This is a genomic window from Achromobacter colocynthidis (genome assembly GCF_057334535.1).
Window position 1 is genome coordinate 65,536 of record NZ_JBHFIZ010000023.1, and the last position, 102,820, is coordinate 168,355.

A 102,820-nucleotide genomic window follows, 5' to 3' on the forward strand; every position below is an offset into this window, starting at 1 on the left:
GGGCGAGAAACGCCCGGGCCCGAGTGCGTTCAGGCGTCGCGATAGCCGGCGGCAACCAGCTCGAAGCCGAAGAGGCGGCAGTCCAGGGCACCGTTGTACAACGGTACGCGGCGCTTGGGCTTCAAGCGCATCTGGTTGGGCAATGTCATGTCGCTGGTGATGACGTGCAACTGCCAGCCCGCGAAATTGCGTTTCAGGCAGGCGGCCCAGTCGCGCCACAAGTCGGCGTCCTGTTCGGTCAGCATGCGCTCGCCATAGGGCGGGTTGGTGACGATCCAGCCGTGGTCGGCGGGCGCCGTTATCTGGCGGGCGTCGCCGACTTCAAAGCGGATCGAATCGGCCGTCAGCCAGGCGCGCTCGGCGTTGTTCTGAGCGAATTCAATGGCTTGCGGATCCAGGTCGTAGCCCACGAGCGGCGCGTCCAACTGCGGCAGGATGCGCGAACGGGCGTCGTCCTTCAGGTCGCGCCAGCGGTAGGCGTCGTGGTCGCGCAGCCGTTCGAAGCCGAACGGGCGCGAAATGCCGGGAGGCACGCCCAGCGCAATCCAGGCCGCTTCGATCAGGATGGTGCCCGACCCGCAGAACGGGTCCAGCAGCGGCGCGGCGGGGTCCCAGCCGGCCAGGGCCAGCATGCCGGCCGCCAGGTTTTCGCGCAGCGGCGCTTCGCCCTTGTCCAGGCGCCAGCCGCGCTTGAACAGCGATTCGCCCGACGTGTCCAGGTACAGCGTGGCCGTATGGCCCGTCAGGAACAGGTGGACGCGCGCGTCCGGGCGCACCGTGTCGATGCTGGGGCGTTCGCCTTCCAGCTCGCGCAGGCGGTCGCAGATGCCATCCTTGGCGCGCAGGTTGCAGTACTGCAAGCTCTGCACCGGGCTCTTGATGGCCGAAGTGTCCACGCGCAGCGTCTGTTCTGCGCCGAACCAGCGTTCCCAGGGGGTGTCGCGGGCCAGGTCCAGAATATCGTCTTCATGCGAGATTTCGGCGTGCGCCACCTGCACCAGAATGCGGGTGGCCAAGCGCGAGTACAAGTTGGCGCGCTGCACGCCTGCCCAGTCGGCCGTGAACGAGCAACCGGCCCGACCGGCCTGGGCGTCGTCGTAGCCCAGCGCCTGCATTTCGGCCGTCAGGGCTTCTTCCAGGCCTTGCGGGCAGGGGGCGAACACCGTGAACACTTCCGCCTGGCGGGTTTCGCGCGGGCGGCGGCTGCGGGTTTCGACACGCGGGGCGCGGTCTTGATAGTCATCGCGCGGTGCGTCGGCGTAATCGTCGCGCGCTTCGGTGAATTCCGGTTCCGGGGTGTGCTCGGGCGGTTCGGCCTGGACGTCGGGAGCGGGGCCGTCATCTTCGAACGGGGCGTAGAAGCGGCCCGCCGGCGTGGCCGGCGCAATGTACTGGTCATCGAGGCGCGGCGCGCGTTGTGGCGGACGGCCTGAACGGGCGCTGGGGGCGGCGTCGCGGCGCGAGTCGTCGGAACGCCCACGGGCAGGCTGCCCGCGATCGAACCGGCCACGTTCGGCATTGCCACGATCAGAGCTGCTACGTTCGGAGCCCCCCCGTGCAGATCCCCCGCGTTCGGACGAGCCCCGTTCCGCCGAGCCTCGGCCGGCAGCGCCACGACCTTCGCCACGGCTCGGTTGCCCGCGCTCGTACTGGCCGCGCGCGCCAGCGCCCGGTTTGCGGCGCGCCTCTTCTTCCTGGCGGCGTTGGTAGCCTTCAGGATCCTTTTGGCGTTCTACGTTTTCTTTGGTGCGCGAGATCTGCGCGACCAGCCTGGCGCGGGCGCCGGTGCGGGTGCGTTTGGGCGCTTCTTCAGCATGGGCGTCGCGCGCCGTTTTTTTGATCGTCAGCGTCTTGCGCGGGCGGTCCTTGTCATCAGAGGACATACGAATCCTGGCGAATGTGCAAAGGTAGGGGGAATCAGAAGGGTTTGACGACGACCAGCGCCACCACCACCAAGAGCAGCAAGACGGGAACTTCGTTGAACCAGCGATAGAACTTGTGCGAACGGGTGTTTTTGCCCTGTTCGAACTTACGCAGCATCAAGCCACAGGCGTGATGGTAGCCGATGACGAGCAAGACGAAAAAGAGTTTGGCATGCATCCAGCCGTTGCCCGGACCCACGCCGATGCGGTAGCCCAGGTACAGCCACATGCCGAACACAACGGCGACCACGGCCAGAATGGTGGTGAAGCGGTACAGCCGGCGCGCCATGCCCAGCAGGGTTGCCTGGACGGAAGCGTCCGATTGCTGCGCCAGGTTCACGAAAATGCGCGGCAGATAGAACAATCCGGCAAACCAGGAAGCGATAAAAACAATGTGAAAGGTCTTGACCCAAAGCATGCCCATGGCAAGCCTCCGTCGAGGAAAGCCGCATTGTAAGGCCGCCGATGTGGGTGGGATGTAGGATGGGTGAAGCGCGACACGCCCGCCCCAAGGTCGCTGACATCAAACGCGCGTAACCCATCAAACAACGCTGAACGACAAGCCGACCACCGCAATCCCCCCCGACGCGCTCCGCCCGGGCAGCGTACGTTCCGTTCCCGTTCCGCATGGGTTGCGCGCGTTCGGCACTTGCGCCATTGCAAGCGGTCACGCGCGCTTCACCCATCCTACGTGTACAAGTCGACGTATTCGTGGACCGGCATGGCTTCCAGCGCTTTTTGATCCAGCGACACCTCAAGGATGCGGCGTTGCTGCTTGGCTGCGAACATGCGGGCCAGATTGGTGCGGAACTTGGCTTCCAGCAAGGGGATGCCGTCGGCGCGGCGGCGCTTGTGGCCGATGGGGTATTCGCAGACGATTTCATCCAGCCTAGATCCGTCGTTGAATTTCACCGTCAGCGCGTTGGCGATCGAGCGCTTGTCCGGGTCGTGGTAGTCGCGGGTGTAGGCCGGGTCTTCCACGCAGACGATCTTGTCGCGCAGGATGTCGATGCGCGGATCGCGCGCGACTTCGTCTTCGTAGTCGCCGGCGGTCAAGCGGCCGAACAGCACCGGCACTGCCACCATGTACTGGATGCAGTGGTCGCGGTCGGCGGGGTTGTTCAGCGGGCCCTTCTTGTCGATGATGCGGATGCACGCTTCATGCGTGCGGATCGTGATGGCCTTGATGTCGTCCGCGCTTTTGCCCAGCGCCTTGAGCTTTGCGTGGATGTCCATGGCGCATTCCACGGCGGTCTGCGAATGGAATTCCGCCGGGAACGAAATCTTGAACAGCACGTTCTCCATCACGTAGCTGCCATACGGCCGCTGGAACTTGAACGGCTGCCCCTTGAACAGCACGTCGTAAAAGCCCCAGGTCTTGGCGCTAAGCACCGACGGGTAGCCCATCTCGCCGGTTTTCGCGGTCAATGCCAGGCGCACGGCGCGGCTGGTGGCGTCGCCCGCGGCCCAGCTTTTGCGGCTGCCGGTGTTCGGCGCGTGGCGATACGTGCGCAGGCTTTGGCCGTCGACCCAGGCCAGTGACACGGCGTTGATGACTTCGTCGCGGTCCAGGCCCAGCATCTGCGCCACCACGGCGGTGGACGCCACCTTGACCAGCACCACGTGGTCCAGGCCGACCTTGTTGAAGGAATTTTCCAGCGCGATGCAACCCTGGATTTCATGCGCCTTGATCATGCCGGTCAGCACGTCACGCATGGTCAGCGGGGGCTTGCCGGCAGCGACAGCCGTGCGCGACAGCCAATCGGCCGTGGCCAGGATGCCGCCCAGATTGTCGGACGGATGGCCCCATTCGGCGGCCAGCCAGGTGTCGTTGAAATCCAGCCAGCGGATCATCGTGCCGATGTTGAACGCGGCCTGCACGGGGTCAAGCTGGAACGGCGTGCCGGGCACCTTGGCGCCGTTGGGCACTACGGTGCCAGGCACGATCGGCCCCAGCAGCTTCTTGCACGCCGGGTATTCCAGCGCTTCCAGGCCGCAGCCCAGCGTGTCGATCAGGCAGTTTCGTGCAGTCTCGTACGCCAGGCTGCTCTTGATCTCGTAGTTGAGAACGTAGTCCGCGATATCGACCAGGACCTGATCGGGATCGGGACGTACGTTTGAGATTGGGGCGGACATTGCGAACCCTCCTTAGCGAAGAAGTGAATACAGGTGGCCATGCCGCGCCTTGTTCTCGCTCTGGTTGCGGGCCGCCTTACTTGCGCTTGTCCAGCGGCACGAACTTCTGATCTTCCGGGCCGACGTAGTTGGCGGTGGGGCGGATGATCTTGTTGTCGATGCGCTGCTCAATGATGTGGGCCGACCAGCCCGCCGTGCGCGCGATGACGAACAGCGGGGTGAACATGGCGGTGGGCACTCCCATCATGTGGTAGCTGACGGCCGAGAACCAGTCCAGGTTGGGGAACATCTTCTTGATGTCCCACATGACCGTTTCCAGGCGTTCGGCGATGTCGAACATCTTGGTGCTGCCGGCCTTCTTGGACAGCTTCTTGGCCACGTCCTTGATGACCTTGTTGCGTGGGTCGGACACGGTGTAGACGGGGTGGCCAAAGCCGATGATGACTTCCTTGGCCTCGACGCGGCGGCGGATGTCGGCCTCGGCTTCGTCCGGCGTGTCATAGCGCTTTTGCACGTCGAACGCTACTTCGTTGGCGCCGCCGTGCTTGGGGCCGCGCAGCGCGCCGATGGCGCCGGCAATCGACGAGAACATGTCCGAACCCGTGCCGGCGATGACGCGCGCGGTGAAGGTCGATGCATTGAATTCGTGTTCGGCGTACAGGTTCAAGGAGATGTGCATCGCCTTGACCCATTCGTCGCTGGGCTTTTCGCCGTGTAGCAAGTGCAGGAAGTGGCCGCCGATGCTGTCGTCGTCGGTTTGCACGTCGATCATGTGGCCGTTGTGGCTGTAGTGATACCAGTACAGCAGGGCCGAACCCAGGTTGGCCATCAGGCGGTCGGCGATGTCGCGCGCGCCCGGAGTGTTGTGGTCGTCTTTTTCAGGCAGCACGCAGCCCAGCACCGACACGGCGGTGCGCATCACGTCCATGGGGTGGCTGGATGCCGGCAGCGCTTCCAGCGCCACCTGCAACTGGGCGGGCAGGCCGCGCAGGCTCTTCAGCTTTTGCTTGTACGCGGCCAGTTCGGCCTTGTTGGGCAGCTTGCCGTGGACCAGCAGGTGGGCAATTTCCTCGAACTCGCTGGTGTGGGCGATGTCCAGGATGTCGTAGCCACGGTAGTGCAGGTCGTTGCCGCTGCGGCCGACGGTGCACAGCGCGGTGTTGCCCGCAACCACGCCCGACAGGGCAACGGACTTCTTGGGTTTAAAACCGGCTTTCTCTTCCGGCTTGGCATCCGGCTTGGCTTCTTGCTTTTTGGGAGCCGTGCTCATGTCTCTACTCCTTCACTTTCGCTGTGGTCGATGCAATGGGGAACTAGCATGGCGCCGCGAGGGTATCGCGGCGCCGGATACCGAAGGCGCGGCGGTTTACGCTTTGCCCTTCTGGAAGAGCGCATCCAGTTTGGATTCGAATTCGTGATAGCCGATGCGGTCGTACAGCTCGTCGCGCGTCTGCATCAGGTCCACCACGTTTTTCTGGTGGCCGTCGCGGCGGATGGCGGTGTAGACGGCTTCGGCGGCCTTGTTCATGGCGCGGAAGGCCGACAGCGGGTACAGCACCATGCCCACGCCCACGCTCTTGAGCTCTTCAACGCTGAACAGCGGCGTCTTGCCGAACTCGGTGATGTTGGCCAGCACCGGCACCTTCACGGCTTTGACAAAACGGTCATAGGTGGGCAAGTCGTAGGCGGCTTCGGCGAAGATGGCGTCGGCGCCGGCTTCCACGCAGGCCAGCGCGCGTTCGATCGCGGCGTCCACGCCGTGCGACGCAATGGCGTCGGTGCGGGCGATCAGGTAGAAGTCGCTGGCGGTGCGCGCATCGGCCGCGGCCTTGACGCGGTCGGCCATTTCTTCGGTAGTGACGATTTCCTTGCCCGGACGATGGCCGCAGCGCTTGGCGCCGACCTGGTCTTCGATGTGGCAGGCGGCCGCGCCGAACTTGATCAGGCTCTTGACGGTGCGGGCGATGTTGAACGCCGACGGGCCGAAGCCGGTATCGATGTCCACCACCAGCGGCACGTCGCACACGTCGGTGATGCGGCGCACGTCAGTCAGCACGTCGTCCATGGTGTTGATGCCCAGATCGGGCAGGCCCAGCGAACCGGCCGCGACACCGCCGCCCGACAGGTAGATGGCGCGGTAGCCGGCGCGCTTGGCCAGCAGCGCGTGGTTGGCGTTGATGGCGCCGATGATCTGCAGCGGGCTTTCTTCGGCAAGGGCGCGGCGGAAGAGGGCGCCGGGCGATTCGGGTCTGGACATGGAGGTCTCCGTTCTTATGGCTAGCCCACGACCTTATCGCGGGTCCGGAATATAAATCTGTCCCCTACGCGACAATCCCGGCGCGGCCGGGCCAAGAGACAGGTGTATGTTTCGGCATGATCGCTACACAGAAGAATTGGGCCCGCATCAACGGGCCCAATCCTGATTCAAGCGCTGCTTACTTCAGCAGGTCCTTGACGCCGTCGCGCTCTTCCAGCAGCTCTTTCAGCGTGAAGTCCAGGCGCTCGCGCGAGAAGGCATCGATTTCCAGGCCTTCGACACGCTTGTATTCGCCGTTTTCGGTCGTGACCGGCACGCCGTAGATGATGCCTTCCGGAATGCCATACGAGCCATCCGACGGAACGCCCATCGTGACCCACTTGCCGTTGCTGCCCAGGACCCAGTCACGGACGTGGTCGATGGCGGCGTTGGCGGCCGAAGCGGCCGAGGACAGGCCACGGGCTTCGATGATGGCGGCGCCGCGCTTGCCGACGGTGGGGATGAACGTGTCGCGGTTCCAGGCGTCATCGTTGATGAGCTTGGTGAGCGACTCGCCGCCGACGGTGGCAAAGCGGAAATCCGGGTACATCGTGGGCGAGTGGTTGCCCCAGACGATCAGGTTTTCGATGTCGGCAACCGGCTTGCCCGACTTGGCCGACAACTGCGACAGGGCGCGGTTGTGGTCCAGGCGCAGCATGGCGGTGAAGTTCTTTGCCGGCAGGTCCGGCGCCGACTTCATGGCGATGTAGGCGTTGGTGTTGGCGGGGTTGCCCACGACCAGGACCTTGACGTTGCGGCTGGCCACGTCGTTCAGGGCCTTGCCTTGCGCCGTGAAGATCTGGGCGTTGACCGACAGCAGGTCCTTGCGTTCCATGCCGGGGCCGCGCGGACGGGCGCCAACCAGCAGGGCCACGTCGGCGTCCTTGAAGGCGGTGCGGGGGTCGCTGTGAGCGGTCACTTCCTGCAGCAGCGGGAAGGCGCAGTCATCCAATTCCATGATGACGCCCTTCAGGGCCTTTTGCGCTTTCTCGTCGGGGATTTCCAGCAATTGCAGGATGACGGGTTGATCTTTACCCAGCATTTCGCCGGAGGCGATGCGGAATAGCAGTGCGTAACCGATTTGGCCGGCGGCGCCGGTGACGGCGACACGCAAGGCAGGCTTGGACATGGACGTTCTCCGTAATGGTTTGGCGAGAAAAAATCTCACCAATCAGTGTAATCGTTGGGGCATCAAAAACAGCGCGCACAAGCAAGCCGGCGCGGGGCCCTGACAGCCGTGAATCCTAGAACGATTTCCAGGGGGCGTCAAACGCTCTTCTATCTTATATAAGACATAAGACGTTGGACAGCGTCTGGCCCGATATGCCACAATAGAGCGTTTATTCGAATGCGTTGCAGCCCGGTCTCTTGTGCCCCCTGACAGCGCATTTTGGATGTGGGTTTGCATCCCGTTTGCATCTTGTTTGCGCCGCCCTCCCATCATCCGGATGAACATGACACTTTCAAGAAGATCCATGGCAGAGCCTCGGCCCGAAACCTCCTTACGCACACGCGCCGCCCGTTCAACGGGCGAGGGGGCCGCTTTCAGTCCGCTCTATCGCCAGATCAAGGATCTGCTCGTTCAAAGCCTTGAGCGCGGCGAATGGAAGCCCGGTGAACTCATCCCCAGCGAAATCGATCTGGCTGCCCGTTTTCAGGTCAGCCAGGGTACGGTGCGCAAGGCGGTTGATGAGTTGGCCGCCGAGCACATGCTGCTGCGTCGCCAAGGCAAGGGCACCTTTGTCGCCACCCACCACGAAGCCCGCGTGCGCTACCGTTTTCTGCGCCTGGCCGCCGATGAAGAAGGCGAGGCCGGCCGCGCCGAAAGCCGCATCCTGGAATGCCGGCGCCTGCGCGCGCCCGCCGAGATCGCGCGCGCCCTGGATCTTCGGGCCGGCGAAACCGTCGTGATGATCCGCCGCCTGCTGTCCATGGGGCAGACACCCACCGTGGTGGACGACATCTGGCTGCCCGGTTCCATTTTCCGTGGTCTCACCCTCGAGCTGCTGACCGCCAACAAGGCGCCGCTCTATGGTCTGTTTGAATCCGAATTCGGCGTGAGCATGGTGCGCGCGGACGAGAAGCTGCGCGCGGTGATCGCGCCGGCCGAAGTCTGTCCGCTGCTTAATGTTTCCGCCGGCACGCCGTTGTTGCAGGTAGATCGGGTGTCTTACACCTATGGTGACCGCCCCATGGAAATCCGCCGGGGTTTGTACTTGACCGATCGATACCACTACCGCAATAGTCTGAATTGATGAGCTTTTACACTACGATTTGATACCAACCCAATCTCTGGGCGAAAATAGCGTGTTTGCCCGAAAGGGCCACGGCACTTTCGCCGTCACGATTCCCTAGTTCAGAAACACCGAGGCCGTCATGTCCGACACCGCTGCCAAGCCACGTCCGCAGTTTCGCAATATTGGGCTTGCCCAAGTTGCGTTCTCCTATCGCCTGCCCCTGGCCGGCAAGCTGTCCATCCTGCACCGCATCAGCGGCATTTTGCTGTTCCTCTGTTTGCCCTTGGTCATCGTGCCGCTGTTCGCAGCAAGCGTGGCCGCTCCGCAAACGTTCGCCTGGATCGCCTCCATCGCGGCCAACCCGATCGTAAAGCTTGTCTTCCTGGTCCTCGTCTGGGGCTACCTGCATCACTTCTGTGCCGGCATCCGCTACCTGCTGCTTGACCTGCACATCGGTATCGACAAGCTGTCGGCCAAGAAAAGCGCCGGCGTGGTCTTCGGTGTCAGCCTGGCGCTGACGCTGGTGTTCGCCCTCAAACTGTTCGGAGTGCTGTAAATGGCCGCCGCTAAAAACTACGGACCCAAGCGCCTGGTCGTCGGCGCGCACTATGGCGTCATGGATTTCATCATTCAGCGCATCACCGCCGTCATCATGGCCGTGTATACGCTGGTGCTGCTCGTTGGCATCTTGATGATGCCTGCCTTCACGTATGAACACTGGGTCAAGCTGTTCAATTTCTACGTGGGCTTCATTCCGGTTGGCCAGATTCTGGCCTCCCTTGCATTCATTGCGTTGGCCTGGCATGCCTGGATTGGCGTGCGCGACATCTGGATGGACTACGTCAAGCCGGTAGGCCTGCGCCTGCTGTTGCAAGTGCTGACGATCCTCTGGCTGATCGGTACGGTCGTTTACTTCGCGCAAATCCTCTGGAGCATTTAAGCCGTGGTCTCTGTCATGAAATCCTTGCCGCGCCGCCAGTTTGATGTGGTGGTCGTTGGCGCCGGTGGAGCCGGCATGCGTTGTTCGCTGCAACTGTCCCAAGCGGGGCTGTCCGTTGCCGTGCTGTCCAAAGTGTTCCCCACGCGTTCGCACACCGTTGCCGCACAGGGCGGCGTGAGCGCCTCGCTGGGCAACATGAGCGAAGACAACTGGTACTGGCACATGTACGACACCGTCAAGGGGTCGGATTGGCTGGGCGACCAGGACGCCATCGAATTCATGTGCCGTGAAGCGCCGAACGCCGTGTACGAGCTCGAGCACTTCGGCATGCCGTTTGACCGCAACCCCGACGGCACGATCTACCAGCGTCCGTTCGGCGGCCACACCGCCAACTTCGGTGAAAAGCCGGTGCAGCGCGCCTGTGCCGCCGCCGACCGCACCGGCCACGCGCTGTTGCACACGCTCTACCAGCGCAACGTTGCCGCGCGCACCCAGTTCTTCGTCGAATGGATGGCGCTGGACCTGCTGCGCAACGAAGCCGGTGACGTCGTGGGCGTGACCGCCCTGGAAATGGAAACGGGCGAAATCTACATCCTGGAAGCCAAGACCACGGTGCTGGCCACCGGCGGCGCCGGCCGTATCTGGGCCGCTTCCACCAACGCCTTCATCAACACCGGTGACGGCCTGGGCATGGCGGCGCGCGCGGGCATCCCGCTGCAAGACATGGAATTCTGGCAATTCCACCCGACCGGCGTGGCCGGCGCGGGCGTGCTGATCACCGAAGGCGTGCGTGGCGAAGGCGGCATCCTGTTGAACAAGGATGGCGAACGCTTCATGGAGCGCTATGCGCCCACGCTGAAGGATCTGGCTCCGCGTGACTTCGTGTCGCGTTCGATGGACCAGGAAATCAAGGAAGGCCGCGGTTGCGGTCCTGACGGCAGCTACGTCGTCCTGAAGCTGGACCACCTGGGCGCCGACGTCATCAACAAGCGTCTGCCCTCGATCCGCGAAATCGCCATCAAGTTCGGCAACGTCGACCCGATCAAGGAACCGATCCCCGTCGTCCCGACCATTCACTACCAGATGGGCGGCATTCCGGCCAACTACCACGGCCAGGTGCTCTCGCGCGAAAATGGCGAGAACAAGGTCGTCAACGGCCTGTACGCCATCGGCGAATGCGCCGCGGTGTCGGTGCACGGCGCCAACCGCCTGGGCACGAACTCGCTGCTGGACCTGATCGTGTTCGGTCGCGCCACCGGCAACCACATCGTGAATTCGCACCCGGAGCGCCAGCGCGCGCACCAGGAACTGCCGAAGCAAGCCGTGGAATTCTCGCTGGACCGCGTGAACAAGCTGGAATCGCGTACTTCGGGCGAAAAGACGCAAGACATCGGCAACGCCATCCGCTTCTCGATGCAGCGCCACTGCGGCGTGTTCCGCACGCTGGAACTGCTGAACGAAGGCGTGGCCCAGATCGAAGATCTGGCCAAAACCGCCGACAACATCTACTTCAAGGACAAGTCCAAGGTGTTCAACACCGCGCGCGTCGAAGCGCTGGAACTGGCCAACATGACCGAAGTGGCCCGCGCCACGATCAAGTCGGCCGCTGCCCGTACGGAAAGCCGTGGCGCTCACGCGCTGGACGACCACCCGACGCGCGACGACGAGAACTGGCTGAAGCACACGCTGTGGTATTCCGAAGGCAGCCGCCTGGATTACAAGCCTGTGCAGATGAAGCCGCTCACCGTTGAGTCCTTCCCGCCCAAGGCGCGTACCTTCTAAGTCCGGATAGAGCCCATTATGAGCACCAAGAGAATCGTCAAGTTCGAAATCTACCGCTACGATCCGGACAAGGACGAGCGCCCGTACATGCAGAAGCTGGACGTTGAACTCCAGCCCACCGACAAGATGCTGCTTGATGCGCTGGTGCGCATCAAGAACGACGTCGATGACAGCCTGGCCCTGCGCCGTTCGTGCCGTGAAGGCGTGTGCGGTTCCGACGCCATGAACATCAACGGCAAGAACGGCCTGGCCTGCACGACGAACCTGCGCGAATTGAAGGAACCCATCGTTCTGCGTCCGCTGCCGGGCCTGCCCGTCATCCGCGACCTGATCGTGGACATGACGCACTTCTTCAACCAGTACCACTCGATTCGTCCGTACCTCATCAACGACGCGCCGCCGCCCGAAAAAGAGCGCCTGCAGTCGCCCGAGGCACGCGAAGAATTGGACGGCCTGTACGAGTGCATCCTGTGCGCGTGCTGTTCCACTTCCTGCCCGTCTTTCTGGTGGAACCCGGACAAGTTCGTCGGCCCGGCCGGCCTGCTGCAAGCCTACCGTTTCATCGCGGACAGCCGCGACGAAGCCACCGGCGAGCGTCTGGACAACCTGGAAGATCCGTACCGCTTGTTCCGTTGCCACACCATCATGAACTGCGTCGACGTCTGTCCCAAGGGGCTGAACCCGACCAAGGCAATCGGCAAGATCAAGGAACTGATGGTTCGCCGCACGGTCTAGTTTCTAGTGTGAAGACTTTTGTTTTTATGGTGTAACGATGAGCAGGCTAACTGAACTGGAGCGGGCGCGTCTGCGTTGGCGGGCGCGCCGCGGCCTGCTCGAAAACGACTTGATCATCACTCGGTATCTTGACGCTTACGAGGCCGAACTTACCGATGATGATGTGGCCGCATTGACCCAGCTTTTCGAGATGGGAGACAACGATCTTCTCGACCTGCTGCTGGCCCGCAAGGAACTCGAAGGCGACCTGGACACCCCCAGGCTTCGGGGCATTATTGGCCAGATGCGCGCACTCTGATTAATGTGAGAGGAATAAACATGAACCTGTCTGACAAAAAAGCCACTCTATCCTTCTCGGATGGCAGCGCACCCATTGAGTTCCCTGTCTACAAGGGCACGGTCGGTCCGGATGTGATCGACATCCGCAAGCTGTATGGCCAGACGGGCATGTTTACGTTTGACCCCGGCTTCATGTCCACCGCGGCTTGCGAGTCGGGCATCACGTACATCGACGGCGACAAGGGCGAACTGCTGTACCGCGGCTTCCCCATCGAGCAATTGGCCGTCAACTGCGACTTCATGGACATCTGCTACCTGATCCTGAACGGCGATCTGCCGAACCAGGAACAGAAGGCCGACTTCGACTCGCAAGTGACCCATCACACGATGGTCAACGAGCAGCTGCACTTCTTCCTGCGTGGCTTCCGCCGCGACGCGCACCCGATGGCCGTGCTGACGGGTCTGGTTGGCGCGCTGTCCGCGTTCTACCACGACTCCACCGACATCACGAACCCGCAGCATCGCCACATCTCGGCCATCCGCCTGATCGCCAAGATGCCGACGCTGGTTGCGATGGCGTACAAGTACTCGCAAGGCCAACCGTTCATCTACCCGCAGAACGACCTGTCCTACACGGGCAACTTCCTGCGCATGATGTTCGCCACGCCGTGCGAAGACTACAAGGTCAACGAAGTCGTTGAACGCGCGCTGGACCGCATCTTCATCCTGCACGCCGACCACGAGCAAAACGCTTCGACCTCGACCGTGCGCCTGTGCGGTTCGTCGGGCACCAACCCGTTCGCCGCCATCTCGGCCGGCGTGGCTTGCCTGTGGGGCCCGGCTCACGGCGGCGCCAACGAAGCTTGCCTGCAAATGCTGGAAGAGCTGCAAGCGAACGGCGGCATCGACAAGGTCGGTGAGTTCATGGAGAAGGTCAAGGACAAGAACTCGGGCGTGCGCCTGATGGGCTTTGGCCACCGCGTCTACAAGAACTACGACCCGCGCGCCAAGCTGATGCAGGAAACCTGCAAGGAAGTGCTCTCGGCCCTGGGCCTGGAAAACGACCCGCTGTTCAAGCTGGCCATGGAACTGGAACGCATCGCCCTGTCGGATCCGTACTTCGTCCAGCGCAAGCTGTACCCGAACGTGGACTTCTACTCGGGTATCGTCCAGCGCGCCATCGGCATCCCGACCTCGCTGTTCACGGCCATCTTCGCGCTGGCCCGCACGGTAGGCTGGATTGCCCAGTGGAACGAAATGCTGTCGGATCCCGACTACAAGATCGGCCGTCCGCGCCAGCTCTTCACGGGTTCGGTCACCCGCGACGTGCCCCCGATGGACAAGCGTTAATCCGCTTTTCCTTTCGGCAAGTGAATGACAAGAAACCGCCTTCGGGCGGTTTTTTGTTGCCTGCGCAAGGGCAGCCATGAGTCGGCGGCAATGCGGATATCATGCTGGCCATGATTCCCGTCTCACTGCCATCAGCCAATTTCTACCTGTTGCTTTCGCTGGGCTTGCTTGCCGGCGTCGTGCTGGCCGCCTGGGGCCTGGTGCTGGCCGTCAGCGCCGGCCATCGCCGCACGGTCCGCAAGTATTGGAAGACGTCGGCCGCGCTGTTCGTGGTGTTGGCGGCGCCCTTTGCCTTCTTCGTGTGGGTGCACACCATCGTCTGGCAGGTTGAGCGCGAGAGCGAGCGGGCCGAGGCGGCGCGCAACGTGACGCTGGAACAAGCAAGCACCGTGGGTGGCGTGGCCATGCCCGCCGGCACGCGGTTGAAGTTGCAAGACGAAGGGCAGTTGGAAACGTATGTTGAGGCCGAATTTCCGGCGCCCGTTCCCGTTTTCGGCGTGCAGACCATGCGGGTACGCCGCTATCTGGACACTGAATACGAAAAGGACACGTACGCGCTCATTGGCCGGTATCCGCGTAGCGTCATCCTGACAGGCCAGGGCGACCAGGTGGTGCAGGGGTGGCGCTGTGACAGCACGCATGACATCGAATTCGATACCGAACCCGACGGGGCGATGAAAGCCTTGAGCCAGTGTCGGCTGGGTAGCGGCAACCAGGTCGACGGCGTTGCGATCCATGCGGGCTCGGTGCTGTACGGCTCGAACGGCACGGTCTATGTGGACGGCTCGACCGACCCGGACCGCTGGCGCATCGACGTCAAGGATCCCGTGGCGGTGCAGGTGTTTGGGCTGATGTTGAGCGAGCCCCGGCTATACCTGGATGCCGAACGGCGCTTGCTGCGAGTCAGCGACGCCGAGCTTGCCTGCCGCGCGCGGCGGGACGGCTTTGACTATGCGGAGGGCACGCAGGTCAAGACCATCAGGCGCGTGATCGATGGGCAACGCGAACCCTTTCCCGGCGTGCTGGTGTTCAGCCCGGCGGCGGGGCAAGTGGCCAGGCATGAAGGCCATGCCGACGTGCCAGAGGGTATGTCGGTCATGCAGGCATTCGATGGCACGCTGGCCGGCATAGTGACGAACGAGGAAGTCGGCGTCTTTAAATTTGCGACCTTCTCCGTCGGCGACGAGGAGCCCAAGCCGCCCACGCGGGCGCGCTGTCCGTAGCGGCATGATGCCCTTGCGTGTGCATGTGCGCTTGCGGCGCGCGTTAAGAAATTCTTAAAAGTCTGTTCCGACAATGCGGGGTGCCGGAGGCGGTGTTGCGCCGGTCAAGCCGTTAACGGAGTGACGCCGGATGAGAGTGTCGTGAGAAGCCTGCACAGCATGGAGCTGTTTGCAGAAGTAGCCAAGGCCCGCAGCTTCAGTCGCGCGGCGGCCGTGCTGGGGCTGCCGAAATCAACGCTGTCGCGCCGCGTAGCGCAATTGGAGCGTTCGGTAGGCCTGAGCCTGCTGAACCGCAGCACCCGCAAGGTTGAACTGACTGGCGCGGGCGAACTGTATCTGGAGCGCTGCCTGCGCATCGTGCAAGAGGCCGAGGTGGCGCATGAAGAACTGCAAGCCTTGACCGCGACGCCGTCCGGGCTGCTGCGCGTGAACATGCCGGCCGCCTTTGCCACCGATGTCATGGCGGATATTTTCCTGAGGTTCTCGCGTCGATATCCGGATGTGGCTTTCCACGTGAACCTGGCGAGCCTCGAACATGTGGATCGCGTGGCGGACCCGTGCGACCTGACGATCAAGATTGGTGAACTGCCGGATTCGTCGCGCATCGCGCGTTGCCTGGGCGCCCTGAACGTTCATCTATACGCGTCCGAGGCCTATCTGGTGGCGCATGGCACGCCCGAGCATCCCGTGGAATTGTCGGCGCACGAGTGCATCGGGTTTCGCGCCCAGGCAACTGGCGCGCCCACCCGTTGGCCGCTGGCTCGCGGGAGCGAGCAGATCAGCGTCGTGCCCGCTAGCCGGTTTTCCGTCAACGAAGCCGGCATGGCGCCTCGCTTGGCGATGTTGGGCGCGGGCATTGCCGCGCTGGGCGGAGACCAGGCCGAGCTGCTGCAATCAGGCGCTTTGCGCCGCGTGTTGCCCGATTGGACGGTAGGACCGTTTCCCGTGCATGTCGTGACCGAAACGCGCTTGCTGCCGGCCAGGGCCAGGGCATTCGTCGACTATCTGATTGAATGCCTGGCGCAAGGCTGGCAGGCGCCCACGCTGAACGGTGGCTAGCACCGTTGAACGGTGCGCCGGCGCTACACGCTGATGTGGCGCGCCATCAGCACGGCGAAGAGCGGCAGGAAAATGAACAGGTGCGCTTCGATCATCACCCAGCGGCGCACGCGCTTGATCTCGGGCAACGTGGGCACGAAGCCGGCTTGCTGACGCGCCTGCTTTGCCCAGCGGAAGACGGCCAGCGTGGGCGGGATCGAACAGAGCGCGATGATGACGAACAGCGTGATCTTGGCGTGAAACCACGGGCTGCTCATGTAAAAGGCCGCGCCCTTCGCGCCCTGCGTCAGCCGCAGTAATCCGGTGATCAGCACCAGCACGGCGCTGACGCCATACAGGCGGTCGTAGATCACCAGGCGCTTCACGCCACTGGCGCTCAGGTCGGGGCGCAGCAGCACGGCTTCGGCGGTCAGCACCACCACCATTACAAAGATCGCCAGGTAGTGAAACCAGGCATATAGCGCATCGGCCAACATGTCGTCTCCAGGGAAAAGGTCAAGCATGGTTTTACCACCGGCCCGAGGCGCGGCGTCGATCAGGCGGCATGAAAATGCGGCTTCGGCGATAAAAAATGCGCCATGAAAAAAGGCGCCCCGAAGGGCGCCTTTGGCGTCAAGACTAGCGCGTGATCAACGGCGCTTCTTGGCGGCGTCGGCGGCTTCCTGCTGCGCGTCCACCACGGCCAGGGCCGTCATGTTGATGATGCGGCGCACGGTGGCGCTGGTCGTCAGGATGTGCACGGGGCGCGCGGCGCCCAGCAGGATGGGACCCATCGCGACGCCATTGCTGCCCGTCATCTTCAGCATGTTGTACGTGATGTTGCCGGTGTCCAGGTTCGGCATGACCAGCAGGTTGGCGCGACCCTTGAGCGTGCTGTCCGGGTAGGCCAGCACACGGATCTTTTCCGACAAGGCGGCGTCGGCGTGCATTTCGCCGTCCACTTCCAGGTCGGGCGCGCGTTCCTGCACCAGCTTGCTGGCGGCGGCCATTTTCTTGGACGATTCCGTGACGCGGCTGCCGAAGTTCGAATGCGACAGCAGGGCAATCTTCGGCACCACGCCAAAGCGCAGCATTTCGTCGGCGGCCTGGATGGTGATGTTGGCCACTTCTTCCGACGTCGGATTTTCATTGACGTGGGTGTCGGTGACGAACAGCGTCTGGTCAGGCAGCATCAGCACGTTCAGGGCGGCGTAGGTCTGGCCTTCCTTCTTGCCGATGATTTCGTCGACATACTTGAGCTGGTTGTCGTACTTGCTGGCCACGCCGCACAGCAGCGCGTCGGCGTCGCCGCGACGCAGCAGCATCGCGCCGATCAGCGTGTTGTGCTTGCGGATCATCGCCTTGGCGATGGCCGGCGTCACGCCTTCGCGGCCCTTCAACTGGTAGTACGCGGTCCAGGTTTCGTTGAAGCGTTCGTCGTCTTCCGGATCCACGATTTCGAAATGCTCGCCGGCCACCAGGCGCAGGCCGGCCTTGGTGATGCGCATTTCGATAACCGACGGACGGCCGATCAGGATCGGGCGGGCCAGCTTTTCGTCAACCACGGTCTGCACGGCGCGCAGCACGCGCTCGTCTTCGCCGTCGGCATAGATGACGCGCTTGGGCGCCTTCTTGGCCTGGGCGAACAGCGGACGCATCAGTTGGCCCGAGTGGTACACAAAGCCCATCAGCTTCTGGCGATAGGCTTCGATGTCTTCGATGGGGCGGGCAGCCACGCCGGAATCAGCAGCGGCTTGGGCCACGGCCGGCGCAATCTGGAAGATCAGGCGCGGGTCGAAGGGCTTGGGGATGATGTAGTCGGGGCCGAACGACAGTTCCTGGCCGGCGTAGGCGCGGGCCACTTCATCGTTCTGCTCGGCTTGCGCCAGTTCGGCGATGGCCTTCACGCAAGCCAGCTTCATTTCTTCCGTGATGCGCGAAGCGCCGGCATCCATGGCGCCGCGGAAGATAAAGGGGAAGCACAGCACGTTGTTGACCTGGTGCGGGTAGTCCGAACGGCCGGTGGCGATGATGCAATCCGGGCGGGCGGCCTTGGCCACTTCGGGGCGGATTTCCGGTTCCGGGTTGGCCAGCGCCAGGATCAGCGGGCGGTCGGCCATGGTCTTGACCATGTCGCCTGTCAGCACGCCAGAGGTCGAGCAGCCCAGGAACACGTCGGCGCCGTTGACCACGTCGGCCAGCGTGCGCGCATCGGTCTTTTGCGCGTAGCGCTTCTTGTTGGCTTCCATGTTTTCATCGCGGCCGTCCCAGATGACGCCACGCGAATCCACCACGAAGATGTTCTCGCGCTTGACGCCCAGGTGAACCAGCAGGTCCAGGCAGGCGATGGCGGCAGCGCCGGCGCCCGAGCAAGCCAGCTTGACCGAGCCGATGTCCTTGTTCACGACCTTCAGGCCATTCAGGATGGCGGCCGACGAAATGATGGCGGTGCCGTGCTGGTCGTCATGGAAGACGGGGATCTTCATGCGCTCGCGCAGCTTCTTTTCAATGTAGAAGCACTCGGGCGCCTTGATGTCTTCCAGGTTGACGCCGCCCAGCGTGGGCTCCAGCGCCGCGATGATGTCGACCAGCTTGTCGGGGTCGTTCTCGGCCAGTTCGATGTCGAACACGTCGATGCCGGCAAACTTCTTGAACAGGCAGCCCTTGCCTTCCATGACCGGCTTGGCGGCCAGCGGCCCGATGTTGCCCAGGCCCAGGACGGCGGTGCCGTTGGTGATCACGCCCACCAGGTTGCCGCGCGAGGTGTACTTGGACGCGGCGTCATCGCCCTGGTCGAAGATGGCCATGCAAGCGGCCGCCACGCCGGGGGAGTAGGCCAAGGACAGGTCGTCCTGGTTGGCCAAGGTCTTGGTCGGGACGACCGAGATTTTGCCGGGGGTGGGATAGGCGTGGTAATCCAACGCCATTTTGGTAAGAGTTTCGTCCATGGGATCGGGGCCTCTGAGGCACTAACTGAGAAAGAAAACGGGATGAAAAACGAATGACAAGCGGCGGGCTCGCGGCCCGCCGGTTTCTTTGCGAAATGCTTAGGGAACACCCGTATTTCACCAGAAAGCGCGGGCGCTTGGTTGTTGCAGTGCAGCGATCAGGCGCGTTTGATCAAGAACGGGTCGGATTATGTTTAGGTGGCGACGGGTTCCCCGTCGGTCGGGTGATCGGCTCCCGGGGATGGGCGATCGGTTCCCATCGGTCGGGTGATCGGCGCCCATCGAATCGTAGGATGGGTGTAGCGCGCGATGGCCGGCACAAGAACACGGTGCGGACCGCGCGAAACCCATCAAGCAGCGGCTGAACGACAGACGCAATAGGCAAGAAAGCTGTGGCTGCGGGTTTGTGGCTGCTCTATTTAAGAACTCCGCCGTTGCTTGATGGGTTTCGCGCGATCGTTGGCGGGGTTCTTGTCACCGGTCTTTCGCGCTCCACCCATCCTACGAATTCCATGGTGGGGTTTTGCGGGTGCGGGTGTTCAGCTTGTTGCGCAGCTTGTCGGCGTCTGTTTGTCGGCCCAGGCTGTCCAGCGCGTAGAGCGTGATCCAGTCGGCGCTGACTTCGAAGAAGTCGCGCAGTTGCGCGCGGGTGTCGCTGCGGCCAAAGCCATCGGTGCCCAAGGTGCGATACGGGGCCGGGACCCAGGCGCGGATCTGTTCGGGCACGGCGCGCACGTAGTCGGTGGCGGCGATGACCGGAGCGTCGCTGCCGCCCAGGCAGGTGCGAACCCAGTCCGCGTCGCTGGCGGTGTCCAGGCCCAGCACGCGGGCGCGTTCGGATTCGCGGCCGTCGCGGGCAAGTTCGGAAAAGCTGGTGACGCTCCAGACCTCGGCGTCCACGCCGTATTGCTCGCGCAGCCGCTCGGCGGCCATTTCGGCCTCGCGCAGCATGGGGCCCGCGCCCAGCAAGCGGACGTCTGCCTGCTTGCGCGCAGGCCGCAGGCGGTACATGCCGCGCAGGATGCCTGCGCTGACGCCGTCGTCGGCGGGCATGTCGGGCTGCGCCAGATTTTCGTTGGTGACGGTCAGGTAGAAGAATTCATCGTGCTGCTCGTCCAGCATGCGGCGCATGCCGTGTTCGACGATGACGGCAACCTCGTAGGCGTAGGCGGGATCGTAAGCGCGGCAGTTCGGCACGGCGGCGGCCATGATGTGGCTGGAGCCGTCCTGGTGTTGCAGCCCTTCGCCGCCCAACGTCGTGCGCCCGGAGGTGGCGCCGATCAAGAAGCCACGGGTGCGCTGGTCGGCGGCGGCCCAGATCAGGTCGCCGATGCGTTGGAAGCCGAACATCGAGTAATAGATATAGAACGGCAGCATCGGCAGGCCATTGACCGAATAACTGGTGCCGGTCGCCGTCCACGACGAAATCGCCCCGGCTTCGGTAATGCCTTCTTCCAGGATCTGCCCGTCGCGCGCTTCCCGGTAGTACAGCACCGAGCCGATGTCCTCGGGCTCATACAACTGGCCTTGCGCCGAATAGATGCCGATCTGGCGGAACAGGTTGGCCATGCCGAAGGTGCGGGCCTCGTCGGCCACGATGGGCACAATGCGCGGACCCACGGTGCCGTCCTTGAGCAGCGCGGTAAGCATGCGCACGATGGCCATGGTCGACGACATTTCCTTGCCGCTGGCCGTCAGCGCGAAGCGCGCCCATTGTTCGGCGGGGGGCGGCGTCAGGCGCGGGGCTTCAGTGCGGCGGCGGGGAATGTGGCCGCCCAGCGCGGCGCGGCGCGCTTGCAGGTGGCGCAGCTCGGCGCTGTCTTCGGCGGGTCGGTAGAACTTCAGCGCCAGGCAGTCGGCGTCAGAGATCGGCAGGGCGAAGCGGTCGCGAAAGGCCAGCAAGGCTTCGTCGTCCAGCTTCTTTTGCTGGTGCGTCGTCATCTTGCCCTGGCCCGCCGCGCCCATGCCGAAGCCCTTTTTCGTTTGCGCCAGGATCACGGTGGGCTGGCCGCTGTGCTTGGCCGCACGGTGATAGGCGGCATGGATCTTCACCATGTCGTGGCCGCCGCGGTGCAGGCGGTCGATGGCCTCGTCGGTCCAGTCCGCCACCAGCGCGGCCAGCTCGGGGTGCTGATTGAAAAAATGCGCGCGATTGAACGCGCCGTCGTTGGCGGCGAAAGTCTGGAACTGGCCGTCGACGGTGTTTGAGAAGGCGCGGGCCAGCGCACCGTTGGCGTCGCGGGCAAGCAGGGCGTCCCAGTCGCTACCCCATACCAGCTTGATCACGTTCCAGCCGGCGCCCGCGTACAGCGTTTCCAGCTCGTCGATGATGCGGCCGTTGCCGCGCACCGGGCCGTCCAGCCGTTGCAGGTTGCAGTTGACGACGAACACCAGGTTGTCGAGCTTCTCGCGCGCGGCAAGCGTCAGGGCGGCGATGGATTCCGGCTCGTCCATTTCGCCGTCGCCAAAAATGCCCCAGACCTTGCGGTCGCTGGCGGGCGCAAGCGAGCGGTGCTCCAGGTAGCGCATGAAGCGCGCCTGATAAATCGCGTTGATGGGGCCGATGCCCATGGACCCCGTCGGGAACTGCCAGAAATCGGGCATCAACCACGGATGGGGGTAGGACGACAGCCCGCGCAGGCCGCGCCCGGTAGCCGTGATTTCCTGGCGGAAATGCGCCAGGTCGTCTTCGCCCAGGAAGCCTTCGAGAAAGGCGCGGGCGTACACGCCGGGTGCGGAGTGCGGCTGCATGTAGACCAGGTCGCCCGGGCCATCGGCCGATTGCGCGCGGAAGAAGTGGTTGAAGCCCACTTCAAACAGGTCGGCCGCCGAGGCATAGCTGGCGATGTGGCCGCCCAGCTCGCCGTGCGCCGGGTTGGCGCGCACCACCATGGCCAAGGCGTTCCAGCGGTTGATGCGGGCGATGCGTTCTTCCACGGCCAGGTTGCCCGGAAACGGCGGCTCCTGGCTGGCGGGAATCGTGTTCAGGTAGGCGGTGCGCGTCTGGCTGTTGGCGCGCAGCCCCAGGGACGCGGCGTGCCCCAGCACGCTATCCAGCACATAGCCCGCGCGCTCGGCGCCGTCGGCCTCAAGCAGCGACTGCAAGGCGTCGCGCCATTCGGCGGTTTCCGTGGGATCGGCGTCAGACCCGGTGTGATGGCCGGGGGCGGGGTGGCTCGCGTCGCGCATGGGTGTTGTCTCCTGTTATCGCTCAATCCTAGACCTGTGTGGGTGGCATGAGTCATCAAATTCACAGGGAGATGCCGGAGATTTCAGCATAATCTTTTGCCGATGTTCCCCTTGCCGGCAGCTTCTGCGGCCTGGCGGCGCTTACTCGTGGTGACCACTGGGTGGACGCCGAAGCGCTAGAATGCGCGGTTTATTCGCATTCACAACGGGAGACTTCAATGACTCAACCCGTCAGCGTCCCTGCAAACGTCACGCTACCGGAACTGACGTTCCGGGGCATTTTGCTGGGCGCCCTGATTACCGTGATCTTCACGGCCTCGAACGTCTTCCTGGGGCTGAAGGTGGGCCTGACGTTTTCGTCCGCCATTCCGGCTGCGGTCATCTCGATGTCGGTGTTGCGCCTGTTCAAGGACGCCAACATCCTCGAAAACAATATGGTGCAGACGCAGGCCTCGGCGGCCGGCACGCTGTCGGCCATCATCTTCATCCTGCCGGCGCTGGTCATGATGGGCCACTGGCAGGGCTTCCCGTTCTGGCAGACGCTGGGCATTTGCGCGGCCGGCGGCATGTTGGGCGTGATGTTCACCATTCCGCTGCGCCACGTGATGGTGGTGCAGAGCAACCTGCCGTACCCGGAAGGCGGGGCCGCGGCCGAGATCCTGCGCGTGGGCAGCGCCGAACGGGCGCAGGATGCGGCCGAGGGCGATGCAGCGGGCAAGGCAGTGGGCAAACCCGTCGCGACCGGCATGGGCGATATCGTCGCGGGCGGCGTGGTGGCCGCGGTGGTCAGCTTTGCGGCCAACGGCTTGCGGGTGCTGGGCGATAGCGTCAGCGGTTGGTTCGCGCTGGGCGGCGCGGTGTTCCGGCTGCCCATGGGCTTTTCGCTGGCGTTGCTGGGCGCGGGCTACCTGATCGGCATCGTGGCGGGGCTGGCCATGCTGACCGGCCTGATCATTTCCTGGGGCATTGCGGTACCGGTGCTGACCGCCATGGGCGACATGCCGGCCGGGCAATCCCTGGCGCAGTACGCCACCGGCCTGTGGTCGTCGCAAGTGCGCTTCATTGGCGCGGGCGTGATCGGCGTGGGCGCAATCTGGACGCTGGCGACTCTGTTCGTGCCGATGGCGCGCGGCGTCAAGGCCTCGTTCTCGGCATTGACCAAAGCGGGCGCGGCGCGTGCGGGCCAGGCGCCGCGTACGGAACGCGACTTGTCGGCGGGCTGGATTTCGATCGTGACGCTGGTGCTGGTGGCGGTCTTGGTCATCACCTTCCAGGTGTTCCTGGCGGGCGCGCCCGTGTCGGCCGGCGCCATCTGGAAACTGGTGGCCTACGCCGTGCTGTTTGCCTTTGTGTTCGGCTTCCTGGTGGCCGCGGCCTGCGGCTACATGGCGGGCTTGGTGGGGTCGTCGACCAGCCCGATTTCGGGCGTAGGCATCGTGGCCATCGTGCTGGTGTCGCTGTTGATGCTGGCCCTGGGCGGCGAATTGCTTCAGGCGCAAAACGGCGTGCAGATGGCGATTGCGCTGTCCATCTTCAGTACCTCGGCGGTGGTGGCGGTGGCGTCCATTTCCAACGACAACCTGCAGGACTTGAAGACCGGCTGGTTGGTCGGGGCAACGCCGTGGCGCCAGCAGGTGGCGCTGCTGATTGGCTGCGTGGTGGGCGCGGCGGTGATTTCACCCGTGCTGGATCTGCTCTACAACGCCTACGGTTTCGCGGATGCGATGCCGCGCGAAGGCATGGACCCCACGCAAGCGCTGTCGGCGCCGCAGGCCACGCTGATGCTGGCAATTACGCGCGGCATTTTCACGCATCAACTGAATTGGACGATGATCCTGATCGGGATGGCCGTGGGGGTTGCGCTGATCGTGGTGGACGAAATCCTCAAGCGTACCTGCCGCGTGGCGCGCATTCCGGTGTTGGCCGTGGGCATCGGCATCTACCTGCCGCCGACCGGGGCGGCGCCGATTGTGGCGGGCGCGGTCCTGGCGTGGTTGCTGGAGCGCGCGTTGCGCCGCCGTGCCGCCGCCGCCGGAACCCCGTATGAGCAATTCGCCGATGCGCCGAACCGGCGTGGCGTGCTGATCGCCTCGGGCCTAATCGTGGGCGAGAGCCTGGTTGGCGTGCTGATGGCGGGGATTATCGGCGCGGCCGGTACTGATGCGCCATTGGCGATCGCGGGCGAGGATTTCTCGGTCGCGGCGTCTTACCTGGGGCTGGCCGTCTTTATCTTGGTGGCGGTCATGTTCTGGCGTCGGGTGATGCGCCTGGCATAAAGGGCCGGTGACGGAGGGGGCTGTGAACTAGGCGGACTGGTGAACAGATGAGGGCTGTGAACGGACGGACCTCGTGAACACATCGCGGCCTGCCCCGACGGGGCCCGGCCGCGATGCTCCACAACCCGATCAGTGTTCCTCGGCCTGCAGTGCCGCGGTGATGATGGCGCGTTCGTCATGCGTGGCGCCGTTAAGGAACAGGTTCAGCAGCACGGCCGACAGCGACGCCAGCAGAATGCCGGACTCGATCAGCGTGTGCAGTGAGTGCGGCATCCATTGTTTGAAATTGGGCGCGATCAGCGGCACCATGCCGATGCCGATCGACACCGCCACGATCATGGAATTGTGGCGGTTGCCCTTGAAGTCCACCCCCGACAGGATGCGGATGCCGGTGGCGGTCACCATGCCGAACATGACGATGCCGGCGCCGCCCAGCACCACGGTGGGCAGCGATTCCACCAGCGCGGCCATCTTGGGCAGCAGGCCCAGCACCAGCAGGATGATGCCGCCCGCCACGCAGACAAAGCGGCTTTTCACGCCGGTCACCGCGACCAGGCCCACGTTCTGCGAAAAGCTGGTGTACGGGAATGTGTTGAAGATGCCGCCGATGAGCGTGCCCAGGCCGTCCGTGCGCAGCCCGCGCGCCATGTTCTCCTGGCTGATCTCGCGCTCGGTCATTTCGCCCAGCGCCAGGAACATGCCGGCGGATTCGATCATCACCACCACCATGATCAGCGCCATGCTCAGAATCAACATGGGGTCGAACCTTGGCATGCCGAAATGGAAGGGCAGGACGATGTCGAACCAGTCTGCCTGGCCGATTTTCTCGAACGTCATGATGCCGGTGGCCGAGGCCACGATGGCGCCGATCACGATGCCCAGCAACACCGAGATGTTGGCAATGAAGCCGCGCGTGAATTTGACGATCAGCAGGATGGACGTCAGCACCAGCACGGCGATGCCGAAGCCGGTCAGGTCCGCATAGCGCGGGTTGGGCATCGACGGCATGATGGCGAAACCTTGCGGCACGGGCGGGATGGCGCTGCCCGGCGAGGTGACGTCGGCCAACCACTTTGCGTAGATGGGGTCCACGATAACGGGCGCGGTGGGGCCGGACGGGTTGCCGAACACCCAGTTGATGCCGACCCGCATCAAGGTGATGCCGATGACCGTGATGATGGTGCCCGTTACCACGGGCGGAAAGTAGCGCAGCATGCGGCTGATCATCGGGGCGACCAGGATGGAGATGATGCCCGCCCCGATGATGGTCCCGAATAGCAGTTGCGCCCCGCCCGGGCCGGGGTTGGCGTTTGCCATCGCCACCATGGGGGCCACCGCCGCGAACGTGACACCCATCATCACGGGCAGTTTGATGCCGAACCACTGCGTGGCGCCCAAGGTCTGGATCAAGGTCACCAGGCCGCAACAGAACAGGTCCGCCGAGATCAGCATGGCGACTTCGTCGGGCGTCAGGTTCAGGGCGCGGCCGACGATCAACGGTACGGCCACCGCGCCGGCATACATCACCAACACGTGTTGCAGGCCCAGCGCCGCCAGCTTGCCCGAGGGCAGACGCTGGTCAACGGGGTGGATGTCTTGAGACGCGCTGGAAGGCGCGGGCGATGCAGCCTGCATGGGAAAGTCTCCTGGCGGAGTGAAATGTCGGTCGGGAAAATCCTGAAAAGCAGTTCTTGTGTACGAGGAATGTATACAGCCAGGAGGGGTTCTCGAAATAGAGGAAAACCCGAATCAAATAGACATTATTAGTTACGTTATGTAGGAAAGTTCGGGGTGTACGGCAGTGGGTGGGACATGACGCCGCGCATGGGCGGCGTCATGGGTTGCCGTAACTCAGGTTGCCGAAACTCAGACCGGTTGAAGCAGGTCCGACAAGGTGCGCGCGATGACCTTGGTGGCCCGCCGCAAGTCTTCCAGCACGACGCGTTCGTCGTTGCGTTTGGCGTGGGATTCCAGCACGGTGCGCGGGCCGGCGCCGTAGATCACGCCGGGAATGCCGGCCTCGCCGTACAGGCGCACATCGGTATAGAGCGGCGTGCCCATGGCGGGTATGGGTTCGCCAAACAGCGCTTCACCGTGCTTCTGGATGGCGTCCACCAGCGGCTGGTTGCCCGGCAGGGGGCGCATCGAATTGGCCAGCAGCAGGCGCTTGATGTCGATCGTGATCCCGGGCGTGGCGGCCGCCGCTTCCTGGATGATCCGGCGGATGTCCGCTTCCACTTCAACGGCGTTTTCTTCGGGGATCATGCGACGGTCCAGCTTGAAGCTGACCTTGCCGGGCACCACGTTCGTGTTGGTACCGCCTTCAATGCGTCCGACATTCAGGTAGGGATGGCTGATGCCGGGCACGTCCGACGTAATGTCCTGGTAGTGCGCGTTTTGTGCGTACAGCGCATTCAGGATCTTGACCGCGCCTTGCAGCGCGTCCACGCCGGTGGAAGGAATGGCGGCATGCGCCATCTTGCCGTGCACCGTCACTTCCATTTGCAGGCAGCCGTTGTGCGCGGTGACCACTTCATAGCTGAACCCGGCGGCGATCATCAGGGCGGGCTTGGTCAGGCCTTGCGACAGCAGCCAGCCGGGGCCGAGCAAGCCGCCAAATTCTTCGTCATACGTAAAGTGCAGTTCAACGGCGCCATGGCTGGGCTTGGCCACGGCTTCCAATGCGCGCACGGCATAGGTGAAGCTGGCGAAGTCGCTTTTGCTGACGGCGGCGGCGCGGCCATACAGGCTGCCGTTTTCAATTTCAGCGCCATAGGGGTCGTGCTGCCAGCCGTCGCCGGGGGGCACCACGTCGCCGTGGGCGTTCAGCGCCACGCGCCTGCCCGGGCCGTATTCGCGCCGCACGATCAGGTTGGTAATGGATTCCATGCCGTAGTCCCGCACCTGTTGCGTGGGGACGGCGTGCGCTTCGGCTTCAAGGCCCATCTCCTTGAGCAGTTCGGCGGTGCGGACCGCGTGCGGGGCGTTGTTGCCGGGTGGTGTGTCGGTGGGTACGCGCACCAGCGATTGCAGGAAGCGCACCTGCTCGTCGAAGTGGGCGTCGATCCAGGCGTCTAGTCGTGCGTAGTCAGTCATGGCGTTTAGCGTTTGATGTCGTTGGCAAGATCATCCAGCAGGCCTTGCATGGCTTGCGCGGCCAGTTGGATGTCGTCTCGGGTGGTGGATTCGCGGGGGTTGTGGCTGATGCCGTGGTTCTGGCCGCGCACGAAAAGCATGGCTTGGGGCATGACTTCGTGCAGCTTCATGGCGTCGTGCCCGGCGCCGCTGGGCATGCGATGCACCGGCATGCCCAGCGCGTCGACGGCGCGTTCCCAGCGCTGTTGCCACGCGGGCGTACTGGGCGCGGCCGCGGCGCGCATGGTTTCTTCAAGCGCATAGCGCAGGCCGCGGCGTTGGCAGATGGCGTCAAGTTCGGCCAGCACGTCGTTCACCAGCGCGTCGCGTTGCGGATCGCTGGGGGCGCGCAGGTCCAGGCTGAAGCGGCATTCGCCCGGCACCACGTTGATGGACCCGTTGGGCACTTCCAGCATGCCGATGGTACCGACCGAATCGCCGTCACGCGCCGCGCGCTGTTCCACATACAAGGCCAGCTCGGCCGTGGCGGTGGCTGCATCGCGGCGCCGGTTCATGGGCGTGGTGCCCGCATGGCAGGCCATGCCGAAGATCTGCGCCTGGTAGCGCACGCTACCGTTGATGGACGTGACGATGCCCAGGGGCAGGCCCATTTCGTACAGCACCGGCCCTTGTTCGATGTGGACTTCGACAAAGCCCAGATAGCGCGACGGGTCGCGTCGCAGCTTGGGGATGTCATCAATGCACAGGCCGGCATGCAGCATGGCGTCGCGCATGGTGACGCCCTGGGCGTCTTGCTGGTCCAGCCATTCGGGTTTGAAGTGGCCGATCAGTGCGCCGGATCCCAGGAAGGTGGCGCGGTAGCGCTGGCCTTCTTCTTCGGCAAAGCCGATTACTTCAAGGTGGTAGGGCAGGCGGCGGCCCTGGCGGTGGAGTTCGCGCACGCAGGCCATGGGCACGAAGATGCCCAGGCGGCCATCGTATTTGCCGCCGTTGCGTACGGTGTCGTAATGGCTGCCGGTCATGAGCGTGGGGGCGTCGGCGTGGTCGGCGCGGTAGCGGCCCACCACGTTGCCTACGGCGTCGATTTCAACCTCGTCGAAGCCGCAGTCGCGCATCCAGTGCGATATGCGTTGCGCGCAGGCGCGGTGCGCCTCGGTCAGATAGGTGACGGTAAGCTGGCCCTTCTCGGCGTAGCCGGGGTCGCTATGGATGCTGAGGCGTTCCTGCCAGTCCCATATGTCGTTACCCAGGCTCAGGTCCAGGCCGAACTTATCCGCCAGGCGGATCTCGACGATGCGGTGGATGTTGCGCAGCGCTTCCTGGCGTTCAACGTCGGGCGGGTTGTCGAGCCGGCGTGCGAATTCATCGATGATCTGCTGGCGGTTCAGACCCGTGCCGCGCGCGCCGCGCACGGCCAGGATGAAGGGAAAGCCGAAGCGCGCGTTGTAGTCGGTGTTCAGTTGCTGCAAGCGCGCCAGTTCGTCGGGCGAGCAATGTGTGAGCCCCGCTTGGTCTTGTTCGTTGGTGGATTCCGCGGTCAGGCTGTTTTGCAGCATGGCGCGGCCGGCCAGTTCCGGGTGCGCGCGGATCAATGCCAACTGCGCTTCGATATCGGCCTGGTCCAGCACCTGCCGCATCTGGTCTTGCAGATGCGCCAAGGACCGGAAAGGGCGCGCCGCCAACGCTTGCCGCGCGATCCACGGCGAATGTTCGTACAGGCCGTCAAGGATGGCTAGCGCCGCCTCGGGCGTGGCGGCATTGAGTTGTTCCAGCGTGTGGGGCATGGTTGTCGCGCTCAACGGTTGGGTAGGTAGGGATGGGTGGCTTTCCAGTGCCGGGCGATATCCAGGCGGCGGCACACCCAGACGCGGTCGTGGCTGGCGATGTGGTCCAGAAACCGTTGCAACGCCGTGATGCGGCCCGGGCGCCCCAGCAGCCGGCAATGCATGCCGATGCTGAGCATCTTGGGCGCTTCGTCGCCTTCGGCGTAGAGCACGTCGAAACTGTCTTTCAGGTACTGGAAGAACGGGTCGGCGTGCGAGTAACCCTGGGGCAGGGCAAAGCGCATGTCGTTGCAGTCCAGCGTGTAGGGCACGATCAATTGCGGCACGACGGCGCCGTCGCTTTTTTGTACCTGCATCCAGAAGGGCAGGTCGTCGCCGTAGTAGTCGCTGTCGTATTCAAAGCCGCCGTAGTCCGCCACCAGGCGGCGCGTGCGGGGGCTGTCGCGCCCGGTGTACCAGCCCAGCGGCCGCGTGCCCGTCAACTGCGTGATGGCGTCCATCCCTAGGCGCATGTGTTCGCGCTCGGTGGCTTCGTCCACGTTCTGGTAGTGCACCCATCGCCAGCCATGGCAGGCGATTTCGTGGCCCAGTTCGGTGAATGCCGCCGTCAGTTCGGGATGGCGCTGCAAGGCCATGCCCACGCCGAATACCGTCAGCGGCAGTTGCCGTTTTTCGAATTCGCGCAGGATGCGCCACACGCCGGTACGCGACCCATATTCATAGATGCCTTCCATGCTGAGATGGCGGTCGGGGTAGCTGGCGGGGTTGAACATTTCCGACAGGAATTGTTCGGAGCCAGGGTCGCCATGCAGCACGCTGTTTTCGCCGCCTTCTTCGTAATTCAAAACGAATTGCACAGCGATGCGAGCCCGGCCCGGCCATTGCGCGGGGGGCGGATTGCGGCCATAGCCGACGAGGTCGCGGGGATACGGAAGCGTGGAATCGTAGGTGTTCATGAAGGAATGGGCACAGAGCGGTGGGGCACAGAGCCGTGGGGCACAAAGCCGATAAGCGCGGCAAGGCCCGGGTGGGCGGACGGTTTCATGATGGGCTAAACAATAGCTGGAAAGCAATTAGCTGTATACAATTTATGTACATCATTAAGGATAACCATAAGATCACCGGGCACACCGCCCGACGCACAGGAGACATCATGGGATTGACCACGCACGTACTCGACACCATGCACGGGTGCCCGGCCGAGGGCATGGCGGTTGCGCTGTATGCCACCCAGGCTTCCCCCGACGGCGCTTCGGCCACGCTGCTCAGCCGGTTCACCTTGAACCACGAAGGCCGCAGCGCCAAACCACTGTTCAACGACGCAGAACTGAAGGTAGGCACCTATCGGCTGGTATTCGATGTGGCCGGTTATTTCAAGGCGCGCGGCGTGGCCTTGCCCGAGCCCAATTTCCTGAACCAGGTCAGCCTGGATTTTGGCGTGGCACATGCCGATCAGCACTATCACGTGCCATTGCTGGTCAGCCCCTGGAGCTATTCCACCTATCGTGGGTCATGATGGCCAGATGGTGGCATCAGGGTATTCCTGATGCCAGGACGGCCCGCCTTCCGTAGCTTTGTAAACAAAACCTGCATACAATTTCGCGGATCTTGATCGCAGCGGTGCGGGGCTTATCAACCAGGCCTTGTGCGCGATCTATCTCTGCTTACAGCGCCCGCGGTGGTAGGCAGTGCGGCGGAGCCTATCAAGGCCCGCCCACTGCGGGGGCGTGAATGGAAAGCTACTACCTGGATTGGGTCAACCTGTTGCTGCGTTGGGCCCACATCATTACCGGCATCGCGTGGATCGGCACCTCGTTCTACTTTGTGATGCTGGACAACAGCCTGGAAAAGCCGCAAGACGCCGAGTCGCTCGACAAGGGCGTGGGCGGCGAGCAATGGGCGGTACACGGCGGCGGGTTCTACAACATGCAGAAGTACGCGGTGCAGCCCAAGAAGCTGCCCGAACATCTGCATTGGTCATTCTGGGAAAGCTACAGCACCTGGCTGACCGGCTTCGCGCTGTTCACCGTGTCGTACCTGTGGAACGCCAGTACCTATCTGATTGACCGGTCGAAAATGGATTGGCAGCCCGGCACCGCCGTGGCGGTGGCGCTGGCGTTCTTCGTCGTGTTCTGGATTGTCTACGACGGCATCTGTCGTTTGTTCGGCCGGGGCAAGCATGGCGACACCATCGTGGGCGTGCTGGTCGCGGTGTTCATCGCCCTGGCGTCCTGGCTGGCCTGCCATTGGTTCGCGGGCCGCGCCGCGTTCCTGCTGGTTGGCGCGATGATGGCCACCACCATGAGCGGCAACGTGTTCTTCTGGATCATCCCCGGCCAGCGCAAGAACGTGGCGGCGATGCGCGCGGGCAAGCCGGTCGACCCGGTCCATGGCCAGCGCGGCAAACAGCGCAGCGTGCACAACACCTACTTCACGCTGCCGGTGGTGTTCACCATGATGAGCAACCACTACAGCTTTACCTACACCCATCACTACAACTGGATCGTGCTGCTGCTGATCATGTTGGGCGGCGCGGCGATTCGGCAGTTCTTCGTGGTGCGCCATCGCTTCAAGCTGGGCAACGCGCGCAACCCGCTGCCGTATGTGCTGTTGGGCGTGGCGGTGCTGGGCTTGACCATTGTGTGGATGCGGCCCGCGCCCGTGGGGGCGTCAGCGGCGGTGGCCGCGCCCGCCGAGGTGGCGTTTGCCAAGGTGCGCCATGTATTCGACCAGCGCTGCCTGCTTTGCCACGGCGAGCAGGTGCAGATGAAGAACGTGCGCCTGGATTCCGTTGAGCAGATTTCCGTCCATGCCCAGGCCGTGTACCAGCAAGTGGTGGTGTCGAAAATCATGCCGATGGCCAATTCCACCGGCATGACCGACGGCGAACGCGCGTTGATCGGCGCGTGGTTTCAAGCCGGCGCAAAGACCCGGTAGCCGGGGCGGGGCCGGTCAGCGCAAGTCGCCGGCCGGCCAGCCCATGGCCCCGAAGCCGGTGGGTGGGCCGTCGGCCTCAGCCGTTGCGGTACAGAAAGCTGTAGGCGTTGATCGCCGGCACCCCTCCCAGGTGCGCATACAGAACCTTCGACCCAGCCGGAATCTCGCCTCGGCGAACCAGATCCATCATGCCCTGCATCGACTTCCCCTCGTACACGGGGTCGGTCATCATGCCCTCCAGCCGCGCGCAGGTGCGAATGGCGTCGTTGGTTTCGGCCGACGGCAAGCCGTACGCGGGATAGGCGTAGCGCGTATCCAGCACCACGTCGCTGTCGGCAATGCCTGCTTCCAGCCCCACCATATCCGCCGTGCGGCGAGCGATGCGCAGGATCTGCGCGCGGGTTTGTTCCGGTGTGGCCGATGCGTCGATGCCGATGACGCGGTTGGCCCGGCCGTCCGCCGCAAAGCCCACCACCATGCCGGCCTGCGTGCTGCCAGTGACGGCGCAGACCACGATGTAGTCAAACTTGAAGCCTAGCTCGGCTTCCTGGCGCCGCACCTCTTCGGCAAAGCCCACATAGCCCAGCCCGCCCAGTTCGTGATCGGACGCGCCGGCGGGAATGGCGTAAGGCTTGCCGCCCCGTTTGCGCACGTCTTCCAGCGCCTCTTCCCAACTGCGGCGAAAGCCGATGTCAAAGCCTTGATCCACCAGGCGCACGTCGGCGCCCATCAGGCGGCTCATCATGATGTTGCCGACCCGGTCGTAGACGGCGTCGGAATAGTCCACCCAGTTTTCCTGCACCAGCACGCAGGCCAGGCCCAGCTTGGCGGCCACCGCGGCCACCATGCGGGTGTGGTTGGATTGAATGCCGCCGATGGTGACCAGCGTGTCGCAACCTTGTTCCAGCGCCTGCGGGATCAGGTATTCCAGCTTGCGCAGCTTGTTGCCGCCAAAGGCCAGGCCGCTATTGCAGTCTTCGCGCTTGGCGTAGATGTCGACCTTGCCGCCCAGGTGCGCGGACAGGCGTTCAAGTTTTTCGATGGGGGTGTCGCCAAAGGTCAGGCGATGTCGGGGAAAACGTTGCAGATCCATGCGGGCTCCTGATGAGGGCATTCCGGCCGGCGAGTGAGGCTCGGATGGGAAAAATCATAGGAATCGCGGGTGGAAGTGGTCAATTGCGTATTGAAAGCAGTATGAAATATAAAAATTGATGATCGGAAGTATTTTCGATTTAATATTTTTTCAAATCAGACATCAACCAGATAATATTTTTAGGGACGTATTAAATGGCCGCGCTTTCTGGACTGGACCGTATCGACCGGCACATTCTTCGCGTCTTGCAGGACGACGCGCAGATCACCAACCTGGATCTCAGCGCGCGCGTCCACCTGAGCCCCGCGGCCTGTTTGCGGCGCGTGGAAAAGCTGAAGGCCGAAGGCATCATCAAAAAGACGGTGGCGTTGCTTGAACCCGCCGAGGTCGACATGGCCACGCTGGTCATCGTCGGGGTGGTGCTGGACCGTTCCACGCCGGATTCCTTCACCGACTTCGAGGAAGCGGCGCGCGGCATCAGTGGCTGCCTGGAATGCCACCTGGTGGCGGGCGAGTTCGACTACTTCCTGATGCTGCGCATACGCGACCTGGAACGCTTCAACAAGCTGCATGCGGGCGAGATCATCAAGCTGCCCGGCGTACGCCAGATTCGCACCTTTTTTGTGTTGAAAGAGATCTTGTCGACGACGGCCTTGCCGGTGTGACGCGGCTAATGCACAACACTCACGCATCGAAGTGCTCAGCAATGACGCACTGCGGCATTTTGGAATGGCAGAAATTGATGGCGCGTAGACGTCGCAATGTCAGGGGTTGGCCGGACATTCCACGGCCGCATGCAGGCATTCCGAAAGGGCTTTTTGCGCCACAAAAATGTCTCAAGACGCCCGTAAACTCAAAGGGTTATACTGCTCGGCATACGGCTTTCAAGGCTTGTACGCGCCTTCTGCCCCCTGCGATCCGCTAAACGGGAAGCCCGTGTCGCGGAAGGTTTTTCCTGCATCGTGTCGAGTGAAGCACTCGTAAAGGTGAAGCGATATGTCTTCGGAAATAGAATCTCTATCCACGTCTTATCTCTTTGGCGGTAACGCGCCATATGTTGAGGAGCTTTACGAAGCCTACCTCGACAATCCCGGTTCGGTTCCTGATAACTGGCGCGAATATTTCGACCAGTTGCAGCACGCTCCCGCTACCGACGGCCAAGAGTCCACTCGTGACCAGGCCCACGCTCCCATCGTCGAATCGTTCGCCCAGCGCGCCAAGGCCAATGCCTTTGTGCAACGCTCTGCTGAACCCGATCTGAGCGTCGCCAGCAAGCAGGTGTCGGTGCAATCGCTGATTGCCGCCTACCGCTCGCTGGGCTCGCGCTGGGCTGACCTGGATCCGCTCAAGCGCCAAGAGCGCCCGCCGATCCCCGAACTGGATCCGGCCTTCTACGGCCTGACCGAAGCCGACCTGGATCAAACCTACTCGGCCACCAACACCTACTTCACGACCGCCAGCACCATGACGCTGCGCGACATCCTGAAGGCGCTGCGCGACACGTATTGCCGCAGCATCGGTGCTGAATTCACGCACATCTCCGACCCCGCCGCCAAGCGCTGGATCCAGGAACGCCTGGAAACCACGCTGGGCGCGCCGGCCTACTCGGCCGAAGAAAAGCGCCACATCCTGCAGCAGCTGACCGAGTCCGAAGGGCTCGAGCGCTTCCTGCACACCAAGTACGTCGGCCAGAAGCGCTTCTCGCTGGAAGGCGGCGAAAGCTTCATCGCCTCGATGGACGAAGTGGTGAACCACGCCGGTGAAAACGGCGTCCAGGAAATCGTGGTCGGCATGGCCCACCGTGGCCGCCTGAACCTGCTTGTGAACATCATGGGCAAGATGCCCGGCGACCTGTTCGCCGAGTTCGAAGGCAAGCACGCTGAAGGCCTGACCGACGGCGACGTGAAGTACCACAACGGCTTCTCGTCCGACCTGTCCACCCGTGGCGGCCCGGTCCACCTGTCGTTGGCGTTCAACCCGTCCCACCTTGAAATCGTCAACCCCGTGGTCGAAGGCAGCGCGCGCGCTCGCCAGGAACGCCGCGGCGACGCCGAAGGCAAGACCGTGCTGCCGGTGCTGGTGCACGGCGACGCGGCTTTCGCCGGCCAAGGCGTGGTGATGGAAACGCTGAACCTGGCCCAAACCCGCGGCTACGGCACGGGCGGCACGCTGCACATCGTCATCAACAACCAGATCGGCTTCACCACGTCCGACCCGCGTGACTCGCGTTCGACGCTGTATTGCACCGACGTGGTCAAGATGATCGAAGCCCCGGTGTTCCACGTCAACGGCGACGACCCCGAAGCCGTGGTGTTCGTCACCAAGCTGGCCCTGGACTACCGCCTGCAATTCCGTCACGACATCGTCGTGGACATCGTTTGCTTCCGCAAGCTGGGCCACAACGAGCAAGACACCCCGTCGCTGACGCAGCCCCTGATGTACAAGCGCATCGGCCATCACCCCGGCACGCGCAAGCTGTACGCCGACAAGCTGACCACGCAAGGCGTGCTGGCTGAAGGCGAAGCCGATCAACTGGTCAAGGACTACCGTCAACTGATGGAAGACGGCCAGCGCACGATCGAACCCGTGCTGACCGACTACAAGAGCAAGTACGCCATCGACTGGTCGCCGTTCCTGGGCGCCAAGTGGACCGACCAGGCCGACACCGCCGTGCCGCTGGCCGAACTCAAGCGCATCGGCGAACGCATCACGACGGTTCCGGAAGGCTTCACGGTGCACCCGCTGGTCGCCAAGCTGCTGAACGACCGCCGCACGATGGCCAAGGGCGAACTGAACCTGGACTGGGGCATGGGCGAACACCTCGCCTTCGCCACCCTGGTGTCCTCGGGCTACGCCATCCGCATCACCGGCCAGGATTCGGGCCGTGGCACGTTCACGCACCGCCACGCCGTGCTGCACGACCAGAACCGCGAACGCTGGAACGACGGCACCTACATTCCGCTGCAGAACGTGTCGGACGGCCAGGCGCCGTTCACCGTCATCGACTCCGTGCTGTCCGAAGAGGCGGTGCTGGGCTTTGAATACGGCTACTCCAGCGCTGAACCGAACACGCTGACCATCTGGGAAGGCCAGTTTGGCGACTTCGTCAACGGCGCCCAGGTCGTGATCGACCAGTTCATCAGCTCCGGCGAAGCCAAGTGGGGCCGCCAGTCGGGCCTGACCCTGATGCTGCCGCACGGCTACGAAGGCCAAGGCCCCGAGCACTCGTCGGGCCGCATCGAGCGCTTCCTGCAACTGTGCGCCGACAACAACATGCAAGTGGTCCAGCCGACCTCTGCCTCGCAGATCTTCCACGTTCTGCGCCGCCAGATGATCCGCCCGTTCCGCAAGCCGCTGGTGCTGTTCACGCCGAAGTCGCTGCTGCGCAACAAGGACGCGGGTTCGCCCCTGACCGACCTGGCCGGCGGCAGCTTCCAGCCGGTGATCGGTGAAGTCGACGAGGCCATCGACGCCAGCAAGGTCAAGCGCGTTCTGGCTTGCTCGGGCAAGGTGTACTACGACCTGGTCAACGCCCGCCGCGAGCGTGGCGCCGACCACGTCGCCATCGTCCGCGTCGAGCAGTTGTACCCGTTTGCGCACAAGGCGTTCGAGACCGAACTGCGCAAGTACCCGAAGGCCACCGAAGTGATCTGGGTTCAGGACGAACCGCAGAACCAAGGCGCCTGGTTCTACGTTCAGCATCACGTGTACGAGAACATGGTGGAAGGCCAGAAGCTGGGCTACGCCGGCCGCGCCGCGTCGGCATCGCCGGCCGTGGGCTACCTGGCCAAGCACCAGGAGCAGCAGAAGGCCCTGATCGAAACGGCTTTCGCGCCCAAGTTCAAGGTCATGTTGACGAAGTAACCCTGACTTGATGCACGCGCCGCGCGCGGCAAGCGTTTTGGAACCCGGTTTCGAACCTTGCCGCGCAGCGTGACCAGAACACAAACTTTACGGAACAAACAAAATGGCTATTACCGACGTCGTTGTCCCCCAACTTTCCGAATCCGTCTCCGAAGCGACCCTGCTGACCTGGAAGAAGCAGCCGGGCGCTGCCGTTGAAGCGGACGAAATCCTGATCGAAGTCGAAACCGACAAGGTTGTGCTGGAAGTGCCGGCTCCCGCTTCGGGCGTGCTGGCTGAAATCGTCAAGGGCGATGGCAGCACCGTGACCTCGGGCGAAGTGCTGGCCCGTATCGACACCGCCGCCAAGGCCGCCGCCGCCGCGACCGCTCCGGCCGAAGCCCCCAAGGCCGCTGAACAAGCCCCCGCTGCTCCCGCCGCTGCCCCGGCCTCGTCGGCCGCTGCCGGCGTGGCATCGCCCGCCGCCGCCAAGATCCTGGCCGAGAAGGGCGTTGACGCCGCTTCCGTGTCGGGCACCGGCCGCGACGGCCGCGTGACCAAGGGCGACGCCCTGGCCGCTGGCGCCGCCCCCGCCGCCAAGGCTGCTCCGGCCAAGGCCCCGGCTGCTCCGGCCCCGACCACGCTGTCGCTGGACGGCCGTCCGGAACAGCGCGTGCCGATGAGCCGCCTGCGCGCCCGCATCGCCGAGCGCCTGCTGCAGTCGCAACAAGAAAACGCAATCCTGACCACGTTCAACGAAGTGAACATGCAAGCGGTCATCGATCTGCGCAGCAAGTACAAGGACAAGTTCGAAAAGGAACACGGCATCAAGCTGGGCTTCATGTCGTTCTTCGTCAAGGCCGCTGTGGCCGCGCTGAAGAAGTACCCGCTGATCAACGCGTCGATCGACGGCAAGGACATCATCTATCACGGCTACTTCGACATCGGTATCGCTGTCGGCAGCCCGCGTGGCCTGGTGGTGCCGATCCTGCGCAACGCCGACCAACTGTCCATCGCTGAAATCGAAAAGACCATCGCCGACTTCGGTCGCCGCGCCGCTGACGGCAAGCTGGGCATTGAAGAAATGACCGGTGGCACGTTCTCGATCTCCAACGGTGGCGTGTTCGGTTCGATGCTGTCGACCCCGATCATCAACCCGCCGCAATCGGCCATCCTGGGCGTGCACGCCACGAAGGATCGCGCTGTTGTCGAAAATGGCCAGATCGTCATCCGTCCGATGAACTACTTGGCCCTGTCCTATGACCACCGCATCATTGACGGCCGCGAAGCCGTGCTGGGCCTGGTCGCCATGAAGGACGCCCTGGAAGATCCGCAGCGCCTGTTGCTGGACCTGTAATCTCGACGCCCCGCGCGGCGCCGCACCGGGCCTTCCGGATCGCGGCGCCCCGGCCGGCGCACGGCTGGCCTCCGGCTCGCAAACACCGGGCGGGGCGTGTTCCACCCCACACTCAATCGCGAGAACACTATGTCCAAACAATTTGACGTCGTCGTGATCGGCGCAGGCCCTGGCGGCTACATCGCCGCCATTCGCGCAGCCCAACTGGGCATGTCGGTCGCTTGCATCGACGCCTGGCAAAACGGCCAAGGCGGCCCGGCTCCTGGCGGCACCTGCACCAACGTCGGCTGCATTCCGTCCAAGGCGCTGCTGCAATCGTCCGAGCACTTTGAACAAGCCAACCACCACTTCGCCGAGCACGGCATCGAAGTCAAGGGCGTCAGCCTGAAGCTCGACACGCTGATCGGCCGCAAGAACACGGTGGTCAAGCAGAACAACGACGGCATCCTGTACCTGTTCAAGAAGAACAAGGTCACGTTCTTTCACGGCAAGGGCCAGTTCAGCGGCCAAGTGGAAGGCGGCTGGGCCATCAAGGTCACCGGCACCGCCGAAGAAGACCTGATCGCCAAGCACGTGGTGGTGGCCACGGGTTCGTCGGCGCGTGAACTGCCCGGCCTGCCGTTCGACGAAAAGGTCGTGCTGTCCAACGACGGCGCACTGAACATCGGCGCCGTGCCGAAGACGCTGGGCGTGATCGGCGCCGGCGTGATCGGCCTGGAAATGGGCAGCGTGTGGCGCCGCCTGGGTTCGGAAGTGACCATCCTGGAAGCGATGCCGGAATTCCTGGCCGCCGCTGACGGCCAAGTGGCCAAGGAAGCGCTGAAGGCGTTCACCAAGCAAGGCCTGAACATCCAAATGGGTGTGAAGATCGGCGAGATCAAGGCCACCGCCAAGTCGGTGACCGTGCCCTACGTCGACGCCAAGGGCGCCGAGCAGAAGCTGGTGGTCGACAAGCTGATCGTCTCGATCGGCCGCGTGCCCTACACCGGCGGCCTGAACGCCGACGCCGTGGGCCTGAAGCTGGACGAACGCGGCTTCGTGGCCGTGGACGGCGACTGCAAGACCAATCTGCAAAACGTCTGGGCAGTGGGTGACGTGGTGCGCGGCCCGATGCTGGCGCACAAGGCCGAGGAAGAAGGCGTGGCGGTTGCCGAGCGCATCGCCGGCCAGCATGGCCACGTCAACTTCGACACCGTGCCGTGGGTCATCTACACGTCGCCGGAAATTGCCTGGGTCGGCAAGACCGAACAGCAACTCAAGGCCGAAGGCCGCGAGTACAAGGCCGGCAGCTTCCCGTTCCTGGCCAACGGCCGCGCCCGCGCGCTGGGCGACACCACCGGCTTTGCCAAGGTGATTGCCGATGCCAAGACCGACGAAGTCCTGGGCGTGCACATCGTGGGCCCGATGGCCTCGGAACTGATCTCGGAAGCCGTGACCATCATGGAATTCCGTGGCGCCGCCGAAGACATCGCCCGCATCTGCCACGCGCACCCGACGCTGTCGGAAGCCGTGAAGGAAGCCGCTCTGGCCGTGGACAAGCGCGCGCTGAACTTCTAAGCGTGCTTGACCGGAGCTAGACAGGGGGCGGGTTCAAGGACCCGCCCTTTTTTCATTTTGCTTGGTTGAACTAAGTCCCCATGAACGTCCGCGAATACTACGAACACGCCTTGGCCGAACGTGGCTACAAGCCCGATGCCGCGCAAAAGCAGGCCATCGACCGCTTGCAGCGCTATTACGACGAATGGGTCAAGTTCAAGTCGATGCGCTCGAACGCGCTGAAGAAGCTGCTGAATCGGCCCGACGTGCCGCGCGGCGTGTATCTGTGGGGCGGAGTGGGGCGCGGCAAGAGCTTCCTGATGGATGCCTTCTATGCCACCGTGCCGGTCGTGCGCAAGGCGCGGCTGCACTTCCATGAATTCATGCGGGGCGTGCATCGCGAGCTGGAAGAAGTGAAGGGCATGCAGGACCCGCTGGATGAAGTGGCCAAGCGGGTCGCCAAGCGCTATCGCCTGATCTGCTTTGACGAGTTCCATGTGTCGGACGTGGCGGACGCCATGATCCTGCACCGGCTGCTGTTGAAGCTGTTCGAGTACGGTACGTCGTTCGTCATGACGTCCAACTACGAGCCGTCCACGCTGTACACCGACGGCCTGCACCGCGACCGCGTGCTGCCGGCGATCAAGTTGATCCAGTCGCGCATGGACGTGCTGAACGTGGACGCCGGCGTGGACTACCGCCGCCGTTCGCTCGAGCAGGTGCAGTGCTATCACACGCCGCTGGACGAGCGCGCGCAAGCCGCGCTGCAAAAGGCCTTCGACAGCCTGGCCGATACGCCGCCGCAAGAACCCCTGCTGCACATCGAGCACCGCGAAATTCGCGCGGTGGCGCTGGCGGGCGCGGTGGTGTGGTTCGACTTCGCCACGCTGTGCGGCGGCCCGCGTTCGCAGAATGATTATCTGGAACTGGCCAGCCGCTTCCATGCCGTGATCTTGTCCGGCGTGCCGAAGATGGGGCCGCGCCAGGCGTCCGAAGCGCGTCGCTTCACATGGTTGATCGACGTGTTCTACGACCACCGCGTCAAGCTCATCATGTCGGCCGAGTGCGAACCTGAAGAGATCTACACGGAAGGCGCGCTGGCCAATGAATTCCATCGCACCGTGTCGCGCATTCTGGAAATGCAGTCGCGCGAATACCTGGAATCCGAACGCCGGTTGGCCGCGACGTTGTAGTAATGCCGCAAGCGGCCCGCATGGCGCGGGCCGCCTGAAGATAGCATTGGTAATGCAAGTCATTATCACTTAACATTTTGAGACTTCAGGTCCCGCACCGCAGTCTCAATCGTGCCTTCCCCCTTTCTTTCCTCATCGGCCCCGTGTGCCGACGCCGCCATCGCGGCCATTGATGGCCTCGTCGATGGTCGCGTCGATAGCCGCGTCGATAGCCGCGTTGATAGTCTCTATCGCGAGCATCGCCCCTGGCTGTTCGGCTGGCTGCGCCGCAAGCTGGGTTGCGACCACCGCGCGGAAGACCTGGCGCAAGATGTCTTCGTCAGGGTGATCCAGGGGCGCAAGGCCGTCCGCGCCCATGACGCGCGCGCCTTGTTGACCACGATTGCAAAGGGGCTGGTGGTGGACCACCAGCGCCACGCCGCGCTGGAATACGCCTACCTTGGCTATCTTTCCACGCTGCCGCAGGCCTATGCGCCGTCGCCCGAGACGCAGGCCGAACAACTGCAGGCGCTAATGCGGCTGGATCACTTGCTGGACGGCCTGCCTCCCAAGGCCCGCGCCGCGTTCTTGATGTCGCAGCTGGATGGGCTGACCTATCCCGACATCGCACAACGCCTGGGCGTTTCCCTGAGTTCCGTACAACAGTACATGGTGCGCGCGATGACCGCGTGCTATGCGGCGTTCTATGAATAACGCCGCGCACGGCATGCCGCCGGACCCGGTCGTGCGCCAGGCCATTGCCTGGTGGGCCAAGCTGCAAAGCGGCGTGGCCGACGCGCACGACCGGGAATCATGTCGCGCCTGGTTGGAAGCGGATGCCACGCATCGGCAGGCTTGGGAACGCCTGGAAGCGATCGGCCGCGACGCGCGGCGGGTGCCTTCGCCGTTGGCGCATGCAGCGCTGAATGCCCCGGCGTCTTCGGGGCGCCGCGCGGTATTGCGGTCGCTGCTCGGGGTTAGCGCAATTTCCGCGATGGGGTGGGCGGGCTATCGGCACACGCCCTGGCAGCGCCTGGCGGCCGACTTGAGCACGCGCGTGGGCGAACGCCGCAGCGTGGCGTTGGCCGACGGCTTGCGCATCACCTTGAACAGCGACAGCGCGGTGCGCGTGCGCGTGTCGGGCAGCGAGCGTGGCATAGCCCTGTTGCGCGGCGAGATGCTGGTCGATACCGAGCCGCGTTCTGGCGTCGATGCCTTGCGCGTGGACTCGGGCCACGGCGAACTGCGAGCCGAGCGCGCCCGCTTTGACCTGCGCCGCACAGATACGGATTCGCGCTTGGGCGTGTATGAGGGCAGCGTCGCGTTGCTGCGCGACGGGGCCTGGACCCAAGCCAGCGCGGGCGAACGGCTGGCTTTCTCAGACGCGCCTGAAGTCGTGCGCAAGGCCTCGGACCCGGACCGCCTGGCCTGGGTGGACGGCTTGGTGGTCGCCAAGGAATGGCGTCTGGATGACTTCGCGCGCCATCTGGCGCGCCAGCGCGTGGGCGTGATTCGGGTGGACCCGGCCGTCGCAGGGCTGAGGCTATCAGGCGTCTTTCCCCTGGACGATGCCGAACGCGCGCTCAAGGCGCTTGAACCCGCGCTACCCATTAGCGTCAGTCGGCACACTCAGTACTGGTTGCAGGTCGGACCGCGCCAGATCTGACCGTTACAAACTTTTTTGCCCGACGCATTGCAGGTTTTCGTTTCCCGTACGGAAAGGCAGAGATAGATCACCGTACAGGGAGAGTTTCGTGTCTGCTTCATCTCAACCGCGCATGCGCACCACATTGACGGCTGGCCGCAAGGCCGTGCTAACCGCCACCTGCGCGGGCGCCTTTGCCGTCGGCATGCCGGCCGTGTGGGCGCAATCCGCGCCCGCCGCCGCCCCAGTCTCCGTCAACGCGCAGCGCGGCTACCAGATTCCCGCCGGGGCCTTGGCCGATGCGCTGACGCAGTTTGCGCGCACGGCGGGCGTGGTGCTGTCGTTCGACCCGGCATTGGTGCGCGGCCGTCATTCCGATGGGCTGAACGGCACCTATTCGGTCGGTGCGGGCTTTGCGCGGATTCTGTCGGGCAGCGGCCTGCAGGCGCGTGCGCAGTCGGGCAATACCTGGACGCTGGCGCCCGCGCCGGTCTCGGGCGACGCGCATGTGCTGGCGCCGGTGACGGTGTCGGGCATGTCGGAAAGCGCGTTGGCGCCCACCGTGGGCTATGTGGCCAGCGCCAGCGTCAGCGCCACCAAGACCGACACGCCGCTGATCGAAACGCCGCAATCGGTGTCGGTGATCACGCGCGAACAGATCAAGGAGCAAGGCGCGCAAACGCTGAACCAGGTCTTGCGTTATACGGCGGGTGTGGCCACTGAATCGCGCGGCGCCACCGCCACGCGCCTGGACCAGTTCAGCGTGCGTGGCTTTTCGGCGTCGTCCTATCTGGACGGCTTGCGCGTGTTCGGCGGCCGTGACGCCTTGCCGCAAGTGGACGCCTACCGCCTGGAGCGCGTGGACGTGTTGAAGGGACCCGCCTCGGTCATGTATGGCCAGGGCGGCCCGGGCGGCGTGGTGAACCAGGTCAGCAAGCGTCCGTTGGAAGAGACGCTGCGCGAAGTCGAGGTGCAGGTCGGCAACTACGATTACCGCCGCGCCAACTTTGACTTTGGCGGCCCCATGGACGAGGAAGGCAAGTACCTGTATCGCCTGGTCGGCGCGGGCTATATGTCGGACGGCCAGGTCAAGGACACCAAGGAACGGCGCTATTTCGTGTCGCCGGCCTTTACGTGGAAGCCCAATGGCGACACCTCGCTGACGGTGCTGACCAACTTCCAACGCGACCCGGACATGGGCTCTTACGGCACCGTGCCGGCCATGCGCACGCTGCTGTCGGCGCCGGACGGCATCCGCCTGCCGGCCAACTACTACGACGGCGACGCCAATTTCGAAAAGAGCGATCGCAAGAGCTATTCGCTGGGTTATGTGCTGGACCATCGCTTCAACGACACGTTCAAGGCCACGCAAAGCCTGCGCTGGACGCGGTCCGAGGCTCAGTACCGCAGCGTCTATGGCGCCATGACGAACAACTACGGCTACACGGACAAGCGCTACCTGTACCAGCAGCGCGCATCCATCGCCACGGACGTGGACGTGGGCGCGCTGACCATCGACAACAATCTGCAGGCGCGTTTCAATACCGGCCGCTTCGGCCACACGGCGTTGCTGGGCTTTGACTATCAGCACGTGAAGACCGACACGCTGGCCGGCTATGGCAGCGCGCCGCCGCTGTATGTACTGAACCCGGACAATCACCAGCGCATCGCCACCCCCGCGTTCTCGACGGACGCCACCTCCACGCAGTACCAGGCGGGCCTGTACTTCCAGGACCAGATCAAGATTGATCGCTTGTCGGTGCTGCTGGGCGGACGCTACGACTGGTCTCGCAACGTGGGTGAGACCACGACGATTGCCACCGGCCGCGTCGCGCCGTCTTCCTTGAACGCCGAGAAGTTCACGGGCCGCCTGGGCGTGATTTACAACTTCGACAATGGCGTCGCGCCGTACTTCAGCTACTCGGAATCGTTCGAGCCGCAGTCGGGCACGGGCTGGCAGAACACGCCGTTCAAGCCCATCGAGGGCAATCAGTACGAGGTCGGCATCAAGTACCAGCCGCCTGGCAGCGCAACCCTGCTGTCGTTCGCGGCGTTCGACATCCGGCGCGAGAACATGACGACGACCGATCCCGATCCCACGCACATCTGCGGCACGGCGGGCGGGCGTTGCTCGATCCAGGCGGGCGAACTGCGCACGCAGGGCATCGAACTGGAAGCCAAGAGCGAACCGATGCGTGGCCTGACGGTGGTGGCCGCGTATTCCTTGATGAACAACGAGTACTCCAAGGCCAACCCCAACCTGGCGGGCTTGAACCTGAAGGGCAAATCGCCGGCCGGCGTGCCGTCGCAGCAGGCGTCCGCCTGGGCGCGCTACCAATTGCAGGACGGACCGTTGGCGGGCATGGGCGTGGGCGGCGGCGTGCGCTACATCGGCTCGTCGTTTGTCAATGAGGCCAACACCATGAAGGTACCGTCCGTGACGCTGGTGGACCTGATGCTGGACTATGACCTGGGCCGGGTGTCGCCGTCGTTGAAGGGCATGCAGGTGGCCTTGAACGTCCAGAACCTGTTCGACAAGGAATACATCGCGTCTTGCTCGGGGGATTCCTGGTGCTGGTATGGCTATCAGCGTTCGGTCAAGGCCAGCCTGCGTTATCGCTGGTAAGAAGTCAGGTGCTGCGCGCCTGGGCGAGGTAGGCGCGCCACCGTGCAAGAAAGGCTTCGCGGCCAGCTGCCGCTTCGGCTTCGTCCACCGACACGATCTTGATGTCGGCAAGCGGCCGCATGTCCAGGTGCTTGCTGACGTCGATGTCGTTGCGGCTGGGGCGGCGGTAGGCGTTTTGCAACAGCGCCAATTGCATCTCGCGCGACAGCAGCAAGTCGTACATGCGCTTGGCGGCTTCCGGGTTGGGCGCGTTCTTTACCATGGCCATGTTGTCGGCCACGGTAAAGGTGCCGTCCGTGGGGTACATGATGCCGATCTCTTTCTGGCCGCCCGCCACATAGGGGTAGGCCGTGGACTCGAAAGTGATGCCCACCGCGTATTCGCCCTGGCCCACGCTGCGCACCACATGCGATGCCGCGCTGGACACGGTGACGTTGCGCGCCAGCGCTCTCAAGCCTTCGGTGCCCAGTACGCGCTCGATGCCCCACAAGGCGGTGAAGGCGGTGGAACTGTTGCCGGGGTCGCCAATGATGACCTTGCCTTTGAAGCGACGGTCGGTCAGGTCCGCCCACGACGTCGGCGCGGCGCCGGGCACGTGCCGCGCGTTGATCATGCCGACCACGATATGAAGGTTGGCGGCCATCCAGAGATCGTCGGGGCCGTGCAGATCGTCGGGAATGGCGTCGATATGTTCAGAACGGTAAGGCTCGAACAGGGCGCGGTAGCCATGCATGACGTTGGCGCTGGAGGTCCAGAAAAGGTCGCCTTTAGGCTGGCCGGCTTCGGCTTCGATCCGCTTGAGCAACTGGCTGCTGCCGCCCGCAACGGTGCTGGGCTTGATATGGGGCAGCACGTCGCGCGCGATGTCGCTGGCGGTCTCGACGGACTGCGCGTTCAGCGTGGTGTACAGGACGACCTTTTCGGCACGCTGGGCCAGCGCCTGGGTGGGCAGGGCGCCGATGCCGCCGGTGACGGCCAGCATCTTGAGCATCTGGCGTCGGTTGAAAGCGGGAAGCTGGATCATGGCGATTCCTTTGATGGGAAGGTGAGTAAGCCGGTCTCAGGCAAAGAGCCGGATGTTGAAGACGCGGGTGGCCAGCAGCACGGGCGCCAGGATCACCGTGATCAGCACCAGGCCGTAGGCCGATGCCTGCGCCATCAGGCCGCTGTCGATCAAGCGGAAAATCTGGATGGGCAGCGTTTCATGCCCGGGCGAATACACAATGACCGAGGCGCTCAGTTCCGAGACGCTGGTGGTCCAGGTCAGCACGGCGGCAGCCGCGATAGCGGGCGCCATCAAGGGCAGCACCACCTTGATGAAGGACGCCAATGGCGGCACCCCCAGGCTGATGGACGCCTCTTCAATGGAGTCGGGCAGGTTGAACAGCGTGGACGAAGCGTTGCGCACGCCAAAGGGAAGCCGCCGCACGATGTAGGCCAGCACGATCAGTGAAGCGGTGCCGGACAGGTCGAACGCGCCATGGCCGAAGGTCATCAACAGGCCAATGCCGATCACCGTGCCGGACAGCGCCAGCGGAATGGAGCTGAGGTAGTCCAGCCAGGGCGTCAACACGTTGCGCTTCTTGACGATAAGGTAGCTGGCCAGCGTGCTGAAGGCGATGGCGATCAGCGTGGCGGCGCCTGCGAACAAAACGGAGTTGAGCACCGGGCCCGGGGCGTTGATCAGCACCCGTTCCAGATGCGCAACCGTCCATTCGCCCCAGCGCATGACGGGGCCGTGCGCGCGGGTGAACGCGCCGACGGCCAGCGTGCCTAGCGGCAACATGGACAGCGCCATCACGGCCAGCGCCGCGCCCGCCATCGCCAGCCCGCCCGGCCCCCGTATCGGCGTCTCGGGCGCGGTGCGCCCCTGGGTGATTTCATAACGGCCGCGCGACACGATCCAGCGTTGCAGGAACAGGGCCAGCATCACCAGGCCAATCGACGTGGTGGCAAGCGTGCTTTGCATGACCGGGTCACTGCCTGTCTCGGATACGGACGCCTGATAGGTCAATACCGACAGCAATTCGACACGGTGCCCAAGAATCATCGACGTGGCGAAATTGCCCACGACCATGGTGAAGACAAGCAGGGCGCTGGCCAGCACGGCGGGCATCACCACCGGCGCCATGACCTTCAGGCGTGAAACGGGCGGCGACGTGCCCAGGCTTTGGGCGGCCTCTTCAAGCTGCGCGTCAAAGCCTCGGATGGCGGCCAGCGTACCGATGTAGATGTACGCGTAATACGTGAAGGTCATGACCGTCAGCAACCCGGGCCAGCCATAGAAAGAGGGCGGGTCCAGCCCCAGCCCATCGCGCAGCGCGCGTGTCAGCACGCCGTTATTGCCCAAGATCATCAGCCAGGTCTGCGCGCCGATGACTTCGGGAATGATGAGCGTGATCAACGGCAGGATCGACACCAGCGCTTTACCGGGATAGCGGTGGCGCGCCGTCAGGTACGCAAGCGGCACACCGATGGCGACGGCCAGCAGCGTCACGCCCGCGCCCAGCAGCAAGGTGTTGCCGATGGCGCGCGGGTAACGCGGATCCGACAGCATGATCTGCCAGCCGGACAGGCCTTCGTCGCTGCGCGCCAGCACACTGGCCGACAAGATGTTCAGCACGGGCCAGACCAGGAACACCAGCAGCACCGCCAGTACCGCCAGTGACAACCAGGTCCACGGCGACCGCAGGATGGGGACCAGGCGCTTCATGATGCCAACACCAAGGTTTTTTGTGGGTTGAATACCAGATCGACCTTGGTTCCCCTGGCAAGCGAGGCGATCGGGTCGCCGTGCACATCCACATTCATATGGCGGCCGCTGGGCAGTTCGACGCGGTAGTTTGTCTTGATGCCCAGGTACTGCTGCGCCAGGATCCGCGCGGGCACGCCGGCGCCCGGCGTAGTGGAAAGCATGATGTCTTCGGGACGCGCCACCAGCACGGCCTGGCCCGCCACGGGCACGGGGGCATGCGCGGCCACGGCGTGCCCGTCCACCTGTAATTGCACCGGCCCGGTTTCAAGCGCGTGGCACTGCACGGGCAGCAGATTGGCCGCGCCAATGAAGTCCGCCACATAGCCGCTGGCCGGCGCGCTGTAGATGTCGCGTGGTGTGCCGAGCTGCGCCACGCGGCCCTGCTGCATGACGGCGATCTGGTCGGATAGCGCCAGCGCTTCTTCCTGGTCGTGGGTGACGAAGACGGTGGTGATGCCGGCCTCGCGCTGGAGTTCGGCGATGGTCTGGCGCACCTGGATCCGCAGCTTGGCATCCAGGTTCGACAGCGGTTCGTCCATCAGCAGTACTTGAGGCTGAATGACCAGCGCGCGGGCAAGCGCCACGCGTTGCCGTTGGCCGCCGGATAGTTCGGCCGGCAGCCTTGCCGCATATTGCCCCAGGCCCACCCGGTCCAACGCCGAGGCCACCCGTTGCTGGATCAGGGCGGGCGCCACTTTTCTTGCGCGTAGCCCGTACGCGGCGTTGTCGTACACGCTGCGGTTGGGAAACAGGGCGTAGTCCTGGAACACCATGCCGATGTTGCGCTGGTGCGCCGGCAGACGGGTCACGTCGCGCCCGCCGAACAGCAGATGGCCGGACGCAATGGGCGTAAAGCCCGCGATGGCGCGCAGCAGGGTGGTCTTGCCGCAGCCACTGGGGCCCAGCAAGGTAAAGAAGGCGCCGGGGGCAATATCCAGGCTCAGGCTGTCGATGACGCGCTGGTTGCCATACGAAATGCAGAGTTTCTCGATGCGGATGTCCATGCCCGGGGGCTCCTGGTGCTTGCGGGGTGTTTGAGGGGAAGCATCAATCCATTGCCTGGCGCACCAGATGCAAGGCCTCCCGATGGCGCGCCGGGTCGCCCGCGGCGAGGATGCGCGATGCCGGGTTGTCCAGCCCGAGCGCACGGCCGTTCCAGTCGGTAATGACGCCGCCCGCGCCCTGGATGACGGGGATGAAGGGCGCGTAGTCGTAAAGCGCCAGCCGGGCGTCGATGGCGATGTCGGTGCGGCCGGCGGCCAGCAGGCCATACGCCAGGCAGCAACCGCCATAGATACGCCAGCGCGTGCGTTCCCGCAGCGCCTGGAACGCCGGAAGTTCGTCGGGCGCGTAGAAATCCGGGTTGCTGGTGCTGAGCATGGCGTCGCCCAGGTGGCCGCAAGCGCGCGTGTGGCAGGGGGCGCCGTGATGCAGCGTCGGGCGTCCGGCGGCGCCCACCCAGCGGTCTCCGGTGACGGGAAAATCCATGATGCCCAGCACGGGTGTGCCGCGCTGCAAAAGCGCGATCAAGGTGCCAAAGACCGGGACGCCGGCAAGAAAGGGCGCGGTACCGTCGATGGGGTCCAGTACCCAGATGTGCTCGGCGTCCAGCCGGACCGTGCCGCCTTCTTCTCCGTAGATGCCGTGCTGGGGATAGGCGTCTTCGATGCGCGCGCGCAGGTGCGCTTCGATGGCGTGGTCCAGCGCGGTGACAAGGCTGCGGTCCGGCTTGATATCGGTCTGTGGCAAGTGGGACGTTGCGACGTTTGTGTCCACGCCCACGACGTGGCGCAGATAGGGCGCGTACATTTGCCGCGCCTCTTGTGCCAAGCCTTGCGCGAACGCGATATGAGCGTCCAGAGTGTTCATCATGAGGATTCCTTAGTCGAACGATTTGCCGGATGTGGATGCGATGGCCGCCAGCGTGTCGATGCGGGCCGGCGCAAGCAGGTGCCGGGGGGGCGAGGGCTGCCAGCCATAAAGCGCCCGGGTGGCGGCGCCGCAGATGCGGCCCTGGCAGGCGCCCATGCCGCAACGCGTGTGCAGCTTGGCGTCGGTCCAGTTGCGGTGTGGGGCCAACGCGGATTGCGGCACGTCTTCGCAACGGCAGATCAAGGTGGCGGGGCGGGCCAGGGACAACAGCGGCGCTCGCAGCGCGAAGGGTTCACGCAGCGCGTCGGCGAAGCTCTGCCAACGGGCAAGATCTTTGGATAGGCGCGCGGCCTGGGTCAGTTCGCCCGCCGCCGCATGCCCGGCTCGCGTGCCCTGTACCCGCGCGCGTTCGTTGCCGCCAATGCCCGTGCATTCGCCTGCCGCGAAGATGCCGGGCACGGTGGTTTGCTGCATGTCGTCCACTTGCAGGCCGCCGTGCGCGTCCAGCGCGCAGCCCAGCATCTGGCCCAGCTTGATATTGGGCACCAGCCCAAAGCCGCAGGCCAGCCGATGGCAGGCGATTTCTTCTTCGCCATCGGCGCGGCGCAGCCGCACGTGTTGCACGCGTCCGTCGCCGGTGGCTTCCAGGACGTGGCTGCCGGTACGGTATTGCGGACTGAACAGCGCGGCGGCTTGCGCGGCCTTGGCGGGCCAACGGTGCAAGCGATAGGCAAAGCGCAGCAGCGCGCGCCAGTCGGCCTGCTCGGCGATACGCACGACGCGTGCGCCCGCTTGATGCGCGGCGCGTGCGGCGGCAAGCAATAGCGGCCCCGTGCCGGCGATGACGATGCGCTTGCCGCGCAGCGGCACGCCGGCCTTCACCAAGGCTTGCAGCCCACCGGCGCCGGTCACGCCGGGCAGCGTCCAGCCGGGAAAGGGCAGCAGGAGTTCGCGAGCACCGGTGCACAGGATCAGCGTGCCATAGCGCTGGGCCCAGCCGTGGCGCGCGTTTTCAAGCATCAGCGCCGGCTGGCCTGGCACCCCGGCCATGCCGACGACGCGGGTGTCGCAGAGCAGCGTGATATTCGAGTACCGCGCCAGTTGTTCACGCAGGTGGCGGGCCGGGGTGGGCAATGAGACATTCGGGCCATCGCGCCAGATCTGGCCGCCCGGAGCGGCGTTGTCGTCTACCAGCACGATGGCGCGGCCACTGGGCGCGGCCGCCAGCGCGGCGGACATGCCCGCGGGGCCGGCGCCGATGATCAGCAGGTCGCAGGCCGGATGTTCAACCTCTTGCGCGGGGGCGTTGCAGGCGGGGCCGGCGTGTTCGAACACCGTGTCCACGCGCATGCCTTCCTGGCAGCGCGTCTGGCAAGCCAGGCGCAGGTGGCCGTCGACAAGGACCCGGCATTCATGGCAGACGCCCATGCCGCAGAATGCCGCGCGCTTTTCGCCGGATACCGATATGCGCGAGTTGCCGGGCGACCTGGTGGCCAGCGCGGCGGCGACGCTGCTGCCGGACGCCACGCGCATCGGCTGACCGTCGACGTGGATGCGCAGGCGGGCGGTGTTTCGCGGAAACGTCATGGCGCTACCTCGTCAAATGAACGGGACGGTGCAAAGGGCGCGGCCGCCAGCGGCGGGGTTGCGTTGGTCATCAGGGCGGTCAGCAAGGCGGCGGTGGCTGGCGCGGTGGTGACGCCAAGCCCCTCATGGCCCAACGCCAGCCAAAGCCCGGGGCGGGCAGGGTGCGGACCGATCAAGGGCAAGCCGTCGGGCGTGGCGGCCCGGATGCCGGTCCAGGTGCGGATGAGGTTCATGCCGGACAGGCCCGGCAGGAAGTCGATGGCCCGCTTGACCATGCGAGACAGCAACACGGGATCAATGTCGGAATCGGCTTGTCCGACTTGGCGGGACGAGCCGATCAGCAGTTGCCCGGTGGGCCGGGGCTGCACATTGAATGCGACGGCGGCGCCGTCGCGCTGCTGGGTGCTGGCCATATAGCCAAGCTCGACCAGTTGATGGCGGATGCCCGTCGGGTAGCGGTCGGTGATGGCCAGATGGCCTTTTTTGGGGGTGAGCGGCAGGTCGTCGCAAAGGCGGGTGGCCGACATGCCCGCCGCCAGCACGACGACCCCGGCATTGCGGCGCGAGCCATCGGCCAGCACGACGCCTTGGCCGTCGACCTTGCCGACGTGCGCGGCCTCGAACGACACGCCCGGTGGCGCATGTGTCAGTAGCCAGCGGGCCGCGTTGGGGGCATACACCAGACCGTCGCCGGGGACGTGCAGGGCGCCAGCCAGGCCGGCGCGCAAGAAGGGTTCGGCCTCGGCCAGTTGCTGGGCGTCAAGCAGCGTGGCCGCGACCCCGTGCTGGCGCAGCCGTGCCTGCTTGCGTTCGGCTTCGGCCATGTCGTTGCTATCGGCGGCGACCCACAGGGTGCCGCATTCGGTATAGGCGCAGGCCGGGTCCGCCGCGTTCATGCGCGGGCCCCACTGCCGCCACGTGTTCATCGACAAACTGCTCAGTGCCAGTTCGGCGAGGCAACCATCCATGACGACCAGATGCCCCATGCCGGCCTGCGTGGCGCCTTTCAGGCGGGCGTCCACGACATGCACCGACAGGCCCGCGCCCGCCAGATGGTGCGCGCAGGCGGCGCCGATAATGCCCGCGCCGACGATCAGGACGTCTTTTGAAGGGTGTGGCATGCGTAGGCTTCCGTTGGCGGTCAGCACTTAGAGCCGGATGCCCCAGCCGAAGGGGTCGTCGGGCTGGATCAGCAAGGTGGACTCGGCGCAGACGTGTGCGCGCCCGCGGATGGTGGGGATGATTTGCGCGCCGTCCATTTCATAGCTGGCCTGGAAGGTGCTGCCGATGACGCTGGCCTGCCGCCAGACCTGCCCCGGCGCCAGCTTGCCGTCCACCGCAAGACAGGCGAGCTTGGCGCTGGTGCCGGTGCCGCAAGGCGAACGGTCATAGGCCTTGCCGGGGCACAGCACGAAGTTGCGGCTGTCGGCGTTGGGGTCGGGCGCGAACAGCTCGATGTGATCGATTGGCGCGCCGTCGCGGCCCGTGATGCCCGACGCTTGCAAGGCCTGGCGGATGGCCCAGGCGTACTGGGTCAAGGCGTCAAGGTTGTCGGGCGCGACGCGTTGCGTGTGCTGGCTGACAAGGAAGAACCAGTTGCCGCCCCACGCCACATCGCCAACCACCGTGCCGTATCCGGGCACGTCGACGCCTACGGCTTCGCGCAGCCGGTAGGCGGGCACGTTGCGCACGCTGACCGATTCGTCTTCGTGCAGGGTGGCGCGGATGGTGCCCACCGGGGTTTCGATGCCGTGCACGCCGGGCTGGATACGGCGCAGGTAGGCCAAGGTGGCGACCAGGCCGATGGTGCCGTGGCCGCACATGCCCAGGTACCCGGCATTGTTGAAGAAGATCACGCCGGCGGCGTTGGCCGGGTTCTGCGGCGGGCAAAGCAAGGCGCCCACCATGACGTCGCTGCCGCGGGGCTCCAGGACGGTTGCCCCGCGCCATGCGTCGTGTTTGTCGGCCAGGCGGCGTTGCCGTTCGGCCATGTCGCCCGTGCCCAGATCGGGAAAGCCGGAGACGACAAGCCGGGTGGGTTCACCGCCGGTATGGGAGTCGATGACACGGATCTGATTCATTGACGCGCCTTGTGCAGAAGTTGTGGACGTGCAGCGGGCAAACGGCCTGACAACGCGTGGCTTGCCGGCGGACGAACGAGAATCGAACGGGCTAGTCTAGGCAATTAAACGCGTGGCGTCGTGTCGTAGAGACCGCAACGCCACGCATTTTTTTGGTCGAACGAGTTAGCGATAACTCCATGACATCGCAGGCAATTTCTGGGGGTTATCAATGCCGGCCATCGCCCGGGCGGGCGTCGCGATCAGGGCACCGACTGGTACTGCGCGGGGCGGGTCGCCAGGGCGTGTGCCACCACGCGTTCGATCAGGGCGCGTTCTTCGCCGATTACCGGCAGGCGCGGGCGGCGCACGTGCTCGGTGCCCACGCCGACCAAGGCGTCGATCAGCTTCAGGTTCTGGACCAGCTTGGTGGATACGTCCAGATGCAGCAGCGGCGTCATCCATTGATAGAGCGCCAGCGCTTCGGCGAATTTGCCCGCCTTCATCAGGTCGTACAGGGCGACGGTTTCACGAGGAAACGCGCAGCCCACGCCGGCAAGCAGGCCATCGCAACCCAGCGCCAGGCCTTCATAGGCCAGGTCGTCCACGCCCAGGAAGATCTGGTAGCGATCGCCCACGGCGTTGCGCAGATCGGTCACGCGGCGGGTGTCGCCCGAACTGTCCTTGACGGCGGCGAGCCACTTGCAGTCGGCCAGCTCGGCCATGTGGGCGGGGGTGAGGTCCACGCGATAGGCCAGCGGGTTGTTGTAGACCATGATGGGTTGCTGCGCGGCTTCGGCCATGGTGCGCACGTTCAGCATGGCCTCGCGGGCGTCCGCTACGTAGATCAGCGACGGCATGACCATGAAGCCCGCCACCCCCAGCTTGTTGGCGCCTTCGATGTACCGCAGCGCTTCGCGCGTGCTGGTCTCGGACACGTTGGCCAGCACCGGCACACGGCCGCCCGACGCTTCCAGGGCGATCTTGGCGACCTGAAGCTTTTCTTCCAGCGTCAGCGTGCTGGCTTCGCCCAGGGAGCCGCAGGTAACGACGCCATGGATGCCGTTGCGGATCTGGAAATCGATGTGCTTGGCGGTGCCTTCGGCGTCGATCCGTTCGTCGGCGTGGAATTTCGTGGTGATGGCGGGGAAGATGCCTGTCCAGCGAGGGTGCGTCATGAGGAACTCCTGAGTTCACGTGCGGTGGGGTGGCTTCAGATATATCGTTAATATATTTAATTCGCTGCTTAAAAGAATGGGGGTTTACCAGCGCTTGGCGTTCCGGCCCAAATTTCGATGGCTGTCGTAGTGAGAATGGTTATAATTCAGGCCGATAAAAAACAGGCATCGGCCGCGGGGCTTGCCTGTTGTCTTTATCAGACTAAAAACCAGAGGAACCAGAATGACTTTTGCTAGGACTTTGGCCGCCATTGCCCTGATGGGCAGCGCGGGCGCCGCGCAGGCGCACTTTGTTTGGCTGGAACGCGGGGCCGAGGGCCCGGCCAAGGCGTACTTCGGCGAATGGGCCGACGACGTGCGCGAGAAGCAGGATGGCCTGCTGGGCAAGATCATGGTGTCGCCGGTGGTGACGGCCGCCGACGGCACCGTGTTGAAGGCCTCGGGCAAGGGCGCGGATTTCGTTGAATTCGCAGCCACCGGAAAGGGCGATGTGCGCCTGGCTCAGCCGATGCAGTTCAAGGAAACGCTGGTCAAGTACGGCGCCAAGGTCGGCCGCACCGACACGCAGGCCAAGCTGGACCTGGAACTGGTGCCCACCGCCGCCGGCGCCAACAGCTTTGTCCTGAATTTCGAAGGCAAGCCGCTGGCCAAGACGGAAGTGACCGTCTTCGGCCCTCCGAAATGGGAAAAGCGCTTCTGGACCGATGAGAACGGCCGCATCGAAATCACGACCCCGTGGCCGGGCCAGTACGTGCTGGAAGCCGCCCACGTCCAAGAGAAGGCGGGCGAGGCGGACGGCAAGTCCTACGCCAAGATCCGCTACGTTTCCACCACGACCTTCAATGTGAACAAGTGAAAGCTCCCGCAGCCGGCGCAGGCATGATGCGCTATCGCATGGCCGTATTTTCCAGGGCGGTTGCCGCCATTCTGGGCGGCTATGCCCTGGCCTCGGCGGCTGCGGCCTGCCTGGCGGTCTGGCTGCCCATGGGGCGGGCAGACGCCGTTACCACGGCCCAGATGCTGTCCTTCGTGGTCTACGCCTGCGGCGTGATCTGGGTGTTCGCCACGCGCAACGCCTGGCGCGCCTGGGCCGGCATCCTGGTGCCGACCTTGCTGCTGGGCGGCTTGTTCCTGGCAGGTCGCTCGATGGGGGCGGCATGAAGGCAGGGAAGGTCAAAGCGCAGGGTGAAGAGGGCCTGCGCCAGTCGATGTCCTGGCTGCATACCTGGGCCGGGCTGATTTTCGGCTGGGTGCTGTTCGCGATGTTCCTGACCGGGTCGCTGGCTTTTTTCCGGCCCGAGATCACGCACTGGATGCAGCCTGAGATCCAGGTGAAGTCGGCGCCCGCCGTGCAGTCGGTCGAGGTGGCGCAGCGCTATCTGGCCGAGCATGCGCCCGACGCCAAGCGTTGGTTCATCACGCCGCCGTCGAATCGCGAGCCCTTGATCCTGCTGCTGTACCAAGTGCCCAAGCCCAAGCCGGGCGAGCGCGGATTCGTGCGCGTGAAGCTGGACCCGGCCAACGGCCAGGCCGTCACCGGCCGCGAAACGCGCGGCGGCGAATTCTTCTACCGCTTCCATTTCGAACTGGAGACCGCGTTCCCATGGGGGCGTTGGCTGGCCAGCATTGCGGGCATGTTCATGCTGGTGGCGATCATCAGCGGCATCATCACGCACAAAAAAATATTCACGGATTTCTTCACCTTTCGCCCCAAGAAGGGCGGGCAACGCGCCTGGATGGACGGCCACAATGTGCTGTCGGTCCTGGGCCTGCCGTTCCACCTGATGATCACCTTCAGCGGCCTGGTGCTGTTCATGGTGATGCTGATGCCGGCAGGCATCAAGGCCGTCTATGAAAACCCGCGCCAGTACACGGATGATGTCTTCAAGTCATTCAAGGTGACGCCGCCGCTGAACCAGCCCGCGCCCCTGATACAGATTGCCCCGCTGGTCGAGCAGGCGCAGCAGCAGTGGCATGGGCGCGTGGGCCGCATCACGGTCAACAACCCCGGCGATGCCGGCGCCACCGTAACGTTGACGCGCGCCGCCGCCGATGGGGTGTCGTTTGGCTTGATGGCGCCCTGGAAGCGTTTTGATGGCGTGACCGGCCAGTTGCTTGAAGGCCAGGACACGCTCGGCGCGACCGCAAGAACCGCCGGCACCATTACCGGCCTGCACCTGGGCCTTTTCGCCGAACCACTGCTGCGTTGGTTCTATTTCCTGGTCAGCCTGGCGGGCACCGGCATGGTGGGCACGGGGCTGGTGTTGTGGATTGCCAAGCGGCGCCAGAAGGCGCGTCCGCAAGATACGCGCGAAGCCTTTTCGCTGCGGCTGGTTGATGGCTTGAACGCAGGCACCATCGCGGGCGTGGTATTTGGCGTGGCTGCGTTTTTCCTGGCCAACCGGCTGCTGCCCGTGGATCTGCCGGGGCGCCAGTTCTGGGAGTCACGCGCGTTCTTCTCGGCCTGGGCCTTGTCGCTGGTCTACGCCTTTCTTTTTCAGCATCGCAAGTGGCAAGACCTGCTGGCCATCGCCGCCGCCGCGCTGGCCTTGGTGCCGGTGGTCAACGCATTGACCACGTCGCGCCACCTGGGGGTGTCCTTGCCCGAAGGGGATTGGGTCATGGCCGGTTTCGACCTGACCTGCCTGGCCAGCGCCGTGCTGTTTGCCTGGATGTCGCGCAAGGCGGCGCGGGCCCGTCGCTTGCCAGCCAAGGCACCTGCCAAGGCGCCAACCAAGGCTCCAGCCAAGGCTGCCGCCGCGGCGTCCCCGGCCCAGGCTGCCCCCAACGCCGCCGTTTACGAACCGCGAGGTGATACGCCATGACGCTTGCCGCTTTTTGCCTGGCCTACGCGGGCTTTTCCGCCTTGTGCCTGGGCATGGATCGTCACTACGAAGACCTGTTCGACCGCGCCATGCCGCGCCGCCACCGCGTGCCATTGCGCGTGTTCGGCTGGATCGCGTTGGCCCTGTCGCTCTATGCGTCCGCCACGGTGTGGGGCTGGAGCTACGGCACGGTCGAATGGATCGGCATTCTCAGCATCGCCGGCCTGCTGCTGATCTGGTTCCTGACCTTCCGTCCGCGCGCGGCGTTGACGGCGGGCGGGGTTTGCGCGCTGGCGGCTCCGCTGCTGGCGGTCTGGTAGGCAAGGCAATCTTTGGGGGCTTGCGCCGTCATGCCGAGCCATGCCCAGGCATGCCGGGTATTCACGGCCTGACCCGGCAAGTGCGGCGCTGAACCGCCAAGCCACGGTGGCTGCGGCAAGTTACACTGCTCGTTTCCCCTCGCACACGCCTCTTCGCCCCATGAATACCCGCGTCCTTACCGGCATCACCACCACTGGCACTCCCCACCTTGGCAACTACGCCGGAGCCATCCGGCCCGCGGTAGAGGCCAGCACGCAGCCGGGTGTGGACGCATTTTTCTTCCTGGCCGATTACCACGCACTCATCAAGTGCGATGACCCGGCCCGCGTGGCGCGTTCCCGCCTTGAAATCGCCGCGACCTGGCTGGCAGTCGGCCTGGATCACGAACGGGTCACGTTCTACCGCCAATCCGACATCCCGGAAATTCCCGAGCTGTGCTGGTTGCTGACCTGCGTCACCGCCAAGGGCATGATGAACCGCGCGCACGCCTACAAGGCGTCGGTGGACCAGAACGTGGCCAAGGGCGTGGACCCGGACGACGGCGTCACGATGGGCTTGTTCTCGTATCCCGTGCTGATGGCGGCGGACATCCTGATGTTCAACGCGAACCGCGTGCCGGTCGGCCGCGACCAGATCCAGCACCTGGAGATGGCCCGCGACATCGCCCAACGTTTCAACCATCTGTACGGACGCGACTATTTCACGCTGCCTGAAGTGGCCATTGAGGAAGACGTTGCAACCTTGCCGGGCCTGGATGGCCGCAAGATGTCCAAGAGCTACAACAACACCATCCCGTTGTTCGAAGGCGGCGCCAAGGCGCTGCGCGCGTCGGTGATGCGTATCGTGACCGATTCCCGCGCGCCCGGCGAAGCCAAGGATGCCGAAAGCTCGCACCTGTACACGCTGTACCGCGCGTTCGCCACACAGGCGGAATCGGCGGTGTTTCGCAAGCAGTTGGAAGACGGCATGGGCTGGGGTGACGCCAAGCAGGCGCTTTACGAGCACCTGGAAAATCGCTTGGCGCCGATGCGCGAAAAGTATGTGGAGCTGATCGCCAACCCGGGCCGCATCGAAGACATCCTGCAAGCGGGCGCCGACAAGGCGCGCAAGCAGGCGCTGCCGTTGATGCAGGAACTGCGTGTGGCGGTGGGCCTGCGCAATCTGAACGCGGGCGCCGTGTCCGGCAAGCCGCAAGGCAAGAAGGACAAGGAGAAGGGCGCGCGTTTCGTCAGCTTCCGTGACGACACGGGCGGCTTCCGCTTCCGCCTGTTAGGCGCTGACGGTGAAGAACTGCTGTTGTCGCAGCGTTTTGCCGACCCCAAGCAAGCGGGCGCCTTGATGCGCCGCCTGCAATCGGAATCGGCCGATCAGGTGCTGCAAGTGGCGGGTGAGGGCTACACGGTCGTCATTGACGGCGTGGCGGTTGCCGAAGCGCCCGAGGGTGGGCAAGGCGATGCGGATGCGCGACTGACGCGCGTGCGCGAAGCGCTGGCGTCGTTGGCGCAAGAGTAGTAGGTGCTTGCCGGATGGCGGCGCATTGCGTTGCCATCCATGCTGCTGCGCCCGCTGCTACTCCCGCCGCAGCCGCTTTCCGTAAAGGCTCAGGCCGACCGCGCGCCCGCCACGATGCGGCCGTCGCGCACCTGGAAACGCTGCGCGCTGCCTTGGCCTGCGATCTCAAGCAGGTCGCCTTCCGAATAGCCGGTTACGTTGGGGCAGTCCAGCCATTCCGGGTTGATGAAGGGAAAGTACTTCAGCGCGCCGCTGCCTTGGCTGGCGAAATCAAAGGTGGTGTTGGCGACCACTTCGGGGTCCCACTGGCTGGCGTCGAAGGTCAGTGCGCAGCCCACGCCGATGCGGTACACGATGCTGGCGCCCATGCTGGCAAAGCCCAGCGCGCCCACTTGTAGCTGGGCGCCATTGCGCAATTCAATCACCCGGCTGCCCAGGCGTTCCAGCGTGATGTGCTTGAAGGCGACTTCAGCGCCGTCAATGATCAGATGCGCGTATTGGCCCAGCGTGACTTCGGCGTAGGTGCCGCTATGGCCGGCTTCTTTTTCGGTAATGGTTGCCGCTTCATTGGCGGCAAGCGTAATGGTAGTGCGCATGACGAATGGCTCTCCGGGGCTTTCTACGGGATGGGGGCGCTTTTTCTTTTGCTTCTTGCCTGATAGACGGTTCGCGCCGCGGTTCGCCTGATCATGGATGTTTGTGTCTGCTGTGTTCCCCAATGCCACCAGCTTTTATTATTCGGACACAATTCGATATTTTCCCTTATTTTTAGAATCGTTGATTGAGCGCGCGCAAGAAAATGGGCCCATCTACGGGAAAGTCCTAGGGGCCCGACGGGCAAGTAAAAAGCCCGTGCCCAACGAAAAAGCCAGGACCGTGTGGCCCTGGCTTTGTGGTCAACAGACGCGAATGAATCAGCGCTTGAGCTTGGCGAAGGCGTCCGCCATGGCGCTGTTCATGCCGCTGGCGCCACCGGCTGCGTTGCCACGGCCGCCGTCGCCTTGTGCGCGGCGGGGGCGGTCACCGCCCTTGGGGGCGTCGCCGCTGCGGCGCGCGGGGGCGGCGGTGTCATTCAGGCGCATGGTCAGCGCGACGCGCTTGCGGGCGGCATCCACTTCCAGCACCTTCACGCTGACCGTCTGGCCTACGCGCACGACGTCGCGCGGGTCCTTCACGAATTTTTCGGCCAGCGCCGAAATGTGGACCAAGCCGTCCTGGTGCACGCCTATGTCGACGAACGCGCCGAAATTGGCCACGTTGGTCACCACGCCTTCCAGCACCATGCCCGGGTACAGGTCGTTCAAGGTTTCAACGCCTTCCTTGAATTGGGCCGTCTTGAACTCGGGGCGCGGGTCGCGGCCGGGCTTTTCCAGTTCGGCGAAGATGTCGCGCACCGTGGGCAAGCCAAAGCGCTCGTCCGTGAAGTCGGACGGTGATACGCCTTTCAGGGCGTCGCGCTGGCCGATGATCTGTTTGACCTCGGCCTTGATCTTCGCAACGATGCGCTCGACCACGGGATAGGCTTCCGGGTGCACCGACGAGGCGTCCAGCGGGTTGTCGCCGTTGGGAATGCGCAAAAAGCCCGCGGCCTGTTCAAAGGCCTTTTCGCCAAAGCGCGGCACCTTGCGCAGTACGTCGCGCGTGGGGAACGCGCCGTTCTCGTCGCGCCAGGAAACGATGTTCTTGGCCAAGAGCGAGTTCAAGCCGGACACGCGGGCCAGCAATGCGGCCGACGCGGTGTTCACGTCCACGCCCACGGCGTTCACGCAATCTTCAACCACGGCATCCAGCGAACGCGCCAGCTCGCGCTGGTTGACGTCGTGCTGGTACTGGCCCACGCCAATAGCCTTGGGATCGATCTTGACCAGTTCCGCCAGCGGGTCCTGCAAGCGGCGGGCGATGGACACGGCGCCGCGCAGCGTCACGTCCAGGTCGGGGAATTCCAGCGCGGCGGTTTCCGACGCGGAATAGACGGACGCGCCGGCTTCAGAGACCACCACGCGGGTGACTTTCAGGTCAGGAAAGCGTTCCATCATGTCGCCCACCAGCTTTTCGCTTTCGCGCGAGGCGGTGCCGTTGCCGATGGCGATCAGGTCGACCTTGTGGCGTGCCACCAGCGCGGCCAGCGTGTTGATCGTGCCTTCGCGGTCGCGGCGCGGCTCAAACGGGTAGACAGTGGTGGTGTCGACGACCTTGCCGGTCTGGTCGATGACGGCGATCTTGCAGCCCGTGCGAATGCCGGGGTCCAGCCCCAACACGGCCTTGGGGCCGGCGGGAGCCGCCAGCAGCAGGTCTTTCAGGTTGGCGGCGAACACGCGGATGGCTTCGGCTTCGCCGCTTTCACGCAGGCGGCCGATCAGTTCGCTTTCGAATGCCGTCAGCAGCTTCACGCGCCAGGTCCAGCGGCAGACTTCACCCAGCCAGCGCGCACGCGGCGTGGCGTCCAGCGCGAACAGGCCATTGCCCAGTTTCAGGAAATTGGCGATGCGCGCCACGCAGGGGTGCGGCACTTGCGCTTCAAGCTCGGCTTCCAGCCCCAGGCGCAGTTCCAGCACGCCTTGCTGACGGCCGCGCAGCAGCGCCAGGATGCGGTGCGAGGGCAGCGTGCGCAAAGGCTCGTTGAAGTCGAACCAGTCGCGGAAGTTGGCGCCTTCGGTTTCCTTGCCGTCGATCATCTTGGAATAGATCACGCCGGTGGACCACAGGTGCTCGCGCATGTCGGCCAGCAGGTCCGCGTTTTCCGCGTAGCGCTCGGCCAGGATGTCGCGCGCGCCGTCCAGCGCCGCCTTGGCGTCGTTGATGGACGCTTCGGGGTTCAGGTACTGCGCGGCCAGCGCGGCTGGGTCGCAGGCGGTGTCGGCCAGGATGGCGTCGGCCAGGGGCTCAAGACCGGCCTCGCGGGCGATCTGGGCGCGCGTGCGGCGCTTGGGCTTGTACGGCGCGTACAAGTCTTCCAGGCGCTGCTTGGTGTCGGCGGTGGCAATTTCCTGCTGCAGCTCGGGCGTCAGCTTGCCCTGCTGCGAGATGGATTCAAGAATGGAGCCACGGCGCTCTTCGAGCTCGCGCAGATAGCCCAGGCGCACCTCAAGGTTGCGCAGCACGGTATCGTCCAGGCCGCCGGTGGCTTCCTTGCGATAGCGCGAAATAAAGGGCACGGTGGCGCCGTCATCCAGCAGTTCCACCGCGGCAGCGATTTGGGAGACGCGCGCGCCGAGTTCGGTGGCAAGCTGCGCGACGATGCGGGCGTTGTCGACGCCGGCGGCGACGTTCGTGATAGCGGAAGTTTCAGACATCTCTATACGACGACAAAAAGGAAAAACGAGGGGCGGATTGTGCCATAAGCCGCTGTTACAGAACGTGCCAGGGTGGATGGATCCGTCCCTGGTCCGCACCGAAAGCCGGCCTGGCAAAGGGTATCATTTGGTCCTTTCCCACATCAGTGTCTGGCGCCCGAACCGTTACCGGTACCGGTTCACCATAGACTCCGACCGACACTAGGCTGCCGTAATGCTGGACCTGGATATTTCCGAATTTTTTGATGAAGACGGGCCCTTGGCCACGGCCATGCCCGGCTACAAGCCACGCCCGTCGCAGGTGGAGCTGTCGCAAGCTATCGGCGACGCCATCCAGGACCGCGCCACGCTCGTGGCTGAAGCGGGCACCGGCATTGGCAAGACCTGGGCCTATCTGGTGCCCGCGTTCATCCAGGGCGGCAAGGTACTGATTTCCACCGGCACGCGCACGCTGCAAGACCAGTTGTTCGCGCGTGATCTGCCGCGCGTGCGCGCCGCGCTGGCCGCGCCCGTCACCGCCGCCTTGCTTAAAGGGCGCGGCAACTACGTTTGCCACTATCACCTTGAACGCTTGCAGGGCGACGAACGCGCGCTGAAGTCGCGCACCGAAATCCAGCAACTGCGCCAGATCCAGGTGTTCGCGGGCATTACCAAAACGGGTGACCGCAGCGATCTTGCCCAGGTGCCTGAAGACGCCGACATCTGGCAGCGCGTGACGTCCACGCGCGAAAATTGCCTGGGCCAGGAATGCCCGCGCATCCGCGACTGCTTTGTCGTGAAGGCGCGCCGTCAGGCGCAAGAGGCTGACGTCGTGGTGGTCAACCACGCGCTCTTCATGGCCGACCTGGTGCTGCGCGAAGAGGGCGTGACCGACCTGCTTCCCGAAGCCGATACCGTCATCTTCGACGAAGCCCATCAACTGCCCGACACCGCCACCCGCTTCCTGGGCAACAGCGTGTCCACGCACCAGCTCATGGACTTCGGCCGCGCGCTGGAAGTGGCCGGCCTGGCCTATGCACGCGAGGCCGCCAAATGGAGCGACGTCAGCCGTCATCTTGAAACCGCCGCGCGCGAATTGCGCTTGGTCTGTGCGCCGCTGGACCGCATGCCCGGCCGCAAGGCCACGTTCGAAGCCATCCCCAACCCCGAAGAATTCGACGAGGCATTGGCCACCTTGCGCGAGGCCGTGGACAGCGCCACCAAGGCGCTGGGCGCGGTGGCTGAAAAGCACCCCGACCTGATGGCGGCCGCCCGCAGCGGCGCCGAGATTTCGGTGCGGCTCAAGCGCTGGGCAACGCCGGGGCGCGCAGGAAGCGGCTTCGAAGACGAAGGCTGGGGCCGCGACGACCAGGCGCCAGAGCCCGCGCCTTTTTCCGCCGTTGAGCCCGCATCAGCACCCACGTCCGAATCCGCCCTGGGCGACGGGCCGTCCACGCCCGCCGCCATCCTGGAAGGCGTGGCCGCGGCCGCCGAGCAATGGACGGGGCCGGCCGTGCGCTGGGTCGAACACGGCCAACACCATGTGCGCCTGCATTCCGCGCCGCTGTCCGTGGCGCAGGCGTTCTCCAAGTACCGCAAGCCCGGCCAAGCCTGGATCATGACCTCGGCCACGCTGTCGGTGAACGGCGAGTTCACGCACTTCACCAGCCAGCTGGGGCTGGAGCGGGCACGCACAGGCAAGTGGGAATCGCCCTTCAACTATCCCGAGCAGGCGCTGCTGTTCGTGCCGCGCGGCATGCCCGAACCGCAATCGCCGCAGTTCCTGGACCGCTTCGTCGACACGCTGATGCCGCTGTTGGAAGCCAGCCCCGGCGGCACGCTGGTGCTGTGCACGACGCTACGCGCCGTGGAAAAAGTGGCCACCTTGCTGGCCGATGCCTTCGACGATGCCGGCCATGACTGGCCGCTCCTGAAACAAGGCGAGGGCACGCGCCGCGATCTGCTGGACCGCTTCTGCAAGCTGAAGCACCCGGTGCTGGTGGGTAGCGCCAGTTTCTGGGAAGGCATCGACTTGCCGGGCGACGTGCTGACCTTGGTCGCCATCGACAAGCTGCCGTTCGCGCCGCCTGACGACCCGGTCATTGAAGCGCGCCTGCGTGCGTGCCGCGCCCAAGGCGGTAACCCGTTCTCGGAATACCAATTGCCGGAAGCCGCCATTTCGCTCAAGCAGGGCGCGGGCCGCCTGATCCGCACGGAATCAGACTGGGGCGTGCTGATGGTGGGCGACGCCCGCCTGGTCGAAAAACCCTACGGCAAGCGCCTGTGGCGCGGCCTGCCGCCGTTTGCCCGCACGCGCGAACTGGACGAGGTGCTGGCCTTCTACCAGCGCAAGCAGGCCGGCGCGGACGTCTAGCGCGGCGGCGCCCACACGCGCCGCGCGCAAGAAAAAAGCCCCTTGGAAAACATCCAAGGGGCTTTTCATTTCCCATGCGGTAAAGCCGGCTGATCGGCGGATCAATCAGTCAAACGGGTTCCACCAACTGCGGTCGGCCTGCAGGCCCTGCGTCTTGAAGGTGCTGTCGGGGAAGTTCTTGTCGTAGACACGCTCCGCGTCGTTCTTCAGGTCGGTCATGCCCAGCTTGTCGTAGGACTCGACCATCAGATAAAGCGCCTCTTCGGTGGCGGGGGCGCCCTCGAAGTCGGTGATGACGGTTTGCGCGCGGTTGGCGGCGGCCACATAGGCGCCCCGCTCGTAGTAGTAGCGGGCGACGTGCACTTCGTTCATGGCGATGGTGTTGACCAGCCAGGCGATGCGCTTTTCCGCGTCTACCGAATACTTGCTTTCCGGGTAGCGCTTGACCAGCTCGTTGAAGGCGTCGTAGGACGCACGCAGGCCCTTGGGATCGCGTTCGGCGGGATCCTGGCCCGTGATGTTGGCCATGAACGCGCTGGCCGGCGTGAAGTTGATCAGGCCTTTCAGGTAGAGCGCGTAGTCGGTGCCGGGGTGGTTGGGGTAGAGCTGCTGGAAGCGGTCAATGGCGGCCAGGGCCTGTTCGTTTTCGCCGTCTTTCCAGTTGACGTAGGCCAGTTCAAGCAGGGCTTGCTGGGCGTACACGCCGAAGGGATAGCGGCTTTCGATGGCGGTCAGGCGTTCGCGTGCTTCCTTCCAGCCTCCGGAGGACATTTCGGCCTTGGCGTCGGCGTAGAGCTGTTCGGCGCTCCAGTTGGTGGTCTTGTCGTATTTGGTGTTGGTCGAGCCGCAACCGGCGATGACCAATACGGCAAATAGCGCGATAACCACGCGCAAAACCGGCCCGCTTCGGGATGCGGGGTTCGAGGGAGCTGCGGGGTGGTGAATCACGAGAATCGTATCCTTGGTGTTAGCATGGCAGGCTGATTATATGATTTGTCTCCATGTCTGATACAGCCGCCGGCACAGATCTCGTTTCCGACGACGAATTCCCGGGCCTTCCTGATGAAAACCCCGCCGAAACTCGCGGCGAACCGCAACTTGTAACGGTACCTTCCAGTACCCGCGCCGACCGGCTGGACAAGGTGCTGGCCGGCTTGTTGCCCGACCATTCCCGCAGCCGCCTGCAAGGCTGGATCGAATCCGGCAACGTGCACGTCAACGGCGCGCCCGGCAAGATCCGCCAGACAGTGGGCCCGGGCGACGAGATCCTGGTCTGGGCCCAGCCCGCACCCGATGCGCGCGCCTTCACTCCCGAACCCGTTGAATTCACCGTCGTGGACGAAAGCCCCGACTGGATCGTGGTCAACAAGCCCGCGGGCCTGGTCACGCACCCCGGTGCCGGCAACTGGAGCGGCACGCTGCTCAACGGCCTGCTGTATCGCTACCCGGAATTGGCGGCGGTAGCGCGGGCAGGCATCGTACACAGGCTGGACAAGGACACCTCCGGGCTCATGGTGGTGGCCCGCAATGAAAAGGCCCAGACGCATCTGGTGCGCCAATTGCAGGCGCGCAGCATGGGCCGCGAATACGTGGCGCTGGCGCATGGCTGGGTGGCGGCGGCCGGCAGGGTCGACCGCGCCATCGGCCGCGATGCCCGCGTGCCCATCCGCATGAGCGTCGAACGCCCGGTCGCGCCCAAACCCGCCATTACTAATTACGCCCCGGCCCGCCGCGGTCAGGTGGACCCGGGCGGCCGCGTCACGGAAGTGGTGTGCCGCCTGGAAACCGGCCGCACCCACCAGATCCGCGTCCACATGGCCAGCCTGGGGCACCCGCTGCTGGCCGACACCATCTACGGCGGCAAGAACATTGCCGGGGCAACGCGTCAGATGCTGCATGCCCGCGCCCTGCATTTCGACGATCCTGGCGGCAACGGCGAGGTGCAGTTTGCCGCCGACGTGCCTGCCGACATGACACAGGTTCAGGAGACGATTGCATGGACCGCGTGATAGCCAGCCTGCCCGTTGTCACCGGCCCCACGTGGCCCGGCGTGACGTACTTCTGCACCACCCGGGCCGGTGGCGTGGGGGTGGCCCCGCACGACACCCTGAACCTGGGGCTGCGCGCGGGCGACGACCCCGCCGCCGTGACCGAGAACCGGCGCCGGGTGCGCGCCGCCGTGCCGGGTGACCCGTTATGGCTGCGCCAGGTGCACGGCAGCGAGGTCGTGGATGCCGATTCCCCCGACCTGCCTGACGAACCCGCGCTGGACGCCAGCGTTACCTCGCAGCCGGGCCGGGTGCTGGCCATCATGGTGGCCGACTGCCTGCCCGTTGTTATCGCGGATGCCGACGGCAAGGTGCTGGGCGCGGCGCACGCCGGCTGGCGGGGCCTGGCGGGCGGGGTGCTGGAGCACACGCTGGCCGCCATGCGCGCCAAGGCGCCGGAAGCCACCGGCTGGCGCGCCTGGGTCGGCCCCGGCATCGGGCCGCAGGCCTTCGAAGTGGGGCAAGACGTGCTGGACGCCTTCACGGCGGACGATCCCGCCACCGCGCGCTACTTCACGCCACGGCCGGATCTTCCCGGCAAGTGGTTGGCCGACCTCGCCGGTTTGGCTGATTTCCGCCTGCGCCGTGCCGGGGTAAAAGAGGTGGCCTTGAGCGGCATGTGCACGGTATCGCAAGCGCAGCGCTTCTTTTCTTACCGCCGCGACACCGAAACCGGACGCATGGCGTTGCTGGCCTGGCTCGACCCGGTTTGATCTGGCGCAAGGCAGTCGCGGAAGGCTTGAACGCCTGTCGCGAAACTCCTTGTATACCCGCATTGACAGTGATGGACCCGGAATGCAACATCAATTGAGCAGTGTCGATAACAAGGTGTGGAAGTGAACGCCAATCTCTCCGCAGGTCCCATTCCGGTGAGCGTGGCACCGGAAATCCTGGCCGACATTCAGGCCGAATTCTCTCGCGAATGGCAGCGCCTTTGTGACGACGCCCGGCGCGGCGCGCTCGTGCCCCCGGCCGACCGCCGCTTCGCCGGCGACGCCTGGGCCGCCAACAATTCGCATCTGCTGCTGGCGCATACCTACCTGCTGTCGGCGCGCGCCATGCAGCGCATGGTTGACGCGGCGCAGGTCAGCGAGCCCATGCGCAACCGGCTTCGGTTTTCCATCATGCAGTGGGTCGACGCGCTGTCGCCGTCGAACTTCCTGGCCTTGAACCCGGACGCCCAGCAATCCATCGTGGAAAGCGCCGGCCGCGCCCTGAACGAAGGGCTGGCCAATCTGCTGGGCGACGTCAAGAAAGGCCGCATCACCCAAACCGACGAATCGCAATTCGAAATCGGCCGCAACGTGGCGGTGACGCCCGGCGAAGTGGTGTTCGAGAACAAGCTGTTCCAACTGATCCAATACGCACCCTCGACGGCCACGGTGCACGAGCGCCCGCTGGTGATCGTGCCGCCGAACATCAACAAGTTCTACATCCTGGATCTGCAGCCCGAGAATTCCTTCGTGCGCTACGCAGTCGACCAGGGCCAAACGGTGTTCTTGATTTCGTGGCGCAACCCGGTGGCGGGCGACGCCGACGGCGTCCCCCGCCACCTGGTCCGATTACCTGGACGACGCCGTGCTGCAAGCGCTGCGCGTGGCCAGCGACATCACCAAGCAGCCCAAGGTCAACGCGCTGGGCTTTTGCGTGGGCGGCACGATGCTGGCCTCGGCGCTGGCGCTGGCCGAGGCGCGTGGCGAACACCCGGTGGCCTCGCTGACCTTGCTGACCTCGCTGCTGGACTTCCACGACACCGGCATCCTGAACGTCTTTGTCGACGAAGCCCATGCGCTGCTGCGCGATCATCAGCTTGGCAACGGCGGGCTGATGCCTGGCCGCGACCTGGCCACCACGTTCTCGTTCCTGCGGCCCAATGAGCTGGTCTGGAACTACGTGGTCGGCAATTACCTGAAAGGCCAGAAGCCGCCGCCATTTGATCTGCTGTTCTGGAATGGCGACAGCACCAATCTGCCGGGCCCGTTCTTCTCCTGGTATTTCCGCAATACCTATCTTGAGAACAATCTGAAAGTGCCGGGCCGCGCGCAAGCCGCCGGCATGCCGCTGGACCTGACTCGCCTGACCATGCCGGCCTATATTTTCGGCTCGCGTGAAGACCACATCGTGCCGTGGGTGTCGGCCTATGCGTCCACCCAATTGCTGCGCGGGCCCCAGCGTTTCGTGCTGGGGGCGTCGGGTCACATCGCGGGCGTGGTGAATCCGCCCGCCAAGAAACGCCGCAGCTACTGGGTGGCCGACAAGCTGGGCCAGAAGGGCCATGACATGCCGGGTGATCCCAACACCTGGTTCGCGCAAGCCACGGAACAGGCCGGCAGTTGGTGGCCGGACTGGACGGCCTGGCTGGCGGACCACGCGGGCAAGCAGGTCAAGGCGCGTACAAAATTAGGCAATGCCAAGCACCAGCCGATCGAGCCGGCGCCTGGCAGGTATGTAAAGGTCCGAGCAGCCTGAAACCGCAATACGCGGTTTGCTCGGGACCAAGAAGAAAGTTAATCAACGAGGCGTCCGTCGCACACAGGAGGAAGTCCAATGAGCGGAAAACTGGCTTACGTAACAGGCGGGATGGGCGGTATCGGCACCTCTATTTGCCAGCGCTTGGCCAAGGATGGCTTTCGCGTCGTGGCAGGTTGCGGCCCCAGCCGCAACTACCAGCAATGGCTGGATGAGCAAGCTGCGCAGGGCTACACGTTCCACGCATCGGTGGGCAACGTATCGGACTGGGAATCCACGGTGAAGGCCTTCGAGAAGGTCACGGCCGAACTGGGTGGCGTCGACGTGCTGGTCAATAACGCGGGCATCACCCGCGATGGCCTGTTCCGCAAAATGAGCGCCGATGACTGGCGCGCGGTGATCGACACCAACCTGAACAGCCTGTTCAACGTGACCAAGCAGGTCATCGAGGGCATGGTTGAACGGCAGTGGGGGCGCATCATCAACATCAGTTCGGTGAACGGCCAGAAGGGCCAGTTCGGCCAAACCAACTATTCCACGGCGAAGGCGGGCATTCACGGCTTCACCATGGCGTTGGCGCAGGAAGTGGCCAGCAAGGGCGTAACCGTCAACACGATTTCGCCCGGCTACATCGGCACGGACATGGTCCGCGCCATCCGTCCCGAAGTGCTTGAAAAGATCGTGGCCACCATTCCGGTGCGCCGCCTGGGCACGCCCGAGGAAATCGCGTCGATGACGTCGTGGTTGGCGTCGGACGAATCCGGTTTTTCCACCGGAGCGGACTTCTCGCTCAACGGCGGCCTGCACATGGGCTGATGACGGTCAGCGGGCCGCCCCGGCGGCCCAAGGCGCTGGAAGGTCTCGGGGAGAGGGCCTTCCAGCATTACACTCCACCTTATTCGAAGTCTTAGAGATCGCCCGATCCGGGGACACACATGACGCAAGCACAAACCGGCGCCAGCCTGCGCCTGATTAAAAAATACCCCAACCGTCGCCTATACGACACCCGGACCAGCACCTACATCACTCTGGCAGATGTCAAGCAACTGGTTCTGGCCAACGAAGAGTTCCAGGTGATCGACGCCAAGAGCGGTGAAGACCTGACGCGCAGCATCCTGTTGCAGATCATCCTGGAAGAAGAAAGTGGCGGCATGCCCATGTTCTCGTCGAACATGCTGTCGCAGATCATCCGTTTCTACGGACATGCCATGCAGGGCATCATGGGTTCTTACCTTGAGAAGAACATCCAGGCCTTCATGGAAATCCAGACGCGCATGGCGGAACAGTCCAAAGGCCTGTACGGCAGCCAGTTCGGACCCGAAGCCTGGACGCAGTTCATGAACGTGCAAACGCCCATGCTGCAAAACATGATGAACAACTACATCGACCAGAGCAAAAACCTGTTCGTGCAGATGCAAGACCAGATGCAGGACCAGACGCGCGCGATGTTCTCGACGTTCCCGTTCACGCCGGGCAGCACGCCGGGCCAGGGCCGCAAGTAAGCGTTGCGGGCGAGGGCGTGTCACCGCCCTTCAAGCGCCACCAGCAGCCGGTTTGGCACTCGCCTTGCCGGCTTTTTTGTGGCCGCGCGGCCCCTTGAGCCAACGCAATGAACTGACGCATCCAGGGCCTTTCGGTTCAGGGTGATGTCAGTTTTTTTCGTTACATTAATGCAAACGGTTCTTGTTTATGTTTTTAGAGCCGACATTCATTTATGTCTCAAGGATTATGCACATGATCAAGAAAGCCTTGGCGCTGGCCATCGTTGCCCTGAGCGTATCGGCCGCGAATGCGGCTGAATACCCCATCGGCAAGCCGGCAGAAAAGGGCGGCATGGAAATCGGCGCGGTCTACTTGCAGCCGATCGAAATGGATCCGCCCGGGATGATGCGTCCCGCCAAGGATTCGGATGTCCACCTTGAGGCCGATATCCACGCCACCGCCGGTAACAAGACCGGCTTTCCTGAAGGCGAGTGGGTGCCGTATCTGGTCGTGAACTTTGAAATTCAGAAGGTCGGCAGCCAGAACGTGCAGAAGGGCACCTTCATGCCCATGGTGGCCAACGACGGCCCGCACTACGGCGACAACGTCAAGCTGGAAGGCCCGGGCAAGTACAAGCTGAAGTACACGATCCTGCCGCCGTCCGAAAACAAGATGGCCCACTTCGGCCGCCACGTCGACAAGGAAACCGGCGTGGGTCCGTGGTTCGAGCCCTTTGAACTGGACTACGAATTCGTCTACGCCGGCACCGGCAAGAAGGGCGGATATTGATCGTGCGCCGCCTGCATCGCCTGATTGCCGCCGCACTGATCGGCCTGGCCGCCCTGGCCGGCATGGCGCCCGCGCAGGCGGCCGAACTGCCGACGTTCACGCTCAGGTTCAAGCCGGACGGCACGTTCGAGCCGGCCACCCTGGAAGTGCCCGCCGGCCGTTTCAAGATTGAACTCATCAACGAAAGCAACGAGCCGGTGGAATTCGAGAGCATTCCGTTGCGCAAGGAAAAAGTGTTGGGCCCGGGGGTGAAGTCCTTTGTGGTCATCACCATTTCCCGCCCCGGCGAATATCCCTTCTTTGATGACTTTCACCAAAGCGTGAAAGGCACCCTGGTCGTCAAGCCCAAGGAATAAGCGGTAGCTACACATGGAACAGGTTCTATTTATTGTCTGGCGTGAAAGCGTCGAAGCGTTGCTGGTGGTGGGTATCTTGTATACCTGGCTGCGCGCCACGCCCGAGGGCAAGCGCGGGCTGAACTACCTGTGGGGCGGCGTTGCGGCAGGCCTGGCGTTGGCCGTGGCCTTGGCGCTGGTGCTGCTGGGCGTGTCGTCCTGGCTCAGCGACGAAGGCCAGGAATGGTTCCAGGCCATCATGTCGCTGGCGGCGTGCGCGCTGGTTGTGCAGATGGTCGTGTGGATGAAGAAGCACGGCCGCACCTTGAAAAGCGAACTGGAAAGCGGCGCGCGCAGTTCGGTCGCCAACGACAACTGGTGGGGCCTGTTCGTGCTGGTGGCCATTGCCGTGGCGCGCGAAGGCAGCGAGACGGTGGTGTTCCTGTATGGCACCGTGTCGGCGGGCGAAGGCGGCAGCGACATGCTGATGCTGGCCCTGGCCGGTGTGGCCGGCTTTGCAGTGGCCTTGCTGACGTTCTGGCTGCTGCAACTGGGCGGCAAGCTGATTACGTGGCGCCGCTTCTTCCGCGTGACCGAAATCCTGTTGCTGCTGCTGGCCGGTTCGCTGCTGGTGGGCGGCCTGGACCACCTGATTTCGCTGGACGTGCTACCGACCATCATCGACCCCGTGTGGGACAGCTCGTGGCTGTTGGATGACAGCAGCGGCGTGGGCAAGGTGCTGGCGGATTTCGCGGGCTACCGCGCCTTCCCGGCCCTGACCTCGGTCTTGCTGTGGGTGGCTTACTGGGTCGTGGTCTGGGCGCTGCTGCGCTGGGTGGGCGACAAACCCGCCCGGGTTCCGGCCCCGGCGCCGTCCCGCAATGCATCCTGATTCCGACGTGATGCCGGACTGAACAATGAAGGTTTGACCATGGCTGCTGTACTCGGGAGGGCGACCTCCCGGATCGCCGATTTTCTTCGTGACCATGCCCCGCTGTTGCGCAAGCTGCAGTGGGGCATTGTTGCGTTGTACGCGTTCCTGTTGATCGTGCCCGCGATCATGCCCTTGCCCGACAATGCGGCATCGGTGTTCAACAACCTGACCGTCGTCGCGCAGTTCGCGTTCTGGGGCGTGTGGTGGCCGTTCGTGTTGATCTCCATGCCCATCCTGGGCCGCGCCTGGTGCGGCTGGCTGTGCCCGGAAGGCATGCTGACCGAGTGGGCCAGCGAACGCGGGCAGGGCCGCGCCATACCGAAATGGATGCGCTGGGGCGGCTGGCCTTTCGTGGCCTTTGCACTGACGACGGTCTACGGCCAGTTGGTCAGCGTCTATCAATACCCGCTGGCGGTGCTGGTTGTGCTGGGCGGGTCCACCGTGGCGGCGATGATCGTCGGGTGGCGCTATGGCCGCAGCAAGCGCGTGTGGTGCAAGTACCTGTGCCCGGTCAACGGCGTGTTCAATCTGCTGGCCAAGCTGGCGCCCTGGCATTTCAAGGTCGACGAAGAAAAGTGGCGCCATCCGGTCATCCGGATCGAACCCATCAACTGCGCGCCGCTGGTGCCCCTGCGCCACATGAAGGGCGCGGGTGACTGCCATATGTGCGGGCGTTGCAGCGGCTATCGTGGCGCCATCGAGTTGACGCCGCGTTCGCCCGAAGAAGAAATCGTGCATGTCGCTGACGGCGATGCCTGGCAGACCGTGTTGCTGTGCTTTGGCTTGATGGGCATCGCCATCGGCGCTTTTCTCTGGAGCGCCAGCCCCTGGTACGTGACCGCCAAGCAATGGGCCGCGACCTGGCTGGTCGAGCGCGACATCATGTGGCCGTTGATGGACAACGCGCCCTGGTTCATCTTGACGCACTACCCCGACGTGAACGACAGCTTCTCGTGGCTGGACGGCGCGGGCATCCTGATGTTTGTCGTGGGCGCCACCGTCATCGTGGGTGGCGCAAGCTTCCTGTCGTTGTGGATCGCGGACCGGCTTGCGCCCGCCGCTGCCGTGGCCAATGCACCCGCCTGGCGCTGGATTCGTCCGGGCGTGCACAAGCTGGCGCAGGCGCTGATTCCGTCGGCTGGCATCGGCGTGTTCCTGGGCCTGTCCGCCACCACGGTCAACCTGCTCAAGCACGAAGGGGTGCAGGCCGCGTGGGCAGGGCCGGTGCGCTTCACGCTGCTGACGCTGGCCGTGCTGTGGACCCTGCGCTTGTTCGCCCGCCTGCTCAAGCCGCGCGCGGCAAGTGGCGTGCGCAAGCTGGCCGCGTGGATCGTCCTGGCGGCGGGCCTGGCGCCGTTCTGCCTGGCATGGGTGTTTTTCTTTGCGATCTGGTAAGCACTGCTTGATGGCTGGCGGCGGGCCACTGCGATAAAGTGGAACGCCTTGCCGGTCCGCCGGCGCCTTGATGCCTACACGCCAGTCCATGACTTCCTACGCCTTTCGCCTGCTTAACGTCTTTGCATCGACCACCTTCAGCGGCAACCAGCTTTGCGTGTTTGAAGACGCGCGCGGCATGGACGACGCCACGATGCTGAACCTGGCGGCGCAGTTCAATCTTTCCGAAACCACCTTCATCCTGCCGTCGGATAACGCCGATGCGCGCGTGCGCATCTTCACCCCCGGCTACGAAATGAAGTTCGCGGGCCATCCCACGATCGGTACTTCACAAGTGGTGCGCGAGCTTCGGCAAACGGGCGATGCATTGACGCTGGAATTTGCCGCGGGCATCGTGCCGGTGCAAGCACAAGGCGATGCCTGGACATTCACCGCGCCATGCCCCGGTGGCGTACAGACGGCGACGCCCGAACTGGGCCGCGCCGATATCGCGGCGCTGGTCGGGCTCACCACGGATGACCTTGCCGCCGACCCGATCTGGGTGGATACCGGCGCGGACCAATTGCTGGTACCCCTGGCCAGCGTGGACGCGGTGCGCCGGGCTGCGCCGGACGCATCCAAGCTCAGTCGCTGGCAAGCCAGCAGCCTGGGCCGCAAGACGCTGTACGTGTTTGCGTTTGATGAAGGCAATGTGCGCGATGCGCGCCAGGTGGTGGTGGCGCGCTATTTCTTCGCGAAGGCGGGCGGCGGCGTTGATGAAGATGCGGGCACGGGTTCGGCCTGCGCCAACCTGGGCGGTTGGCTGATCCACCAACAACGTTCCTTGCCCGTCAGCATCCTGGTTGAGCAGGGCGACCAGATGGGCAGGCCATGCCGCCTGCTGCTGGACGTGCTGGCCGACGGCCGCATCCAGGTGGGTGGCCGGGCATTGGAAATCGGCCGGGGCAGCATCAGTATCTGACGGCACCCGGCTTGAACGCCGCCCATGAAAAACGGCGCCTGTGTCAGCCACAGGCGCCGTGCTCTCTCTAGGCCTCGGTATGGAACGGGGCCGTCCTGCTACGTGCTCTTTACTTCTTGGTCGCGTCGACCTTGATGTTGTTCTTCACCTGCTTCACGCCTTCAATGCCACGGGTGACCGTTGCAGCGTGATCGGCTTCAGCTGCCGTGGCCACCGTACCGGTCAGCGTCGCGACGCCGTTGTTGGTTTCCACGGCGATGTCCAGCGCGCTCAATTGCTTGTCGGCAACGTAGGCGGCCTTGATCTTGGTGGTTACGGTGGCGTCGGAGGCGTACTCGCCCACGGATTGCTTGGGCTTGCCATCATCCGCCGCAAAAGCCATGGAAGTGAAGACAGCGCCAGTTCCCAGTGCGGCGGCGGCGATCAGCTTGCGGAATTCCATAGTCGTGCTCCTTGTTCGTATGGTCTGCCGCGATAACAGGCTGCGCGGCAGACGATCAAATTTATTGTGTAGGGGTATGCGTTCTATCGACGTGTTCTATTTTTTTCGCAGGGCGCCGCTCAAGATGGACAAGAGCGCCAGCACCAGGAATACGAAGAACAGGATCTTGGCGATACCCGCGGCCCCGGCGGCGATGCCGCCAAAGCCGAGAACCGCCGCGATGATCGCGATGACGAAGAAAACTACGGCGTAATGCAACATGTCAGCTTCTCCAGTGGTTTCGACCGATCAAGGCGGGGCGAGATTCAGGGATTGCGGTCGAAGAAATCCCGGACTTCCTTTTGCGCTTCTTCCTTGGTCTTGCCGTAGCGCTCTTGGATCAGACCGGCCAGGCGTTCGGCATTGCCTTCCGTGCGGGTCAATTCGTCGTCGGTGAGTTCACCCCAGGCGGCTTTGGCCTTGCCAGTCATTTGCTTCCACTTGCCGGCGATGATGTCGTTGTTCATGGTGACCTCTCTTCTTCTCTGCGTGCGACACAAGGCTCATGGCCTATAAGTCTTGCAGTCGCGGTTGACTAGGACACTGATCAGTTAGCCCCTACCGTACGAGCCGGCCAGGGGGCTGTCAAACCTCGCTGTCGGCAAATGTAACAGCGAAAATGCGGGTTCCTGGCGCGCTTTCCGACGGAAGAAAGAGGGGGCTGGCCATAGGGCAGGAGTTACATTCCGGCAATGTCTTGTCCCCTTTTGAGCGGGCCTCGTAACGGAAGATGCGGCGGTTTTTTGGGACGCACGGCACTGGTTGGGTTTAGGGTGGGCCGGTATAGTCGTGACGGAACACTTCGTGATTCAACACTTCATGCTTCATCAACGAAAAAGGAAGGGGCACGCATGACGCAACGACTTTGCAGCGCGATTTTGCTGACGCTGGCCGCCATGGCGGCGGTGGGATGCACGCACGTGACGGACCGGTACCAGGCCACGGCGCCCACGCAGGCGGTGGCCACGCCCAGCACCTGATCGCGTCGGCCAACGCCGTGGGCGGTGCGTGGTATGGCCGTGGGCCATATGGCTGCCTGGCCGGGCAATGCAAACGGGGCGCCTGAGCGCCCCGTTTGCGTGTGCGGCGGTTGAGTTGCCGCGCGGGTCTATCCACCCTGGCCCAGGGCTACGGCTGCGCGATGCGCTTGGCGATGTGGTCCAGCGCTTCTTCCACCTGATCCACCAGGATCAGGCACAAATCCCCGACTTGCAGCCGCGCCAACGCGGTGTCGATAGCCAGGAATTCGCCGTGGATCTCTTCAATGTGCCGCGCGCGCGGGGCGCCGACCAGGCCCTCCTGCAGCAACGCCAGCACTTCGCCGTCGGCGCGTCCGCGTTGGCATTGGTCCTGGTACAGCAGCACGTCGTCAAACGCCGCGCCCAGAATTTCCGTCTGCATGCGGATGTCTTCGTCGCGGCGGTCGCCCGCCCCGCTGATGACCACTGAACGGCGCTTGGCGGGCATGGCGTCCACCGCGCGCACCAAGGCAAGGATCGCGTCGGGGTTGTGGCCGTAGTCCGCAATGACCGTGGCGCCGCGGTAGTCGAACACATTGAAGCGTCCGGGCGCGGTCTGGGCATCATTGACGAAGGTGGCCAAGCCATGGCGGATGACGTCCCAGTCCAGGCCAAGCGCCCATGCGGCTGCAATCGACGCCATCGCGTTTTCAACCTGGAAGGTGATCGTGCCGTTGCGCGTCAGCGGGATGTCGGCCAGCGCAAAGCGCATCTCTTGCGCGCCCTGCGCGGCCACGATCGCGTCGCCGTCGCGGTACACCGAACGCAGGCCCTGCGCGCGGTGCGTGGTCAGCACCGGGTGGTTGCGGTCCTCGGCAAAATACGTGATGGACCCCGGGCAACTGCCGGCCATCTCGGCCACGATGGGGTCGGCGGCGTTCAGCACCGCGGTGCCCGTCGGATGCACGTGCTGGACGATGACGCGCTTGACCACGGCCAGGTCTTCCACCGTGCTGATGTAGCCCAGGCCCAGGTGGTCGCCCATGCCGATGTTGGTGACGATGGCGACGTTGCAGCGGTCAAACGCCAAGCCTTCGCGCAGGATGCCGCCACGCGCCGTTTCGAATACGGCCGCGTCCACGTCCGGGTGCATGAGCACGCTGCGCGCGCTGCGCGGGCCACTGCAATCGCCGGTGTCGATGCGCAGGTTGTTGACGTACACGCCGTCGGAATTGGTCATGCCGACGCGGTTGCCGGCCGCGCCCAGCAGATGGGCGGTCAGGCGCACCGTGGTCGTCTTGCCGTTGGTGCCGGCCACGGCCACGACCGGAATGCGGCCGTCGTCGCCGTCGGCGTACATGTTGGCGATGATGGCTTCGCCCACGGGGCGGCCCTTGCCGAAAGAGGGGTTCAGGTGCATGCGCAGCCCTGGCGCCGCGTTCACTTCCACCACGCCGCCATGCTGGTCTTCCAGGGGGAAGAGCACGCTTTCGGCCACCACGTCCACGCCGCAGATGTCCAGGCCGATCATGCGGGCCGCGGACACGGCGCGTGCCGCCATCTCGGGGTGGACTTCGTCGGTCACGTCGGTGGCCGACCCGCCGGTGCTGAGGTTGGCGTTGTTGCGCAGGAAGATCAGGGTGCCGGGCGCGGGCACGGAATCCGCGTCGAAACCCTGTTTTTGCAACGTGGCCAGCGCGATGTCGTCAAAGCGGATCTTGGTCAGCGAGGTTGCGTGCCCGTCGCCGCGCAAGGGGTCGGCGTTGACCTGATCGACCAGTTCGCGGATGGTGTGCTGCCCGTCGCCCGTGACCTGGGGCGGGTCGCGGCGCGATGCCGCCACCATGTTGCCGCCCACCACCAGCAGGCGGAAATCGTGGCCGGGAATATAGCGTTCGACGATGACTTCCGAACTGATTTCCTCGGCGACCTCGAAGGCCTGGATCACCCGTTCGCGCGTTTCGATATTGACGGCCACGCCGCGGCCCTGGCTGCCGTCGCGGGGCTTGACCACCACCGGGCCGCCGAGCGCTTGCGCGGCTTCCCAGGCTTCTTCGGCCGACGTTACGGAACGGCCCATCGGCACCGGCACGCCGGCGGCGTCCAGCAGCATCTTGGTCAGGTCCTTGTCCTGCGCGATGGACTCCGAGATGGCGCTGGTCAGGTCGGTTTCAGCGGCCTGGATGCGGCGCTGCTTGCTGCCCCAGCCGAACTGCACCATGCTGCCTTGCGTCAGCCGGCGATAGGGAATGTTGCGCGCCACGGCGGCGTTCACGATGGACCCGGTGCTGGGCCCCAGGCGCACATCTTCATCCAGATCGCGCAAGCGCTTGAGCGCGTCGGCCAGGTCGAACGGGGTGTCGTCCAGCGCGGCGCGAACGAGTTGCTGAGCCAGTTCCATTGCCAGCAGGCCGACGGCTTCTTCGCTGTATTCCACCACCACCTGGAACACACCGGGTTCGATGGTGGCCGACGTGCGGCCAAAGGTGACCGGGCAACCGGCGTACGCCTGCATCGTCAGCGCGGCAATCTGCAAGACATGCGCAATGGACACGGCGCCCTGATGGCCTTCCGGGCGCATCAGCCCGATTTGCGGCAGCCGCGCGCGCAGGCGGGCTTCGAACTCGGGCAGGTTGTCGATGGAGCACTCGGCGTCGGCACAAGAAACAATGGCCTCGATTGCCGTGTTCTTGCTCCACAGATTGGGGCCGCGCAGGGCACGGATACGGGAAACTTCCATGGCAGGTGTTCCTGTCAGTATTGTTGAATCCAGCGGCGCACCAGATCGATGGTGGGGCCGGAGAAGGCTTCGTCGGATTGCAGCAGGACGAAGTCGCCCGCCGCCATGCCGTTCAGCACGCTCTCGATGGCCTTGCCATGGTCAGGCTCGTCCTGGATGTCTTTCACGCGGGTGCCTTGCGACAAGCCCTGGCGCAGCAGCGCGCGCGCCTGCCCCGTCGGACGCTTGCTTTGCACCGTGTTGTCGTCGTAGAGCACAACGCGGTCAAAGGCATCGCCCAGCAGGCGGCCCTGTTCGATCAGGTCTGCGTCGCGGCGGTCGGCGCCGGCGGAATAGACGGCGGCGCGGCTCGACGCCGGGAATTGATCAATGGCGGCGATCAGCGGGCGCAAGGCCGACGCATTGTGTACGTCGTCCACCACGACCGTGGCGCCGTTGCGTTCAAACAGCGTGAACTGCCAGGGCGCGTCGGCCTGGTCGATGTCAAAGGTTTCGATGCCGGCGCGGATAAGCTCCACGGGAATGTCCAGGGCCCAGGCGGCGCCCACCGCCGCCAGCACGTTTTCCACCTGGAAGGCCACGCGCCCGCCGTGGGTCAGCGGAATGGCGGCAACATCCGCCAAGCGCTCTTCGCGGGTGCCCTGCGCCAGGACGATGGCGCCGTCGCGCACAAACACCGCGCGGCCGTCCTGTTGCAGGTGGGCGGCAATGGCGGGCAGGGCGGGGTCGATGCCAAAGAAGATCACGGAACCGTCGCACAGCTCGGCCATCTCGACCACGCGCGGGTCGCGTGCGTTGAGCACGGCCACGCCGGTCGGCAACACCACATCGACTTGCGTGCGGAACACATTGAACATGCGCTCCGTTTCGTTGATGTCGAAGTCGCCCAGATGATCGGCGTCGTCAATGTTGGTGACCACGCCCACCTGGCAGCGGTCATAGGCCAGGCCTTGGCCCAGGATGACGCCGCTGTCGTTCTCGATGACGGCCGCGTCCACGTTGCGGTTCATCAGCAAACGGGTGGCGGAGGCGAAGTCGGCGTGGTCGCCCTTGTGCGCCAGGCGGCGGTCAAGGTAGAGGCCTTCACTGCAGGCCAGGCCGGTGCGCTTGCCCGACAGGTGCAGCAAGCGCGCGACCAGGCGCGCCACGACGGTTTTGCCATTGGTGCCCGTCACGCCCACGATGGGAATGCGGCCCGCGTCGCCTTCCGGGAACAGGTGGTCGACGATGGCGCGGCCCACGGGGCGCGGCGTGCCGTCGGCCGGCTTCAAGTGCATCAGCAAGCCGGGGCCGGCGTTGACTTCCACGATGGCGCCACGCTGCTCGGCCAGCGGCCGGGTGATGTCTTCGGCCACCAGGTCCACGCCGGCGATGTCCAGGCCCACCACGCGCGCGGCCAAGGCCACGGTGGCGGCAATGCTGGGATGCACGCGGTCGGTCACGTCGAAGGCCACGTTGCCGCTGCGCTGCACCAGCACACGCTGCCCTTCAGCCGGCACGCTGTCTTCCGACATGCCCTGGCGCGCGATTTCCAGCCGGGCGGCGGAATCCAGGCGCACGAAATTCAGCGGATGGTTTTCGGTGCGGCCACGGCGTGGGTCGATATTGATCTGGCTGTCGATCAGTTCAGTGATGGTGGACGTGCCGTCGCCCGTCACCCAGGCCGGTTCGCCGGCGGCGGCGGCCACCATGCGGTTGCCCACCACCAGCAGGCGGTGCTCGTTGCCCAGCACGAAGCGTTCGACGATGACGCCGCTGCCTTCGTCCACCGCCACTCGGTAGGCGGCCACCACGTCTTCGCGGGTCGTCAGGTTGGTGAACACGCCCCGGCCATGATTGCCGTCGTAGGGCTTGACCACCACCGGCAGGCCGATGTCTTCGGCGGCGTCCCAGGCGTCGTCTTCGCTGTCGACCAGACGGCCTTCCGGCACCGGCACGCCGCAGGTCGACAACAGTTCCTTGGTCAGGTCCTTGTCGCGCGAAATGCCTTCGGCGATGGCGCTGGTGCGGTCGGTCTCGGCCGTCCAGATGCGGCGCTGGGCCGAGCCGTAGCCAAACTGCACCAGGTTGCCTTCAAACAGGCGGATATACGGAATATCTCGGTCATCGGCGGCATCCACGATGCAGGCGGTGCTGGGCCCCAGGCAGTGCTTGTCCACCAGGCTGCGCAGTTTGGCAACGGTGGCGGGCACGTCGAACGGGCGGTCTTCAATGGCCGCCATGACCAGGTCGCGGGCTTCGTTCAAGGCGGTGCGCGTGACCTGTTCCTGCCAGGCGCGCACCACAACCTTGTAGACGCCGCGAGTCGACGTTTCCCGCGCCTTGCCGAAGCCGCCGCGCAAGCCGGCCAGGTTCTGCAATTCCAGGGTGACATGCTCAAGGATGTGACCGGGCCAGGTGCCTTCTTTCAGGCGGGCCAGGAATCCGCCGCGCACGCCGGGGCTGCATCGGTGTTCGATCAGCGTCGGCAGCCATTCGGACAGGCGCTCGTAAAACCCGGGAATGGTGTTGGACGGGTAGTCTTCCAGTTCACCAATATCCACCCATGCTTCCAGGACCGGGCGATAGGTCCAAATGTTCGGGCCGCGCAAAGCCACGACATCGAGAAATTCAATGTCTTTCTTTTTCATGTTTTAATTTACGTGAGAAGCAGGTTGGCACGCGCGGACGCCCCTAGGTAAGACCGCGAATCTATTAAGAATTTTCGGGGTTGCGCTTCAAGAATAATGCCAACGAGTGGGGGATCCCAGATATTCCTAATTAGAAAAATCGGCTGCTACTATACGACGCCTTCAAGGCGTCGATTCGTTGTGTTGTAAGGAAGGGACACGTTTGCCGCCGTGGGTGGTAAACCGGTTGCCGCCTAGTAGGGCAGAGTCCTGGCCCGGTATGCGTTCCAATGAAAAAACCACACCTGCTTTCCGGCCTTGCCGATGCATTTCCTGCCCGCTGGCGGGACGAAATCCGCGCTGAACTCGCGGATGACGAAACCTTATTGGCCTGGGTTGAAATTGACCTGGACCAGCGGCTGAAGTTCCATCCGGGGCTGGTCGCAGCCACCGATCGCCGCCTGCTGGCCCGCAATTCCGCCGATAACGGCTGGGAATCCTGGGTCTATGGGCCGCAACTTTCGCTAAGTCTCACCGATCATGCGGGCGCCGCCGTGCTGGAATTGCACGACGATGCCGCCCGCCTGGCGGTCTGGCGCTTCACCCTGGCCCGCAATCCGGCCGCGCTGCGCCTGTTGGCCCAGTTCGAATCGCAACAGGCGATCCGGCTGTCCGGCCAAGCCGAAGAAGCGCCGCAAGAGCGCAACTGCACCGTCTGCAATAACGTCATTCCCGCAGGCGAAGAGGAATGCCCCACCTGCAACCAGGAACTGGCCGCGCCGTCGTCCACCTGGGCGCTGTTGCGCCTGTGGCGATTCGCCCGGCCGTATCGCGGGCCCTTGCTGGCGGGGGTTTTGCTGACCTTGCTGGGCACGGCCGCCACCCTGGTGCCGCCGTACCTGACCATGCCGTTGATGGACGAGGTGCTGATTCCGTTCCAGAACGGCGCGCCGATCGACTACGACAAGGTCCGCTTGTATTTAAGCGGTTTGCTGGCGTCCGCCTTGCTGGCATGGGGGGTGGGCTGGGCCCGGACCTACATCCTGGCCTGGGTCAGCGAACGCATCGGCGCAGACCTGCGCACCACCACCTATGAGCATTTGCAGCAGTTGTCGCTGGAATATTTCGGCGGCAAGCGCACGGGCGACCTGATCTCCCGCATCGGCAGCGAGACCGATCGCATTTGCGTGTTCCTGTCGCTGCATCTGCTGGACTTCGCCACCGACATCCTGATGATTGTCATGACGGCGGTGATCCTGGTGACGATCAACCCCTGGCTGGCGCTGGTCACGCTGGTGCCGCTGCCGTTCATCATCTGGATGATCCACGCGGTGCGCGACCGTTTGCGCCATGGCTTTGAAAAGGTCGACCGCATCTGGTCCGAGATCACCAACGTGCTGGCCGACACGATTCCCGGCATTCGCGTGGTCAAGGCGTTTGCGCAGGAAAAGCGCGAGGTTGCGCGGTTTCGCGAAGCCAATAACCGCAACCTGGAAGTCAACGACCGCGTGAACACAACGTGGTCGCTGTTCTCACCCACGGTGACGCTGCTGACCGAAGTGGGTCTGCTGGTGGTGTGGATATTCGGTATCTGGCAGGTGTCGCAAAACCAGATCACGGTGGGGGTGCTGGCGGCGTTCCTGGCGTATATCGGGCGCTTTTACATGCGCCTGGATTCGATGAGCCGCATCGTCTCGGTCACGCAGAAAGCGGCCGCCGGCGCCAAGCGCATCTTCGATGTGCTGGACCATGTGTCCAGCGTGCCCGAGCCGCAAAAGCCCGCCACGCTGCCGCAGATCAATGGCCGCATTGAACTGCGCGACGTGGGCTTTCGCTATGGCAACCGCCAGGTGATCCGGGGGCTGGACCTGACCATCGCGCCGGGCGAAATGATCGGCCTGGTGGGGCACAGTGGTTCGGGCAAGAGCACGCTGATCAACCTGATCTGCCGCTTCTACGATGTGTCTGAAGGCGCGGTGCTGGTGGACGGCATCGACATCCGTTCGGTGCGCGTGTCCGACTATCGACGCAACATCGGGCTGGTGCTGCAAGAGCCTTTCCTGTTCTTCGGCACCATTGCCGAGAACATCGCTTACGGCAAGCCCGACGCCACCCGCGACGAAATCGTGGCGGCGGCGCGCGCGGCCCACGCGCATGAATTCATCCTGCGCCTGCCGCATGGCTACGACTCGCTGGTGGGCGAGCGCGGCCAGGCCTTGTCGGGCGGGGAACGCCAGCGCATCTCGATTGCGCGCGCGCTGCTGATCGACCCGCGCATCCTGATCCTGGACGAAGCCACGTCGTCGGTGGACACCACTACCGAAAAAGAAATCCAGAAGGCGCTCGACAACCTGGTACGGGGCCGCACCACCATCGCCATCGCGCACCGCTTGAGCACGCTGCGCAAGGCCGACCGGCTGGTTGTGCTGGACCGGGGCCAGATCGTGGAGCAGGGGCCGCACGAAGAGTTGATGGCCCACGAGGGCGCTTACTATCGTCTCTACCAGGCGCAGGCGCGCCAGGCGGAAGCCGACGCGCAGGCGTCGGGCAGCGAAGACATGGCCGCCGTGGCCTGACGCGGAATCGGGATTCTCTTCATGACCTTGCCTTCCTCGTTGCCTCTTTTTGATCTGCGCCGCAATGCCTTCGGGCGTCTGGAATTCATCTCCGCCGACGGCGAGACGCACGAAGGGGTCATCCCCGTGCGCGCTTTCCCGATCAGTGAAGCGGGCCGAGGCCTGTCGCTGGTGACCAGCGACGGCCATGAACTGCTGTGGATCGAACAGCTGTCCGACGTCCCGGCGCCGCAGCGCGCCTTGATCGAGGAAGAACTGGCCGGGCGCGAATTCATGCCCGAAATCCAAAAGCTGAGCAGTGTGTCCACCTACGCCACGCCCAGCACCTGGAAGGTCGAGACGGATCGCGGCCCCACATCGTTCACGCTGCGCGGCGAAGAAGACATCCGCCGCCTGAGCCCGCAGACGCTGTTGATTGCCGACAGTCACGGCATCTTCTATCTGGTGCGCGACATCCTGGCCCTGGACAAGCACAGCCGCAAGCTGCTGGATCGCTTCCTGTAAGTGGCTCGCGCGGGCAGGGGTACGCGCGTTACGCGCTGCCCAAGCGCTACCCAAGCGCGCTAAGCGCTGCCTTTGAACGGCGTATGGGATTCCAGTTCGCCCAGGTAGTCCGTGACCGCCGACGTCTCTTCATCCAGGAAGTTCTGGATGGCGTCGGCAAAGCCTGGATGCGCCACCCAATGCGCCGACCACGTCGGCGTGGGCAGCAAGCCGCGCGCCATCTTGTGTTCGCCTTGCGCGCCGCCTTCAAAGCGCTTGATGCCATGCGCGATGCAGTACGCGATGGACTGCATGTAGCAGGTCTCGAAATGCAGCCCCGGCACGTATTCCGTCGCGCCCCAGTAGCGACCGTACAGCGCGTCGCCGCCCGCCAGGTTCAAGGCCACCGCCACGGGTTCGCCGTCACGTTCGGCCAGCACCAGCACAAAGGCGTCCGGCTGTTCGCGATGCGCGCGTTCGAAGAAGTTGCGGTTCAGATACGGCGGGTTGCCATGTTGGAAGTACGTGCGGCAATAGCAGTCGTAAAAGAAACCGAGTTCAGCGGGGCCGATCTCGGCGCCGCGTAGCCAGCGGAAAGATACGCCGGCGGCGGCGACCTTCTTGCGGTCTTGCCGGATCTTCTTGCGCTTGTCGTGGCTCATCATCGCCAGGAAAGCGTCGAAATCCGCGTAGCCGGGGTTGGTCCAATGAAACTGCACGCTCTCGCGCACCATGAACCCCGCCTCGCGCAACACGCGCATATCGGCGTCCGACGGAAACAGCACGTGCAGCGACGACACCTTGATTTCCTCGGCGAAGGCAACCAGGCCGCGCACGAGCGTGGCGCGGTCTTCGTCGTTGGACGCCAGCAGGCGCGGCCCCGTGACCGGCGTAAACGGAATGGCCGACAGCAGCTTGGGGTAGTAGCGCATGCCGTGGCGCTGGAAGGCGTCGGCCCAGGCGTAGTCGAACACGTACTCGCCGCGCGAATGGGACTTCAGGTAAAGCGGCACGGCCGCCGCCAGCGCATCATCTCGCCACAGGGCAAGATAATGCGGCGTCCATCCCGATGCCGGTGCGGCGCATTCCGTTTCGTGCAGCGCGCACAGGAATGCATGCCGCAAAAAGGGTTGATCACCGGCCAAGGCGTCCCAGGCGTGGGCGTCGATGCGGGACAAGTCGGTTTCAATGGTCAGGCGCAGGGAATCCATCCGTGAATGATAAAGTCATCGACAGCGCACGGGTTTGAAACCGTGGGCTTTTTCAGGGTTTGCGGTGGCATGCGCCACCTGGGATTGAAAACACCATGGACAGCAACACAATGCCCGCCGCGCCGCGCGGGCACGTCGACGACTGCTTGCGCGGGCAGGCGCTGGCGGCGCTGGCCGCGCGCGAATGGCCAGAGAAAATGGCGGCCGTGCGCGGTATCTCGGATACCGCCGTGCTGGACTGCCAGCGGGAGTTCGTGGCGCCCACCGGCTTGCCCGGCCGGCCGCAACGCCCGGAACTGGTGGCGCCCGCCCAGGTCAAGCATCGTTCCATGGCCACGGTCGAGGGCCGCGCGGCACTGCTGCACGCGCTGGCCCACATTGAGTTCAACGCGGTCAATCTGGCGCTGGACATTCTGTGGCGGTTTGCCGGCATGCCAGACGCCTTCTATCGCGACTGGCTGCGTGTTGCGCGCGAAGAGGCCTACCACTTCGACCTGCTGCGCCAGCGGCTGGCGACGCTGGGCCATGCCTATGGCGACTTCCCGGCGCACAACGGTTTGTGGGACATGGCCGAGCGCACCAGCGGCGACCTGCTGGCGCGCCTGGCGCTGGTGCCGCGCACGCTGGAGGCGCGCGGGCTGGATGCCTCGCCCATGATCCGCAATAAATTAGCGGGGGCGGGCGACGCGGAAAGCGCGGCCATCGTCGACATCATCCTGCGCGACGAAATCGGTCATGTCGCCATCGGCAACCATTGGTTCAAGCTGCTGTGCGCGCAAGCGGGCAAGGAGCCCGTGGCCTGTTACGCCGAACTGGCGCAACGCTATGGCGCGCCCCGGCTGCGCGGCCCATTCAACCTGGAAGCGCGCCGCGCCGCCGGGTTCGACGACGCCGAACTCGCCGCGTTGCAGGCGGATCAACCGGAACTGAATACCCGATGACACCCATCACCATTGATGCGCTGCTGACGGGCACGGTGCGCCCGCTGGGTGATTCCGGCCGCGATAGCGGTATCGACAAGCGCCCCGTGGCCGAGCGCCTGTGGCTAGGCGCCGAAGGCCTGCGCGGCGACGAACAAGCCGACCGCCGCTTTCATGGCGGCCCGGAAAAAGCGCTGCACCATTACGCCCGCGACCACTATTCGACCTGGCGCGCCGAGCTGGGTGCACGTGTCGTGCTGGATGCCCCGGGCGCGTTCGGCGAGAACATTTCAACCACCGGGCTGACCGAAGCGGATGTCTGCGTGGGCGACGTCTATGGCGTCGGCACGGCGTTGATCCAGGTGTCGCAGGCACGCCAACCGTGCTGGAAGCTGGACCACCGATTCGGCCAGCGTGGCATGGCGGCGCGCGTGCAAGCAAGCGGCATGACCGGCTGGTACTACCGGGTGCTGCAAGAAGGATGGCTGTGTGCGGGCGATACGCTGGCCCTTCGTGAACGGCCTCAACCGCAATGGCCCTTGTCCCGCGTGCAAGACATCCTGAACCGGCGCGTGCTGGATAGGGACGTGTTGCACGCGCTGGCGACGATGCCCGAGCTGTCGCCGAACTGGCGCGCGCTATTCGAAAAGCGCGCGCAGGCGGGGCAGGTGGAAGATTGGACTCGACGACTGGAAGGCGACGCCACGCTTTCAGCACCCAAGGAACGCTAGACATGAAGCATCTCCGCATGAAGCAGCCAGGCATGAAGCAACCCTATCACCCTGGAAAGCAGTTCCTGGCCCTGGCGCTTTGCAGCGCCGCGCTGGCGTTGCCAGTGGCGGCGGCACAGGCTGCCGATGCTTACGCCGCCTGCCTGTCGCAATTGCGCGGCCAGGCGCAGAAAGCGGGCGTGTCCACATCCACCTTCGATACGCACACGGCCGGGCTGTCGCCCGATATGGCCGTCATTGATCTGCTGGATGCGCAGCCCGAGTTCAAGACGCCCATCTGGGACTACATGGCAGGTTTGGTGGACGACGAGCGGGTGGCGGACGGCCAGGCGGGCATGGCACGTTGGCAAGCGGAGCTGGCGCGCGCTGCATCGCGCTACAACGTCGACCCGGCCACCATTGCGGCAGTGTGGGGCGTGGAAAGCAATTTCGGCCGCACACTCGGTGGCCGGCCCTTGTTGACGTCCTTGTCCACGCTGTCGTGCTTTGGCCGTCGCCAAGCGTATTTCCGGGGCGAATTCTTCGCCACTTTGAAGATCATCCAGGACGAGCACATCGCACCGGAACGGCTGGTGGGGTCCTGGGCGGGCGCCTTCGGCCAAACGCAGTTCATGCCGTCCACCTATCTGCGGCTGGCGGTTGATTTCGATGGCGATGGCCGCCGCGACCTGGTCGATAGCGTGCCCGATGCGCTGGCGTCCACCGCCAACTTCCTGAAGCGCGCGGGCTGGAATCCGCAACTGGCCTGGGGTTATGAGGTGCGCCTTCCTTCCGGGCTGGATACGGCGGGCGCGGGGCGCAAGAACAAACGTCCGATGTCGGCGTGGGCCAAGCAGGGCGTGACGCGCGTGGACGGACAGGCCTTGCCCGGGGGCGAGACGCCGGCCGGCCTGTTGCTGCCGGCGGGCAGGAAAGGCCCGGCGTTTTTGGTCACGCGCAATTTCGACGCGCTGTATTCCTACAACGCCGCCGAAAGCTACGCACTGGCCATCGCCCATCTGTCTGACCGGCTGCGCGGCGGTGGGCCGTTGGTCCAGCCTTGGCCGACGGACGACCCGGGCCTGTCACGAGCGGAACGGCGCGAATTGCAACGCCTCTTGATCGCCAAAGGCTATGAGCTGGGTGAACCCGATGGCATGGTCGGCGCCCGCACGCGCCAGGCCTTGCAGGCCGCGCAGCGCGAGCTGGGCTTGCCCGCGGACGGAAGGGTCGGGCAGAAGGCGCTACAGGCGCTGCGGGCCTCGGCTTCGGCCCGCGCTTCGGCCCCCGCTTCGGCCACGCCGCGCTGACCGGTCCAGACCCGCCAGATTTACAAGTTTTGCAAAGATCCCGCGCCAGGTAACCACCCTGACATGCGCGCCGCCAGCCGGGGCCCTATACTGGTTTTCCCAATTTTCAGGAGCACTGCGATGAGCCTGTTGGATACCTTGGCCTCGATGGCCGGCGGCGGTCAGCAAGGAGGCTCGGCGACGTTGCTGCCGGCGCTGATCGAGCAATTGAATAAATACCCGGGCGGCCTCAGCGGCCTGATCGCCAGCTTCCAGAAAGGCGGCTTGAGCGAAGTGGTGGCGTCGTGGGTAGGCCCGGGCCAGAACTTGCCCGTCAGCGCCGACCAGTTGGGTTCCGTGTTGGACCCCGGTGTTGTCAACGAGCTGTCCGCCAAGACGGGGCAGGACACCGATTCTGTGCTGTCTTCGCTGTCTTCGCTGCTGCCGCAATTGGTGGACAAGGCCACGCCGGAAGGCGAGGTGCAGCCCGGCCAGCAGTTCAACCCAACCGACCTGCTGGCGTCGCTGTCCGGCATGTTCGGCAGTCGCGGCTAAGGGCGGCACGGGGCTTTCCCCTGACGTACCGTCTGCTTTCATCCCCCTCGCGTCGGCGCCTGCTTCAGGCGCTGGCGCTTGGCGCGTTGGCTCCCTTGGTCGCCTGCGCGCCGCCCTTGTCCTTGAACGCCACCTTTCTGCAATTGTGGCGCAGCCACCTGGACCTGAGCCCCGACGACTGGCGTGTGCGCTTGTCGGCCTATCGCCGCTTGGGATGCCGCGAGATCTTCCTGCAATGGGTGGGCCTGGAAGGTGGCCGGCCAGACGATTGGATGGCGTCCGACGCCGTCCTGCGCATGATCTTTGACGAGGCCGAGCATCAGGGCCTGGGCGTGCATGTGGGCCTGCCCTACGACCAGCGCTGGTGGGACGTGCTGGCCAAGCCGGATCAAGCGGCGCTGACTGCCTATCTGGAACAGACGCGGGCACGCGGCGTGGCCTATATGCAGGCCGCGCCCTGGCCCAAGCGCAGAGCTTTTCGCGGTTGGTATGTGCCTTACGAGCTTGAGCAATACAACTGGGCGTCCGCCGAACGGCAGGCGCTGTTGCTGCCCTGGCTGGATGCCTTCTCTCGCACGGCGCAGGCCACCAGCCCGGGCGTGCCCTGCATATCCACCTACTATTCCCGCTTGCCCGGCGAAGGCTCGTTGACGAAGCTGTGGAGCAACATTCTGGACCGGGTACGTATCCACCCCATGATCCAGGACGGCGTGGGCGTGGCCGGCTTGGCCAACTACCAGTCGCTTGCCCCCTTGCACGACATGCTGCTCGCACGGCGCGCCTCGTTCGACTTGATCCTGGAACTGTTCGAGGAGCTGCCTTCGGGCAGTACGGACGGGTCCACCTTCAAGGCGCGCTCGGCGGATTTCGATCGCGTCAAACAGCAATGGGAAGTGGCGCGCGGCTACGGCGCCAAGCGGGTGGTGGCGTTTGCGATAGACCCTTGGGTGATCGACAACACGCCCGAGGCGCGGGCACTGATGCAGGCTTGGTTAGCGGCGCGCGTCTGATGCCTGGGCGTAGGGCGGCAGCGCCCATGCGCCGTCAGTACAGCGTTCAGTAAAGCCTTCAGTACGACAGGGTCAGGTTGATGAACAGGCCGCGCGCCCGGTCGGCCGAGCCGCCGCCGATGTTGAAGCGGTACTGCGTGGTCAGGTCCAGATAAGACCGTGGCGCGTTGTAGTGGTCTTCGCGGAACCAGTAACGTACGTTGACGCCGGGCCCGGCGCCCAGCGACCACGACGAGCCATTGCCTAGCTGATCTACGCTAAACGACTCGCCCTGGGAGGAGAAAGATGCGCGGTTCTTGTTCCACAGCCAGTCCGCGCCCACCACCGCATAGGGAAAGAGCACCAGCCGGTCGCTGATGGCGTCCAGGCGATAGCTACGGCCCACGCGCACTTCGCCGGCGCCGAACGCCTGGTCGCGCTTCATGCGGCCCGAGATCTTGTCGCCGTCTTCGCCCGTAACGTTGTCGCGCAACCAGAATTTCGCCGGCATGTCCTGCCAGGAATAACCGGCCTGCAGATAGCCTTCCATCGTGAACCAATCGGGCCGGTCGATGCGCAGCGTCGTGCCTTCGTACAGGCCGTAGGTGACGTAGGCCAGCCAGGCGCCGTTGTCGGCGGTGGTTTCGTAGTGCGGCGATTTTTGGTCATCGTTGAGATGACAGCGAAGATCGGAAGAGGCCGGACTGAAGGAGCCGCGTCGGGTGGCGCTGCCCAGGTTGAACTGGCGTTCGATGCCGAACGTGAGTCCTACCTCCGTGGATGGCGTGAAGCGCATGCCCAGCGATCCGATTGTTGTAGGGAAGCCGGCGACACCTTGGTTTTGGCTTTCGGCAACATCAAAAGCTGCGCCTTCCTTGCAGGGGTTGGCGACGGTCTGTTCCGGCGTTGTGCCGCCCTTGTCATAAAGCGTGTTGGAAACGCGCCCATACAGTTCGAAGGTTTGCGTGGCGGAGTTCATGAAATCCGCTGGACGCCAGAAGATCTCGGCCGTGCTGAAGATGGCGTCGCCCGGCACGGTAATGGCCGCGCCACCCAAGCCCGACGATGCCGGCCGCGCGCCACGATAGCCGGCGGAAACGTAGCCGCCCCATTCACGCGATAGTTCACCGATGCCGCTGCGGGTGTCAAAGCGCTGTTGCGGCGTCAAGGCCAGCTTGCCCGCATCGGCCTCGTCGATGGCCTGCTTCAGGTTGTCGACCGCACCGCGTTTGTCGCCCGCGCCGGCCCGCGCGTAGCCTTCGTCCAGTATCACGGTGGGCGGCGCTTTGCCGGTGGCGCGCGCGGCCTCGAAATCCCGCAGCGCAAGCGCGGGTTGCCTCATGCGTTGATACAGATAGCCCCGCTGCATCAGCAGCGTGGGGTCGCCCGGCTGGGCCGCCAGCGCCTTGCTCATGCGTTGCTCCGCCTCGACCAGTTCGGCGCCCTTGCCCGCCGCCAGCGTGGTTGTCAACAGGCGCTGGTAGTCCTGGTTGTTGGGGTCTTGTGCCACTGCCTTGCGGGCCTGGGCGATGGCTTCGGCGTAATCTTCCCGCGCGTAGGCGGCATAGGCCAGCGCGGCAGGGCCGCCATTGCCGGCGGTGTCGGACGGCAGCAGTTGGCAAACAGTGCCGGCAGGCGTGTCGCGGCAGTCCTGCACAGGCGCGGGGTAATTGCCTAGCGTCAATGTGGCGGGCACGGCGGGGCGGGAGCGCGCGCGTTTTATCCGTGCATTGGCCGCGTCGTCCTGTTGGCCCAAGGGTTCCAGCAAGGCCAACGCGCGCGCATTTTCGCCGGCCGCCAACGCCGCATCGGCGGCAAGCAGGCGGACGTTGCGGCGTTGGGCATCGTCTTGCGGGTCTTGCTTGAGCGCGGCGTCAAAGTCCGCATTCGCCAGGTCGGTTTTGCCTTGGCGTTGGCGCAGATAGCCGCGCATGACAAGCGCCGTGGTGTTGCCGTTATTTTGCGTGATGGCATCGGTGGCGGGCGCTTCGGCGGCGGCCAATTGGTCGTCCAGCATCAGGGCGTTGATCAACAGCAAGCGGTGGCTGGCGGAGTCGGGCGCCAGCGACACCGCTTGGCGCGCCAGCGGCACGGCGTCGTCCGGGCGGTTGGCGCTTAGCGCCTGGTAGGCCGCTTCGGCCTGCTTGGCGGCCATGCGCGCATTCATCGTCTGGCGGCGGGCGGCCAGGTCTTTCTTGTTGGGGGCGCCTAGCGCAATCGCCTTGTCGGCGGCGGCTTCGGCCTGTGCGTACTGATTCTGGGCTTCCAGCGCGTCCAGCCACAGCATGGCCCAGGCGCCTTGCTTGGGATCCATGCGAAAGGCCTGCTCCGCGCCGCGCGCGGCAGCGGCATAGTCGCCGCGTTTGTAGTCGGCGTAGGCGCGGGTGGCGATGGGGTAAGCGCGGCTGTAGGCAGAGGCGGGTCGAGGAGCAGGTGGGGACGGCGTTGCGGTGGATGTGGTGGCGGCTGTGGCGGCGGGTCGGGTGGCTGTGGCCGTGGGCATCGCCGGCGTAACGGCCGGGCCAGGGGCGGGGCGCAGGTTGGCGCGGGCCTGCCGCAACGCGGGGGTATCCACCCCTTCCTTGACGGCGTTGGCGGCGGCCTGTTCCGCCTCTTTCAACTTTCCCTGCTTTTGCAGCGCGTAGATCAGCAGCAGGTGCAGCCGTTCTACGTCGGGCCGCAACACGATGGCCGACTCCGCCTGCTGCGCGGCCAGTTCGTACTTGCCCGCGTCAAAATTCTTGTAGGCCTCTTCGGCGAAGCGGTACGCCGCGCCTTCCAGCGGGGCTTCCGTCTTCGCTGCCGTCTGCGCCGTGGCGGGGGAGGCGGTCCATACGCATGCCAGCGCGGCGGACAGAATGAGCGAGCGGGTCAGCGGGATCATGTCGTCGCGGGTTTGTCGTCGGCGTGGGGTGGCGGCGCCACCTGGCCTGATTGTTGGAAGTCGATGGCTTCGTTCAGCGTGCCCTCGTCCAGCCAGCCTTGTTCGGTCAGAATCTGGCCCAAGGGTTTCTTGTCGCGCGCCTGGATCTCAAGCGCGCGCGCCAGCGTGTCCTGGTCGATGGCCTGCCACGACAGCAGCAGTTCGCCCAGCCGCTTGCGTTGCTGCGACAACTGGTCCGTGCTGGGGAAGTCGTGCATGGTCTTGTCCCAAGCCAGGCGCTTGCCGGTGATCAGATGCACGATGAACAGGCGCCAGGCGCGCCCCGCCGCCATGGCGTTGATGAAGTTGCCCACGATCATGCGGGGTATCGACAGCACCGCGTGTTCCCAGCCATACATATGGCCCACGAAGTACGCCCGCTGCACCACGCGCAGCAGCAGGGCGACGGCATTGAGCCACATCAGCGTCACCAACCAGCCGCCGGGCCGGAAGTACGACGGGTAGTACACCGTCCACCAGCCGAATTTATCCGCCAGGAAAAACAGGAAAAAGTTGGCCAGCAGCACGTAGGCAAGAATCGCGATGAACGACGTGATCAGGCCCTTGCGGTCGCGGAACAGCAGATACCGGTTGGCCAGTGATCCCGTCCAGCCCACTTGCTGCCAGCCTTGCAGGCCGATGCCCAGCGTCCAACGCGCCTTCTGTCGGTACGCGGTACGGAAGGTGTTGGGAAAGTATTCGCGCACACCCAGCGGCATGCGAATGCTGGACACCTTTTCGCGTCCCAGACCGAACCAGGCGCGCCGGCGCGTTACGTACTCCACCTGGAACTTTCCGAAAATCTGCTTCATGCCGCGTTGCGCCAGCCGCGCGCCGATGTCGTAGTCCTCGGTCAGTGTGTCGGTGTTGAAAGGCTGGTTGTTGGTTTCCGCCGCCAGTTCTTCCAGCGCACGGCGCGAAAAGCAGGTGCCCACGCCCGCCGACGGCACCATCTTCGACAAGCTTTCGCGCACCACCAGATCTTTGGTGTGCCATTCGGCGAACTCGTCCATGTAGGTGCCGGCGACCAGCTCATGCCAATGGCGTTCCAGCGACGTGACGGGCAGTTGGATGAAGTCGATGCGCGGCAACAGATAGTTGTAGTACTTCAGTTCCAGCGGGTGCAGCACGTCTTCACTGTCGTGCAGGATGACGCCCGCAAAGGGCTCGGGCTGCTTCGCGTTCTGCGCAAAGATGGCCTGCACAATCCAGTTCAGACAGTCTGCCTTGCAGGTCGGCCCGTCATGCGGCACTTCCACACGGATCAACTTGCGGTATCGGCGTCGCATCCTTTCTACTTCGTCGATCGTGCGCTGATCGTTCTGGTAGGTGCCGGCGAAGATCATGTAGTTCTTGTATTCCAGCGTCGACACCATGGTCTCAAGCATCGACGAGATCACGTCGTACTCAAGCCAGGCGGGCACCATGATCGCCAGCGGTTGTTCCGGTTTGGCGCGCAGTTCTTCGGCGGACAAGGCCGTATAGCGGCGCTTGACCGTCAGCGAACGCCGCAGCTCGCGCAACCAGTACCAGGCGTCGATGAACAGATCGTCCAGGCTGGAGAGCAGGATGATGACGCCGACGATGGCGGTCACCACTTCCAGCCCGCGGTAATAGTCCGCGAGGAAGTAGGGCCAGTAAAGGGAAGACATGGGGGCAGACCTGGCCGGCTTACTTGGTGTCCCTGGTCTTCCTGCGATTCACCCGCCGGGCAAGGATCAGGACCAGGATCAGGACCAGTAACGCGACGCTGATGGCCGGGACGCTCCAGGAGACGTAGCGGCGCCACTCGAAGAAGGCGCTTTCGCCCGCGCCCGGTGGGTGGCTGGCGTCGGGGTTGGCGCTGTCTATCCAGGCAATCGGCCCCGTGGCGCCGATGACGGCGACATTGCCCCGGTTCAGCACGAAAGGCGCGTCCAACTTGCCCGGGTGTTGGCCCAGCGTGTGCCACAGCAGCCCATCCTGGCCATTGCCGCGCACGACTTCCGCCGTGCTCAGGTTTTCCAGCCCGGAGATGTCGAGCCACGTCGCGGTCTTGCCCGCTACCGTCAACTGCTTGCGGTCCGTGACCTTGACGATGGGTTCGGCGCCATCCACCGCCACTTCCATCGCCAGGAACGGGCGGCCGGGCTTGACCGCCTGGCCTGCCGGCGCCACCGACAATTCCGCGCGCGTCGGCGATACGCCGCTTGCCGAGGCAATGCCAATCACGCGCTTGATGTTGTCGGGCGCGTCGGCCAGATAGCTGTCGGGAATGATCAGTTGCGGGTTGCCCGCCATCAAGGGCAGCAGCCCGACAAAGCTGCCGTCCGGCTGCGCCTTACCCGGCTTCACATAGCTGGTCGGCAGGACGTTGACGGGGTAGCCCTGCGGGATCTCATTGCAATCCACCGAGACCGGCTGCCGCTGGAACGTGACGCGCACGGCATTGTTGACGCCCAGGGCATAGCCCGGAACGCGCGCCCTGAGGCGTTCGGGCTTGCCATCCGCGTCCATCTGCTTGGCCGTCAGCAGGATGCCGTTCCAGAAGACAGAGGCCACCGGTCGCGTGGATGAGGCGCCGGGCGCGGCGGCCAGGTCCATCACCAATTCGTCGGGCATGAGGCCGCCCGAGGACACTGCCGACAGCGGGAACGTGGTGGTCCAGTCGCCACGCGACGCAACATCGAAGCTGTCGGCGGAGCCGCCCAACGACGTCAGGCGCAATGCCCCATCCGCGCTTAGCGGCGGCGTCGCGGCCTTGACGTTGACCTGGCGGGTCACCAAGATGCGCCGCCATGCGCTGTCGAAAGCGCCGGCGGCTTGCGCGCCCGCGTCGGCGGCCACCGCGATCACGGCTTGTCGGCCCAGCGGCAGCAGCCGGATGTCCTTGGCGGGCAGGTCGGCGCCGGCCAGCGGCATGCGCGCCTGGCGCCACGTCTTGAAGGCGTCGGCCGCGTCGCTGTCCGAGGCCAGTTGCGCTTGCAGCGCATCCAGCGCTTCGTTGTAGCGGGTGCGAAGTGCGGCATCGACAATGGCGACGTCCGCGCTGACGGCGGGGGCGCCCAGCACCAGCAAGGCGCCCAGTTCCGCCGGGCTGGCCAGCTTGTGATTTTCCTTGCCTGCGATGGCGGCAAAGGCGGCGACCCGTTCCAGACCCGCCGGTACTTGCAGCCCGCGCGTGTCGATTTCGTCGCCCACCGACGGAAACGCCCGGACCGAGACCCGCTTGCCCGTGCGCTCCAGCGCCACGCCAAGGCGCCAGGCACTATCGAAAGCCTGCTGGTCAAGCTTAGGGCTTGCCACCATCAACACGGGCTTGCCGGGCAGGGTGCCCCAGGCGTCATCCAGGTTCTTGAGGGCCGAAGCGTCGTAGCGGTAGCTCAACCGGGTCTGCGGCGAAATGGTCAGCGCGTTGGCGGTGGCGCGGTTGCTTTCGCAGTGGCGCAGCGCGATCTCCGACTGCCAGTCCACTCCCAGCCGCAGGAAGCCGGTCTGGCGGTTGCGCTGCTCGACCGTCAGATTGCGCGCCACCGTCCCGTCGCCATCGGCGATGCGTTGAGCGGTTTGCGGGATGCCGTCCAGCCACAGCACCATGTTGGTCCGGCCCGATTCGCCTTTGGTGTATTTGGCGTCGAAACCCAGGGTGGCGTCCAGGATCGGCACGCCGCGCGGCACGGGCAAAAAAAACTCGTGGTGCGCATCGCTGTTGGTCAGGACAACCGGCTCGGTAATGCCCAGGTCTTGCAGCGTGATGTTGCGCGTTACCCAGTCGTCGTTTTGCAAACGCCGCAGCGCGTCGCCGGCCGGGCTGGCCAGCGTAGCCAAGGGAAGCAGTAGTCCCGCCGCCATCAGTGCGCGGCGTAGGGTTCGGGCAACAGGTAAGTTCGGTGCGGGGTGGTGCATGCGGACTCCGGGGCAGGAATGCGTCGCGGGGGGATGCATCAGGCGGATGGGGTGATGGTGGTCCCGTGGGGATCAAATTCAGAGACGGCGCGGCCGCATAGCGCATCCACGATGCGTTGGCTGGCGCGGCCGTCGCCGTAGGGGTTGATGCGTCTTGAAAACGACGCATGCAGGTCGGGGTCGTCCAGCAGGCGATTCACTTCGGTCACAATGCGCCGGGCATCCGTGCCGACCAGCGCCACGGTGCCGGCTTCAACCGCCTCGGGGCGCTCGGTCACGTCGCGCATGACCAGAACCGGCTTGCCCAGGTAAGGCGCCTCTTCCTGCACGCCGCCCGAATCAGTAAGGATGAGGTGCGCGCGTTGCATGAACCAGACGAAATCCAGGTAATCCAGGGGATCAATCAGGTGCACATGCGACAGTCCGGCCAGGTCCGTCATCACGACATTGCGCACCTGCGGATTCAAATGCACCGGGTAGACGATCTGCAAATCTTCGCGGCGCGCCAGTTCCGCCAGCGCGGCGCAGATGTTCTTGAACCCGCCGCCAAAGCTCTCGCGCCGATGGCCGGTCACCAACAACAGCCGCCGCGTCGGATCCAGCCAGCCGTAACGGGCCTCCAACTGCTGTGCAAGCGGCCCCGAGGGATCCAGCTTGGCGCACGTCATCGCCAGGGCGTCGATCACGGTATTGCCGGTGACGGTGATCCGCCCCGCCAAATTCTCGCGCGACAGATTGCCGCGCGATTGCGCGGTGGGCGCGAACAACCAGTCACCGATCGCGTCGACCACACGCCGGTTCATTTCTTCGGGGAAGGGCATTGCCAGGTTGCCGGTACGCAAGCCGGCCTCGACGTGCCCGATCCGCACGCGCCGGTGAAACGACGCCAATGCGCAGGCCGACGCGGTGCTGGTATCGCCATGCACCAGCACGCAGTCGGGCTGTTCGGCTTCCAGAATCTGATCCACGCGGGCAATGAGCCGTGAGTACAGGCCATTCAAGGTCTGGTTCGGCACCATGATGTCCAGATCATGCTGGGCGCGCAGCCCAAACAGCGCCAGCACCTGATCCAGCATCTCGCGATGTTGGCCGGTGACGCACACCACGCTTTGAATCGCCGGCTCTTGGGAAAGGGCGGTGACAAGCGGCGCCATCTTGATCGCTTCGGGACGGGTCCCAAAGATGGATAGGACTTTCATCACAAGAATGACCTCACAAACGTGGTGGCATTTTCTTGCGTTGATTATGTCTTGATATTTTTCGTAATATGTGACGGATTATTTCGGTCCCGGTGAACCTTGGGGATATACCCCCATTTGTTACTTCCGGTAGCCGGCATGTGTTGCGAACAGGCAAAAAAATGGCCAACCCCGAAGAGTTGGCCATTTGCTAAGCACTGTGCAATAAAGCGGAATTTGGTGGAGCCGGGGGGAATTGAACCCCCGTCCGCAAGCCCTCTGCAATCAGTTCTACATGCGTAGTCGATTTATTTAGTTTTAACTTTGGACTTAGCCAACCGACAGGCCGGACCAAAGCGATTCACGTAATTTAAATCTGAGCCGTGTGACCCCAGCGCAGACCGATTCCTTGTGAATGTCGCTGCTGCGGTTCGAGGGTTACCCCCCTAGGAAGTTGCCTTCCTCCGCCTGACCCAAGGACAGATCAGTGCAGCGGCTCACCGCTTAAGCGGCGAGAGCGAAACGCTCGTCGTTGGCGTTTGTAGTGTTTCCAGTGGTTTAACGAGCGAACTGGTGCTCGGCATGCCCTGAGTTGTTTCGCGACCCACGTCGAATCCGGATCGGCCCCAAGAACTTTCTATTGTACTGGTAAATGTCATAGCCTGCTGTACTGTCCACCGGCCGTCGCCCAGGCGTGGCGCGGCGGACACAAGCAGGGTTCAGGCGGCATTCGCGCAAGCGGTCTTGGGCGACGGCTGCGTGCGCGACGCGACCATCAGCGCCAGCGCCAGGGCGACGGAAATCGCCACGATCAGGGCAGCGGCCCAACCCAGCGAGGCCAGCCCGTACTGGTCAATGACGTGTCCGCCCACCACGGCGCCCAGGCCAATCCCGATGTTGGCGCCTGATATGTTCAGCGATGCCGCGAAGGCGGGCGCCTCGGGGGCGGCCTTCATCAAGCGCACGTGGCAAACAATGAATAGCGCCGCCTGCGCGATGCCCCACAGGCCCAGCGCCACGGCCAACAGGCCATGCGATTGCATCACCGGCGCCACAAACACCAGCCCGGCCGCCATCAATGACGAAAACAGCGCGGTGGCGCCCAGGGGGCTACGGTCCACCATGCGGCCGCCCAGCGTGTTGCCGATCAAGCCCACCGCCCCGAACGCCATCATCGTCCAGCCAACGATCTGCCCGTCGAAGCCCGCCAGCCGCTCAAGCATGTCCGCCAGATAGGTGTAGGCCGTGAACATGCCGGTAAACACCAGCAGGGACACCACCACGTGGCCCAGTACGATCGGATTGCGCAGGATGCGCAGTTGCGTGACCAATTTGACGCTGTCAGCGCGAATTCGGGTGCTGGGAAACGCCAGGAACAACAACAGCGCCTTCGCGAACGCCACGGCCGACAGCACCCAGAACGCCGCTCGCCAGCCGAATGCGTCCGAGATCAGCACCCCGATCGGGATGCCAAACACGGTGGCGGCCACAATGCCGAAAGCGACCATTGAAATCGCCCGGCCGGCGCGCGCCGGTCCAACCAGCTCGACGGCGGTAGCGCTGGCCAGTGACCAGAACACGGGCAAGGCCAACGCGGGCACAAAGCGTGCCACGGCCATGACCCAGATGTTTGGCGCCATGGCGGCAACCGCGTTTGAAACGCCGAACAGCACCAGCACGCCGATGAACAGGCGCTTGCGTTCGATGTTGGCCATCAAGGCGGTCAGCAAGGGGCCGGTTGCCGCAACAGTGAAGGCGAACAGCGAAACGAGCAGGCCGGCTTGGGACACGGTGACCTGCAAGTCGCGGGCCAAGGCGGGCAACAATCCGACGATAAGGAATTCGGTGGTCAGAATCGTAAAACCGGCGGCAGAAAGTAGCAGGATGGGCAAAAGCATAGGCATTCCATTGGCGCGATACCGAATGGCGTCGCGCGGGGTAAGGCGTTGTCAGCGAAAAGGTCGTCTGTGCGCGCAAGCATTGGCCGCGCACGGTGCACGAGGGGGGTTAACCGTCGGCGTGGAGAGGAGTGGTTGCGGAGGCAGGCTCCGCAATACCGGCGTCTGCCGGACCGGCAATCGGGAAGCGCCCGACCGCCTTGCATGGGTCACACTTTAAGTGACTTGGAAATCCGGATAAAGCGTGCAATTCCGGAAATATTGTTCGCCGGGTACAACTAATAGGCGCAACGCCTAGGCGCCGCCGCTTCGCGCGACCCGTTGATACGACGACTAGATACGACGACTCGGTATGACGAATCGGCGTGATGCATTGCAAGCCGGCCGGCGGACCGTGGCGGCCCGCCAAGCCTGGCGCCTTTAGCGCAGGTCGATGGGCAGCAACGGCTGAATGGCCGACCAAAGTTCCTCAGGCGTATTGGCGCAGGTTTCCGCTTCCCAGCTGATGATGTTGTCGTCTTCGCCCACGTAGCCGTAGGCCGCCGCGACGGCGGGCATGCCGGCGGCATGTGCAGCCTGAATGTCGCGCAGGTCGTCGCCCACGTAAACGCAACGATCGGTGGAAAAACCGGCTTCGCGCGCGGCATGCTGCAACGGCAGCGGATGCGGCTTGGCATGGGCCGTGGTGTCGCCGCAGACAAGCACGGCGCTGTCGCGGGTCAGGTCCAGGAATTCGACGATGGGCAGCGTCAGGTAAGTGACTTTATTGGTGACGATGCCCCACGACATGCCCCGCCGGCGGATATCCGCCAGCAATTCCTCAATGCCGGGGAACAGCTTGCTGTGCACGGTGGAGTTGGCTGCGTAGTCTTCCAGGAACTGCAAGCGCGTCGGCTCATAGTCCGGATCGCCCGGCGCCAGGTCCAGGGCCACGCGAAGCAGGCCGCGCGCGCCTTGCGACGCGACAGGGCGCAGGGCTTCGAAAGGCATGGGTTCCAGACCACGGCGGGTACGCTGCTGATTGGCGGCGGCGGCCAGATCGGGGGCGGTGTCGGCCAGGGTGCCGTCGAAATCGAACAGAATCAGGGCGCTCATTTGCGGGTAGCCATCAGGTAGTTGACCGAAGTGTCGGACGACAGCGAGTAAATCTGCGTAATCGGGTTGTATTCCATGCCGCGCATGCTCACGGGTTCCAGGCTGGCGGCCCGCGCCGCGGCGGACAGTTCGCTGGGCTTGATGAACTGGTCATAGCTGTGGGTGCCGCGGGGCAGCAGCCGCAGGACGTATTCCGCGCCAATGATGGCAAACAGGAATGCCTTGGCGTTGCGGTTCAGGGTGGAAAAGAACACCCAGCCCCCCGGTTTCACCAGGGTGGAGCAGGCACGCACGATGGACGCCGGATCGGGCACGTGTTCCAGCATTTCCATGCAAGTGACCACGTCGTACTGGCCGGGCTGTTCGGTAGCCAGTTCTTCCACGGGCACTTTGCGGTATTCCACTTTCACGCCCGACTCCAGGCCATGCAGGCGAGCCACCTTGAGAGATTTGTCCGCCAGGTCGATACCGGTTACGTCCGCGCCGCCGCGCGCCATCGCCTCAGACAGGATGCCGCCGCCGCAGCCGACATCCAGCACCTTTTTGCCGGCAAGGCTGCCCGCGCATTCCTGAATCCATTCCAACCGCAGCGGATTGATGGCGTGCAGCGGCTTGAACTCGCTTTCGGGATCCCACCAACGGCTGGCCAAGGCACTGAACTTGTCGAGTTCAGCCTGATCAGCATTGACGGCAGGGCGGTCGGAGTCGTG

Annotated in this window: 81 protein-coding genes, 1 other RNA gene and 1 pseudogene; 44 read left to right on the top strand and 39 right to left on the bottom strand. The window is 64.5% G+C overall.

All coding sequences use genetic code 11. From position 1 onward, the window contains the following. Positions 1-29: 29 nt before the first annotated feature. The 6 genes from ACE04A_RS08240 to ACE04A_RS08265 form a co-directional block, all read right to left on the bottom strand. Positions 30-1,388: a THUMP domain-containing class I SAM-dependent RNA methyltransferase gene (locus ACE04A_RS08240; protein WP_485820044.1), complete on the bottom strand. Its 1,359-nt coding sequence runs from the start codon at positions 1,386-1,388 to the stop codon at positions 30-32. A gap of 529 nt (positions 1,389-1,917) precedes the next feature. Beyond that, entirely contained in the window at positions 1,918-2,346 is a 429-nt protein-coding gene (locus ACE04A_RS08245) for a CopD family protein (RefSeq protein ID WP_172616216.1), read from the bottom strand. Positions 2,347-2,609: 263 nt separating this feature from the next. Then, positions 2,610-4,058 (bottom strand): bifunctional 2-methylcitrate dehydratase/aconitate hydratase, encoded by a 1,449-nt coding sequence (locus tag ACE04A_RS08250; protein ID WP_485820032.1) that lies wholly within the window; start codon positions 4,056-4,058, stop codon positions 2,610-2,612. A 76-nt stretch (positions 4,059-4,134) separates the two neighbouring features. Further along, entirely contained in the window at positions 4,135-5,328 is a 1,194-nt protein-coding gene (gene prpC / locus ACE04A_RS08255; protein WP_100857265.1) for a bifunctional 2-methylcitrate synthase/citrate synthase, read from the bottom strand. A gap of 96 nt (positions 5,329-5,424) precedes the next feature. Then, positions 5,425-6,315, bottom strand: coding sequence for a methylisocitrate lyase (gene prpB / locus ACE04A_RS08260; protein ID WP_485820033.1), 891 nt, complete (start codon positions 6,313-6,315; stop codon positions 5,425-5,427). 178 nt (positions 6,316-6,493) lie between these two features. Beyond that, the gene (locus ACE04A_RS08265) at positions 6,494-7,483 is read right to left on the bottom strand and encodes a malate dehydrogenase (RefSeq protein ID WP_006218122.1); all 990 of its coding nucleotides are present in this window, start codon (positions 7,481-7,483) and stop codon (positions 6,494-6,496) included. A 346-nt stretch (positions 7,484-7,829) separates the two neighbouring features. On the opposite strand from ACE04A_RS08265, the gene ACE04A_RS08270 reads away from it, so the two are divergent. From ACE04A_RS08270 to ACE04A_RS08310, 9 genes are all read left to right on the top strand, one after another. Then, complete coding sequence (locus tag ACE04A_RS08270; protein WP_100857264.1) at positions 7,830-8,609, top strand: GntR family transcriptional regulator; 780 nt, start codon at positions 7,830-7,832, stop codon at positions 8,607-8,609. Between the two features lie 121 nt (positions 8,610-8,730). Next, positions 8,731-9,147, top strand: coding sequence for a succinate dehydrogenase, cytochrome b556 subunit (gene sdhC, locus ACE04A_RS08275; RefSeq protein ID WP_259251832.1), 417 nt, complete (start codon positions 8,731-8,733; stop codon positions 9,145-9,147). Further along, a complete protein-coding gene (gene sdhD, locus ACE04A_RS08280) occupies positions 9,148-9,531 on the top strand; it encodes a succinate dehydrogenase, hydrophobic membrane anchor protein (RefSeq protein ID WP_100857262.1) in 384 nt (127 codons plus the stop codon). Positions 9,532-9,534: 3 nt separating this feature from the next. Then, positions 9,535-11,313, top strand: a complete 1,779-nt coding sequence (sdhA, locus tag ACE04A_RS08285) for a succinate dehydrogenase flavoprotein subunit (protein WP_259251831.1) — start codon at positions 9,535-9,537, stop codon at positions 11,311-11,313. Between the two features lie 18 nt (positions 11,314-11,331). After that, positions 11,332-12,048 carry a succinate dehydrogenase iron-sulfur subunit gene (locus ACE04A_RS08290; protein ID WP_006218127.1) on the top strand — a complete coding sequence of 239 codons (717 nt, stop codon included), beginning with the start codon at positions 11,332-11,334 and terminating at the stop codon, positions 12,046-12,048. A gap of 37 nt (positions 12,049-12,085) precedes the next feature. Continuing rightward, a complete protein-coding gene (locus ACE04A_RS08295) occupies positions 12,086-12,346 on the top strand; it encodes a succinate dehydrogenase assembly factor 2 (RefSeq protein WP_006218128.1) in 261 nt (86 codons plus the stop codon). A 20-nt stretch (positions 12,347-12,366) separates the two neighbouring features. Next, positions 12,367-13,677, top strand: coding sequence for a citrate synthase (gltA, locus tag ACE04A_RS08300; RefSeq protein ID WP_050449832.1), 1,311 nt, complete (start codon positions 12,367-12,369; stop codon positions 13,675-13,677). A gap of 110 nt (positions 13,678-13,787) precedes the next feature. Next, on the top strand, positions 13,788-14,900 hold the full coding sequence (locus tag ACE04A_RS08305; protein WP_448718540.1) for a hypothetical protein: 1,113 nt from the start codon (positions 13,788-13,790) through the stop codon (positions 14,898-14,900). A gap of 159 nt (positions 14,901-15,059) precedes the next feature. Continuing rightward, entirely contained in the window at positions 15,060-15,959 is a 900-nt protein-coding gene (locus tag ACE04A_RS08310; RefSeq protein WP_448718539.1) for a LysR family transcriptional regulator, read from the top strand. 23 nt (positions 15,960-15,982) lie between these two features. On the opposite strand, the gene ACE04A_RS08315 is transcribed toward ACE04A_RS08310, so the two are convergent. The 3 genes from ACE04A_RS08315 to mdeB all read right to left on the bottom strand — a co-directional run bounded on the left by ACE04A_RS08315 (position 15,983) and on the right by mdeB (position 22,075). Further along, entirely contained in the window at positions 15,983-16,435 is a 453-nt protein-coding gene (locus ACE04A_RS08315) for a DUF2214 family protein (protein ID WP_100857259.1), read from the bottom strand. 153 nt (positions 16,436-16,588) lie between these two features. Then, positions 16,589-18,886, bottom strand: coding sequence for an NADP-dependent malic enzyme (locus ACE04A_RS08320; protein ID WP_485820034.1), 2,298 nt, complete (start codon positions 18,884-18,886; stop codon positions 16,589-16,591). 501 nt (positions 18,887-19,387) lie between these two features. Then, a complete protein-coding gene (mdeB, locus tag ACE04A_RS08325; protein WP_485820035.1) occupies positions 19,388-22,075 on the bottom strand; it encodes an alpha-ketoglutarate dehydrogenase in 2,688 nt (895 codons plus the stop codon). A 218-nt stretch (positions 22,076-22,293) separates the two neighbouring features. On the opposite strand from mdeB, the gene ACE04A_RS08330 reads away from it, so the two are divergent. Further along, positions 22,294-24,351 (top strand): OPT family oligopeptide transporter, encoded by a 2,058-nt coding sequence (locus tag ACE04A_RS08330; protein WP_485820036.1) that lies wholly within the window; start codon positions 22,294-22,296, stop codon positions 24,349-24,351. A 129-nt stretch (positions 24,352-24,480) separates the two neighbouring features. Here the strand turns inward: ACE04A_RS08330 and ACE04A_RS08335 are convergent, their stop codons facing one another. The 4 genes from ACE04A_RS08335 to puuE form a co-directional block, all read right to left on the bottom strand. Then, positions 24,481-25,986, bottom strand: coding sequence for a nucleobase:cation symporter-2 family protein (locus ACE04A_RS08335; protein WP_259251826.1), 1,506 nt, complete (start codon positions 25,984-25,986; stop codon positions 24,481-24,483). Between the two features lie 231 nt (positions 25,987-26,217). Beyond that, positions 26,218-27,447 carry a M20 family metallopeptidase gene (locus tag ACE04A_RS08340; protein ID WP_485820037.1) on the bottom strand — a complete coding sequence of 410 codons (1,230 nt, stop codon included), beginning with the start codon at positions 27,445-27,447 and terminating at the stop codon, positions 26,218-26,220. Positions 27,448-27,452: 5 nt separating this feature from the next. Next, the gene (gene uraD, locus ACE04A_RS08345) at positions 27,453-29,231 is read right to left on the bottom strand and encodes a 2-oxo-4-hydroxy-4-carboxy-5-ureidoimidazoline decarboxylase (protein ID WP_485820038.1); all 1,779 of its coding nucleotides are present in this window, start codon (positions 29,229-29,231) and stop codon (positions 27,453-27,455) included. 11 nt (positions 29,232-29,242) lie between these two features. Then, the gene (puuE, locus tag ACE04A_RS08350; RefSeq protein WP_485820039.1) at positions 29,243-30,187 is read right to left on the bottom strand and encodes an allantoinase PuuE; all 945 of its coding nucleotides are present in this window, start codon (positions 30,185-30,187) and stop codon (positions 29,243-29,245) included. 197 nt (positions 30,188-30,384) lie between these two features. Between puuE and uraH the strand changes: the two genes are divergently transcribed. Both uraH and ACE04A_RS08360 read left to right on the top strand, forming a co-directional pair. Beyond that, on the top strand, positions 30,385-30,747 hold the full coding sequence (gene uraH, locus ACE04A_RS08355; protein WP_448718535.1) for a hydroxyisourate hydrolase: 363 nt from the start codon (positions 30,385-30,387) through the stop codon (positions 30,745-30,747). Positions 30,748-30,962: 215 nt separating this feature from the next. Then, a complete protein-coding gene (locus ACE04A_RS08360; protein ID WP_448718534.1) occupies positions 30,963-32,168 on the top strand; it encodes a urate hydroxylase PuuD in 1,206 nt (401 codons plus the stop codon). Between the two features lie 76 nt (positions 32,169-32,244). Here ACE04A_RS08360 and ACE04A_RS08365 read toward each other — a convergent pair whose 3' ends face one another. Continuing rightward, entirely contained in the window at positions 32,245-33,261 is a 1,017-nt protein-coding gene (locus tag ACE04A_RS08365; RefSeq protein ID WP_259251817.1) for a 1-aminocyclopropane-1-carboxylate deaminase, read from the bottom strand. A gap of 194 nt (positions 33,262-33,455) precedes the next feature. Here ACE04A_RS08365 and ACE04A_RS08370 point away from each other — a divergent pair, with 194 nt between their 5' ends. The 8 genes from ACE04A_RS08370 to ACE04A_RS08405 all read left to right on the top strand — a co-directional run bounded on the left by ACE04A_RS08370 (position 33,456) and on the right by ACE04A_RS08405 (position 45,440). Then, positions 33,456-33,926 (top strand): Lrp/AsnC family transcriptional regulator, encoded by a 471-nt coding sequence (locus tag ACE04A_RS08370; protein WP_100857249.1) that lies wholly within the window; start codon positions 33,456-33,458, stop codon positions 33,924-33,926. A 331-nt stretch (positions 33,927-34,257) separates the two neighbouring features. Further along, positions 34,258-37,125, top strand: coding sequence for a 2-oxoglutarate dehydrogenase E1 component (locus ACE04A_RS08375; protein WP_279995966.1), 2,868 nt, complete (start codon positions 34,258-34,260; stop codon positions 37,123-37,125). A gap of 103 nt (positions 37,126-37,228) precedes the next feature. Beyond that, positions 37,229-38,461, top strand: a complete 1,233-nt coding sequence (odhB, locus tag ACE04A_RS08380) for a 2-oxoglutarate dehydrogenase complex dihydrolipoyllysine-residue succinyltransferase (RefSeq protein WP_259251815.1) — start codon at positions 37,229-37,231, stop codon at positions 38,459-38,461. Positions 38,462-38,590: 129 nt separating this feature from the next. Beyond that, entirely contained in the window at positions 38,591-40,018 is a 1,428-nt protein-coding gene (gene lpdA / locus ACE04A_RS08385) for a dihydrolipoyl dehydrogenase (RefSeq protein ID WP_259251814.1), read from the top strand. A gap of 80 nt (positions 40,019-40,098) precedes the next feature. Then, a complete protein-coding gene (zapE, locus tag ACE04A_RS08390; RefSeq protein ID WP_259251813.1) occupies positions 40,099-41,190 on the top strand; it encodes a cell division protein ZapE in 1,092 nt (363 codons plus the stop codon). Positions 41,191-41,349: 159 nt separating this feature from the next. After that, entirely contained in the window at positions 41,350-41,883 is a 534-nt protein-coding gene (locus ACE04A_RS08395) for a sigma-70 family RNA polymerase sigma factor (RefSeq protein WP_404976449.1), read from the top strand. Beyond that, positions 41,876-42,835, top strand: coding sequence for a FecR domain-containing protein (locus tag ACE04A_RS08400; protein ID WP_438857610.1), 960 nt, complete (start codon positions 41,876-41,878; stop codon positions 42,833-42,835). The genes ACE04A_RS08395 and ACE04A_RS08400 overlap by 8 nt, the downstream gene beginning before the upstream one ends. A gap of 112 nt (positions 42,836-42,947) precedes the next feature. Next, positions 42,948-45,440 (top strand): TonB-dependent siderophore receptor, encoded by a 2,493-nt coding sequence (locus tag ACE04A_RS08405; protein ID WP_448718689.1) that lies wholly within the window; start codon positions 42,948-42,950, stop codon positions 45,438-45,440. 4 nt (positions 45,441-45,444) lie between these two features. On the opposite strand, the gene ACE04A_RS08410 is transcribed toward ACE04A_RS08405, so the two are convergent. From ACE04A_RS08410 to ACE04A_RS08445, 8 genes are all read right to left on the bottom strand, one after another. Continuing rightward, a complete protein-coding gene (locus tag ACE04A_RS08410; protein ID WP_448718532.1) occupies positions 45,445-46,464 on the bottom strand; it encodes an extracellular solute-binding protein in 1,020 nt (339 codons plus the stop codon). Positions 46,465-46,500: 36 nt separating this feature from the next. Then, positions 46,501-48,153 carry an ABC transporter permease gene (locus ACE04A_RS08415; RefSeq protein WP_438857608.1) on the bottom strand — a complete coding sequence of 551 codons (1,653 nt, stop codon included), beginning with the start codon at positions 48,151-48,153 and terminating at the stop codon, positions 46,501-46,503. After that, positions 48,150-49,199: an ABC transporter ATP-binding protein gene (locus ACE04A_RS08420; protein ID WP_259251807.1), complete on the bottom strand. Its 1,050-nt coding sequence runs from the start codon at positions 49,197-49,199 to the stop codon at positions 48,150-48,152. Before ACE04A_RS08420 ends, ACE04A_RS08415 begins: the two co-directional genes overlap by 4 nt. 43 nt (positions 49,200-49,242) lie before the next feature. Continuing rightward, on the bottom strand, positions 49,243-50,067 hold the full coding sequence (locus tag ACE04A_RS08425; RefSeq protein ID WP_448718530.1) for an inositol monophosphatase family protein: 825 nt from the start codon (positions 50,065-50,067) through the stop codon (positions 49,243-49,245). A 9-nt stretch (positions 50,068-50,076) separates the two neighbouring features. Next, complete coding sequence (locus ACE04A_RS08430; RefSeq protein ID WP_485820040.1) at positions 50,077-51,654, bottom strand: FAD-dependent oxidoreductase; 1,578 nt, start codon at positions 51,652-51,654, stop codon at positions 50,077-50,079. Continuing rightward, positions 51,651-52,775: an NAD(P)/FAD-dependent oxidoreductase gene (locus tag ACE04A_RS08435; RefSeq protein WP_448718528.1), complete on the bottom strand. Its 1,125-nt coding sequence runs from the start codon at positions 52,773-52,775 to the stop codon at positions 51,651-51,653. Before ACE04A_RS08435 ends, ACE04A_RS08430 begins: the two co-directional genes overlap by 4 nt. A gap of 27 nt (positions 52,776-52,802) precedes the next feature. Continuing rightward, positions 52,803-53,735: a 4-hydroxyproline epimerase gene (locus tag ACE04A_RS08440; RefSeq protein WP_448718527.1), complete on the bottom strand. Its 933-nt coding sequence runs from the start codon at positions 53,733-53,735 to the stop codon at positions 52,803-52,805. A gap of 242 nt (positions 53,736-53,977) precedes the next feature. Next, positions 53,978-54,892: a dihydrodipicolinate synthase family protein gene (locus ACE04A_RS08445; protein ID WP_100857234.1), complete on the bottom strand. Its 915-nt coding sequence runs from the start codon at positions 54,890-54,892 to the stop codon at positions 53,978-53,980. A gap of 223 nt (positions 54,893-55,115) precedes the next feature. Here ACE04A_RS08445 and ACE04A_RS08450 point away from each other — a divergent pair, with 223 nt between their 5' ends. The 5 genes from ACE04A_RS08450 (at position 55,116) to ACE04A_RS08470 (ending at position 59,550) form a co-directional block, all read left to right on the top strand. Then, complete coding sequence (locus ACE04A_RS08450) at positions 55,116-55,748, top strand: DUF4198 domain-containing protein (RefSeq protein ID WP_259251801.1); 633 nt, start codon at positions 55,116-55,118, stop codon at positions 55,746-55,748. A 23-nt stretch (positions 55,749-55,771) separates the two neighbouring features. Then, positions 55,772-56,053, top strand: coding sequence for a DUF3649 domain-containing protein (locus ACE04A_RS08455; RefSeq protein WP_259252644.1), 282 nt, complete (start codon positions 55,772-55,774; stop codon positions 56,051-56,053). Next, entirely contained in the window at positions 56,050-57,717 is a 1,668-nt protein-coding gene (locus tag ACE04A_RS08460; protein ID WP_448718525.1) for a PepSY-associated TM helix domain-containing protein, read from the top strand. The genes ACE04A_RS08455 and ACE04A_RS08460 overlap by 4 nt, the downstream gene beginning before the upstream one ends. After that, the gene (locus ACE04A_RS08465) at positions 57,714-58,037 is read left to right on the top strand and encodes a DUF3325 domain-containing protein (RefSeq protein WP_100857230.1); all 324 of its coding nucleotides are present in this window, start codon (positions 57,714-57,716) and stop codon (positions 58,035-58,037) included. Before ACE04A_RS08460 ends, ACE04A_RS08465 begins: the two co-directional genes overlap by 4 nt. Before the next feature lie 160 nt (positions 58,038-58,197). Further along, positions 58,198-59,550 (top strand): tryptophan--tRNA ligase, encoded by a 1,353-nt coding sequence (locus tag ACE04A_RS08470; RefSeq protein WP_448718524.1) that lies wholly within the window; start codon positions 58,198-58,200, stop codon positions 59,548-59,550. Positions 59,551-59,639: 89 nt separating this feature from the next. On the opposite strand, the gene ACE04A_RS08475 is transcribed toward ACE04A_RS08470, so the two are convergent. Next, a complete protein-coding gene (locus ACE04A_RS08475; RefSeq protein ID WP_259251798.1) occupies positions 59,640-60,146 on the bottom strand; it encodes a hypothetical protein in 507 nt (168 codons plus the stop codon). A 318-nt stretch (positions 60,147-60,464) separates the two neighbouring features. Next, entirely contained in the window at positions 60,465-62,843 is a 2,379-nt protein-coding gene (gene tex / locus ACE04A_RS08480) for an RNA-binding transcriptional accessory protein Tex (RefSeq protein WP_448718522.1), read from the bottom strand. Positions 62,844-63,057: 214 nt separating this feature from the next. Between tex and ACE04A_RS08485 the strand changes: the two genes are divergently transcribed. Further along, entirely contained in the window at positions 63,058-65,196 is a 2,139-nt protein-coding gene (locus tag ACE04A_RS08485) for an ATP-dependent DNA helicase (RefSeq protein WP_279995978.1), read from the top strand. Between the two features lie 105 nt (positions 65,197-65,301). Here the strand turns inward: ACE04A_RS08485 and ACE04A_RS08490 are convergent, their stop codons facing one another. After that, positions 65,302-66,090 (bottom strand): outer membrane protein assembly factor BamD, encoded by a 789-nt coding sequence (locus ACE04A_RS08490; protein WP_259252643.1) that lies wholly within the window; start codon positions 66,088-66,090, stop codon positions 65,302-65,304. Between the two features lie 107 nt (positions 66,091-66,197). Here ACE04A_RS08490 and ACE04A_RS08495 point away from each other — a divergent pair, with 107 nt between their 5' ends. The 10 genes and pseudogenes from ACE04A_RS08495 (at position 66,198) to ACE04A_RS08540 (ending at position 75,609) form a co-directional block, all read left to right on the top strand. Next, positions 66,198-67,205: an RluA family pseudouridine synthase gene (locus ACE04A_RS08495; RefSeq protein ID WP_259251795.1), complete on the top strand. Its 1,008-nt coding sequence runs from the start codon at positions 66,198-66,200 to the stop codon at positions 67,203-67,205. Next, positions 67,193-67,957: a peptidoglycan editing factor PgeF gene (gene pgeF, locus ACE04A_RS08500; RefSeq protein ID WP_279995979.1), complete on the top strand. Its 765-nt coding sequence runs from the start codon at positions 67,193-67,195 to the stop codon at positions 67,955-67,957. The genes ACE04A_RS08495 and pgeF overlap by 13 nt, the downstream gene beginning before the upstream one ends. Positions 67,958-68,080: 123 nt before the next feature. Continuing rightward, a pseudogene (locus tag ACE04A_RS08505) lies at positions 68,081-69,713 on the top strand (PHA/PHB synthase family protein). Positions 69,714-69,791: 78 nt separating this feature from the next. Continuing rightward, positions 69,792-70,529, top strand: coding sequence for an acetoacetyl-CoA reductase (phbB, locus tag ACE04A_RS08510; RefSeq protein WP_050447831.1), 738 nt, complete (start codon positions 69,792-69,794; stop codon positions 70,527-70,529). A gap of 119 nt (positions 70,530-70,648) precedes the next feature. Beyond that, a complete protein-coding gene (gene phaR / locus ACE04A_RS08515) occupies positions 70,649-71,215 on the top strand; it encodes a polyhydroxyalkanoate synthesis repressor PhaR (protein WP_100857221.1) in 567 nt (188 codons plus the stop codon). Between the two features lie 232 nt (positions 71,216-71,447). Beyond that, complete coding sequence (locus ACE04A_RS08520) at positions 71,448-71,984, top strand: iron transporter (RefSeq protein WP_100857220.1); 537 nt, start codon at positions 71,448-71,450, stop codon at positions 71,982-71,984. 2 nt (positions 71,985-71,986) lie between these two features. After that, positions 71,987-72,340, top strand: coding sequence for a cupredoxin domain-containing protein (locus ACE04A_RS08525; protein WP_438857597.1), 354 nt, complete (start codon positions 71,987-71,989; stop codon positions 72,338-72,340). 13 nt (positions 72,341-72,353) lie between these two features. Next, positions 72,354-73,211 (top strand): FTR1 family iron permease, encoded by an 858-nt coding sequence (locus ACE04A_RS08530; protein WP_279995980.1) that lies wholly within the window; start codon positions 72,354-72,356, stop codon positions 73,209-73,211. Between the two features lie 39 nt (positions 73,212-73,250). Further along, a complete protein-coding gene (locus tag ACE04A_RS08535) occupies positions 73,251-74,648 on the top strand; it encodes a 4Fe-4S binding protein (protein ID WP_259251792.1) in 1,398 nt (465 codons plus the stop codon). A gap of 88 nt (positions 74,649-74,736) precedes the next feature. Then, a complete protein-coding gene (locus ACE04A_RS08540) occupies positions 74,737-75,609 on the top strand; it encodes a PhzF family protein (RefSeq protein ID WP_448718519.1) in 873 nt (290 codons plus the stop codon). A gap of 109 nt (positions 75,610-75,718) precedes the next feature. On the opposite strand, the gene ACE04A_RS08545 is transcribed toward ACE04A_RS08540, so the two are convergent. From ACE04A_RS08545 to ACE04A_RS08555, 3 genes are all read right to left on the bottom strand, one after another. Then, the gene (locus ACE04A_RS08545) at positions 75,719-76,051 is read right to left on the bottom strand and encodes a BON domain-containing protein (protein WP_259251790.1); all 333 of its coding nucleotides are present in this window, start codon (positions 76,049-76,051) and stop codon (positions 75,719-75,721) included. 96 nt (positions 76,052-76,147) lie between these two features. Beyond that, on the bottom strand, positions 76,148-76,312 hold the full coding sequence (locus tag ACE04A_RS08550) for a DUF1328 domain-containing protein (protein ID WP_006218179.1): 165 nt from the start codon (positions 76,310-76,312) through the stop codon (positions 76,148-76,150). 44 nt (positions 76,313-76,356) lie between these two features. Further along, positions 76,357-76,557 (bottom strand): CsbD family protein, encoded by a 201-nt coding sequence (locus ACE04A_RS08555; RefSeq protein WP_050447836.1) that lies wholly within the window; start codon positions 76,555-76,557, stop codon positions 76,357-76,359. 384 nt (positions 76,558-76,941) lie between these two features. Between ACE04A_RS08555 and ACE04A_RS08560 the strand changes: the two genes are divergently transcribed. After that, positions 76,942-77,070, top strand: a complete 129-nt coding sequence (locus ACE04A_RS08560; protein ID WP_259251789.1) for a hypothetical protein — start codon at positions 76,942-76,944, stop codon at positions 77,068-77,070. A 148-nt stretch (positions 77,071-77,218) separates the two neighbouring features. Here ACE04A_RS08560 and cphA (ACE04A_RS08565) read toward each other — a convergent pair whose 3' ends face one another. Then, positions 77,219-79,789: a cyanophycin synthetase gene (cphA, locus tag ACE04A_RS08565; RefSeq protein WP_448718518.1), complete on the bottom strand. Its 2,571-nt coding sequence runs from the start codon at positions 79,787-79,789 to the stop codon at positions 77,219-77,221. A 14-nt stretch (positions 79,790-79,803) separates the two neighbouring features. After that, positions 79,804-82,419, bottom strand: coding sequence for a cyanophycin synthetase (gene cphA, locus ACE04A_RS08570; protein WP_448718517.1), 2,616 nt, complete (start codon positions 82,417-82,419; stop codon positions 79,804-79,806). A 269-nt stretch (positions 82,420-82,688) separates the two neighbouring features. Here cphA (ACE04A_RS08570) and ACE04A_RS08575 point away from each other — a divergent pair, with 269 nt between their 5' ends. Both ACE04A_RS08575 and ACE04A_RS08580 read left to right on the top strand, forming a co-directional pair. Beyond that, positions 82,689-84,974 (top strand): cyanophycin metabolism-associated ABC transporter, encoded by a 2,286-nt coding sequence (locus ACE04A_RS08575; protein WP_485820041.1) that lies wholly within the window; start codon positions 82,689-82,691, stop codon positions 84,972-84,974. 21 nt (positions 84,975-84,995) lie between these two features. Next, positions 84,996-85,478 (top strand): cyanophycin metabolism-associated DUF1854 family protein, encoded by a 483-nt coding sequence (locus ACE04A_RS08580; RefSeq protein ID WP_448718515.1) that lies wholly within the window; start codon positions 84,996-84,998, stop codon positions 85,476-85,478. Positions 85,479-85,537: 59 nt separating this feature from the next. Here ACE04A_RS08580 and ACE04A_RS08585 read toward each other — a convergent pair whose 3' ends face one another. Continuing rightward, positions 85,538-86,668, bottom strand: coding sequence for a GNAT family N-acetyltransferase (locus tag ACE04A_RS08585; RefSeq protein ID WP_448718514.1), 1,131 nt, complete (start codon positions 86,666-86,668; stop codon positions 85,538-85,540). 95 nt (positions 86,669-86,763) lie between these two features. Here ACE04A_RS08585 and ACE04A_RS08590 point away from each other — a divergent pair, with 95 nt between their 5' ends. The 5 genes from ACE04A_RS08590 (at position 86,764) to ACE04A_RS08610 (ending at position 91,152) form a co-directional block, all read left to right on the top strand. Continuing rightward, entirely contained in the window at positions 86,764-87,609 is an 846-nt protein-coding gene (locus tag ACE04A_RS08590; protein WP_447988182.1) for a ferritin-like domain-containing protein, read from the top strand. Beyond that, entirely contained in the window at positions 87,606-88,319 is a 714-nt protein-coding gene (locus ACE04A_RS08595; RefSeq protein WP_448718512.1) for an MOSC domain-containing protein, read from the top strand. The genes ACE04A_RS08590 and ACE04A_RS08595 overlap by 4 nt, the downstream gene beginning before the upstream one ends. 32 nt (positions 88,320-88,351) lie before the next feature. Further along, complete coding sequence (locus ACE04A_RS08600; protein ID WP_448718688.1) at positions 88,352-89,608, top strand: lytic murein transglycosylase; 1,257 nt, start codon at positions 88,352-88,354, stop codon at positions 89,606-89,608. Between the two features lie 120 nt (positions 89,609-89,728). Beyond that, a complete protein-coding gene (locus ACE04A_RS08605) occupies positions 89,729-90,142 on the top strand; it encodes a YidB family protein (protein ID WP_448718511.1) in 414 nt (137 codons plus the stop codon). Between the two features lie 86 nt (positions 90,143-90,228). Beyond that, the gene (locus ACE04A_RS08610) at positions 90,229-91,152 is read left to right on the top strand and encodes a DUF4434 domain-containing protein (protein WP_448718510.1); all 924 of its coding nucleotides are present in this window, start codon (positions 90,229-90,231) and stop codon (positions 91,150-91,152) included. 58 nt (positions 91,153-91,210) lie between these two features. Here ACE04A_RS08610 and ACE04A_RS08615 read toward each other — a convergent pair whose 3' ends face one another. From ACE04A_RS08615 to ubiG, 8 genes are all read right to left on the bottom strand, one after another. Continuing rightward, a complete protein-coding gene (locus ACE04A_RS08615) occupies positions 91,211-94,015 on the bottom strand; it encodes an NfrA family protein (RefSeq protein ID WP_448718509.1) in 2,805 nt (934 codons plus the stop codon). Further along, positions 94,012-95,706, bottom strand: coding sequence for a glycosyl transferase family protein (locus ACE04A_RS08620; RefSeq protein ID WP_448718508.1), 1,695 nt, complete (start codon positions 95,704-95,706; stop codon positions 94,012-94,014). Before ACE04A_RS08620 ends, ACE04A_RS08615 begins: the two co-directional genes overlap by 4 nt. A gap of 19 nt (positions 95,707-95,725) precedes the next feature. Then, the gene (locus tag ACE04A_RS08625) at positions 95,726-97,939 is read right to left on the bottom strand and encodes a hypothetical protein (protein WP_448718507.1); all 2,214 of its coding nucleotides are present in this window, start codon (positions 97,937-97,939) and stop codon (positions 95,726-95,728) included. A 38-nt stretch (positions 97,940-97,977) separates the two neighbouring features. Beyond that, complete coding sequence (wecB, locus tag ACE04A_RS08630; protein ID WP_447988189.1) at positions 97,978-99,138, bottom strand: non-hydrolyzing UDP-N-acetylglucosamine 2-epimerase; 1,161 nt, start codon at positions 99,136-99,138, stop codon at positions 97,978-97,980. Positions 99,139-99,355: 217 nt separating this feature from the next. Then, positions 99,356-99,745, bottom strand: a transfer-messenger RNA (tmRNA) gene (gene ssrA, locus ACE04A_RS08635). Between the two features lie 91 nt (positions 99,746-99,836). Further along, the gene (locus tag ACE04A_RS08640; RefSeq protein WP_485820042.1) at positions 99,837-101,015 is read right to left on the bottom strand and encodes an MFS transporter; all 1,179 of its coding nucleotides are present in this window, start codon (positions 101,013-101,015) and stop codon (positions 99,837-99,839) included. Between the two features lie 420 nt (positions 101,016-101,435). Further along, positions 101,436-102,110 (bottom strand): HAD-IA family hydrolase, encoded by a 675-nt coding sequence (locus ACE04A_RS08645; protein ID WP_259251771.1) that lies wholly within the window; start codon positions 102,108-102,110, stop codon positions 101,436-101,438. Next, the coding region (gene ubiG / locus ACE04A_RS08650) for a bifunctional 2-polyprenyl-6-hydroxyphenol methylase/3-demethylubiquinol 3-O-methyltransferase UbiG (protein WP_485820043.1) at positions 102,107-102,820 on the bottom strand (714 nt) is incomplete at its 5' end. The genes ACE04A_RS08645 and ubiG, both read right to left, overlap by 4 nt.

Bases quoted from the DNA above. Each gene is read 5' to 3' on its own strand.
- ACE04A_RS08245 (WP_172616216.1), bottom strand. From the start codon at position 2,346: ATGGGCATGCTTTGGGTCAAGACCTTTCACATTGTTTTTATCGCTTCC.
- ACE04A_RS08250 (WP_485820032.1), bottom strand. From the start codon at position 4,058: ATGTCCGCCCCAATCTCAAACGTACGTCCCGATCCCGATCAGGTCCTG.
- prpC (WP_100857265.1), bottom strand. From the start codon at position 5,328: ATGAGCACGGCTCCCAAAAAGCAAGAAGCCAAGCCGGATGCCAAGCCG.
- prpB (WP_485820033.1), bottom strand. From the start codon at position 6,315: ATGTCCAGACCCGAATCGCCCGGCGCCCTCTTCCGCCGCGCCCTTGCC.
- ACE04A_RS08265 (WP_006218122.1), bottom strand. From the start codon at position 7,483: ATGTCCAAGCCTGCCTTGCGTGTCGCCGTCACCGGCGCCGCCGGCCAA.
- ACE04A_RS08270 (WP_100857264.1), top strand. From the start codon at position 7,830: ATGGCAGAGCCTCGGCCCGAAACCTCCTTACGCACACGCGCCGCCCGT.
- sdhC (WP_259251832.1), top strand. From the start codon at position 8,731: ATGTCCGACACCGCTGCCAAGCCACGTCCGCAGTTTCGCAATATTGGG.
- sdhD (WP_100857262.1), top strand. From the start codon at position 9,148: ATGGCCGCCGCTAAAAACTACGGACCCAAGCGCCTGGTCGTCGGCGCG.
- ACE04A_RS08290 (WP_006218127.1), top strand. From the start codon at position 11,332: ATGAGCACCAAGAGAATCGTCAAGTTCGAAATCTACCGCTACGATCCG.
- ACE04A_RS08295 (WP_006218128.1), top strand. From the start codon at position 12,086: ATGAGCAGGCTAACTGAACTGGAGCGGGCGCGTCTGCGTTGGCGGGCG.
- gltA (WP_050449832.1), top strand. From the start codon at position 12,367: ATGAACCTGTCTGACAAAAAAGCCACTCTATCCTTCTCGGATGGCAGC.
- ACE04A_RS08305 (WP_448718540.1), top strand. From the start codon at position 13,788: ATGATTCCCGTCTCACTGCCATCAGCCAATTTCTACCTGTTGCTTTCG.
- ACE04A_RS08310 (WP_448718539.1), top strand. From the start codon at position 15,060: ATGGAGCTGTTTGCAGAAGTAGCCAAGGCCCGCAGCTTCAGTCGCGCG.
- ACE04A_RS08315 (WP_100857259.1), bottom strand. From the start codon at position 16,435: ATGTTGGCCGATGCGCTATATGCCTGGTTTCACTACCTGGCGATCTTT.
- ACE04A_RS08320 (WP_485820034.1), bottom strand. From the start codon at position 18,886: ATGGACGAAACTCTTACCAAAATGGCGTTGGATTACCACGCCTATCCC.
- mdeB (WP_485820035.1), bottom strand. From the start codon at position 22,075: ATGCGCGACGCGAGCCACCCCGCCCCCGGCCATCACACCGGGTCTGAC.
- ACE04A_RS08330 (WP_485820036.1), top strand. From the start codon at position 22,294: ATGACTCAACCCGTCAGCGTCCCTGCAAACGTCACGCTACCGGAACTG.
- ACE04A_RS08335 (WP_259251826.1), bottom strand. From the start codon at position 25,986: ATGCAGGCTGCATCGCCCGCGCCTTCCAGCGCGTCTCAAGACATCCAC.
- ACE04A_RS08340 (WP_485820037.1), bottom strand. From the start codon at position 27,447: ATGACTGACTACGCACGACTAGACGCCTGGATCGACGCCCACTTCGAC.
- uraD (WP_485820038.1), bottom strand. From the start codon at position 29,231: ATGCCCCACACGCTGGAACAACTCAATGCCGCCACGCCCGAGGCGGCG.
- puuE (WP_485820039.1), bottom strand. From the start codon at position 30,187: ATGAACACCTACGATTCCACGCTTCCGTATCCCCGCGACCTCGTCGGC.
- uraH (WP_448718535.1), top strand. From the start codon at position 30,385: ATGGGATTGACCACGCACGTACTCGACACCATGCACGGGTGCCCGGCC.
- ACE04A_RS08360 (WP_448718534.1), top strand. From the start codon at position 30,963: ATGGAAAGCTACTACCTGGATTGGGTCAACCTGTTGCTGCGTTGGGCC.
- ACE04A_RS08365 (WP_259251817.1), bottom strand. From the start codon at position 33,261: ATGGATCTGCAACGTTTTCCCCGACATCGCCTGACCTTTGGCGACACC.
- ACE04A_RS08370 (WP_100857249.1), top strand. From the start codon at position 33,456: ATGGCCGCGCTTTCTGGACTGGACCGTATCGACCGGCACATTCTTCGC.
- ACE04A_RS08375 (WP_279995966.1), top strand. From the start codon at position 34,258: ATGTCTTCGGAAATAGAATCTCTATCCACGTCTTATCTCTTTGGCGGT.
- odhB (WP_259251815.1), top strand. From the start codon at position 37,229: ATGGCTATTACCGACGTCGTTGTCCCCCAACTTTCCGAATCCGTCTCC.
- lpdA (WP_259251814.1), top strand. From the start codon at position 38,591: ATGTCCAAACAATTTGACGTCGTCGTGATCGGCGCAGGCCCTGGCGGC.
- zapE (WP_259251813.1), top strand. From the start codon at position 40,099: ATGAACGTCCGCGAATACTACGAACACGCCTTGGCCGAACGTGGCTAC.
- ACE04A_RS08400 (WP_438857610.1), top strand. From the start codon at position 41,876: ATGAATAACGCCGCGCACGGCATGCCGCCGGACCCGGTCGTGCGCCAG.
- ACE04A_RS08405 (WP_448718689.1), top strand. From the start codon at position 42,948: ATGCGCACCACATTGACGGCTGGCCGCAAGGCCGTGCTAACCGCCACC.
- ACE04A_RS08410 (WP_448718532.1), bottom strand. From the start codon at position 46,464: ATGATCCAGCTTCCCGCTTTCAACCGACGCCAGATGCTCAAGATGCTG.
- ACE04A_RS08415 (WP_438857608.1), bottom strand. From the start codon at position 48,153: ATGAAGCGCCTGGTCCCCATCCTGCGGTCGCCGTGGACCTGGTTGTCA.
- ACE04A_RS08420 (WP_259251807.1), bottom strand. From the start codon at position 49,199: ATGGACATCCGCATCGAGAAACTCTGCATTTCGTATGGCAACCAGCGC.
- ACE04A_RS08425 (WP_448718530.1), bottom strand. From the start codon at position 50,067: ATGATGAACACTCTGGACGCTCATATCGCGTTCGCGCAAGGCTTGGCA.
- ACE04A_RS08430 (WP_485820040.1), bottom strand. From the start codon at position 51,654: ATGACGTTTCCGCGAAACACCGCCCGCCTGCGCATCCACGTCGACGGT.
- ACE04A_RS08435 (WP_448718528.1), bottom strand. From the start codon at position 52,775: ATGCCACACCCTTCAAAAGACGTCCTGATCGTCGGCGCGGGCATTATC.
- ACE04A_RS08440 (WP_448718527.1), bottom strand. From the start codon at position 53,735: ATGAATCAGATCCGTGTCATCGACTCCCATACCGGCGGTGAACCCACC.
- ACE04A_RS08445 (WP_100857234.1), bottom strand. From the start codon at position 54,892: ATGACGCACCCTCGCTGGACAGGCATCTTCCCCGCCATCACCACGAAA.
- ACE04A_RS08450 (WP_259251801.1), top strand. From the start codon at position 55,116: ATGACTTTTGCTAGGACTTTGGCCGCCATTGCCCTGATGGGCAGCGCG.
- ACE04A_RS08455 (WP_259252644.1), top strand. From the start codon at position 55,772: ATGATGCGCTATCGCATGGCCGTATTTTCCAGGGCGGTTGCCGCCATT.
- ACE04A_RS08460 (WP_448718525.1), top strand. From the start codon at position 56,050: ATGAAGGCAGGGAAGGTCAAAGCGCAGGGTGAAGAGGGCCTGCGCCAG.
- ACE04A_RS08465 (WP_100857230.1), top strand. From the start codon at position 57,714: ATGACGCTTGCCGCTTTTTGCCTGGCCTACGCGGGCTTTTCCGCCTTG.
- ACE04A_RS08470 (WP_448718524.1), top strand. From the start codon at position 58,198: ATGAATACCCGCGTCCTTACCGGCATCACCACCACTGGCACTCCCCAC.
- ACE04A_RS08475 (WP_259251798.1), bottom strand. From the start codon at position 60,146: ATGCGCACTACCATTACGCTTGCCGCCAATGAAGCGGCAACCATTACC.
- tex (WP_448718522.1), bottom strand. From the start codon at position 62,843: ATGTCTGAAACTTCCGCTATCACGAACGTCGCCGCCGGCGTCGACAAC.
- ACE04A_RS08485 (WP_279995978.1), top strand. From the start codon at position 63,058: ATGCTGGACCTGGATATTTCCGAATTTTTTGATGAAGACGGGCCCTTG.
- ACE04A_RS08495 (WP_259251795.1), top strand. From the start codon at position 66,198: ATGTCTGATACAGCCGCCGGCACAGATCTCGTTTCCGACGACGAATTC.
- pgeF (WP_279995979.1), top strand. From the start codon at position 67,193: ATGGACCGCGTGATAGCCAGCCTGCCCGTTGTCACCGGCCCCACGTGG.
- phbB (WP_050447831.1), top strand. From the start codon at position 69,792: ATGAGCGGAAAACTGGCTTACGTAACAGGCGGGATGGGCGGTATCGGC.
- phaR (WP_100857221.1), top strand. From the start codon at position 70,649: ATGACGCAAGCACAAACCGGCGCCAGCCTGCGCCTGATTAAAAAATAC.
- ACE04A_RS08520 (WP_100857220.1), top strand. From the start codon at position 71,448: ATGATCAAGAAAGCCTTGGCGCTGGCCATCGTTGCCCTGAGCGTATCG.
- ACE04A_RS08530 (WP_279995980.1), top strand. From the start codon at position 72,354: ATGGAACAGGTTCTATTTATTGTCTGGCGTGAAAGCGTCGAAGCGTTG.
- ACE04A_RS08535 (WP_259251792.1), top strand. From the start codon at position 73,251: ATGGCTGCTGTACTCGGGAGGGCGACCTCCCGGATCGCCGATTTTCTT.
- ACE04A_RS08540 (WP_448718519.1), top strand. From the start codon at position 74,737: ATGACTTCCTACGCCTTTCGCCTGCTTAACGTCTTTGCATCGACCACC.
- ACE04A_RS08545 (WP_259251790.1), bottom strand. From the start codon at position 76,051: ATGGAATTCCGCAAGCTGATCGCCGCCGCCGCACTGGGAACTGGCGCT.
- ACE04A_RS08550 (WP_006218179.1), bottom strand. From the start codon at position 76,312: ATGTTGCATTACGCCGTAGTTTTCTTCGTCATCGCGATCATCGCGGCG.
- ACE04A_RS08555 (WP_050447836.1), bottom strand. From the start codon at position 76,557: ATGAACAACGACATCATCGCCGGCAAGTGGAAGCAAATGACTGGCAAG.
- ACE04A_RS08560 (WP_259251789.1), top strand. From the start codon at position 76,942: ATGACGCAACGACTTTGCAGCGCGATTTTGCTGACGCTGGCCGCCATG.
- cphA (WP_448718518.1), bottom strand. From the start codon at position 79,789: ATGGAAGTTTCCCGTATCCGTGCCCTGCGCGGCCCCAATCTGTGGAGC.
- cphA (WP_448718517.1), bottom strand. From the start codon at position 82,419: ATGAAAAAGAAAGACATTGAATTTCTCGATGTCGTGGCTTTGCGCGGC.
- ACE04A_RS08575 (WP_485820041.1), top strand. From the start codon at position 82,689: ATGAAAAAACCACACCTGCTTTCCGGCCTTGCCGATGCATTTCCTGCC.
- ACE04A_RS08580 (WP_448718515.1), top strand. From the start codon at position 84,996: ATGACCTTGCCTTCCTCGTTGCCTCTTTTTGATCTGCGCCGCAATGCC.
- ACE04A_RS08585 (WP_448718514.1), bottom strand. From the start codon at position 86,668: ATGGATTCCCTGCGCCTGACCATTGAAACCGACTTGTCCCGCATCGAC.
- ACE04A_RS08590 (WP_447988182.1), top strand. From the start codon at position 86,764: ATGGACAGCAACACAATGCCCGCCGCGCCGCGCGGGCACGTCGACGAC.
- ACE04A_RS08595 (WP_448718512.1), top strand. From the start codon at position 87,606: ATGACACCCATCACCATTGATGCGCTGCTGACGGGCACGGTGCGCCCG.
- ACE04A_RS08600 (WP_448718688.1), top strand. From the start codon at position 88,352: ATGAAGCAACCCTATCACCCTGGAAAGCAGTTCCTGGCCCTGGCGCTT.
- ACE04A_RS08605 (WP_448718511.1), top strand. From the start codon at position 89,729: ATGAGCCTGTTGGATACCTTGGCCTCGATGGCCGGCGGCGGTCAGCAA.
- ACE04A_RS08615 (WP_448718509.1), bottom strand. From the start codon at position 94,015: ATGATCCCGCTGACCCGCTCGCTCATTCTGTCCGCCGCGCTGGCATGC.
- ACE04A_RS08620 (WP_448718508.1), bottom strand. From the start codon at position 95,706: ATGTCTTCCCTTTACTGGCCCTACTTCCTCGCGGACTATTACCGCGGG.
- ACE04A_RS08625 (WP_448718507.1), bottom strand. From the start codon at position 97,939: ATGCACCACCCCGCACCGAACTTACCTGTTGCCCGAACCCTACGCCGC.
- wecB (WP_447988189.1), bottom strand. From the start codon at position 99,138: ATGAAAGTCCTATCCATCTTTGGGACCCGTCCCGAAGCGATCAAGATG.
- ACE04A_RS08640 (WP_485820042.1), bottom strand. From the start codon at position 101,015: ATGCTTTTGCCCATCCTGCTACTTTCTGCCGCCGGTTTTACGATTCTG.
- ACE04A_RS08645 (WP_259251771.1), bottom strand. From the start codon at position 102,110: ATGAGCGCCCTGATTCTGTTCGATTTCGACGGCACCCTGGCCGACACC.